The sequence below is a fragment of the Methylobacterium sp. GC_Met_3 genome (assembly GCF_026540775.1).
Taxonomy (GTDB): Bacteria; Pseudomonadota; Alphaproteobacteria; order Rhizobiales; family Beijerinckiaceae; genus Methylobacterium.
Genome location: NZ_JALNUL010000002.1, coordinates 224,695 through 337,334, shown reverse-complemented (window position 1 = coordinate 337,334; position 112,640 = coordinate 224,695). Strand labels below are relative to the sequence as shown.

Annotated in this window: 110 protein-coding genes and 1 tRNA gene (2 of these 111 only partly in view); 51 read left to right on the top strand and 60 right to left on the bottom strand. The window is 69.0% G+C overall.

What is annotated here, in order from left to right; genetic code table 11:
* From OXS27_RS04935 to OXS27_RS04915, 5 genes are all read right to left on the bottom strand, one after another.
* On the bottom strand, positions 1 to 484 hold the start of the coding sequence (locus OXS27_RS04935) for a DUF4167 domain-containing protein (protein WP_267354644.1). Its footprint begins 662 nt before the window's first position; only the first 484 of its 1,146 coding nucleotides appear in the window; the start codon lies at positions 482 to 484; the stop codon falls past the left edge of the window.
* A gap of 495 nt (positions 485 to 979) precedes the next feature.
* Positions 980 to 1,894 (bottom strand): peptide chain release factor N(5)-glutamine methyltransferase, encoded by a 915-nt coding sequence (prmC, locus tag OXS27_RS04930; protein WP_267354642.1) that lies wholly within the window; start codon positions 1,892 to 1,894, stop codon positions 980 to 982.
* A 7-nt stretch (positions 1,895 to 1,901) separates the two neighbouring features.
* Positions 1,902 to 2,987, bottom strand: coding sequence for a peptide chain release factor 1 (gene prfA / locus OXS27_RS04925; protein WP_267354640.1), 1,086 nt, complete (start codon positions 2,985 to 2,987; stop codon positions 1,902 to 1,904).
* Between the two features lie 195 nt (positions 2,988 to 3,182).
* On the bottom strand, positions 3,183 to 5,444 hold the full coding sequence (gene ptsP / locus OXS27_RS04920; RefSeq protein WP_243921067.1) for a phosphoenolpyruvate--protein phosphotransferase: 2,262 nt from the start codon (positions 5,442 to 5,444) through the stop codon (positions 3,183 to 3,185).
* Between the two features lie 189 nt (positions 5,445 to 5,633).
* The gene (locus OXS27_RS04915; RefSeq protein ID WP_243921068.1) at positions 5,634 to 6,869 is read right to left on the bottom strand and encodes an aspartate kinase; all 1,236 of its coding nucleotides are present in this window, start codon (positions 6,867 to 6,869) and stop codon (positions 5,634 to 5,636) included.
* A 189-nt stretch (positions 6,870 to 7,058) separates the two neighbouring features.
* On the opposite strand from OXS27_RS04915, the gene ubiG reads away from it, so the two are divergent.
* The 6 genes from ubiG (at position 7,059) to OXS27_RS04885 (ending at position 11,229) form a co-directional block, all read left to right on the top strand.
* A complete protein-coding gene (ubiG, locus tag OXS27_RS04910; protein WP_267354810.1) occupies positions 7,059 to 7,820 on the top strand; it encodes a bifunctional 2-polyprenyl-6-hydroxyphenol methylase/3-demethylubiquinol 3-O-methyltransferase UbiG in 762 nt (253 codons plus the stop codon).
* Between the two features lie 46 nt (positions 7,821 to 7,866).
* Complete coding sequence (locus OXS27_RS04905) at positions 7,867 to 8,436, top strand: YbhB/YbcL family Raf kinase inhibitor-like protein (RefSeq protein WP_267354638.1); 570 nt, start codon at positions 7,867 to 7,869, stop codon at positions 8,434 to 8,436.
* A gap of 178 nt (positions 8,437 to 8,614) precedes the next feature.
* A complete protein-coding gene (locus tag OXS27_RS04900; RefSeq protein ID WP_267354636.1) occupies positions 8,615 to 9,154 on the top strand; it encodes a PAS domain-containing protein in 540 nt (179 codons plus the stop codon).
* Between the two features lie 200 nt (positions 9,155 to 9,354).
* Positions 9,355 to 9,480, top strand: coding sequence for a type B 50S ribosomal protein L36 (ykgO, locus tag OXS27_RS04895; RefSeq protein WP_003601867.1), 126 nt, complete (start codon positions 9,355 to 9,357; stop codon positions 9,478 to 9,480).
* Positions 9,481 to 9,604: 124 nt separating this feature from the next.
* Positions 9,605 to 10,216: a tetratricopeptide repeat protein gene (locus tag OXS27_RS04890; RefSeq protein ID WP_243921074.1), complete on the top strand. Its 612-nt coding sequence runs from the start codon at positions 9,605 to 9,607 to the stop codon at positions 10,214 to 10,216.
* Positions 10,213 to 11,229 carry an alpha/beta hydrolase gene (locus OXS27_RS04885; RefSeq protein ID WP_267354592.1) on the top strand — a complete coding sequence of 339 codons (1,017 nt, stop codon included), beginning with the start codon at positions 10,213 to 10,215 and terminating at the stop codon, positions 11,227 to 11,229. Before OXS27_RS04890 ends, OXS27_RS04885 begins: the two co-directional genes overlap by 4 nt.
* Before the next feature lie 59 nt (positions 11,230 to 11,288).
* Here the strand turns inward: OXS27_RS04885 and pyk are convergent, their stop codons facing one another.
* The 3 genes from pyk to OXS27_RS04870 all read right to left on the bottom strand — a co-directional run bounded on the left by pyk (position 11,289) and on the right by OXS27_RS04870 (position 14,701).
* Positions 11,289 to 12,725: a pyruvate kinase gene (gene pyk, locus OXS27_RS04880; RefSeq protein ID WP_243921079.1), complete on the bottom strand. Its 1,437-nt coding sequence runs from the start codon at positions 12,723 to 12,725 to the stop codon at positions 11,289 to 11,291.
* A 106-nt stretch (positions 12,726 to 12,831) separates the two neighbouring features.
* Entirely contained in the window at positions 12,832 to 13,254 is a 423-nt protein-coding gene (locus tag OXS27_RS04875) for a DUF1036 domain-containing protein (RefSeq protein ID WP_243921357.1), read from the bottom strand.
* A gap of 127 nt (positions 13,255 to 13,381) precedes the next feature.
* Positions 13,382 to 14,701, bottom strand: a complete 1,320-nt coding sequence (locus OXS27_RS04870; protein ID WP_267354589.1) for a glycerate kinase — start codon at positions 14,699 to 14,701, stop codon at positions 13,382 to 13,384.
* A gap of 178 nt (positions 14,702 to 14,879) precedes the next feature.
* Here OXS27_RS04870 and OXS27_RS04865 point away from each other — a divergent pair, with 178 nt between their 5' ends.
* The 3 genes from OXS27_RS04865 (at position 14,880) to OXS27_RS04855 (ending at position 16,391) form a co-directional block, all read left to right on the top strand.
* Positions 14,880 to 15,644, top strand: a complete 765-nt coding sequence (locus OXS27_RS04865) for an N-formylglutamate amidohydrolase (protein WP_267354588.1) — start codon at positions 14,880 to 14,882, stop codon at positions 15,642 to 15,644.
* Between the two features lie 56 nt (positions 15,645 to 15,700).
* The gene (locus OXS27_RS04860; RefSeq protein WP_243921359.1) at positions 15,701 to 16,009 is read left to right on the top strand and encodes a DUF1244 domain-containing protein; all 309 of its coding nucleotides are present in this window, start codon (positions 15,701 to 15,703) and stop codon (positions 16,007 to 16,009) included.
* A gap of 103 nt (positions 16,010 to 16,112) precedes the next feature.
* Entirely contained in the window at positions 16,113 to 16,391 is a 279-nt protein-coding gene (locus OXS27_RS04855) for a DUF2312 domain-containing protein (RefSeq protein ID WP_243921361.1), read from the top strand.
* Positions 16,392 to 16,449: 58 nt separating this feature from the next.
* Here OXS27_RS04855 and OXS27_RS04850 read toward each other — a convergent pair whose 3' ends face one another.
* Together OXS27_RS04850 and OXS27_RS04845 are read right to left on the bottom strand one after the other, a co-directional pair.
* Positions 16,450 to 18,282 carry a nucleotide pyrophosphatase/phosphodiesterase family protein gene (locus OXS27_RS04850; protein WP_267354586.1) on the bottom strand — a complete coding sequence of 611 codons (1,833 nt, stop codon included), beginning with the start codon at positions 18,280 to 18,282 and terminating at the stop codon, positions 16,450 to 16,452.
* 328 nt (positions 18,283 to 18,610) lie between these two features.
* Entirely contained in the window at positions 18,611 to 19,648 is a 1,038-nt protein-coding gene (locus OXS27_RS04845; RefSeq protein WP_243921087.1) for an aspartate-semialdehyde dehydrogenase, read from the bottom strand.
* Between the two features lie 317 nt (positions 19,649 to 19,965).
* On the opposite strand from OXS27_RS04845, the gene OXS27_RS04840 reads away from it, so the two are divergent.
* The 3 genes from OXS27_RS04840 to OXS27_RS04830 all read left to right on the top strand — a co-directional run bounded on the left by OXS27_RS04840 (position 19,966) and on the right by OXS27_RS04830 (position 23,145).
* Positions 19,966 to 20,817: a hypothetical protein gene (locus OXS27_RS04840; RefSeq protein ID WP_267354583.1), complete on the top strand. Its 852-nt coding sequence runs from the start codon at positions 19,966 to 19,968 to the stop codon at positions 20,815 to 20,817.
* 136 nt (positions 20,818 to 20,953) lie between these two features.
* Complete coding sequence (locus tag OXS27_RS04835; protein WP_313899337.1) at positions 20,954 to 21,370, top strand: hypothetical protein; 417 nt, start codon at positions 20,954 to 20,956, stop codon at positions 21,368 to 21,370.
* 155 nt (positions 21,371 to 21,525) lie between these two features.
* Positions 21,526 to 23,145 (top strand): gamma-glutamyltransferase family protein, encoded by a 1,620-nt coding sequence (locus OXS27_RS04830; protein WP_267354581.1) that lies wholly within the window; start codon positions 21,526 to 21,528, stop codon positions 23,143 to 23,145.
* Between the two features lie 4 nt (positions 23,146 to 23,149).
* On the opposite strand, the gene OXS27_RS04825 is transcribed toward OXS27_RS04830, so the two are convergent.
* From OXS27_RS04825 to ruvA, 7 genes are all read right to left on the bottom strand, one after another.
* Positions 23,150 to 24,112, bottom strand: a complete 963-nt coding sequence (locus OXS27_RS04825) for a hypothetical protein (protein WP_267354580.1) — start codon at positions 24,110 to 24,112, stop codon at positions 23,150 to 23,152.
* An 88-nt stretch (positions 24,113 to 24,200) separates the two neighbouring features.
* On the bottom strand, positions 24,201 to 24,875 hold the full coding sequence (locus OXS27_RS04820) for an alpha-ketoglutarate-dependent dioxygenase AlkB (RefSeq protein WP_267354578.1): 675 nt from the start codon (positions 24,873 to 24,875) through the stop codon (positions 24,201 to 24,203).
* Positions 24,876 to 25,511, bottom strand: coding sequence for a 2,3-bisphosphoglycerate-dependent phosphoglycerate mutase (locus tag OXS27_RS04815; protein ID WP_267354576.1), 636 nt, complete (start codon positions 25,509 to 25,511; stop codon positions 24,876 to 24,878).
* Positions 25,512 to 25,521: 10 nt separating this feature from the next.
* On the bottom strand, positions 25,522 to 26,319 hold the full coding sequence (gene dapB / locus OXS27_RS04810; RefSeq protein WP_243921100.1) for a 4-hydroxy-tetrahydrodipicolinate reductase: 798 nt from the start codon (positions 26,317 to 26,319) through the stop codon (positions 25,522 to 25,524).
* Positions 26,320 to 26,648: 329 nt separating this feature from the next.
* On the bottom strand, positions 26,649 to 27,146 hold the full coding sequence (bfr, locus tag OXS27_RS04805; RefSeq protein ID WP_243921102.1) for a bacterioferritin: 498 nt from the start codon (positions 27,144 to 27,146) through the stop codon (positions 26,649 to 26,651).
* A gap of 43 nt (positions 27,147 to 27,189) precedes the next feature.
* Positions 27,190 to 27,462, bottom strand: coding sequence for a (2Fe-2S)-binding protein (locus OXS27_RS04800; RefSeq protein WP_243921363.1), 273 nt, complete (start codon positions 27,460 to 27,462; stop codon positions 27,190 to 27,192).
* 192 nt (positions 27,463 to 27,654) lie between these two features.
* Entirely contained in the window at positions 27,655 to 28,272 is a 618-nt protein-coding gene (ruvA, locus tag OXS27_RS04795) for a Holliday junction branch migration protein RuvA (protein WP_243921104.1), read from the bottom strand.
* Positions 28,273 to 28,420: 148 nt separating this feature from the next.
* Here ruvA and OXS27_RS04790 point away from each other — a divergent pair, with 148 nt between their 5' ends.
* From OXS27_RS04790 to OXS27_RS04715, 16 genes are all read left to right on the top strand, one after another.
* Positions 28,421 to 29,050 carry a YceI family protein gene (locus OXS27_RS04790; protein WP_267354572.1) on the top strand — a complete coding sequence of 210 codons (630 nt, stop codon included), beginning with the start codon at positions 28,421 to 28,423 and terminating at the stop codon, positions 29,048 to 29,050.
* A 368-nt stretch (positions 29,051 to 29,418) separates the two neighbouring features.
* A complete protein-coding gene (locus OXS27_RS04785) occupies positions 29,419 to 29,784 on the top strand; it encodes a hypothetical protein (protein ID WP_243921108.1) in 366 nt (121 codons plus the stop codon).
* A gap of 206 nt (positions 29,785 to 29,990) precedes the next feature.
* A complete protein-coding gene (gene rplU / locus OXS27_RS04780; protein WP_238286425.1) occupies positions 29,991 to 30,305 on the top strand; it encodes a 50S ribosomal protein L21 in 315 nt (104 codons plus the stop codon).
* Positions 30,306 to 30,391: 86 nt separating this feature from the next.
* Positions 30,392 to 30,658 carry a 50S ribosomal protein L27 gene (gene rpmA, locus OXS27_RS04775; protein WP_243921109.1) on the top strand — a complete coding sequence of 89 codons (267 nt, stop codon included), beginning with the start codon at positions 30,392 to 30,394 and terminating at the stop codon, positions 30,656 to 30,658.
* Between the two features lie 186 nt (positions 30,659 to 30,844).
* Complete coding sequence (locus OXS27_RS04770; RefSeq protein WP_267354566.1) at positions 30,845 to 31,456, top strand: GNAT family N-acetyltransferase; 612 nt, start codon at positions 30,845 to 30,847, stop codon at positions 31,454 to 31,456.
* Positions 31,457 to 31,541: 85 nt separating this feature from the next.
* Positions 31,542 to 32,570 carry a GTPase ObgE gene (gene obgE, locus OXS27_RS04765; protein ID WP_267354564.1) on the top strand — a complete coding sequence of 343 codons (1,029 nt, stop codon included), beginning with the start codon at positions 31,542 to 31,544 and terminating at the stop codon, positions 32,568 to 32,570.
* A 232-nt stretch (positions 32,571 to 32,802) separates the two neighbouring features.
* Positions 32,803 to 33,918 (top strand): glutamate 5-kinase, encoded by a 1,116-nt coding sequence (proB, locus tag OXS27_RS04760; RefSeq protein ID WP_243921115.1) that lies wholly within the window; start codon positions 32,803 to 32,805, stop codon positions 33,916 to 33,918.
* Between the two features lie 158 nt (positions 33,919 to 34,076).
* Positions 34,077 to 35,375, top strand: a complete 1,299-nt coding sequence (locus OXS27_RS04755; RefSeq protein WP_267354560.1) for a glutamate-5-semialdehyde dehydrogenase — start codon at positions 34,077 to 34,079, stop codon at positions 35,373 to 35,375.
* Between the two features lie 19 nt (positions 35,376 to 35,394).
* Positions 35,395 to 36,069, top strand: a complete 675-nt coding sequence (locus tag OXS27_RS04750; RefSeq protein WP_267354558.1) for a nicotinate-nucleotide adenylyltransferase — start codon at positions 35,395 to 35,397, stop codon at positions 36,067 to 36,069.
* Positions 36,070 to 36,129: 60 nt separating this feature from the next.
* Entirely contained in the window at positions 36,130 to 36,516 is a 387-nt protein-coding gene (gene rsfS, locus OXS27_RS04745) for a ribosome silencing factor (protein WP_243921367.1), read from the top strand.
* Between the two features lie 8 nt (positions 36,517 to 36,524).
* A complete protein-coding gene (gene rlmH / locus OXS27_RS04740) occupies positions 36,525 to 37,019 on the top strand; it encodes a 23S rRNA (pseudouridine(1915)-N(3))-methyltransferase RlmH (protein WP_267354556.1) in 495 nt (164 codons plus the stop codon).
* A gap of 200 nt (positions 37,020 to 37,219) precedes the next feature.
* On the top strand, positions 37,220 to 38,572 hold the full coding sequence (locus OXS27_RS04735; protein ID WP_267354806.1) for a peptidoglycan DD-metalloendopeptidase family protein: 1,353 nt from the start codon (positions 37,220 to 37,222) through the stop codon (positions 38,570 to 38,572).
* Complete coding sequence (locus OXS27_RS04730) at positions 38,572 to 39,912, top strand: S41 family peptidase (RefSeq protein WP_267354554.1); 1,341 nt, start codon at positions 38,572 to 38,574, stop codon at positions 39,910 to 39,912. The genes OXS27_RS04735 and OXS27_RS04730 overlap by 1 nt, the downstream gene beginning before the upstream one ends.
* A gap of 171 nt (positions 39,913 to 40,083) precedes the next feature.
* Positions 40,084 to 41,319 carry a divergent polysaccharide deacetylase family protein gene (locus tag OXS27_RS04725; protein WP_267354552.1) on the top strand — a complete coding sequence of 412 codons (1,236 nt, stop codon included), beginning with the start codon at positions 40,084 to 40,086 and terminating at the stop codon, positions 41,317 to 41,319.
* 95 nt (positions 41,320 to 41,414) lie between these two features.
* On the top strand, positions 41,415 to 41,966 hold the full coding sequence (locus OXS27_RS04720; protein ID WP_267354550.1) for an RNA pyrophosphohydrolase: 552 nt from the start codon (positions 41,415 to 41,417) through the stop codon (positions 41,964 to 41,966).
* A gap of 23 nt (positions 41,967 to 41,989) precedes the next feature.
* Positions 41,990 to 42,619, top strand: coding sequence for a DUF2939 domain-containing protein (locus OXS27_RS04715; protein ID WP_267354548.1), 630 nt, complete (start codon positions 41,990 to 41,992; stop codon positions 42,617 to 42,619).
* Positions 42,620 to 42,666: 47 nt separating this feature from the next.
* Here OXS27_RS04715 and OXS27_RS04710 read toward each other — a convergent pair whose 3' ends face one another.
* Together OXS27_RS04710 and OXS27_RS04705 are read right to left on the bottom strand one after the other, a co-directional pair.
* On the bottom strand, positions 42,667 to 43,023 hold the full coding sequence (locus OXS27_RS04710) for a photosystem reaction center subunit H (RefSeq protein ID WP_267354546.1): 357 nt from the start codon (positions 43,021 to 43,023) through the stop codon (positions 42,667 to 42,669).
* Positions 43,024 to 43,047: 24 nt separating this feature from the next.
* A complete protein-coding gene (locus OXS27_RS04705) occupies positions 43,048 to 43,476 on the bottom strand; it encodes a response regulator (protein ID WP_267354544.1) in 429 nt (142 codons plus the stop codon).
* A 207-nt stretch (positions 43,477 to 43,683) separates the two neighbouring features.
* On the opposite strand from OXS27_RS04705, the gene OXS27_RS04700 reads away from it, so the two are divergent.
* The 4 genes from OXS27_RS04700 to OXS27_RS04685 all read left to right on the top strand — a co-directional run bounded on the left by OXS27_RS04700 (position 43,684) and on the right by OXS27_RS04685 (position 47,306).
* Positions 43,684 to 44,358 carry a YoaK family protein gene (locus OXS27_RS04700; protein ID WP_267354542.1) on the top strand — a complete coding sequence of 225 codons (675 nt, stop codon included), beginning with the start codon at positions 43,684 to 43,686 and terminating at the stop codon, positions 44,356 to 44,358.
* Positions 44,355 to 45,368, top strand: a complete 1,014-nt coding sequence (locus OXS27_RS04695; RefSeq protein WP_267354540.1) for a WD40 repeat domain-containing protein — start codon at positions 44,355 to 44,357, stop codon at positions 45,366 to 45,368. The genes OXS27_RS04700 and OXS27_RS04695 overlap by 4 nt, the downstream gene beginning before the upstream one ends.
* Positions 45,369 to 45,437: 69 nt before the next feature.
* Complete coding sequence (locus tag OXS27_RS04690) at positions 45,438 to 45,962, top strand: DUF2937 family protein (protein ID WP_267354538.1); 525 nt, start codon at positions 45,438 to 45,440, stop codon at positions 45,960 to 45,962.
* 105 nt (positions 45,963 to 46,067) lie between these two features.
* A complete protein-coding gene (locus OXS27_RS04685) occupies positions 46,068 to 47,306 on the top strand; it encodes a peptide ABC transporter permease (RefSeq protein ID WP_267354537.1) in 1,239 nt (412 codons plus the stop codon).
* Positions 47,307 to 47,310: 4 nt separating this feature from the next.
* On the opposite strand, the gene OXS27_RS04680 is transcribed toward OXS27_RS04685, so the two are convergent.
* On the bottom strand, positions 47,311 to 48,318 hold the full coding sequence (locus OXS27_RS04680; RefSeq protein ID WP_243921138.1) for an alpha/beta hydrolase: 1,008 nt from the start codon (positions 48,316 to 48,318) through the stop codon (positions 47,311 to 47,313).
* A gap of 79 nt (positions 48,319 to 48,397) precedes the next feature.
* Positions 48,398 to 49,699, bottom strand: coding sequence for an RsmB/NOP family class I SAM-dependent RNA methyltransferase (locus tag OXS27_RS04675; RefSeq protein ID WP_267354803.1), 1,302 nt, complete (start codon positions 49,697 to 49,699; stop codon positions 48,398 to 48,400).
* A 211-nt stretch (positions 49,700 to 49,910) separates the two neighbouring features.
* On the opposite strand from OXS27_RS04675, the gene OXS27_RS04670 reads away from it, so the two are divergent.
* The gene (locus OXS27_RS04670; RefSeq protein ID WP_243921140.1) at positions 49,911 to 50,096 is read left to right on the top strand and encodes a hypothetical protein; all 186 of its coding nucleotides are present in this window, start codon (positions 49,911 to 49,913) and stop codon (positions 50,094 to 50,096) included.
* A gap of 11 nt (positions 50,097 to 50,107) precedes the next feature.
* Here OXS27_RS04670 and panE read toward each other — a convergent pair whose 3' ends face one another.
* From panE to OXS27_RS04655, 3 genes are all read right to left on the bottom strand, one after another.
* Complete coding sequence (gene panE / locus OXS27_RS04665; RefSeq protein ID WP_267354536.1) at positions 50,108 to 51,052, bottom strand: 2-dehydropantoate 2-reductase; 945 nt, start codon at positions 51,050 to 51,052, stop codon at positions 50,108 to 50,110.
* A gap of 7 nt (positions 51,053 to 51,059) precedes the next feature.
* Entirely contained in the window at positions 51,060 to 52,553 is a 1,494-nt protein-coding gene (gene guaB / locus OXS27_RS04660) for an IMP dehydrogenase (RefSeq protein ID WP_243921144.1), read from the bottom strand.
* Between the two features lie 166 nt (positions 52,554 to 52,719).
* Positions 52,720 to 53,610 carry a DUF3313 domain-containing protein gene (locus OXS27_RS04655; protein WP_243921146.1) on the bottom strand — a complete coding sequence of 297 codons (891 nt, stop codon included), beginning with the start codon at positions 53,608 to 53,610 and terminating at the stop codon, positions 52,720 to 52,722.
* A 217-nt stretch (positions 53,611 to 53,827) separates the two neighbouring features.
* Here OXS27_RS04655 and OXS27_RS04650 point away from each other — a divergent pair, with 217 nt between their 5' ends.
* Positions 53,828 to 55,276 carry an MFS transporter gene (locus OXS27_RS04650; RefSeq protein ID WP_267354533.1) on the top strand — a complete coding sequence of 483 codons (1,449 nt, stop codon included), beginning with the start codon at positions 53,828 to 53,830 and terminating at the stop codon, positions 55,274 to 55,276.
* A 15-nt stretch (positions 55,277 to 55,291) separates the two neighbouring features.
* Here OXS27_RS04650 and OXS27_RS04645 read toward each other — a convergent pair whose 3' ends face one another.
* From OXS27_RS04645 to OXS27_RS04630, 4 genes are all read right to left on the bottom strand, one after another.
* Positions 55,292 to 55,819 (bottom strand): DoxX family protein, encoded by a 528-nt coding sequence (locus tag OXS27_RS04645; protein ID WP_243921150.1) that lies wholly within the window; start codon positions 55,817 to 55,819, stop codon positions 55,292 to 55,294.
* Positions 55,820 to 55,890: 71 nt separating this feature from the next.
* Positions 55,891 to 57,162, bottom strand: coding sequence for a multidrug effflux MFS transporter (locus tag OXS27_RS04640; protein WP_267354530.1), 1,272 nt, complete (start codon positions 57,160 to 57,162; stop codon positions 55,891 to 55,893).
* Between the two features lie 86 nt (positions 57,163 to 57,248).
* Positions 57,249 to 58,535: an MFS transporter gene (locus tag OXS27_RS04635; RefSeq protein WP_243921154.1), complete on the bottom strand. Its 1,287-nt coding sequence runs from the start codon at positions 58,533 to 58,535 to the stop codon at positions 57,249 to 57,251.
* 30 nt (positions 58,536 to 58,565) lie between these two features.
* On the bottom strand, positions 58,566 to 58,985 hold the full coding sequence (locus OXS27_RS04630) for a MarR family winged helix-turn-helix transcriptional regulator (protein ID WP_243921156.1): 420 nt from the start codon (positions 58,983 to 58,985) through the stop codon (positions 58,566 to 58,568).
* Between the two features lie 249 nt (positions 58,986 to 59,234).
* Here OXS27_RS04630 and OXS27_RS04625 point away from each other — a divergent pair, with 249 nt between their 5' ends.
* On the top strand, positions 59,235 to 64,079 hold the full coding sequence (locus tag OXS27_RS04625; RefSeq protein ID WP_267354528.1) for an NAD-glutamate dehydrogenase: 4,845 nt from the start codon (positions 59,235 to 59,237) through the stop codon (positions 64,077 to 64,079).
* 107 nt (positions 64,080 to 64,186) lie between these two features.
* On the opposite strand, the gene OXS27_RS04620 is transcribed toward OXS27_RS04625, so the two are convergent.
* Positions 64,187 to 65,362: an MFS transporter gene (locus OXS27_RS04620; protein ID WP_243921160.1), complete on the bottom strand. Its 1,176-nt coding sequence runs from the start codon at positions 65,360 to 65,362 to the stop codon at positions 64,187 to 64,189.
* Positions 65,363 to 65,592: 230 nt separating this feature from the next.
* On the bottom strand, positions 65,593 to 66,117 hold the full coding sequence (locus OXS27_RS04615; protein ID WP_243921162.1) for a MucR family transcriptional regulator: 525 nt from the start codon (positions 66,115 to 66,117) through the stop codon (positions 65,593 to 65,595).
* Between the two features lie 477 nt (positions 66,118 to 66,594).
* On the opposite strand from OXS27_RS04615, the gene OXS27_RS04610 reads away from it, so the two are divergent.
* Positions 66,595 to 68,241, top strand: coding sequence for an outer membrane beta-barrel protein (locus OXS27_RS04610; protein ID WP_267354525.1), 1,647 nt, complete (start codon positions 66,595 to 66,597; stop codon positions 68,239 to 68,241).
* 6 nt (positions 68,242 to 68,247) lie between these two features.
* Here the strand turns inward: OXS27_RS04610 and OXS27_RS04605 are convergent, their stop codons facing one another.
* The gene (locus tag OXS27_RS04605) at positions 68,248 to 68,952 is read right to left on the bottom strand and encodes an SDR family oxidoreductase (protein ID WP_267354523.1); all 705 of its coding nucleotides are present in this window, start codon (positions 68,950 to 68,952) and stop codon (positions 68,248 to 68,250) included.
* Between the two features lie 49 nt (positions 68,953 to 69,001).
* A complete protein-coding gene (locus tag OXS27_RS04600; RefSeq protein ID WP_267354522.1) occupies positions 69,002 to 69,475 on the bottom strand; it encodes a nucleoside deaminase in 474 nt (157 codons plus the stop codon).
* Between the two features lie 141 nt (positions 69,476 to 69,616).
* On the opposite strand from OXS27_RS04600, the gene OXS27_RS04595 reads away from it, so the two are divergent.
* From OXS27_RS04595 to rsmD, 4 genes are all read left to right on the top strand, one after another.
* Positions 69,617 to 69,808, top strand: a complete 192-nt coding sequence (locus tag OXS27_RS04595; RefSeq protein ID WP_243921169.1) for a CsbD family protein — start codon at positions 69,617 to 69,619, stop codon at positions 69,806 to 69,808.
* A gap of 78 nt (positions 69,809 to 69,886) precedes the next feature.
* Positions 69,887 to 70,063: a DUF1328 domain-containing protein gene (locus tag OXS27_RS04590; protein WP_010683547.1), complete on the top strand. Its 177-nt coding sequence runs from the start codon at positions 69,887 to 69,889 to the stop codon at positions 70,061 to 70,063.
* Between the two features lie 157 nt (positions 70,064 to 70,220).
* On the top strand, positions 70,221 to 72,212 hold the full coding sequence (locus OXS27_RS04585; protein WP_267354517.1) for a pseudouridine synthase: 1,992 nt from the start codon (positions 70,221 to 70,223) through the stop codon (positions 72,210 to 72,212).
* Positions 72,209 to 72,766, top strand: coding sequence for a 16S rRNA (guanine(966)-N(2))-methyltransferase RsmD (gene rsmD / locus OXS27_RS04580; protein WP_267354515.1), 558 nt, complete (start codon positions 72,209 to 72,211; stop codon positions 72,764 to 72,766). The genes OXS27_RS04585 and rsmD overlap by 4 nt, the downstream gene beginning before the upstream one ends.
* 4 nt (positions 72,767 to 72,770) lie before the next feature.
* On the opposite strand, the gene OXS27_RS04575 is transcribed toward rsmD, so the two are convergent.
* From OXS27_RS04575 to OXS27_RS04560, 4 genes are all read right to left on the bottom strand, one after another.
* On the bottom strand, positions 72,771 to 73,097 hold the full coding sequence (locus OXS27_RS04575) for a cupin domain-containing protein (RefSeq protein WP_267354801.1): 327 nt from the start codon (positions 73,095 to 73,097) through the stop codon (positions 72,771 to 72,773).
* Positions 73,098 to 73,189: 92 nt separating this feature from the next.
* A complete protein-coding gene (locus OXS27_RS04570) occupies positions 73,190 to 73,633 on the bottom strand; it encodes a helix-turn-helix transcriptional regulator (RefSeq protein WP_267354513.1) in 444 nt (147 codons plus the stop codon).
* A gap of 388 nt (positions 73,634 to 74,021) precedes the next feature.
* On the bottom strand, positions 74,022 to 74,969 hold the full coding sequence (locus OXS27_RS04565; protein ID WP_267354511.1) for an alpha/beta hydrolase: 948 nt from the start codon (positions 74,967 to 74,969) through the stop codon (positions 74,022 to 74,024).
* Positions 74,966 to 75,511, bottom strand: a complete 546-nt coding sequence (locus OXS27_RS04560) for a phasin family protein (protein ID WP_243921179.1) — start codon at positions 75,509 to 75,511, stop codon at positions 74,966 to 74,968. Before OXS27_RS04560 ends, OXS27_RS04565 begins: the two co-directional genes overlap by 4 nt.
* Positions 75,512 to 75,711: 200 nt before the next feature.
* Here OXS27_RS04560 and OXS27_RS04555 point away from each other — a divergent pair, with 200 nt between their 5' ends.
* Positions 75,712 to 77,379, top strand: coding sequence for an AMP-binding protein (locus OXS27_RS04555; protein WP_267354509.1), 1,668 nt, complete (start codon positions 75,712 to 75,714; stop codon positions 77,377 to 77,379).
* Positions 77,380 to 77,396: 17 nt separating this feature from the next.
* Here OXS27_RS04555 and OXS27_RS04550 read toward each other — a convergent pair whose 3' ends face one another.
* The 12 genes from OXS27_RS04550 to OXS27_RS04495 all read right to left on the bottom strand — a co-directional run bounded on the left by OXS27_RS04550 (position 77,397) and on the right by OXS27_RS04495 (position 89,249).
* Entirely contained in the window at positions 77,397 to 77,720 is a 324-nt protein-coding gene (locus OXS27_RS04550) for a DUF6285 domain-containing protein (protein ID WP_267354507.1), read from the bottom strand.
* 2 nt (positions 77,721 to 77,722) lie between these two features.
* Positions 77,723 to 78,733, bottom strand: a complete 1,011-nt coding sequence (locus tag OXS27_RS04545; protein ID WP_267354505.1) for a phosphotransferase family protein — start codon at positions 78,731 to 78,733, stop codon at positions 77,723 to 77,725.
* 3 nt (positions 78,734 to 78,736) lie between these two features.
* Complete coding sequence (locus OXS27_RS04540) at positions 78,737 to 79,504, bottom strand: glucose 1-dehydrogenase (protein WP_267354503.1); 768 nt, start codon at positions 79,502 to 79,504, stop codon at positions 78,737 to 78,739.
* Position 79,505: 1 nt separating this feature from the next.
* Entirely contained in the window at positions 79,506 to 80,684 is a 1,179-nt protein-coding gene (locus tag OXS27_RS04535) for an acetyl-CoA C-acyltransferase family protein (protein ID WP_267354501.1), read from the bottom strand.
* 16 nt (positions 80,685 to 80,700) lie between these two features.
* Complete coding sequence (locus OXS27_RS04530) at positions 80,701 to 81,906, bottom strand: acyl-CoA dehydrogenase family protein (protein WP_267354499.1); 1,206 nt, start codon at positions 81,904 to 81,906, stop codon at positions 80,701 to 80,703.
* Between the two features lie 164 nt (positions 81,907 to 82,070).
* Positions 82,071 to 84,020 carry a DNA mismatch repair endonuclease MutL gene (mutL, locus tag OXS27_RS04525; protein WP_267354497.1) on the bottom strand — a complete coding sequence of 650 codons (1,950 nt, stop codon included), beginning with the start codon at positions 84,018 to 84,020 and terminating at the stop codon, positions 82,071 to 82,073.
* A 50-nt stretch (positions 84,021 to 84,070) separates the two neighbouring features.
* Entirely contained in the window at positions 84,071 to 84,424 is a 354-nt protein-coding gene (locus OXS27_RS04520; protein ID WP_243921194.1) for a hypothetical protein, read from the bottom strand.
* A gap of 94 nt (positions 84,425 to 84,518) precedes the next feature.
* Positions 84,519 to 85,505 (bottom strand): branched-chain amino acid ABC transporter permease, encoded by a 987-nt coding sequence (locus OXS27_RS04515; RefSeq protein WP_243921196.1) that lies wholly within the window; start codon positions 85,503 to 85,505, stop codon positions 84,519 to 84,521.
* Between the two features lie 22 nt (positions 85,506 to 85,527).
* Complete coding sequence (locus tag OXS27_RS04510; RefSeq protein ID WP_243921198.1) at positions 85,528 to 86,415, bottom strand: branched-chain amino acid ABC transporter permease; 888 nt, start codon at positions 86,413 to 86,415, stop codon at positions 85,528 to 85,530.
* 28 nt (positions 86,416 to 86,443) lie between these two features.
* Positions 86,444 to 87,661 carry an ABC transporter substrate-binding protein gene (locus OXS27_RS04505; RefSeq protein ID WP_243921200.1) on the bottom strand — a complete coding sequence of 406 codons (1,218 nt, stop codon included), beginning with the start codon at positions 87,659 to 87,661 and terminating at the stop codon, positions 86,444 to 86,446.
* A gap of 93 nt (positions 87,662 to 87,754) precedes the next feature.
* Positions 87,755 to 88,498 (bottom strand): ABC transporter ATP-binding protein, encoded by a 744-nt coding sequence (locus tag OXS27_RS04500; RefSeq protein WP_267354494.1) that lies wholly within the window; start codon positions 88,496 to 88,498, stop codon positions 87,755 to 87,757.
* Positions 88,491 to 89,249, bottom strand: a complete 759-nt coding sequence (locus OXS27_RS04495; protein WP_267354492.1) for an ABC transporter ATP-binding protein — start codon at positions 89,247 to 89,249, stop codon at positions 88,491 to 88,493. Before OXS27_RS04495 ends, OXS27_RS04500 begins: the two co-directional genes overlap by 8 nt.
* Positions 89,250 to 89,464: 215 nt before the next feature.
* Here OXS27_RS04495 and OXS27_RS04490 point away from each other — a divergent pair, with 215 nt between their 5' ends.
* From OXS27_RS04490 to OXS27_RS04480, 3 genes are all read left to right on the top strand, one after another.
* Positions 89,465 to 90,343 carry a 2-dehydro-3-deoxygalactonokinase gene (locus OXS27_RS04490; protein WP_267354490.1) on the top strand — a complete coding sequence of 293 codons (879 nt, stop codon included), beginning with the start codon at positions 89,465 to 89,467 and terminating at the stop codon, positions 90,341 to 90,343.
* The gene (locus tag OXS27_RS04485) at positions 90,340 to 90,975 is read left to right on the top strand and encodes a 2-dehydro-3-deoxy-6-phosphogalactonate aldolase (protein WP_267354488.1); all 636 of its coding nucleotides are present in this window, start codon (positions 90,340 to 90,342) and stop codon (positions 90,973 to 90,975) included. Before OXS27_RS04490 ends, OXS27_RS04485 begins: the two co-directional genes overlap by 4 nt.
* Before the next feature lie 99 nt (positions 90,976 to 91,074).
* Positions 91,075 to 92,241: an alanine racemase gene (locus OXS27_RS04480; RefSeq protein ID WP_267354486.1), complete on the top strand. Its 1,167-nt coding sequence runs from the start codon at positions 91,075 to 91,077 to the stop codon at positions 92,239 to 92,241.
* A 34-nt stretch (positions 92,242 to 92,275) separates the two neighbouring features.
* Here the strand turns inward: OXS27_RS04480 and OXS27_RS04475 are convergent, their stop codons facing one another.
* The 4 genes from OXS27_RS04475 to OXS27_RS04460 form a co-directional block, all read right to left on the bottom strand.
* A complete protein-coding gene (locus OXS27_RS04475; RefSeq protein ID WP_243921212.1) occupies positions 92,276 to 92,449 on the bottom strand; it encodes a hypothetical protein in 174 nt (57 codons plus the stop codon).
* A 166-nt stretch (positions 92,450 to 92,615) separates the two neighbouring features.
* Positions 92,616 to 93,542, bottom strand: coding sequence for a histone deacetylase (locus tag OXS27_RS04470; RefSeq protein ID WP_267354484.1), 927 nt, complete (start codon positions 93,540 to 93,542; stop codon positions 92,616 to 92,618).
* On the bottom strand, positions 93,539 to 94,480 hold the full coding sequence (locus OXS27_RS04465) for an NAD(P)-binding protein (RefSeq protein WP_267354482.1): 942 nt from the start codon (positions 94,478 to 94,480) through the stop codon (positions 93,539 to 93,541). Before OXS27_RS04465 ends, OXS27_RS04470 begins: the two co-directional genes overlap by 4 nt.
* Positions 94,481 to 94,667: 187 nt before the next feature.
* Positions 94,668 to 94,752: transfer RNA gene (locus OXS27_RS04460), tRNA-Leu, on the bottom strand.
* 126 nt (positions 94,753 to 94,878) lie between these two features.
* Between OXS27_RS04460 and OXS27_RS04455 the strand changes: the two genes are divergently transcribed.
* Entirely contained in the window at positions 94,879 to 95,460 is a 582-nt protein-coding gene (locus tag OXS27_RS04455) for a YqaA family protein (protein ID WP_243921218.1), read from the top strand.
* 2 nt (positions 95,461 to 95,462) lie between these two features.
* Entirely contained in the window at positions 95,463 to 95,951 is a 489-nt protein-coding gene (locus OXS27_RS04450; RefSeq protein WP_267354479.1) for a disulfide bond formation protein B, read from the top strand.
* A gap of 52 nt (positions 95,952 to 96,003) precedes the next feature.
* Here the strand turns inward: OXS27_RS04450 and OXS27_RS04445 are convergent, their stop codons facing one another.
* The 4 genes from OXS27_RS04445 to OXS27_RS04430 form a co-directional block, all read right to left on the bottom strand.
* Entirely contained in the window at positions 96,004 to 96,453 is a 450-nt protein-coding gene (locus tag OXS27_RS04445; RefSeq protein ID WP_243921222.1) for a DUF1178 family protein, read from the bottom strand.
* A 17-nt stretch (positions 96,454 to 96,470) separates the two neighbouring features.
* Positions 96,471 to 97,328, bottom strand: a complete 858-nt coding sequence (locus OXS27_RS04440) for a carbon-nitrogen hydrolase family protein (protein WP_267354477.1) — start codon at positions 97,326 to 97,328, stop codon at positions 96,471 to 96,473.
* Positions 97,321 to 97,590, bottom strand: a complete 270-nt coding sequence (gene grxC, locus OXS27_RS04435; RefSeq protein WP_267354475.1) for a glutaredoxin 3 — start codon at positions 97,588 to 97,590, stop codon at positions 97,321 to 97,323. The genes OXS27_RS04440 and grxC overlap by 8 nt, the downstream gene beginning before the upstream one ends.
* Before the next feature lie 122 nt (positions 97,591 to 97,712).
* Positions 97,713 to 98,069: a response regulator gene (locus OXS27_RS04430; protein ID WP_003603128.1), complete on the bottom strand. Its 357-nt coding sequence runs from the start codon at positions 98,067 to 98,069 to the stop codon at positions 97,713 to 97,715.
* A 206-nt stretch (positions 98,070 to 98,275) separates the two neighbouring features.
* Here OXS27_RS04430 and OXS27_RS04425 point away from each other — a divergent pair, with 206 nt between their 5' ends.
* Positions 98,276 to 99,178, top strand: coding sequence for an N-formylglutamate amidohydrolase (locus OXS27_RS04425; RefSeq protein WP_267354425.1), 903 nt, complete (start codon positions 98,276 to 98,278; stop codon positions 99,176 to 99,178).
* 272 nt (positions 99,179 to 99,450) lie between these two features.
* Here OXS27_RS04425 and OXS27_RS04420 read toward each other — a convergent pair whose 3' ends face one another.
* Complete coding sequence (locus OXS27_RS04420; RefSeq protein WP_267354424.1) at positions 99,451 to 100,320, bottom strand: UTP--glucose-1-phosphate uridylyltransferase; 870 nt, start codon at positions 100,318 to 100,320, stop codon at positions 99,451 to 99,453.
* Between the two features lie 331 nt (positions 100,321 to 100,651).
* Between OXS27_RS04420 and galE the strand changes: the two genes are divergently transcribed.
* The 3 genes from galE to OXS27_RS04405 all read left to right on the top strand — a co-directional run bounded on the left by galE (position 100,652) and on the right by OXS27_RS04405 (position 104,363).
* On the top strand, positions 100,652 to 101,644 hold the full coding sequence (gene galE / locus OXS27_RS04415) for a UDP-glucose 4-epimerase GalE (protein ID WP_243921233.1): 993 nt from the start codon (positions 100,652 to 100,654) through the stop codon (positions 101,642 to 101,644).
* A 4-nt stretch (positions 101,645 to 101,648) separates the two neighbouring features.
* Complete coding sequence (locus tag OXS27_RS04410; RefSeq protein WP_267354423.1) at positions 101,649 to 102,836, top strand: lytic murein transglycosylase; 1,188 nt, start codon at positions 101,649 to 101,651, stop codon at positions 102,834 to 102,836.
* 96 nt (positions 102,837 to 102,932) lie between these two features.
* Positions 102,933 to 104,363, top strand: coding sequence for a DUF459 domain-containing protein (locus OXS27_RS04405; RefSeq protein WP_267354422.1), 1,431 nt, complete (start codon positions 102,933 to 102,935; stop codon positions 104,361 to 104,363).
* A gap of 95 nt (positions 104,364 to 104,458) precedes the next feature.
* Here the strand turns inward: OXS27_RS04405 and OXS27_RS04400 are convergent, their stop codons facing one another.
* Positions 104,459 to 105,892: a glutamate synthase subunit beta gene (locus OXS27_RS04400; RefSeq protein ID WP_267354421.1), complete on the bottom strand. Its 1,434-nt coding sequence runs from the start codon at positions 105,890 to 105,892 to the stop codon at positions 104,459 to 104,461.
* A 101-nt stretch (positions 105,893 to 105,993) separates the two neighbouring features.
* Complete coding sequence (gene gltB, locus OXS27_RS04395; RefSeq protein ID WP_267354799.1) at positions 105,994 to 110,637, bottom strand: glutamate synthase large subunit; 4,644 nt, start codon at positions 110,635 to 110,637, stop codon at positions 105,994 to 105,996.
* A gap of 658 nt (positions 110,638 to 111,295) precedes the next feature.
* Here gltB and OXS27_RS04390 point away from each other — a divergent pair.
* Entirely contained in the window at positions 111,296 to 112,117 is an 822-nt protein-coding gene (locus tag OXS27_RS04390) for a hypothetical protein (protein ID WP_267354420.1), read from the top strand.
* A gap of 4 nt (positions 112,118 to 112,121) precedes the next feature.
* Here the strand turns inward: OXS27_RS04390 and fdhD are convergent, their stop codons facing one another.
* On the bottom strand, positions 112,122 to 112,640 hold the 3' portion of the coding sequence (gene fdhD, locus OXS27_RS04385) for a formate dehydrogenase accessory sulfurtransferase FdhD (protein WP_267354797.1). The gene runs 279 nt beyond the window's last position; only the last 519 of its 798 coding nucleotides appear in the window; the start codon falls outside the window, past its right edge — the gene reads right to left on this strand; its stop codon occupies positions 112,122 to 112,124.

Below are 112,640 nucleotides of genomic sequence, written 5' to 3'. Positions count from 1 at the left end.
CCTGCCGGCGGTAATCCTGCCGGCCGTTGTTGTCGAAGCGGCGCTGGTCGCGGTTCTGAAACCGGTCGCGATTCTGGCGCCCGTCCTGGTTCGTGTCGCCGCGGGTGTCGTAGGGCTGGGGCTGCTGTCCCGGATCGCCGTCGTCGTAGCCGTTGTAGGCGTGACCGTTCTGGGACGTGCCGTTGCCCTGGCCGTCCTCATCGCCCTCGTCCATCTCGTCGTCATCGGACCGGCTGGCGTAACCGCCCGTATTCGAGGGACGGGTCTGCTCTTGAGCACCCGACACGATCCGGAAGTAGTGCTCACCGTGCTGGAAATAGTTCTCGGCAGCGACCGGATCGCCCGCCGCGAGCGCGTCACGCGCGAGCTGTGCGTACTTGTCGGCGATGTGCTGCGGGGTGCCGCGAATTTTAACGTCGGGACCGTTGGATTCGTACGAGCGCGTCAGTGGATTCGGACCTTTCGGCCGATTCCGGCCGCGCATCCGTCGATTTTGGTTTGGTCTCATCGGTCTGTAATGACCCTCGTTCACGCAAACGACTGTCTTCGGAGGCGCCAATCGGGACTTCGTGACGCGTGCCGGTCAAGCGCACCCGGCGGCGCCGCGCGTATGATCGCTGTGCGACCTTCGCGTCTGTCTGACCATCCCTCGCACCGCGTTCCCGGGCAAGGCACCGGAGACCAGCTGATTGTCAGGTTCAAGCGCTGTTAAACCGCCGCGCCGTCACGCGAGCTCTGGTTCAACGGTTTGGGGATCAGCGAACCCGTCGGCGACCTATGGTCGTCACCGACCCTAACGTTGTCCGACTTAACGAACCATCCGCGATCTTCAGATCAACATTAGCGTTCCCCGGCTCGGGCAACAAGCATTTTTTCGATGCATCCCGCTCCGTCGCGGTGAGCTCGACATTTGCGTAGGAGCGCGGGTCAATAAAATCGCTGCGCTGTGGCCAATTGCGGCGCAATCGGGCGTGTGGGCCTATCCGCTGTCGGACGACACGTGGGGATCCCCCAGGGTTTTGGGAAGACCGAAACACAGCACACGATCATGACCCGCGAGATCGCGGGTCAGGCCGCGATCCGCGAAGCCGGCCGCGACGGCCAGGTCGCGGACTGTCTCGGCCTGATCGTATCCGATCTCCAGGGCGAGCATTCCCCCAGGGGCGAGCAGGTTTTGGGTCCGGACGCCATCGAGGATACGTCGATAGGCATCGAGACCGTCCGGGCCGCCGTCGAGGGCAGCCAGGGGATCGTGCTCGTACACCTCGCGGTGCAGGGTCCGGATGACGTCGCGCGCGATGTAGGGCGGGTTCGAGACCACGAGATCGAAGCACCCCCGGATGGCGTCGCACCAATCCGACACCGCGAACGCTGACCGACTGCCGAAACCGTTCGCCACGATATTGTGACGGGCTATCCTGAGGGCGGGCTCCGAACGGTCAAGACCGGTGCCGAAGGCGCCGGGAAGCTCACTCAACAACGCCGCCAGGATGCAGCCGGAGCCCGTGCCGAGATCGAGGCATCGCACCGGTGCGCTCCGGTCCGACACCGTGGCGAGCGCGGCTTCGACCAAGATCTCGGTGTCGGGCCGCGGGACCAGGGTCTCGGGTCCGAGGCGGATGGGTAGGCCCCAGAACTCCCACGCGCCGAGGATACGGGCTACGGGCTCGCCGGACAGGCGCCGCGCCAGCGCAGCATCCAGAGCGGCCGCCTCGTGATCGTGCAGGCGCTGATCCCCGGCGACGAGAAGGTCGCGCGCCTCGAGCGCGAGGAGCCCCATCAGCAGGAAGCGGGCATCGCCCGACGCTTCACCAAGGCCCCCCGCATGCAGCACGGCCGTGCTGCGCCGAAGGGCCGCGCGGCGGGACAGGCCGTGGCTCGATCCGGATGTCACGCGCCGCTCAGGCCATGCCCTCGGCGGCGAGGAGCTCCGCCTGATGTTCGGTGATCAGGGCGTCCACCACCTCGTCGAGGGCCGTGCCGGCCATCACCTCCTCCAGCTTGTAGAGGGTCAGGTTGATCCGGTGGTCGGTCACCCGGCCCTGCGGAAAGTTGTAGGTGCGGATCCGCTCGCTACGATCGCCCGAGCCGACCTGCGCCTTGCGATCGGCCGCCCGGACGGAATCCTTGGCGCTCCGCTCGGCCTCGTAGAGCCGGGCGCGGAGCACCGCCATGGCGCGCGCGCGATTCTTGTGCTGCGAACGCTCCTCCTGAACGAACACCACGATGCCGGTCGGCAGATGGGTGATGCGGATCGCCGATTCGGTCTTGTTTACGTGCTGGCCGCCCGCGCCCTGGGCGCGCATCGTGTCGATCTTCAGATCCGCGTCGTTGACGTGGATGTCGACCTCCTCGGCCTCGGGCAGCACCGCCACGGTTGCGGCCGAGGTGTGGATCCGCCCCTGCGTCTCGGTATCGGGCACGCGCTGCACCCGATGGGCACCGCTCTCGAACTTGAGGCGCGCGAACACGCCCCGCCCCTTCACCTCTGCGACAACTTCGCGGAAGCCGCCGGCCGTACCCTCGCTCTCCGAGATCACCTCGACGCGCCAGCCCTTCGACTCGGCGTACTTCGCGTACATCCGGAACAGGTCACCGGCGAACAGGGCGGCCTCATCGCCGCCGGTGCCGGCCCGCACTTCCAGGATGGCGCTTTTCTCGTCGGCGGCATCCTTTGGCAGCAGCAGGAGTTGCAGGTCGCGATGCGCCGATTCGAGGGCAGCCTGCGCCTCCGGCTTCTCCTCGGCGGCGAGCGCCCGCATCTCGGAATCCGTGCCGGGCTCATCGATCAGCGCCTCGACGCCGGACAGATTCTCCGAGGCCGCACGGTAGTGGCGGATCGCCTCCACCACGGGACCCAGGTCGGACAGCTCCCGCGACAGCTGGACCACGGTGTCTGGGGTGCCCTCGCCGGAGGCGAGCTGCGCGGTGACGATATCGTGCCGCGCCAGGATGGCGTCGAGACGCTCGGTCGGAAAGGGGATCATCGCCCGTGATTCTAGAGTTGTTCGCAAGGCGTCCCGGCCGGGACGTGGAGAAGCACGGACGGCAGGGTTCGAGCCCCGGCGCCAAGTCCTCCCCCATGCCTCTCCCGTACGGGGACGGACACGGCGGCGTGCCGCCCGGAAACGTCATGGCGTTGCCCTACAACTCCGGCCGAACGGTCGGCAAGAGTCGAGACCCTAGATAGGTACGCCGTGGGCGTGCGCGAAGGCTGTGAGAGCCGGGCGCAGGGAGTCGCCGTCGTGCATCCGCGCCATCTCGGTGTCGATCAGCTCGGCCACCGCCCGGGCATCCAGGCTCAGCACCATCGCCTTGACCGGACCGATGGCAGCCGGCGACATTGACAGGTCGCGATAGCCGAGGCCGATCAGCGCCATCGCGTCCAGGGGGCGGCCGCCGATCTCGCCGCAGACCGTGACGGGACAGCCGGCTGCGTTCGACCGCTCGGCGATCAGCCGGAACGCCCGGAGCGCAGCGACGCTGAGCGGATCGAAGCGGTTGGCGACGCGGCGGTTTTCGCGATCCACCGCGAACAGGAACTGCATCAGGTCGTTTGAGCCCACCGACAGGAAATCCGCCTCCTTGGCAATCTCGTCGATCTGGAACAGGAGCGAGGGCACCTCGATCATCGCTCCGAGGCGGCACTCGGTCGGGAGTTCGTAGCCGTGGCGCTTGAGGTAGGCCTTCTCGCGCTCGACGATGCCGCGGGCGCGGACGAACTCGTCCACTGTGGCCACCATCGGAAACATGATCTTCAGCGGATCGCCGTTGGCTGCCTTCAGAAGCGCGCGAAGCTGCATCCGCAGCAGAGCCGGCCGGTCGAGGCCGATGCGGATCGCCCGCCAGCCGAGCGCAGGGTTCTCTTCCTCGAGCTTGGCCATGTACGGCAGGATCTTGTCGCCGCCGATGTCGAGGGTGCGCACCGTCACGGGCTTGCCCTTCGAGGCGGCGAACACCTTACGGTAGAGTTCCTGCTGCTCGACCGCGGAGGGCATCCGCTGCGCCACCATGAATTGCAGCTCGGTGCGGAACAGGCCGACGCCCTCGGCGCCGGTCTCCTCGAGGTGGCTGAAGTCGACCAGAAGCCCGGCATTCAGATGCAGCCCGACCCGCACCCCGTCGCGGGTCTGGGCCGGCACGTCGCGCAGCGCCCGGTACTGCTCCTGCCGGCGGGCGCGCAGGCGCACCATCTCGGCATAGGCCGCCTCGACCTCGGGGCCGGGCCGGACATGGATCTCGCCGGCCACGCCGTCGACGATGATGGCATCGCCCGCGTCGCAGAGCGCGGTCGCGTTCTCCACCTCGCCCACCGCCGGGATGCCCAGCGCCCGGGCCACGATGGCGACGTGGCTGGTGGGACCGCCCTCCTCCAGCACGATTCCGCGCAGCGTCGACGCTTCGTAATCGAGGAGCGCCGCCGGTCCCATCGTCCGCGCCACCAGGATGGCGTTCTCAGGCAGGACGAAAACCCCCGCCGCGCCAGGGCCGATCAGTGCCCGCAGCAATCGATTGGCGAGGTCATCGAGATCGTGCAGCCGCTCGCGCAGGTACGGGTCGGACTGGCGCATCATCTTGGCGCGGTTGTCCGACTGGACCCGCTCGACCGCGGCCTCGGCGGTCAGGCCGGAGGCCACCGCCTCGCGCATCCGCCGGAGCCAGCCCTTGTCGTGGGCGAACATCCGAACGGTCTCCAGAACCTCGCGAGATTCCGCCGTGCCGATCCGGTCGCCGCGCTCCACAAGGGCATCGATCGCCGAGCGGACCTCCTCGATCGCCGCGTCGAGCCGGGCGACCTCGCGATCGACGTTCTCGGCAATCAGCGTCTTCACGATCACGCGGGGCTCGTGCAACACCACGTAGCCGAGGCCGATCCCGTCGGCGAGGGCGATGCCCCGGGACAGGACCGGGCGACGGGCGGCCGTGCCTGCGTCGGGGGCCAAGCTTTCCAGTTCGCCGGAGGCGATCATCTCCGAGAGCACCATGGCGGTGGTCTGGAGCGCCTCGATCTCCTCCTCGGAGTAGACGCGGTAGGTCTTGTTCTGGACTGTCAGCACGCCGAGCGTGTTGCCGGCACGGAGCAGCGGCACGCCCAGAAAGGCGTGATAGGCCTCTTCGCCGGTCTCCGGTCGGTACGAGAAGGCCGGGTGGTTCTGCGCGTCGGACAGGGAGAGCGGTTCGGCCGTGCGGGCGATCAAGCCGACGAGGCCCTCGTCGGTGCGCATGCGGGTCTGATGGACCGCTTCGAAGTTCAGACCCTCGGTGGCAAACAACTCTAAGGTGTTGTCATCCCGCAGCACGTAGACCGAGCACACCTCGGCCACGACGTTGGCGGCGATCAGGACGACGATGCGGTCGAGGCGTGCCTGGGGGCTGACCGGCTCCGCCATCGCTTCGCGGAGGCGGCGCAGCAGCAGGCGCGGGCCTCCGGGCGCAGCGGGCATCTGTTCGTCGTTCCAGTGTCGATGAGCGGTCTTGGCGTCGACCACCCTGCAACCTTGGCGCCAAGCTCGGGACGGCCGGCGCCGGATGAACCGTCGCGCTCTCGCCAGACGTGCTCTGGGATCGGCGAAACGGCCCGCGACTGTTCAGGTCGCACCATGCGCCCCGATCGAAACAGCCTCGTCCCAGGCTCAGGCCTGATCCAGGCCGTATAGCGAGTGGAGCGTGCGCACGGCAAGCTCCGTGTAGGCAGCGTCGATCAACACAGAGAACTTGATCTCCGACGTGGTGATCGCGCGGATGTTGATTCCCTTCTCGGCGAGCGCCCGGAACGCTTTGGCGGCGACGCCCGCATGGCTGCGCATGCCGACGCCGATCGCCGAGACCTTCACCACGTCGGTGGCGCCCTCGATCTGCGCGTAGCCGATCTGCGTCCGCGCCTCGTCGAGGATCTTCCTGGAGCGCTCGTAATCCGCGGCCGGCACCGTGAAGGTCATGTCGGTGGTCGACTGGTCGCCCGACACGGTCTGGATGATCATGTCGACGTTGATGTTGGCATCGGCCAGGGGCCCGAAGATCGCGGCGGCGACGCCGGGGCTGTCCTTGACCCGACGCAGGGTGATCTGCGCCTCGTCCCGGGAGAACGCGATCCCGGTGATGATCTGCTGTTCCACGGTGTCGTCCTCGTCGCAGATGAGGGTGCCGGGACGGGCGGCGTCCGGCGGATCGAAGGAGGAGCGGACCGTCGTCGGCACCCGGTGGACCATGGCGAGTTCAACCGAGCGGACCTGCAGCACCTTGGCGCCGAGCGAAGCCATCTCCAGCATCTCCTCGAAGGTCACCCGCTCCATCCGGCGGGCCTTCGGTACGATGCGTGGGTCCGTGGTGTAGACCCCGTCCACGTCCGTATAGATATCGCAGCGCTCGGCGCCGATCGCGGCCGCCACCGCCACTGCCGAGGTGTCGGAGCCGCCACGGCCCAAAGTGGTGATCCGGCCGGTCTCGGCGTGGATGCCCTGGAAGCCCGCGATCACCGCGACCTCGCCCTTGGCGAAGCCCGCCTCCAAATTCTTCGGGTCGATCTCGTCGATGCGGGCCGAGCCGTGCGCCTCGGAGGTCACCACCGGGATCTGCCAGCCCTGCCAGGAGCGGGCCTTCAGCCCGTCCTTCTGGAGGGCGATCGCCAGGAGGCCGGCGGTCACGAGCTCGCCAGAGGCGACGACGGCGTCGTACTCCCGGGGGTCGTAGAGCGGGTTCGCATCCTTGACCCAGTCGACCAGCTCGTTGGTCTTGCCCGACATGGCCGAGACGATCACGGCGACGTCGTAACCGGCCGCCACCTCGCGGGCGACGTGGCGCGCGACGTTGCGGATGCGGTCGACGTTGGCGACGGAGGTGCCGCCGAATTTCATCACCAGACGGGGCATGGGCTCTCGGTCGCGGGTTCCCGATGGCGACGGGGCCGGACCGACGCGGGCGGTCCGAAGGGTGCTGGGCGGGTACAAGCGGCTCGTTGAGGTGTCAACAACCGGCCAAGCATGACGCCCGCGCGCCGCAGCGACTTGGATGACGCCGTCGTGCTAAGGGCCGGCCGGACCTTCGAGGACGGGACGCGCATGGACAGGGCAGCCACGGATCGCGGCAACGGGGGCTTCGTCGATCACGGCGAGGTCGCCCGGTTCGACGCGCTCGCCGCGACGTGGTGGGACGAGTCCGGTCCGATGCGGGTGCTTCACCGATTCAATCCGGTGCGCCTCGCCTATATCCGCGACGCTCTATGCCGCCATTTTGGGCGCGACCCGCGAGCCCCCTTCCCGCTCGACGGCCTGACGATCTGCGATGTCGGCTGCGGCGGCGGCGTTCTGTCGGAGCCGCTGGCTCGGCTCGGCGCGACCGTGACGGGGCTCGATCCGGCGGAGCAAAACATCGCGGTCGCCCGGTCCCATGCCGAAGCGGCCGGCGTGCCGGTCGATTATCGCGGCGCGACGATCGAGGCGGTCGTGGCCGACGGGGAAAGGTTCGACGCCGTACTGATCATGGAGGTGGTGGAGCACGTCTCCGACATGCCGGCCTTCGTGCGCACGGCCTGCGCGGCCGTGAAGCCGGGCGGGATGCTGTTCGCCGCGACCCTCAACCGGACGATGCGCTCCTTCGCGCTGGCGATCGTGGGCGCCGAGTACGTGCTCGGCTGGCTGCCGCGGGGCACGCATGATTGGGGGAAGTTCGTGACGCCGGACGAGCTCGGCCGGGCGATCCGGACGGGCGGCCTCTCGGTCAGCGACACGGTGGGGGTCGTCTACAACCCGCTGACCGACGGCTGGCGCAGCGGCCGGGACACGGCGGTGAACTACATGGTCGCATCCGCGCGACGGGACTGAACCGGACGCACCCTCCGCCGTTGGCACCGCGGCGGAGACAGTGACGATGCTCGAAAAGATACCCAGTGCTTTGGGCGAAGCCCTGTCGGGCCTTAAAGCAGGCACCGAGAAGACCGCCTTCCACGCATCCTTTCCGGACGTCCCGGCATCGCTCACCCTGAGCAGTGATGCGTTTGCTGACGGGGCTGCGATACCGGCCCGTTGCACCGCAGATGGCGAAGGCCTGTCGCCGCCGCTCGCCTGGAGCGGCCTGCCGCCCGGCACCGCATCCATTGTGCTGCTGGTCGAAGATGCCGGTAGCCCGACGCCGCAGCCGCTGGTCCATCTGATCGTTTGGAATCTCCCGTCGGAACGGTCGGGTTTGGACGAAGGCGATGTCTCGGAGCCCAGCGCCAGTCCGGATGTCCCGCTCGGTCGAAACAGTTTCCTGCAGACGGCCTGGCTCCCGCCGGATCCGCCCAGCGGCCACGGCCAGCACGCCTATCTGTTTCAGATTTACGCTCTGGGGCAGACCCTCGACCTCGATGAGAATCCTGGCCGCAGCGCTTTGCTCGACGCAATGAAAGGCCTCGTCTTGGCCAAAGGCGTGCTGATCGGGACTTACGCCCGCGCGTGAGTGTCGACGGGTGTCGCACAATTGGGGCGATGACCGCGAACAACACGTAGTGCCACGTTTGACGAGCTTCTTATATTCCTCTTAGCATTTCTCAATTCTGGCAGCACCGTCGAAGTGTGATAGGGGAACGGGCCTGTTGGGGGTCGACGCGCGGTCGAAGCGGCGGGGCAACGGGCGCGTGGCACGCGCACTCGCAGCATCTGACGTTGGCACCTGGGAATGGCATCTGGACGACGAGATCCTCCGCTGCGACGCAGTCGCGGCCGGGATGCTCGGGATACCCAGGGCACGGGGCGATCGCGGCGGGAGCTTCACGTCTCTCCTCGACCGCATTCACCCCGAGGATCAGCTGCGGATCGAGGCGCTGATCGACGATCTTCGTCGGCAGGGCGGCCAGTTCGCGCCACAGTTCCGGACCGTTCCTGAAGCGGATGATGTCCGGTGGGTTCTGGCGCGCGGGCGCTTCAATCTAGACGCCGGGAATTCCGTGTGCGAGGCGCGCGGAATCGTCATCGACGTCACCGCAAGCAGCCATGCCGGCGTTCTCGATGAGGTCACCTTCCGCGCGACGGACGTGGAGGCCGGCGGGATCGACCGTGTCGCCGAGTTGGCGCTGATGCTGTTTGAGTCGGCGGCGAACCTGGGCCAGCAGCAGTTCGATCGACTCAAGCCGGTACTCGACGTGTTGCTGCATGAGATCGGACGCCAGCTGGTGTAGCCGTCGCCGATCCCGCATCTGGAGAGCATTCATTGACCGTCCTGTCGTGGCGGCGCCTTGCCTTACCGGGGGCAATCCTGATATGGCGACTCCATTCCGCGATGCGTGTGCCGTGATCGCCGGACGTGTTCGCGCGTCCAGCCCCGCGACGACGTTCCCGACACCCTTTCCATGGAGGGCCCTCCGGGCTCGAGAGACCGATGAAGATCCGCAACTCCCTCAAGTCCCTGCGCGGCCGTCACCGCGACAACCAGCTCGTGCGTCGCAAGGGCCGGGTCTACGTGATCAACAAGACCCAGAAGCGCTTCAAGGCCCGTCAGGGCTGAAGCCATTCGGATAGCCCGGCTCAGGCCGGAATTCAGCAGCCGCGCCCACCCGAGCGCGGCTGTTTTCGCATGCGCGGCACCGGGGCACGTTGACGAGCTTGTCGACGGCGAACACTCTGGCCCCATGATGCCGACCCGCCTCCCCGCCGCACTGGTCTGCCTCTTGGCGCTGATCGTGGTATCGCCCGCCGCGCGGGCTGCGCCGGAGCCGAATCGCTCGGGGCGGACGGCGCCGGAGGCGAAGCCCGCGCCCAAGCCACCGAGCCTCGACGACCTGTTCGCCCGCTTGCGTGCCAGCGAGGATCCTGTGGAGGCCAAGGGCATCGCGAAGCTCATCGAGCGGCGCCTCGCCGGCTCGGGCAGTCCGACTGCCGACCTGCTCACGGATCGCGCCCGTCAAGCCGTCACCGCCCACGATTTTCCCCTCGCCGCTGAGCTGATGGACCGGGTCACGGCCCTTGAGCCCAACTGGTCCGAGGGCTGGAACCGGCGCGCCACGGTGTTCTGGCTCCTGACCGACAAGGACGACGCCATCGGCGATCTGAAGCGTGCCCTGGTTTTGGAGCCGCGCCATTTCGAGGCCTGGGCCGCCCTCGGCCGGATCTACGAGTCGCAGGACGACAAGGCTCGCGCCCTGTCGGCCTTCCGCCGGGCGAAGATGCTCTACCCGCAGATGGACAAGATCGGTGAGGCGATCGACCGCCTCGCACCGGAGGTCGACGGCCGCGACCTTTGACGCGGATGCTCGGCCTTCTCCTCACGCTCCTGGCCCTGCCGTTCGCGGCACTCGGCCTCGTCCTCGCCATCGGAGCGCTCGTTAGCTTCGCGATCACGCTGCGGGTGAACGCTACCTATCCGCCGGCCGGCCCCTTCGTCGCGGTGACTGGCGGCCGTCTCGCCACGCTTCAGGGTGGGCCGGCGGACGGGCCACCGATCATCCTCCTGCATGGCGCCTCGGCCAACGCATCGGACCCGATGGAGGGAATCGGTCGGCGCCTCGCCGCACACGGGTTCCGGGTCATCGCCTTCGACCGCCCGGGCTTCGGCTGGAGCGACCGGATCGCGGGCGCCGAGGCCGCTGCGCCCACCGTGCAGGCGCGCCTGATCGCGGAAGCGCTCGCCCATATGGACGTCGGTCCGGCGATCGTCTTCGGCCATTCCTGGGCCGGGTCGCTGGCCCTGGCGCTTGCCCTCGATCATCCGGAGCGGGTCTCGGCGCTTGTCCTGGCGGCGCCCGTCGCGATGCCGACGCCGGACCGGGTGCCGGATCTGCCCTGGTACTGGCGGGTCGCCGTGCAGCCTTCCGTGGCGTGGCTGCTCAGCCGCACGATCGGGCCGCCGCTCGCGCAGCAATTCCTGCCGGAGGCGGCACGCCGGGTGTTCACGCCCCAACCGGAAAACCCCGATTATCCGAAAGCCGCCCGCGCCACCCTCGTCCTGCGGCCCGGTACGTTACTCGCGAATGTGCAGGACCTCCTCGGTCTGACGAAGGCGCTGGCGGCTCAGGCCCCACGCTATGGCGAGATCCGGATCCCGACCTTGGTTATCGCCGGTGAGGCGGATCCGATCGTGCGCAGCGCGGAGCAGGCGATGCCGCTGGCCCGGGCGATCCCGGGCGCGCGGCTGGTCCTGCTGCCGGGGATCGGCCACATGCTCCAATACGTGGCGTCAGACCGCGTGACGGAGGAGATCGTCACGCTGTCTGACAGTTTGGCCTATGCCGCGACGGCTGCACCCGCCGCACATTGAGGCGCTCTCTTCACGTCGCTCCGATGTCGTTTCCTCGAGCACTGGAACTCGAGAGCGCGTCACGCCTTCTCGGCGTGCTCGCGGGTGATGAAGGTGAGCCGCACGAGATTCGTGGCTCCGGGCGTGCCGAACGGAAGGCCGGCCACCACGATCACCCGATCGCCCACCGCCGCGAACCGCTCGCGAACCGCGAATTTGGCGGCGCGGAACGACATGTCGTCCACGTCACTGGCATCCTTCGTGACGATCGGATGGGTGCCCCAGGCGAGCGCGAGGCGGCGCGCAGTCTCGCGCCGGGGCGTCAGGGCGATCACCGTGGCGTTCGGGCGCTCGCGCGACAGGCGCAGGGCGGTCGAACCGGAACTCGTCCAGGCCATGATGGCGTCGAGGTCGAGGGCGTCGACCATCTGATGCGCGGCCGCCGCGATCGCGTCGTTGGCGGTGTGGTCCGGCGTGGCGCTCTGGGCACGGATGATCGACCAGTAAAGCGCGTCTCGCTCAACCTGCTCGGCGATGCGGCTCATGGTTTCCACCGCGGCGAGCGGATGCGCGCCCGAAGCGCTCTCGGCCGAGAGCATCACGGCATCGGCGCCCTCGTAGACCGCGGTGGCCACATCCGAGACTTCGGCACGGGTCGGGACAGGCGCCGTGATCATCGACTCGAGCATCTGGGTCGCGACGACGACCGGCTTGCCAAAGCGCCGGGCTCCCCGAACGATGCGCTTCTGCACGCCAGGCACCTGCTCCAACGGCATCTCCACGCCGAGATCGCCGCGGGCGACCATCAGTCCGTCCGAGATCTCGATGATCTCGTCCAGTCGGGTCAGCGCCTGCGGCTTCTCGATCTTGGCCATCACCAGGGCTCGGCCGGCACAGACCTTCTTGACCTCCGCCACGTCCTCGGGGCGCTGAACGAAGGACACCGCGATCCAATCGGCGCCCGCATTGAGACCCGCGTTGAGATCCGCCCGATCCTTGTCGGTCATGGCCGGCACCGGGATCACCGTGTGGGGCAACGACACGCCCTTGCGGTTTGAGATGCGGCCGCCGACCTCGACCCGGGTCACCGCCCGGTTCTCCGATGTCTCGACCACCGAGAGCCGCAGCTTGCCATCGTCGAGCAGGATCGCGTGGCCGGGCTCCAGGGCCTGGAGGATCTCCGGATGCGGCAGGTGGCAGCGTGCGGAATCGCCGGGCGTCGGGTCGCCGTCGAGCACGAAGCTCGCACCGGCCTCGATCGTGACGGCGCCGTCCGCGAACGTGCCGAGCCGTAGTTTCGGCCCCTGCAGATCGACGAGAATCCCGATCGGACGCTTGGCCTCGCGCTCGATGATGCGGATCGCCTCGACCTTCTCGGGCAATTTTTCCCGGGGAAGATGGCTCATGTTGAGCCGGAACACGTCCACGCCCGCGCGGAACAGCCGTTCGATCATCTCGGGTGAATCGGAGGCCGGCCCGAGGGTGGCGACGATCTTCGTGCGGCGGGAGCGTTTCAAGCGGGATCCTCCGGGTATTTCACCGCGAGCCTTCAGGCGTCGTCGGGTTATTGGGACGGATGCGGGGGCGACCCGCAGCGAATCGTACAGTGACGGCGCCGTCGCCCTACGGTTTGGCGGGGACGTCCGCGCGGTTCGGATCGGTCAGCTGAACAGTCCAGCTCTTCTGCTCGCCGGTATCGACTTCGAAGAAGCCATTGCGGTCGTAGCCCCTGGCGAGACAATCTTCGAGTCCGCGGATGGTGAACTCGGAATCACGGGTACACATGAGCGAGCGCCCACTCCACTCGCCGCCGCGCGTGTAATCCACCGCGAACACATAGTAGAATCGGGCCGCCAACGCACCTTTCAGCAGGGTCTCGCAGGCCTTCGGTGCGAGGTCCCACCACCCCTCCGTGACCCAGCCCTGCGGATCGCGGTAGCCCAGCGAGATCCCGACCTTGCTGCCGGTCTGGTTGCACAGGCGCAGGTCGGCTTTCGCCGGGCCCGCACCGAGGAGCGCGAACCCGAGGACCGTGAGTGCGGGCAGGAGTTGAGCCGCCCGGACGCGAACGCTGAAGCCATGCCCGATCGCGCTGCAATCGCCCACGGCTCCAAGCCTTTGGTTTGGGGCGCTCTTCTGCGCCGAACCGGCGTCCACGTCCGCGGAGAACGCACTAGTTGACGAGGATGATGCGGCAATCGTTGACATTGGTACAGGTCGGGCCGGGATTCACGAGGTCGCCGAGAGCCGCGAAGAACGCGGTCGAGTCGTTCTGCTCCAGCATCGCGGCCGGGTCGAGGCCGGCGGCGCGGGCGCGCTCGAGGGTGGTGGGATCGACGATACCGCCCGCGGGGTCGGTGGCGTGGCCTCGGCCGCCGTCGGTGCCGTCGGTATCGGCACTGATACCGGAAATGCCCGGCTCGCCCGCCAGGGCGACGGCGAGGGCCATCGCGTATTCCTGGTTCGGCCCGCCATTGCCCTCACCTCGGATGGTGACGGTCAGTTCGCCCCCTGAGATCAACGCAACCCGCTGGCCGGAAGCCTTGTAGCGCTTGGCCGCGACGGCGTGCTCGGCGGCGACTTCGCGGGCCTCGCCCTCCAGATCGGCGCCCAGCATCACGGGCTCGTAGCCGGCCGCCCGGGCCGCCTCGGCCGCCGCGTTCAGGGCGTCGATCGGGCGGGCGATGATGCGGTATTCCGCCCGGGCGAAAGCCGGATCGCCCGCCTTCGGCGTCTCGTTGTTCGGGTCGTTGAGCAGGCGCGTCGCCTCTTCCGGCAGCGGGATGTTGCGGCGTTCGCAGATGGCCCGCGCATCGGCCAGCGTGGACGGGTCTGGCACGGTCGGCCCGGACGCGATCACCGCCGGATCGTCGAACGGCACATCCGAGATCGCCAGCGTCAGGATCCGCCGTGCGTTGCGGGCGGCGAGTGCGAGGCGCCCGCCCTTGATTCGGGAAATGTGCTTGCGGACCGTGTTGATCTCGCCGATCGGCGCGCCGGAGCGCAGCATCGCGCGGGTGATCGCCTGCTTCTCGATCAGCGTCAGATCACCGGCCGGGGCGATCCAGTTGGCCGAGCCGCCGCCGGAGAGCAGCACCAGAACCTCGTCGTCCGGCCCGGCCTCTGTGGCGAGCCGCAGGGCTTCCTTGGTCGCCGCAATGCCGGCCTCGTCAGGTACGGGATGACCGGCCTCGACCATATGGATCCCGGGCGCGTCCTGTCCGTAGCCATGGCGTGCCACCGCGAGCCCCACGATCCGGTCGTCGCCGAGGCCGTGCTTCTGCCGGTAGAAGCGGCTCGCCACGGCACTCATGCTGCCCGCGGCCTTGCCGGCGGCCAGGATGATCAGCCGGCCCGGGCTCGGTTCGGGCAGGTGCGGCGGCAGGGCGAGATCGGGATGGGCGGCCCGGATCGCCGCCGCGAGGAGGCTGTCGAGGAGCGCGCGCTGCGCCTGAATGGCGGGATCTGCGGCGGGCGGGACGGTCTCGGTCATGGCGTCGGACGGGCTCCTCTCTCGACCCGATCGCACGATCCCCACCCGTTTCTTGCCGGGGCGGCGGGCCCGTTTCTTGCCGTGAGCGCACGATCCTTGATAGGTGATCTGCCCGAGCCTTCGCGCCACGGCAAGCGCCTTCGGCGTGCCCGCACAGATTGGAAGACCTCGGAGCCCCGTGACCCGTCCGGAGAATGAAGCCGCCGCCCAGGTGCCGCATCCCTGCGAGATCATACCGGGCGATCCCGCCTGCGGCCTCGTCATCGCCTGCGACCATGCCTCGAATTATGTCCCACCGGACATCGAGCTCGGCCTGCCGCCCTCCGAATTCGCCCGGCATATCGCCTACGACATCGGTGCCGCGGCGGTGACCCGGAGCCTGGCGGCGCAGCTCGGCGCGCCGGCGATCCTAACGAATTTTTCGCGGCTCATCATCGATCCGAACCGCGGCCGGGCCGACCCGACACTGGTCATGCGCCTCTCCGACGGCGCGGTGGTTCCGGGCAATGCCCGGATCGACGCGGCCGGCAAGCAGGCGCGGATCGCCCGGTTCTACGCGCCGTTCGACGAGGCCATCGACGCCGCGATCGGAGCCGCAGAGGCAGCGGGGCGACCGGCTAAGATCCTGACCATGCACAGTTTTACGCCGTACTGGCGTGGCATCCCGAGACCCTGGCAGGTCGGCATCCTGTACGACCACGACGCGCGCTTCGCCCGACCGCTGATCGACGCGTTGGCGGCCGATCCGGCCGGGCTGACGGTCGGCGACAACCAGCCCTATGGCGGCGGCCTGCCGGGCGACACGATCGACCGCCACGCCACAGCGCGCGGGCTTCCGAATGCCCTGGTGGAGATCCGCCAGGACCTGATCACCGATGAGGCCGGTCAGGCGGAGTGGGCCGCGCGCTTCGCCCGCATCCTGCGTCCGCTGATGGCGGCTTGATCCCGGCGCTACCGATTCCGAAATTCGAGTTCGTACGCGAAGAAGGCACGCGATTGATGAATGATCTCGAAGCACGCACGCAGGTCGAACTCGAAGCAGCCGTGTTCCGCCGGCTGGTGGCGCATCTGCGGACGCGCACGGACGTGCAGAACATCGATTTGATGAATCTCGCGGGCTTCTGCCGGAACTGCCTGTCCAATTGGTTGAAGGACGCCGCCGACGAGAAGGGCGTGGCGCTCACCAAGGACGCGAGTCGGGAGGCGGTCTACGGCATGCCGTATGAGGTATGGAAGGCGAAGCATCAAACCGAGGCCAGCCCCACGCAGCAGGCGGGCTTCGCGGCGAATCAAACCAAGGGGCATTGAGGAGCCGCGAATCGGTTCAGCTTCCGGTAAGTTCGCCCCATTAACCACGGGTCAGGGCGCAACTGCGCCGTGTAGTCCGGAGAGCCCCATGAACGCCCATTCGATGCCCAGCGCCGCGCAGCGGCCCGGCGGCGACGTCTCGTCGGCCGAAGGCGTGGCCGCCGACGAGCTGAAGCAGTTCATCGAGCGGCTCGAACGGCTTGAGGAAGAGAAGGCCGGCATCATGGGCGACATCAAGGAGGTGTTCGCCGAGCTGAAGGGCCGGGGTTTCGACTCCAAGGCGGTCCGCACCATCCTGCGGATCCGCAAGCAGGATCACAGCGAGCGCCAGGAGCAGGAAGCCATTCTGGAGCTGTACATGCAGGCGCTCGGCATGGCGTAGCCCGCCGACACCGTGCCGGATCTTGGGTCCGGCACGGTGTCGGGCGCCATCGGGGTCATCAATGGGCTTCGGCTGACCCCGGATGGACTTCGTCGATCAAACCCAGCGTTCGCCCCGGATAGCCGGCCGCATCGAAATAGCGGGTCTGTCCGACGGTCTGATAGCGCAGGATCGTGGTGAGGCCGGTCGTGTCCGGCTCCGAGCGCAGGACATGCGTCTCCGCTTTCGGCGTCGCCCCATTGGCCAGCGCCTCCGTGAGCACCCGCCCGACCAGCGTGCCCTTGTCGGGGATCATGAGATCGAGGATCCGCGCGATGGTCTTGCCGAGATCGGCATTGCTCGCCGGGACCGGGCTTTCGAGGCCGGCGCGGAAGCTGGGGCCGGCGGCGCCCATCACGTTGCGCGTATCGGCCCGCGAGAAGCTGCCGTGCATGCCCTGGCCCTGCTGCAGCCCGGTATCGGAGACTTCCACGCCGCAGGTGGTCGGATCGGCGCAGCCGGTGGAGAAGCTGCGGAAGTTGACCACGATGGCGGGCATCGGCGTCAGGGCCGAGCCGTCCAGCGCGATGGCCGACAGGGGCAGCGTGCCCGGGATCGAGCCCAGAGCGGCGCTGACGAATATGCCGCTGACGTAATCCTGCCGGGACAGAGCCTCGACGACCCGCTGCGCCAGGGCGCGGTCGCCGTTCGGAATGTAGACGAGGTCCGAGCCGCCATTGGCCGCCACGACCACGTCGGGCTTGGCCGGATCCGTGCCGATCAGGCCGTTCGCGCGGCTCGGGAAGGTCTCCGCCCCGAGCTTCGCACCCTTGGCGTCCGGATCGAACAGGCTGAGGCCGAGCGCGTGCGCGATGTCGATGGCGACGAAGCCCGGCGGCAGCTGACGGCTCGGGACGCCCTTGTAGCTCTGGGTCGCCGCAAAGCTCGTCGCGCTCTCCTTGGAGATGGTCGAGAAGCCGTGATCCGAGGTCAGGATCACGTCGGTTGTCTCTGCAAGCCCCTGGTCCTTCAGGGCGGCCAGCAGCGTGGCGAGGTTGGTGTCGGCGTTGCGGATGGCGGCGAGGCTGGTCGGGCCGTTGATGCCCGGGACCAGCCGGCCGAGACTGTCGCCCTGGTTGTGCTGGGTCCCGTCCGGATCGCGAGACCAGAACACCAGGACGAACGGCGCCTTGCGCGCCTTGAACAGCGGCAGCACCGCCTTGGCGGCGACATCGGCGAAATAGGCCTGCTGATCGACGTTGGCGGCGAGCGTTCCCGGCGCGTCGGCATTGCCGGCCGCACCGTTGGCACCGCGGGTCGGCGCCTGGACCGGCAGACCGGCGGTGCCGAGACGGACCTTGAGCTCGTCGCTCAGCGGGATCCCGGCGGGGCGGCCGGTGCTGTCATCGATCAGGATCGTCTCCTGGCCGGATCGGGACGTGTGATCGAAGACCAAGGACGGCCCGAGCTTGCCGATGCTGGCGGTCGACAGCCCCCTGGCGTGCGCCGCCCGCAGGATCGTCTCCTCGTTCAGGTAATTGCCGGCGAAATGCTCATCGACATCGCCGAGCACCGGATCACTCTCCAGGAACGGCGTGAGGCTTTCGCCCGCCCCCGGCACCGGGAAGGCCGTGTAGATCGTGTTCCCGTACTGGCCGGTATCGCCGAGCATGTGCCCGGTCGCCATCGCGGTGGCGTTCGGCATCGTAAAGGTCGGGAACAGGGAGTGGGTGTTGGTGAAGCGTACGCCGGCCTTCATCAGCCGATCCAAGGTCGGGGCGTTGGCGGCGGTGACCATGCCGTAGCGCAGACCGTCGGCGACGAAGAGCACGACGTTGCGGGGCTCGGCCTGTGCCTGGGACGAACCCAGGAGCGCCAATCCGATCAGGCAGGATGAGAGTGCACGCCGCACGACGATTCTCCGATGGTTTCGGTGACCGGCGTGAGGGCAGAGCGTGACAGACGCGTGACAGGGGCGCTTGCCAAGCGCGGTGGGCCGCAGATCGCCGACAGGGCCAACCATGGCGGCGATTACCCCTCGCCCCGCTTGCGTGGAGAGGGCTTCGGCGACCTCGTCGTCGCCGAAGCGAGGCGTTAGCCGAAGGTGAGGGGGCGATTCAGGACAAGACTCACACGGACTCGTCCCCTCACCGCCGTTCCGGCTGCGCTTCCTGCAGGCACGACAAGGTGCCTGCTAGCCTCTCCCCGCACGCGGGGAGAGGGGGACGTCGCGGTGGCCCTCAGGCGGCGCGCTTGGACCGGTTGAGCAGCTTCCGGTTTACGAGCACCTCGGCGATCTGCACCGCGTTGAGGGCCGCGCCCTTGCGCAGGTTGTCCGAGACGCACCAGAAGTTCAGACCGTTCTCAATCGTCGCGTCCTCACGGATGCGCGAGACGTAGGTCGCGTCCTCGCCGGCCGCCTCGTGGGGGGTCATGTAGCCGCCGTTCTCACGCTTATCGATCACCAGCACGCCGGGGGCGGCGCGCAGGATCTCGGTGGCCTTCTCGGGCGAGAGCGGGCGCTCGAACTCGACGTTCACCGCCTCGGCGTGGCCGATGAAGACCGGGACGCGGACGGCGGTGGCCGTCAGCTTGATCTTCGGGTCGAGCATCTTCTTGGTCTCGGCGACCATCTTCCACTCTTCCTTCGTGTAGCCATCCTCCATGAACACATCGATGTGGGGGATGACGTTGAAGGCGATGCGCTTGGTGAACTTGCCGCCTTCCTTGATCTCGCCCGCGGTGAACACCGCGCGGGTCTGATTGAACAGCTCGTCCATCGCCTCCTTGCCGGCGCCGGAGACCGACTGGTAGGTCGAGACCACGACGCGCTTGATCGTGGCCGCCTCGTGAAGCGGCTTCAAGGCGACGACCAGCTGCGCGGTCGAGCAGTTCGGGTTGGCGATGATGTTGCGCTTGGTGAAGCCGACCACCGCGTCGGCGTTCACCTCGGGCACGATCAACGGCACGTCGGCGTCGTAGCGGAACGCCGAGGAATTATCGATCACGACGCAGCCCTGCTGGCCGATCCGCGGGGACCACTCCTTCGACGTCTCGCCGCCGGCCGACATCAGGCAGATGTCCGTGTCGGAGAAGTCGTAGGAATCGAGCGTTTTGACCTTGAGCGTCTTGTCGCCGAAGGAGACCTCCTGGCCCTGGCTGCGGCGCGACGCCAGCGCCACGACCTCGTCGGCGGGGAAAGCCCGCTCGGCCAGGATATCGAGGATTTCGCGGCCCACGTTGCCCGTGGCGCCGACGACGGCGACCTTGTAACCCATCTCTCGTCTCCGCGCGGAAAACCCCGACCGATCCGGGTGCCACGCTCAAGCCAGACATATCGGCCGAAGGATCGTTCCGGCCGGACGGCGCCCGCCGAACGGACGCGGCCGCGGATCCCATCCTCTACGGAGGTGGGATCGACGGCCTGCCCGAGCAAGGCGCGCCCGGAACAGTGCTGTCAAGGCCGGGGCCGATGCAACGATCGATTCACCCTGATGCGGGGAAACCGGTGACGGCCCTGGGATCGCCAGGGGAATTCAATCCTTCGCCCTGACGATCGCGGACGGAACACGCGGTTCTCTGTTCGCAGGGTGTCATGGTGGCGGGATCGGGGGAGGCACTGGACGGGCGCGCGCCCGCCGGTCCGATAGAAGGGCTTACCGGTTGGGTGACGCTGTCGCCGGGCGCCCTTGGCGTGCGTCTGGTGCTGGCCTCGGCCGTAATCGCCCTGCTCTGCGTCGCCGCATGGCGTCCGGGCCGCGGACCGGGTTCACCCGGGGGCGCAGCCGCTGTGGCGATCGAAGTCGACGGTGGCTTCAAGCCCAGGATGCCGGCCGCGCCGGCTGCGCCGCCGGTCCCCGTCGCCCTGTTCGATCTTGCGCAGCCCGGGATCGATCCGGTGCACGTCACCGCCGGGCTGGAGCCGCACACGGGTCTGCGCGAGGATGTGCTGAGCCGCGGGGATGTGGCCGCCATCGAGGCTCCGGCGCTGCGGCTGACGCTCACGCGCGGCACGAATGCCGGCGCGGCCCCGACCCTGTTCATCCTGATGGCCCGGCGCGCCGCTTCCGGCCCGTCCCTCGACCGGCCGGCGCTCGCGGTGGTCCGGACCGGATCACGCGGCCGGATCCAGACCAAGTTCGGTGCGGTCGATACCCTTGAGGTCACGTTCGGCAATCCCGCGCCTCGGACCTGCCTGGGATTCGTCACCCTGGAGGCCGGCTTCCGGCTCGACGGGTGGTCCTGCGCCCCGCTGGGACAGCCACCCGAGGCTCAGGCGCTGGCCTGTACGATCGATGCGCTGAGCTTCGTCGATCTCGCCGATCCCGAGACGACGGCTGCCTTCTCGGCGGCAGCGTCCGCGTCCCGCTCCTGCCCCGTGACGAAGGTTGCGGAGGTGTTTGTTCCGATCACACCCGCGGGGAAACGAGGGCGCAATAAAAAATAAGGCCTGAATGTGGCAAAACGCACAAGCTCAGCCATAAAGGCGGAACAACAGCCTCGCCCAAGCGTCTTATCGTGAAAGGCGGCGAACTGTTAAGCTTCGGTCGCCATACTGGTGGCACTCACACGCAAGGTTAGCCATGCGCTCGTTCAGGATCGCACTTCTCGGCGTTATCGCCGCTGCCGGCTTTGGCGCCTCTGCGCCGGCTCAAGCGCAGGACGGTTTCGTTCCCGGCCCGATTTATAGCGTGAGCCGTCCCCTTCCGATCCGAGTTCGCCCGCGCAGCTGGCTGGACGCCGGCAACGTGCCGCTGACCTCGAACGTTCCGGGCGCCGGCGGTTCGCGCAACCCGGCCCTGAACCCCTACCTGATCGCGGCATCGAACCAGCTGACCCCGCCCTACGGCCCAACCGATCGCTTCGGCCGCGGGATCCTGCCGGATCCGATCACCAACGGCCCGTTCATCGGCGCCCGCTCGTCGGCCGTCCGCAACGTCGACCTGTCCTTCGTTGATCGGCTGGACCCAACCTCGCCGCTCTACGGCCGCCCCTACTAAGGCGATTCGTCGAAACATGACGTGCTTTCGAGCGCGGGCCTTCGGGTCCGCGCTTTTCGTTTGCGACCTCGCGGTTTCGGGCCTTCACCGATACCGGTAATCCTGTATGCCAAGCGGTGCAGAAGCCGACAGGTTGCCGAGGCGGGATCCGAGCCATGAAGCCGTTCGACTGGACGACCGGATATCCGTCGCTGCGCATGCCGATGTTCGGGCGCAACTGCGTGGCGACCTCGCACGCGCTGGCCGCGCAGGCCGGGATCCAGATACTCCAAGCGGGCGGCAACGCCGTGGACGCCGCCATCGCGACGGCCGCCGCCAAGACCGTGACCGAGCCGTGCAGCAACGGACTGGGCTCGGACGCCTTCTGCATCCTGTGGGACGGGAAGCAGCTGCACGGCCTCAACGCCTCGGGCGGAGCACCGGCGGCCTGGACCCGGGACTACTTCCTGAACAAGTACGGGCCGGCCGAGCGGCCGCCAATGCGTGGCTGGGATTCGGTCACCGTTCCGGGCGCGGTCGCCGCCTGGGTCGCGCTGAGCGAGCGCTTCGGCCGCCTCCCCTTCGCCGACCTGATGCAGCCGGCGATCCGCATCGCCGAGCGCGGCTACCTCGCCCCGGTCGTCGTGCAGCAGAAATGGGCCGCCGCCGCCCGGATCGAGGCGATCACCCGGCAGCCGGGGTTCTCGGACTTCTTCCTGCCGAAGGGTCGGGCGCCGGAGGTCGGCGAGCTGGTGACCTTCCCCGGCGCCGAGAAGACCCTGCGGCTGATCGGCGAGACCAAGGGCGAGGCCTTCTACCGGGGCGAGATCGCCGCGGCGATCGCCGCGCATGCGCAGGCCAACGGCGGCGCCATGACGACGGCCGACCTCGCCGCCTACAAACCCGAATGGGTCACGCCGACGGCGCAGGATTATCGCGGCTCGACGCTCCATGAGATCCCGCCGAACGGCCAGGGCATCGCGGCGCAGATCGCGCTGGGCATCCTGGAGCATTTCGACCTCGCCGACCTGCCCGTCGACGGACCTGAGGCGCAGCACCTCCAGATCGAGGCGATGAAGCTCGCCTTCAGCGACACCTACCGGTACGTCGCCGATCCGCGCGGGATGGAGCTGACGCCCGAGGCGATGCTCGATCCCGCCTACCTGGCGCGCCGCGCCAAGCTGATCGATCGCAGCCGCGCCCAGGTGTTCGGCCCCGGCAAACCGCCCGCCGGCGGCACGATCTACCTCACCGCGGCCGACGAATCCGGCATGATGGTGAGCTTCATCCAGTCGAACTTCATGGGTTTCGGCTCCGGCGTGGTGGTGCCCGGCTGGGGCATCTCGCTGCAGAACCGCGGCTACGGCTTCGTGCTCGATCCGGAGAGCCCCAACGTCGTGGCCCCGGGCAAGCGGCCGTTCCACACGATCATCCCGGGCTTCCTCACGCGGGACGGCGCGCCGGTGATGAGCTTCGGCGTGATGGGCGGCAACATGCAGCCGCAGGGCCATGTCCAGACCCTGGTGCGGATGCTCGACCACGGCCAGAACCCGCAGGCTGCCTGCGACGCACCGCGCTGGCGCGTGAGCGAGGGGCTCGACATCAACGTCGAGTCGGCGATGCCGTCCGCGACCGTCGACCGGCTGAAGGCGCTGGGCCACCGGATCGAGGTGATCGAGGACAGCTACCAGGATTTCGGCGCCGGCCAGTTCATCTGGCGGATGGGTGATCCGGCGACCGAGGGCTACGTCGCGGCGAGCGATCCGCGCCGCGACGGGCAGGCGGCGGTGTGGTGAGGCGCTACTTCAGCTGCACGCTGTCGACCAGCTCGCGGAACTTCGCCAACACCCCGGTCCGCTGATCCTGGCGGACCACGCCCAGCGCGCGCAGATAGCCATCCGGGTTGAAGCGAATGGTCTGCGAGACCACCACCGGTAGGTTGGTGGGCTGGTCGACCGCGCGGGCCACGATCTCGTGCCAGTCGACACCGTTCGAGCGGTAGCTCTGCGCCCGCTCGATCACGAAGTCCTTGAGCGTCTGGTTGGAGGCCAGGGCGGCGCGGGCGAAGCCGTCGCGCTGCTCGGCGGTCGGCGGCTGCTGCACCGCCTGGGCCAGGACCAGGATCGGCTGCTCCAGATTCTGCATCTGGTCCTTCGGCCCCTGGGTCAGCAGGACCGAATTGCCGGCCAGCACCCGGACGGGGCGGAAGCCCGCCATATCGCCGACCCGGAAGGGCAGCGCGTCCACCTGCTCGGTCAGCGTGAGCGCGGGGCGCAGGGAGACCCCGGTCACCATCCGGCGCATGGTCTCCTCGGTCTCGGCGTCGGGCAGCGCCTGGGCGATGACGAGGCCCGTCACGCCGGGGGCGCCGATCACGAGGATCCACTTCCGGATCGGCGGCGCGGAGGCGTTCGGATCCGCAGGCTGCTCGCCGGTGTAGAGCATGCCCTCGTTGTCGCCGATCTTGATCTCCTCCCGCTTCTCGACCGCGAAGCCCTGGCCCAGGAGGTTCGCGTCGGTGAAGCCGCTGACCATCTCGGCGAAGGCGTTCGGCGGCAGTTCGACCACCGATACGGTGGCACCGCCCTCCTTGCGCTCGAAGCCGGTGAAGCGGCGCGACAGCGACATGTCGGCGGGCGGCTCGAAGCCGAAGCGGGATCCCGGCGGGAAGACCGGCTCCCCGGCCCAGGCCGCGGTGCCGAAAACCAGATTCCCGAGGACGAGGGTCCACCCGAGACGCAGCGACAGGTTCCGCACCAGCATCAGCCTTCGTGTCACCAGGGCGGCCCGTCGGGCTGCGCCTCTTGCGATGCGTCGGACGCCGCGTCGCCGCTGTCAAGCGCCTGAGCAATCAGGACATTGGGAGCCCGGGTTCGCCCGCTCGGCCGGTCGTCGCACGCACCCGGCGCAGCGTCAGATTGCAGCGGCCCCCGGCCGGCAAAAACCCCGGCGGGGGATCCTCGGCCAGCAGATCGGCGGATGGATAGAGCCGGTCGATCCCGTGGAAGATCAGCCGCGAGGCGCCCCCGATCACGACGGCATCCCCGGCGAGCAGCCGGATCGAGCGGGTCGGATCGGTACGCCGCAGCCCGCCGTAGCGGAACAAAGCGGGCGCTCCGAGCGACAGGGAGACGACCGGGGCCGCGAAATCCGCCTCGTCCTTGTCCTGGTGCAGGCCCATACGGGCGGCCGGATCGTAGAGGTTGATCAGGCAGGCCTCCGGCGGCGCGGGATACCGCGCCAGGTCATCCCAGGCCGCCAGCGCGGTCGACGGGATCGCGGGCCAGGGCCGGCTGGTCTCGGGGTGCGTCGGCTGATAGCGATAGCCGTCCCGGTCCGAGACCCAGCCGAGCGGCCCGGCATTCGACATCCGCACCGAGAAGGGCTGCCCGGTGCGCGGCATCCGGGGGATGACGGGCGGCGCCGCGTCGAGGATTGCGGCGACCTCCGCGGCGAGTCGGAGACGGGCCGCAGAATCGAGGTAGCCCGGGTGGTGGATCAGGCCCGGCGCCAGTTCGGTCGCCACTCAGGCGCCCGCTTCGTCCCGAGGGAGCACGCTCTTCTCAGCGACCGTCGTGTCGGCGGCGAGCCGATAGATCAGCGGCTCGCCGGTCCTGATTTCGAGGGCAGCGACCGCGTCGCTGGCGAGCCCGTCCAGCACCATCACCAGGGCCCGGAGGGAATTGCCGTGGGCCGCCACCAAGACCCGCTCGCCGCGCATCACCCGGGGCAGGATCGCCGCGATGTAGAAGGGCAGCACCCGCGCAGCCGTGTCCTTCAGGCTCTCGCCGCCGGGCGGGCGCACATCATAGGCGCGGCGCCAGAGGTGGACCTGTTCGTCCCCCCACCGCTTGCGCGCCTCGTCCTTGTCGAGGCCGGCGAGGTCGCCGTAATCGCGCTCGTTCAGCGCGCCGTCCCGCTCCACCGGGATGCCGGCAAGCCCCATCGCGTCGAGCATGAGCGCGCAGGTATGCCGGGCCCGCACCAGCTCGGACGTGAAGGCGACATCGAACGACAAGCCCTCGCGCTGCAGCCGTCGGCCGGCAGCCTGCGCCTCCGCGACGCCGCGCGCCGTCAGCTCGGGGTCGCGCCAGCCCGTGAACAGGTTCTGGCGGTTGAATTCGCTCTGGCCGTGCCGAGTGAGGACGAGAAGGCGCTCCATAGGATCCCCGTCAGAGACCGAGCACATCCGTCATGCTGTAGAGACCCGGCGGCTTCGGGTGGGCCCACAGCGCCGCCTTGACCGCCCCCGTGGCGAAGAGCCCGCGGTCGGCGGCATGGTGGCTGATCGTCAGGCTCTCGCCCGCGCCGGCGAAGATCACGCTGTGATCCCCCACGACCGTCCCGCCCCGCAGGGTCGCGAAGCCGATATCGCCGGGCCTGCGCGCGCCGGTCTGGCCGTCGCGCGTCGAGACGCGGACCGCCTTCAGCTCTACGCCGCGGCCCTCCGCGGCGGCCTCGCCCAGCATCAGCGCGGTGCCCGACGGGGCATCCACCTTCATGCGGTGGTGCATCTCGCTGATCTCGATATCGAACTCGTCGCCCAACGATTTCGCCACGCGCCGCACGAGCTCCGCCATCAGGTTGATGCCGAGCGACATGTTCCCCGACTGCACGATCCGCGCGTGATACGAGGCCGCCTTCAGCGCCTCGCGATCCTCATCCGACAGGCCCGTGGTTCCGACCACGTGGACGATGCGGGCCTGGGCGGCCAGTTCGGCAAACTGGATGGTGGCCGCGGGCGTCGTGAAGTCGAGCACCCCGTCCGCGGCAGCGAAAGCGGCAAGCGGATCATCGGTGACGGCGACGCCCAGGGGCGCGAGGCCGGCCAGGATCCCCGCATCCTGCCCGAGGGCGGACGAGCCTGGGCGCTCGATCGCTGCCGAGAGCGTGCACCCCTCTGCTTCCGCGACGGCGCGCACCAGAATCCGTCCCATGCGCCCATCGGCGCCCACCACGACGAGCCGCATTCTGATCTTTGCCCTCTTATCCCGACAGAAGGGGAGCCGGCCTTGGGCCGCCTCCCCGCTGCCTAACGGATTCCGACGTGCCGGTCTAACACCAACATCCTGAGAAAAAGGCGCTTTTGCCCTCCCCCTTGCGAGGAAGGGCCAGGGGTGGGGGTGGTGCAGAAGGCTCCGTAACGACCCATCCTGCACGGACCCCCACCTCCAACTCCTTCCCACAAGCTCGATCGATCCCGGGCAGGCCCGGTATCGCTAGGGGAGGAGAGAGTGCCTCGGCTCACGAAGTAAAAATGTCGGAGCCCGGCTCCGGCGCGGCCGGAGCCCGTTTCAGATCAATCCTTCTCGGGGGCGATCGGCTCAAGCCCGCCGATGTGGCGCTGCGCGTAGAGCGGCAGACCAATCTGCTTGATCAGCTCCTGTTGCGTCTCGAGGAAGTCGATATGGCCCTCCTCGTCCGTCGCCAGATCCTCGAACAGGATCTTGGACACGCGATCGTTGATCGAATCGCAGTACTGCGCAGCTTCGAGATAGAGCCTGCGTGCCTCGTTCTCGGCCGCGAGATCGCACGCGATGATCTCCTCGACATTCTGACCGATGCGCAGGGGATCCAACTCCTGCAGATTAGGGAAACCGTCGAGGAATAGGATCCGGTCGACGAACCGGTCCGCATGGTTCATCTCTTCGATCGATTCCTTGCGCCAGAATTTGGCGAGGTCAATGTAGCCCCAATCATTGAGCATGCGGAAATGCAGCCAGTATTGGCTGACCGCGGTCAGCTCGCTGCGCAGGCCACGATTGAGATACTCGATGACCTTGGTGTCGCCCTTCATTGCCCCCGAACTCCTTCAGCAAACTCAGGCGGGGGCAGTCACATCAGGCGGCGACTCCCTCATCCGCAGTTTGGAATAAAACCAAACTACAAGCCTGAGCGCAAGCCGCGGAACAGGCATGGCTGCTGTCCGGCGCGCCGTCCTGACCCAGGGCCGTGCGCATGATATCCCGGATGGTCCGGGCGCAGCGCCCGCATTTCGGGCTGCATCCAAGGCAGGCATAGACCTGCGCGGGGGTCCGCGGACAGCCCGGACCCGGTGCCAGACAGGACCGAACGGCGCCGTCGGAGATGACATTGCAAGAACAGACGATCATGCGCCCCGCAGATCCCGCCTTTTCCGGCGTGACCCGCATGTCCGGGCCGCGCCACTCCTGTCCGCCAGTTTAGAAAAGTTGAAAAGTGGCGACTTTTCAATATCTTACCGGTCTTCCTCGGACATGGCATTCGGAGGCCGCTCGGTCAAGGGACGGGATTTGCCGGATGCAAATAACCCTCCCGGCGCGCTGTCAGCGGGCCAGTTCCCGCAGGCCCAACCGGATCAGCACCCGGGCCTCGGCTTCCGGTCCGGCTTCCTTCAGGGCGGCGGCGATCGCGGTCGCGGCCTGGACCTGCGGGTAGCCAAGATTGACGAGCGCCGACACCGCGTCGGCGACGGGGCCGGCGGGGGCACCCGCCTCGACAGCGCCGGCCAGGGCGACAAGGGCTGGATCGAGCGGCGAGAAGGCGGGCGCCTTGTCCTTCAGCTCGGCCGTAAGCCGGGCCGCGAGCCTTGGGCCAACGCCGGGCGCGCGGCTGATCGCACTTTTGTCCCCCGTCGCGATGGCGCCGGCCAGGGCATCGGGTTCCATGACCGAGAGCACCCCGAGGGCCACGCGGGCGCCGACGCCCTGTACGGTCTGGAGCAGGCGGAACCATTCCCGCTCGGCGTCGGACCGGAAGCCGTACAGGCGGATCATATCCTCGCGAACATGGGTCTCGATGGAGAGTTCGGCCGGCTCGCCGACCTTCGGCATGCGCTGGAGGGTCCGTGCCGAGCAATGCGCGATGTATCCGACCCCGGAAACGTCGAGGATCACGAAATCCTCGCCGAACGAATCCACGATGCCCTTGAGTTTACCGATCATTTCATGCCTGCCCGCTGCTGCGGATGGCCTACAGAAGCGCGGGCGCGTCCGCCAGACGCGCTTGAGTGGGCCGGGACTTCGTGAAATCAGGGGCGCCGCGCCGGCCGAGCTTGGCCGGCTGCCGGGTGACAAGTCTGGGGGGACGACCATGCGCGCGCCACTTCTCGCCCTGCTGGGCCTGCTCGCCCTCGCGCCAGCCCGGGCGGCCAATGATCCCGCCGCGCCCGTTCCGGTCGCGCCGAGCGCGGATCCCACCCAGGTCCGTCCGGGGGCCTACGTGCTCGATCCCGACCACGGCAAGATCACGTGGTCGGTCTCGCATCTCGGCTATTCGACCTATTACGGCCAGTTCGCCGGCCTGACCGGAAACCTGACCCTCGACCCGAAGAGCCCGGAGAAGAGCCAGCTCTCGGTCAGCGTGCCGCTCGGCGGCGTGATCACCGGTAGCACCCGCCTGAACGAGCATCTCGCGGCGCCGGACTTCTTCGACACGACCAAGTTCCCGACGGCGAGCTTCACCGCCACCAAGGTGGAGCCGACGAGCCCGACAACGGCGCGCATCAGCGGCGACCTGAATCTGCGCGGCACCGTGCGCCCGCTGGCGATCGACGCGACCTTCAATCAGGCCGGCATTCACCCCGTGGACCAGCGCTACACGGTCGGCTTCGACGGGCGGGCCGTGATCAAGCGCTCGGAGTTCGGCATCAACGCCTACTTGCCGCAACTCGGGGACGAGGTGACGTTGCGGATCGAGGGCGAGTTCAAGGCGGCCCCGTAGCGCCCCAGCAGCCGAGTTTATCCTCGAAAGGGAGATGAACGCCGCGGCGCAACTCCCCACCGCTGCGGCCTGTCGGATTCACACTTCTGGGACAAGCGCCGAACCCATTGAGTAAAGGCGCTTTCCCCCTCCTTGCGGGGAAGGGCCAGGGGTGTGGGTGGTGCAGAAGGCACCACACCGCTCTTTCCTGCACCACCCCCACCTCCAACTCCTCCCCCGCGCGGGGGAGGAGAACGCGTCTCGGCCAGCGATATGTTAAGATTGTCGCCTGCCGAGGGGGAAGAGAAGGCGCATGGCAGGTCTGGACCATCAGATCTGTTGATTGAACCCGGATCGCAAACCCGACTGCGGAGACTTGCACGATGCGGATGGCCTTGATTCTTCTGCCCCTGATCCTCGCCGGCCCGGCGGTGGCGCAGGTGCCCGCCGCGCCCGCGCCAGCCTCGGCCCTCGACAATTATGCGGACGCCGCGACCACGACGATCATCGCCGAGCAAGCGTGTCCGGGCGTGCAGGTGAAGGCCGGCCAGCTGACGAACCTGCGCCTGGCCGCACGGGTCAATACCGGCCAGGAACCGGTACTTCAGGAGAAGCTGCGGACCCGCGCAACGCAGGTTCGCCAGCAACTGGCCACGGTGGGCCGGGATGCTTGGTGCGCGAATGCGCTCCAGGCCTTCGGGCCGGACGGTTCCGTGGCGAAGGGCATCCTGGTCACCGGCGCGCGGTTCCGCTGAAGCAGACCGCGGCAGCAGATCGCAAAGGTAGGCCGCGAAGGATTGACACGCGGCCGCTTGGTCCCTAGTGACCAAGCATGGCGCGCGGCCTCTCTTCGGGGTCTGCGCGTTTCGCGTTGTTCGGGCTCAAGCCCGGCAATGACTTCAAACAAGAAGCCGGTCCAGGGGCAGCCGCCCCGGAGGCCGTTCGAGAACACGAGAGAACGATGTTCGCAGTCATCAAGACGGGCGGTAAGCAGTACCGCGTCGCCGCTAACGACACCATTACCATCGCCACCCTGGCCGGCGAGGCCGGCGAGGCCGTGACCTTCGGCGAGGTCCTCCTGTTCGCGGACGGCGCGGGCGCCACCCAGGTCGGCGCGCCGACCCTGTCGGGCATCAGCGTCACGGGCGAGATCGTGCGCCATGGCCGCGACAAGAAGGTAATCGCCTTCAAGAAGCGCCGCCGGCAGAACTCGCGCCGCAAGCGCGGCCACCGGCAGGACCACACGGTGGTCCGCATCACCGGCATCTCGGCCTAAGGCCGGCTCAACGCTGGGCGCGTCACGGTCCCTAGGGACCCGATCCGCGACCGCATCGCAGCAGATCAGACTTCGGAGCTCATCCCATGGCACACAAGAAAGCAGGCGGCTCGTCCCGCAACGGCCGCGACTCGGCCGGCCGTCGTCTCGGCGTCAAGAAGTTCGGCTCGGAGGCCGTCATTCCGGGCAACATCATCGTGCGCCAGCGCGGCACCAAATGGCATCCCGGCGCCAATGTCGGCATGGGCAAGGACCACACGCTGTTCGCGCTGGTACCGGGCCATGTCCACTTCGAGACGCGCCGCGGGCGCGACTTCGTGACCGTAGCACCGCTGGCCGAGGCCGCGGAATAACAGGCGGGCGCCCAGAGTGGCGAAGCTGGCGTCCCGCCCGGTGTCCCACACCGGACCGGCGACGTCGTAGCCCAGCCCCTGACGGGCCGGATCGGACGGAACACCGGGGAGGATGGGACGCCATCCTCCCCTTCGTCGTCTTGAGGCGGTGCCCCGGAGCCGGGCGCATCGCCCTGCGAGGGCACGATGTTCCCCGATCTGACCCGTGACGATGTCTTCCGGATCGAAACACAGCGGCTGTGGCTGCGCTGGCCGACCGCGAAGGATGCGCCAGCCATCGTGACGCTCGCGGGCGAGCGGTCCGTGGCCGAGATGACGGCCCACATTCCGCACCCGCTCGATCGCCTCGCGGTCGACGATTTCCTCATCAAGGTCCGCGGCGCCAACAGTGCCGGAACGGGCCTGACCCTGGCCCTCGCGCGCCGCGAGAGTCCCGGCAGCCTGATCGGCCTGATCGCGATCACGGAGACCGACGGCACGCCGCATCTCGGCTACTGGCTCGGCCAGCCCTGGTGGGGAAACGGGCTGATGAGCGAGGCAGCGGCAAGTCTGATCCACGCCTTCTTCGCGTATGCCAGCGGGGAGCGGCTGACGTCCGGTGCCCTGCCGGAGAACCGCGGTTCGCAGCGGGTGATCGAGAAGGTCGGCTTCCGCTGGACCGAACGGCGCGCGGCTCCAAGCCCGGCGCGGGGCGGCCCGCGGCAGCTGGACTGGTTTGCCCTGGAGCGCGCCGAATGGGTCCGGCACCGGGCCATGTCCGAGCCGCACCCGGCCTCGGACTTGGCCCTGGCCTCCTGACGATCCGGATCGCCGTAGGGCGGCCCCGCATCCCATATGTCGCGCGGGGTCGCTTCCGGGCGGCTCGTAGCATGAGAGACGAACCGTGAAATTCCTCGACGAAGCCAAGGTCTATGTCCGCTCCGGCGACGGCGGTCCCGGCTGCGTCTCGTTCCGGCGCGAGAAGTTCATCGAGTTCGGCGGCCCGAACGGCGGCGACGGCGGGCGCGGCGGCGATGTCTGGGTGGAGTGCGTCGAGGGACTGAACACCCTGATCGACTATCGCTACCAGCAGCACTTCAAGGCCAAGAAGGGCGAGCACGGCATGGGCTCGAACTGCCATGGCGCCAACGGCGCCGACACGGTGCTGAAGGTCCCGGCCGGCACGCAGATCTTCTCCGAGGACGGCGAGGCCCTGTTGGCCGACCTGACCGAGGTCGGCCAGCGGATCCGGCTGGCCAAGGGCGGCAATGGCGGATTCGGCAACGCCTACTTCACCACCTCGACGAACCGGGCCCCCAAGCACGCCAATCCCGGCCTGGAAGGCCAGGAAATGTGGATCTGGCTGCGGCTGAAGCTGATCGCCGATGCCGGCCTCGTCGGCCTGCCCAATGCCGGCAAGTCGACCTTTCTGGCGAGCGTCACGGCCGCCAAGCCGAAGATCGCCGATTATCCGTTCACGACCCTGCATCCGGGGCTCGGCGTGGTGCGCTCGGACGGGCGCGAGTTCGTGCTCGCCGACATTCCCGGGCTGATCGAGGGGGCGCACGAGGGCGTCGGCCTCGGCGACCGCTTCCTCGCCCATGTCGAGCGCTGCCGGGTGCTACTGCACCTCGTGGATGGCACGACCGAACATGCCGGCAAGACCTACAAGCTGGTCCGCGGCGAGATCGAGGCCTACGGCAACGGGCTGGCCGAGAAGCCCGAGATCGTCGCCCTCTCCAAGGCCGACGCGCTCGATGCCGAGACGCTGAAGAGCCAGGTCGCCAAGCTGAAGCGCGCCGCCGGCCGCGCGCCGCTAGTCCTGTCCTCGGCGAGCCGCAAGGGCGTTCCCGAGGCGCTGCGGGCGCTCCAGGCCCAGATCGATGCGAGTGTCGAGGCCGAGCGGGTGCCGGTGGCCGCGTGGGAGCCTTGAGTAGCGCGCTAACGACGGGGCTCGGCGTGCAGGCCCGACGTGTGATGGAATGCGGATCGCCGCACACTGGTCCTGCGTCATCGGACAGGAACGGGACGTTCGGTTGATAGTGTTGTTCAGCCGCCTGATGACCGCAACGCGGTTCCCTTCCTAGGCCCGCTCTCCGCACACAGCTGTTCAAACCACCCCGCTTCGTCCAAACCGCGCCGATGAGCCGCGCATCGTCAGAATCATGATCCCGACCCTCGAAGATTTCCGCCGCGTCGTCATCAAGGTCGGGTCGGCGCTCCTGGTCGACCGGACCGCCGGGCGCCTCCGGCATGCCTGGCTCGCGGCGCTGGCCGAGGACATCGCAGAGTTGCACGCGCGCGGGGTCGACGTGCTGGTCGTGTCCTCCGGCAGCATCGCCCTGGGACGCACGGTTCTGGGCCTGCCGCCCGGGCCCCTGCGGCTGGAGGAGAGCCAGGGCGCGGCCTCGGTGGGGCAGATCACCCTGGCCCGGCACTGGGCCGAGGCGCTCGGCCATCATGGCATCGTGGCCGGCCAGATCCTGGTGACACCGCAGGACACGGAGGAGCGCCGCCGCTACCTCAACGCCCGTGCGACCGTGCTGAAACTGCTGGAAATGCGCGCCGTGCCGGTCGTCAACGAGAACGACACGGTGGCGACCTCCGAGATCCGGTACGGCGACAACGACCGCCTCGCCGCCCGCGTCGCCACGATGATCGATGCCGACGTGCTGGTCCTGTTCTCGGATATCGACGGCCTCTACACCGCACCGCCGAAGAGCGATCCGGATGCGCGCCATCTGGCTGTGGTCGAACGCATCACCCCGGAGATCGAGGCGATGGCGGGCGGGCCGGCCTCCGAGCTGTCGCGGGGTGGCATGCGCACCAAGGTCGAGGCCGCCAAGATCGCCGTGTCCGGCGGCACCCATCTGGTGATCACGGATGGGCGCGGGAAGAACCCGCTGAAGGCCCTCCGGGAAGGCGCGCGCTGCACGTGGTTCCTGTCCGGTTCGACGCCGACGGCGGCGCGCAAGACCTGGATCGCCGGCTCCCTCGAACCGCGCGGGACGCTCACGATCGATTCCGGCGCCCTGAAGGCCTTGCGGGGCGGCGCCAGCCTGCTTCCCGTCGGCGTCCGGGCGATCGAAGGCAGTTTCTCCCGCGGGGATGCCGTGGTGATCCGCGACCCCGAGGGCCGTGTCCTCGGGCGCGGTCTCGTCGCCTACGACAGCGCCGAAGCGACCCTGATCATCGGTCATCCGAGCGCACGCATCCCGGACTTGCTCAACTATCCCGGTCGCGCCTGGATGGTGCACCGCGATGACTTGGCATTGTTCTAAGACTGTTGTGAACGATCTGCATTCAGTTCGCCCGGGCCCCGTTAAGTATTGTTGTCCTGCGTGCTGCGGCACACTTGTCGGCGTGCTGTACGATGTGCAAATACGGCTCCCTGCCCTGTCGCGCCGTTGAGCGGCCGTCGCCAAACGAGGACGCCAGCGTGCCCGTCCTGAATCTCAGATCGGATTTCACCGAGGCCGATGCCCTGCCGGAGCAGATGGCGGCGATCGGCCGGCGTGCCCGGGCCGCCGCCCGGCAAATGGCATTGGCCTCGGCCCAGACCAAGGACATCGCCTTGAAGGCGATCGCCGCACGCCTGCGGGCCAGCGGCGACGAGATCCTGGCGGAGAACGCCCGCGACGTCGCGGCCGCGCAGAAGGCCGGCCAGACCGTGGCCCTGATCGACCGGTTGACGCTGGATCCCGGCCGTCTGGCCGCCATGGCGGACGCCGTGGAAAAGATCGGGTCGCTGGCCGATCCGGTCGGCCGCCAGCTCGCCGCCATCGAGCGGCCGAACGGCCTGCTGATCGAGCGCATCACCGTCCCGCTCGGCGTGATCGGCGTAATCTTCGAGAGCCGGCCCAACGTCACGGCGGATGCCGGCGCGCTCTGCCTGAAGGCCGGCAATGCCGCGATTTTGCGGGCTGGCTCGGACAGCCACCGCAGCGCCATGGCGATCGCCCGGGCGATGAGTTTGGGGCTGGCCGATGCCGGCTTGCCTGCCGAGGCGATCCAGCTCGTGCCGACCCGCGACCGGACGGCGGTCGGACTGATGCTGTCCGGCCTCGACGGATGCGTCGACGTGATCGTGCCTCGGGGCGGCCGCGGCCTCGTGGCCCGCGTCCAGCAGGAAGCGCGGGTGCCGGTCTTCGCCCATCTCGACGGGATCAACCACGTCTACGTCGCCGCCGGGGCCGACCTCGACATGGCGCGGACCGTCCTGCTGAACAGCAAGATGCGTCGCATCAGCGTCTGCGGCGCTGCCGAGACCCTGCTGGTCGACCGGGCCTGCGCCGGCACGCATCTCGCGCCGCTCGTATCCGCCCTCTTGGATGCGGGTTGCGCGGTCCGCGGCGACGCCGCAACCCGCACCGTCGACCCCCGGGTCACCGCCGCCTCCGAGGAGGACTGGCACACCGAATACCTCGATGCCGTCATCGCAGTTCGGGTGGTGGACGGGATCGGGGCGGCGATCGAGCATATCGAGACCTACGGCTCGCACCACACCGACGCCATCATCACGCAGGACGATGCAGAGGCCACGCGTTTCCTGGCCGAGGTCGATTCGGCGATCGTGACCCACAACGCCTCGACGCAGTTCGCCGATGGCGGCGAGTTCGGATTCGGGGCCGAGATCGGGATCGCCACTGGGCGGATGCACGCCCGCGGCCCGGTCGGCGTCGAGCAGCTCACGACCTTCAAGTATCGGGTGCACGGCAGCGGCCAGATCCGTCCGTGACCGCGGTTCAAGGTCCGGCGTGCGGCTGAACCTGCCGCCGAACGCCCCCGGCATGCGGATCGGCCTGTACGGCGGGTCCTTCAACCCCGCACATCTCGGTCACCGTCACGTGACCCTGATGGCGATGCGCCGTCTGGGGCTGGACCGCGTCTGGTGGCTCGTGAGCCCGGGCAACCCGCTGAAGAGCCGCAACGCCCTCCCGGCCGTCGCCGAGCGGTGTGCCCTCGCCAGCCGGATCGCCCGGCATCCGCGCATCGCGGTAACCGGGTTCGAGGCGACGCTGGGCGTGCGCTTCACCGTGCAGACGCTGCGCTTTCTCAGGCGGCGCTGCCCGGGCATTCACTTCATCTGGATCATGGGCGCCGATTCGCTCGGCACCTTCCACCGCTGGAAAGGCTTTTCGGAAATCGCGCGGCTGATGCCGATCGCGGTGATCGACCGGCCCGGCTGGACCATGACCCCGCTGAGCGCCCGGGCGTCGCAGCGGCTTGCAAAAGCGCGTATCCCCGAGGAGGCCGCATCGACGCTCGCGCTCCGCCGCCCGCCTGCCTGGACCTTCCTGCACGGGCCGCGTTCGAGCCTGTCCTCGACAGAGATCCGTAACGGTATGCAGGGACGCAACCGTGACGCGGCACCGGCGCAGTTGCAATCGCCGCCCGATGCCGCCAATTTCAGGAACGACCGCGGGGCGTGACATCGCCGCGCGGCACCACGAGGAATCAGGACGCTGCCCGAAACTAACCCCACGGAGACAATCCGCACTCCCGCTCCTGCCCCGGGTGAGCCCGGTCAGGCGCGCGCGGACGACCTCAAGGCCCTCGCCCTCGAATGCCTCGACGAGATGAAGGCCGAGGAGACGATCGCCATCGATCTCGTCGGGAAGACGTCGCTCGCCGACACGATGATCATCACGTCGGGCCGTTCCCAGCGGCACGTGGGCTCGATCGCCGATAAATTCATCCAGGAGATGAAGAATCGGGGATACGGCAACGCCCGGGTCGAGGGCATGCCCGCTTGCGACTGGGTGCTGATCGATGCCGGCGACGTGCTGGTGCACGTCTTCCGGCCCGAAGTGCGCGGCTTCTACAACCTCGAGAAGATGTGGGGCGCGGATCGGCCGGTCGGCCTTGCGGTCGGTTAGGCGGGCGGTTGCGCCTCCTGCTGGCGGCGGTCGGGCGGCTCAAGGCCGGGCCCGAGCGCGAGTTGGCGTCACGATATCGCGAGCGCGCCGGTCAATTGGGCCGCGGGCTCGGCTTCCCCGCCTGTGACAGCGTCGAGATCCCGGAATCCCGCGCGCGGCGCGCCATCGACCGTTGTGCCGAGGAGGCGACGGCACTCGGCGCTCTGCTTCCGCCCGGCGGGGTCTTGATCGCCTATGATGAGCGCGGCCGCGCCGATCTCCCTAGCGAGACCCTGGCCGAACGATTCGCCGGCTGGCGTGATGCATCCCGGCCGGCCCTGATGGTGGCAATCGGCGGCCCGGACGGCCTCGATGCCTCAATTCGGACGAAGGCCGACCTGATTCTGTCGTTCGGGGCAGCGACCTTGCCCCACGGACTCGTGCGCGTGCTCGCCCTCGAACAGATCTACCGCAGCCTGACCATCCTGGCCGGCCACCCCTATCACCGGGGCGAGGCGGGCTGACCGGCGTGGCGCGGTTCGACATCGAGACCGGTTGGGCACGGCGGGCGGTAGAGGCCGCGCGCCGTCTATACACCGACACTCCCCGCCAATTTCCTCATTTTGAGGTGCCCGCATCAGCGGGCCTCGAAGGAGGGCTCCAGATGTCGCTGCGTCCCCTGGAGCCCTCCTTCGCGGCCTCCGCTGCGCTCCCGCACCTCAGGATGAGGGGGTTGGGTGGGATCGGCCTGGGCCGGTACCTGCCCATCCTTCTCCTTTTGGCGGCCGCCTGCCTCGCTGCGCCCGTACACGCCGAGCCGCCCTCCCCCGCGGATGCCGAGGCCACGCAGCGCGCCAACGAGGAACGCGACCGACGCGCCGAGAACTTGAAACGCGTCCAGGATGCGCTGACCGCCAGCACCAGCCAGCGCGCGCAGTTCGAGACCGAGATCGCCGCGATCGGGTCCGACCGGTCCAAGCTGGATAGCGCCCTCCTCGATGCCGGCCGGCAGGCGCAGGCGACCGAGGAGCGGCTGAGCCGCCTGGAGGAGCGCCTGAAGGCGATGACCGAGAGCGAGTCGGCGATCCGGCGCTCGCTGCAGGCCCGCCGCGGCGTCGTCGCTGAGATCCTGGCCGCGCTGCAGCGCATGGGCCGGCGCCCGCCGCCCGCGGTCCTGGTGAGCCCGGAAGACATGCTCGCCGCCATCCGGACCTCGATGCTGCTCGGCGCGGTGGTGCCGGAGCTGCGCGGCGAGGTCGATACGCTCGCCGCCGATCTCGCAGAAATGATCCGCCTGCGCGGGCTGATTGCTCAGGACAAGGAAGGCCTGAGCAACGATCTCGCCGGTTGGGCGCGGGAGCGGCAGCGGCTCGAAGCCCTGGTGGCAGCGCGGCGCGCCCGTCAGGCCGAGGTCGAGAGCGGCCTCAATGCCGAACGCCGCCGCGCCGCCGAACTGGGCACCCAGGCCAAAAGCCTGAAGGACCTGATGGACCGGACCGAGGCGGAGTCCGTTGCGGCGAAGCGTTCGGCCGAGGAGGCCAAAGCGGCGGCTGAGCGCGAGGTGAAGGCGACGCAGGAGCGATTTGCCGCGGCCGGCTTCCGCGACCCGGCCCGGCTGGCACCGAAGGTGCATTTCGCCGAGGCGCGGGGCGAAGTGCCGCGGCCGGTGAGCGGAAGGCTGGCGCGGGCGTTCAATCAGCCCGACGGCAATGGCGGAACCACCCGCGGCGTGTCGTTTTCGACCCGTCCGAAGGCGACGGTCTCCTCACCGGCCGACGGTTGGGTGCAGTTTGCGGGTCCGTTCCGGTCTTATGGCCAACTCTTGATCATCAACGCGGGCGACGGCTACTATCTCCTGCTCGCGGGGATGGAACAGATCAGCGTCGAGGTCGGCCAGTTCGTGCTCGCGGGCGAGCCGGTTGGCAGCATGGGCGAGAAGGGCGCGGGCCTCAACGGGTCCGAGGGCGATCCCACCCTGTACGTCGAGTTCAAGAAGGACGGCGGCTCCATCGATCCGGAGCCGTGGTGGGCAAAGAGCCCGAATAATACGGTACTTGGCGAGAAGGTTCGCGGCTGATGCGCAAGACTTCCCTGATCATGCTCGGCGCCTTCCTGGGTGCCGGGACCTCCATGGTGGCCACCCAGACCGACTTCCTGTCGGGTCCGCGAGCCGTCGCCGCCTCGGCCGAAACCTATCGCCAGCTCAGCCTGTTCGGCGACGTCTTCGAGAAGGTCCGGACCGACTACGTCGAGAAGCCGGACGAGTCGAAGATGATCGAAGCGGCCGTCAACGGCATGCTGACGTCGCTCGATCCGCATTCGAGCTACATGGACGCCAAGGCGTTCCGCGACATGCAGACCACCACCCGCGGCGAGTTCGGCGGGCTCGGCATCGAGGTCACGATGGAGGACGGCCTGATCAAGGTCGTCACGCCGATCGACGATACCCCCGCCGCCAAGGCAGGCCTGCTCGCCAACGACGTGATCACGCAGATCGACGACGATCAGGTGCAGGGGCTGACCCTGAACCAGGCGGTCGACAAGATGCGCGGCCCGGTGAACTCCGCGGTGAAGCTCAAGATCAGCCGCAAGGAGTCGAAGGAGCCGATCGACGTCACGCTCACCCGCGACGTGATCAAGATCAAGCCGGTGCGCTCGAAGATCGAGGGCGGCGACGTCGCCTATATCCGCCTGACGCAGTTCAACGAGCAGACCTTCGACGGCATGCGCGCCGCCATCGACAAGCTCACGAGCGAGATCGGGGCCGACAAGATCAAGGGCTACGTCATCGACCTGCGCAACAACCCGGGCGGCCTGCTCGATCAGGCCGTGATGGTGTCGGATGCGTTCCTGGATCGCGGCGAGATCGTCTCGACCCGCGGCCGCAACCCGGACGAGACGCAGCGCTTCTCGGCCAAGTCCGGCGACCTGACCAAGGGCAAGCCCGTGGTGGTGCTGGTGAACGGCGGCTCGGCCTCGGCCTCGGAGATCGTGGCCGGCGCCCTGCAGGATCACAAGCGCGCGACCATCCTGGGCACGCGCTCCTTCGGCAAGGGCTCCGTGCAGTCGATCATCCCGCTCGGCGGCTCCGGCGCCCTGCGGCTGACCACGGCGCGCTACTACACGCCGTCCGGCCGCTCGATCCAGGCGAAGGGCATCGAGCCCGACGTCGAGGTGCTGCAGGAGGTACCGGACGAGCTGAAGGGCAAGGACGAGACCAAGGGCGAGGCCGGGCTGAAGGGCCATCTGAAGCAGAAGGATACCGACGAGCGAGGCGGCTCCTCCGCCTATGTCCCGCCGGATCCGGCCAAGGACAAGCAGCTGATCTCGGCCGTCGACTTCCTGCACGGCATCCAGAAGGGCGCCGCCAACGGGACGCCGAGCGCGCAGCAGCAGAAGCCGAGCCTGCCGAACTGACATCCGAAGCCTGAAACGACGTCTTGCGATCCCGTCCGGCCTGAAGCCGGGCGGGATTTTTATCTTCGGGACCGGACCTTAGAGGATCGTTAACCATACCGGTCCGCAATGGCGTCGGAGATCCGCGCCGCTCCGGCGTGGTTGGAATCGCGATTCCGCATCGAGCGCCGCTTGACCGAATCCAACGACGATATCCTCACGCGCCCCCTCGGGGTGGCGGAGGCCCAGGTGCCGGACCAGCCCAGCGGGCGGTTCGGCCGGATCGTCGCAACCCTGCGCCGGCCGAAAGTCGCGGCTGGGGCGATCGCGGCGGCCCTCGTGGCGTCGCTCGGCCTCGTCGTGGCGCTCGGCGATCCCCAGGGCGGCGAACCCCACGCGGAGGCCGTGATCGTGATCCGCGAGGCCGCGGCGCGCCCGCCGGCTCCGGTCGCTGCCGTCGAGCCGCAGGTCGCCACCACGGCGCCCGGGCAAGGGCAGCTCCAGCGCAGCGCGGAGGAGGTCGAGTCGGCTTCGGGCGTCACGGTGGTGCGCCCGCTGGGCTCCGGCCCGACCGATGCCGTGGTGATCCGTGTCCCGTCCCCAACCGCGCCGCGTCTGGCCGCCGCTCCGGATCCCCGGATCAGCGAGACCGGCCGGCACGGGATCATGCCGAAGCTCGGCGAAGGCCGGGGGCGCGCGCTCGATGTCTACGCCCGGTCCGAGGAACCCGGAACCGGCCCCCGCATCGCCATCGTGGTGACCGGCCTCGGTGTCGGGCAGGCCGCCACGGCCGGCGCCACCGCCCGCCTACCGGCTGCCGTCAGTCTGGCGTTCCTGCCGTACGGCAGCGAGGCCGAGCGCGCCGCGGCGCGGGCCCGCGACGCCGGGCATGAGGTTTTCCTCCAACTGCCGATGGAGCCGTTTGACTATCCGGACAGCGACCCCGGGCCGCAGGGGCTGCTCACGTCCCTCAAGGGACCCGAGAATGCCGATCGCCTCGCCTGGGCGCTGGCGCGCTTTCCCGGCTATGTCGGCACCGTGAACTTCATGGGATCGAAGCTGATGGCGGATGCCGCCTTCGAGCCGATCCTGCGCGAGATCGGCGCCCGGGGCCTCGGTTTCCTCGACGACGGAACCGGCCCGAAGCCGACGCCCGCCCCCCCCAACAAGACCCGCACCCCGGTCGCCCGCGCCGAGATCGTCCTCGACGCGACCCCGCGGGCCGACGCCATCGACGCCGCCCTGGCGCAGGCCGAGGCGCGTGCCCGTGCCAACGGGTTCGCGCTCGTCTCGGCCAGCGGCGCCGCGCTGACGGTCGATCGAATCGCGCGCTGGGCGCGCGACCTCGATACCCGCGGGCTGCGCATCGTCCCGGCCAGCGTGGCGTTACGCGGCGCCCGCGACAAGCGCGTCTCTACGGCTGATTGAGTGCAGGCGCGCTCGGCTCCCGCCAGAATGGATTTCGCGCCGGGTTGGCGCCCTCCGCACCTGGGTGGCGTTGCCGCGGCCCGCGCCACTGACCTATGGTCCGGCTAATGACAACGGATCTGGATCCGGGCAGCCTGCCCTACCGCCCCTGCGTGGGCATCGCGCTGATCGCACGGTCGGGCGGCGTGTTCGTCGGGCGCCGAACCAAGGATGCCGGCCCCGAGCACGTCGCCGGTCCGCATATGTGGCAGATGCCGCAGGGCGGGGTGGACCCGGGCGAGGATCCGGAGGCGGCGGCGCGCCGGGAGCTCTACGAAGAGACCAATGTCCCGCCGGGGGCGATCCGCAAACTCGCCGAGATCCCGGACTGGCTCCCCTACGATCTGCCGCCCGACGTCATGAAGCAGGCCTGGAAGGGTCGCTACCGTGGGCAGACCCAGAAATGGTTCGCCTTCGGTTTCGAGGGCCGGGAGGAGCTGATCGACGTCCTCCAGCCGGGCGGGGGCGCCCACAAGGCGGAGTTCGACGCATGGCGCTGGGCGCGGTTCGACGAACTTCCGGAGTTGATCATACCGTTCAAGCGCCCGGTCTACGAGCGGGTGGTGGCGGCCTTCTCGGGCCTCGAGCGCTGGGCGGACGCGCAGTGACGCGGCAGCCGGGGTCCTGAGGCATGCGCTGGCTCGCGGTCCTGCTCGGGCTCGCCCTCGCGTGGCTCGCCTTCACCATGAGCCCGCTCTGGTCGCTGTACGATCTCGCGCAGGCGGTGCGCCGGCACGACAGCGCCTACATCGAGAGCCACGTCAATTTCCGGACGCTCCGCCTGTCCCTGGTGCGGCAGATCACGGCAGCAATGCGCACCGCGTCGGAGAGCGATCCGGACATCGAGCCGCGCGATCGCCAACGCCTCGGCGATGCCGCATACGGATTGGCCCTGGCCCTGTCCGAGTCGATGATCACCCCCGAGACGGTGATCGACCTGCTCGCCAACGGCTGGCCCGACAAGCTCGATCTCGAGCGGCCGGCCGGCACGCGTCCGGAAGGGCTCGCGATCCACAGCTTCGGGCGCCTGCTGCCGTTCTACACGGCGATGGAGATGCGCGGCTTCCGCGCCGTGGTTGTTCCAATCCCGCCCGAGGCACCCCGCGGACAGCGCACGCGCATCCGGTTGCGGCTGCGCGGGCTGGCGTGGCGCTTGGTCGATATCGAGATGGCCGACATGCTGCGCGACCAGATCGCCGCCAAGCTCGGGAAGGCGCTCGCCCGGGCGAAGATCGGCGCGAGTGCCGGCGAGGAGCGCTGAGGGCTTCGGGAACGACCCGCGAACGGCAACGGAATCCGCGGAGGCGACTACTTCGCCTTCGAGGTGCCGGAGTCCTTGGGCTTGCGCGCCTCGGTCAGGCTTTCGGCCTTGTCCTCGTCGGTGTCGCCGCCCTGCTCGATGGTCTTGGCGGGATCGGCAAGAAGCGACTTGGCCACGCCGAGCAACACCTCGCACTCGCCGGGGAATTTGTAGGTGTCCAGCACGATCGCGGCATCGCGCAGAGTGCGCAGGTCGCGCACCAGCTGGGTGTTGGCGTCGGAGCGCAGCTCGCTCTTGGCCGCGATGGCCTCCTCAATCTGCGCGCCTTTCACGTCGCAGGCCGCTTCAGCGGGCCCGACCGAGAGCGCTGTGGCAAGACCGAGTGCGGGAAGGAAGCGCCACATGGCGAAGGTCCTCGGAGATCCAGGTCAGGCGTGAAGGAGCGCGGCGTTCAGCACGTCGCGGGTGAGCACCACGAGCTGGCTCGGGCGATAGGGTTTCGGCACGAAGACGGAGCCGGGAACGGCGTCGCGGGTCGCAAGTCCGTCACGGCCCCCGGAGGTGTAGACCACCGGCAGATCCGGGCACAGATCACGGGCGCGGCGCGCGAGGGCGAGACCGTTCGTGTTGCGGGCCAGATCGATATCGGTGAAGAGCATATCGACGCTCTCGCGGACCAGGATCGCCTCGGCCTGCCAAGCATCCGCGGCGGTGAGCACTCGATAACCGGCGTCGAGGAGCGTTTCGGCAGCCAGTTCACAGACGGTCGGCTCATCCTCGACGATCAGGATGGTGGCGGCGGCCGAGTCCGGAACACGTAGGGACGGACAGACAAGCGCGGCGGCGAACGGAACCATGACGCTACTCCCACTCACCCGGCGAGGGAACGCTGTTCCCCGACCGGATCGCAGGGACAACGGCCCCTCTCGACACGGCGTTCACCCTGTTTCGATCGAATTGCACGGGTTTGGTGAGTGGCGCGTTAACTGCCCTTGGATACCGATGAACGAGGCCGATGACTTGGTTAACAGGTGGTTACCGGAACCCGACCAGGGAGCGGGATCGTGAACCGGATCCATCAGCTCGGGCTCGGACTACTGCTGACGGGGCTCGCGGGATACGTGGACGCCCTCGGTTTCGTGCGGCTCGGCGGCCTCTACACGTCGTTCATGAGCGGCAACACCACACAGCTCGCGGTCTTCGGCGCGGCGGCCGATCCCCATCGGATGGTGTTGCCGGCGGTCCTGATCTTCGCCTTCCTCACGGGCTCGGTCCTCGGCAGTGGGCTCGCGATCCTCGTGCCGCCCCGCTGGACGACACCCGCGGTGCTCGCCTACGAGTCACTTCTGATCCTCGGCGGCCTCGGTCTCGGACTCGAATCGCCGGAACTCGGCCTCGCCGCCTTCTTCGTCGCCGTGGCGATGGGCTCGCAGAACGCGGTGCTCGCGCAGGTGAAGGGGTTCCGCGCCGGCACGACCTTCGTCACCGGTGCCCTGTTCAGTCTCGGCCATAAGATCGCCCAGGCGCTCACCCGGACCGGGGATCCGCTCGGCTGGGTCGGCGACGGGCTGGTCTGGCTGTCCCTGCTGCTCGGCGCCTATCTCGGGGCGCACGCCTACAGCCTGTTCGCCCTCTACGCCCTGATCGCGCCGGCGGCGCTTTCCGGCGGTCTGGCGCTGGTGAGTGCGATCGTGGTCTTGCGCGCGGGCCCGCCTGCCGCGAAGGTCCCCGCGCAATGAGCAGCACCTTGAGCAACCCCTCCCTGACCCAGCACGTCGCCGCGCTCGATCCCGGCGCCCACGTGATCGCGGCCCATTTTCTGAAAGACGTGCCGGCCCTGGCACTCAGCGACGGCGCGGTCGCGCTGGCGCGGGACGGAGGCCTGGCGCGGCTCGTCGCGCATCCCGAGGCCGGGATTCTGGTTGCGGCCGGAAACGGCCCGCGCCTCCTCACGGGCGGCGATGACGGCCGCATCGTCGAGATCCGGGCCAATGGCACCCTCGAGCAGATCGGCTCCGCCAAGGGGGGAGCCTGGATCGATTCCCTGGCGGTCCACCCGGACGGAGCCGCGGCGTGGTCGGCTGGGCGCCATGTCGTGGCGCGGGATGCCAAGGGCCGCGAACGCACCTTCCAGGCTCCCTCGACGGCGCGCGGGCTCGTCTTCGCGCCCAAGGGCTACCGGCTCGGGATCTCACACTACAACGGCGTCAGCCTCTGGTTCCCGAATCTCGAGACACCCGCCGAGGTGATCGAGTGGAAGGGTTCGCATATCGACGTGACGTGGTCGCCGGACGGCCGCTTCGTCGTCACCACCATGCAGGAGAATGCCCTGCACGGCTGGCGGCTCCAGCCGGATCGCGGCCACATGCGGATGTCGGGCTATCCCGGCAAGGTGCGCTCGGTGGCGTGGTCGTCGGACGGGCATTGGCTCGCCACCGGCGGCGCCGAGGCGGCGATCGTCTGGCCGTTCGATTCGAAGGAGGGCCCGACCGGCAAGCCCCCGCGGGAATGCGGGGTCCGCCCCGCCCGGGTGTCCCGCGTCGCGTTCCACCCGAAGGCACCGGTCCTGGCCATTGGCTACGAGGACGGCTGCATCCTTCTCGTCCGGTTCACCGATGCCGCGGAGTTGCTGGTGCGACCGGCGGTTCCCGGCAGCGCAATTACGGCCCTAGCCTGGGACGGGCGCGGTGGCCGATTGCTGTTCGGCTGCGGTGACGGACAGGCGGGCCTGCTGACGCTTCCCGCATGAGGGCGGCTGGAACCGCCCTAACCGGCGTGCTCTTTGTCGATGTTCGATTCCACGGGCCGGAGGTCTGACGTGTTCCGCGTATTCCGCACCCTCGGACTCGCCCTCGGACTCCTCGGCGGCGCGGTCGCCGCGCAGGCGCCGGAATTCGCGCAGCAATATGCCCAGCGGCTCGGCGGGGCCGCCGACGAACTCCGCCGTCAGGTGGCGGTGCTCGAGTCGGACGCGCAGGCCTCCGGCACGACCCGCGAGGGTGCCGTCGACCGCCTGCGCAGCAATCCCGATCGACTCGTGTCCCGTCGCGGCGCGGCAGCGCAGGCCGACATCACCCGGCTCGCCCGCTTAAGCGCGCAGCAACAAGCCCTGGCCTCGGCGACGAGCCCGCTGGGCCGCGTCGTAGCGATGCTGCGCGACCCCGACATGCCGGTCGCCGAAGCCGCCTATCGTGACTTCAGCCCGGCGATCCCGACCAATGCCGACGGGCTGGCGGCCGGCTTGATCGGGTTCTTCGCCGCCTGGGGCGGCTGGCGGATCGTTTCGGATGTCGGCCGGCGGACGCTACGGCGGCGTCCGCGTGAGGCCGCCACCGTAGCTTGAGCGTGCGCGCACGGCGCTTGGTGTGGCACGGCGTCTACAGCGACTTGCGCGCACCTTGCGTATCGATCAGAGAACCGGCCGTCCCGGTCCGGTAGAAGGCGCAGGATGCCGCGCGCGTCGAACTCGACCCATGCCGATCCGGCGCTCGACGCCGCAGCGCTGCTGCGACGCCTCGGCTTCTTCGGGCTGTTCGTGGTGCTCCCCGTCCTGGCGCAGGTCGCCCGGCGCGCCTCGGTGATCCTCGCGCCGATCGCCGTCATCCTGCTGATCATCGCCAGCGTCATCGACCGGCGGCAGCGGCCGGTGCGGCCGGCCGCGCGAAGGCTTCTGACTGCCCCGGCCTTTCTGGCCGCCATGCTCGTGGTGTTCTGGTCGGCGCTGTCGCTGACATGGACGCCGTTTCTCGGGCCGGGCCTGGAGCGGATCGTGAACCTCGCGGCCACCGTCGGGCTGGCTCTGCTGGGCTACCTCGCCCTCCCCGACCGGATGCGCTCGGCCAATCTGTACCTGCTGCCGCTGGGCGTGGTGGCCGGCGCGATCGTGGCGATCGTGCTCGGCCTGTTCGGCGCCCATATGGGCCCTCCCGGTGCGGAGGATGACGGAGCGCTGGATCGCGGCCTCGTGCTGCTGATCCTCCTGGTCTGGCCTGCACTGGCTTGGCTCCGGTCCCGGCGCCGCGACCGGGAGGCGCTGGCCCTGGCCCTCCTTGTGGCCCTCGCGCTCACCGTCCAGCCCGACGCGACGCAGATCGCGGCCCTGGCGGTCGGCGCCGTCGCGTTCGCGGTGACGAGCTATCGCCAGAACCTCGGCGTGCAGCTGACCGCGATCGTGTCGGCCGTCCTGCTCGCCGTTGCGCCGCTGCTGCCATTCCTGGCGCGGCCGATCGGGTCCGCCGTGCTGGGGCCGCTGACGCCGACGGTGCTGTCGTTGAAGAGCTGGCAGAAGGTGGTGACGACCGACCCGGTGCGCCTGATCACCGGCCACGGCTTCGAGACCGCGCTGCGCGGGCGCCTCGTCGGTCTTCTCCCGCTGAACGCCCCAACGACGGCTCTGTTCGAGTTCTGGTACGAGCTCGGGATCGTGGGCGCACTGGCCGCCGCCTTCGCGCTCTACGCGTCGATCCGCCGGGCCGGGCGCGACGGACCCGCTTTGGTCCCCGGCGCCATGGGCTGCTTCGCGGCAGCCTTCACGGTGGCCTGCCTCAGCGTCGGGCTGACCTCGATCTGGTGGCTGACGACCTTGGCCATCGCGACCGTGGTGTTCGTGGCGGTGGAGCGGGGCCAGTTCCGCACCAGCCGGCCCAAAGTCGCCAAGCTCCACCGCGTGATCGCCAGCGGCAGCTGAACGATCAGCCCCGCAGAAACCCGTGCAGGCGGATCCAGGCCAGGAACAGCCCCGGCCAGGCCGCCGCGGGCGTACCGGGCAGCCCGAGCCCGAAACCGTGTCCGCCGCGCTCGAACAGGTGCAGTTCGGCCGGAACCCGTGCCTTCCGCAGGGCTGCGAACATCAGCAGCGGATGGTCGGCGACCGCGATCGGATCGTCGATCGCCTGTGCCAGGAAGGTCGGGGGCGTCTCAGGGCCGACCTGGAGATCGACCGAGTAGGTCTTCATCTCGAGCGCCGTCACCTCGTCGCCGACGAGGATGCGCCGGGTATGGGTCCGGTCGAACGGCTTGCGCATGGTGATGACCGGGTAGATCAGCCCGGCGAGCGTCGGCCGCACCGGCTGCACGTCGATGGCATCCTCGGCCGGGTAGAGGTTCTGCGCGCTGCCGACCGCGGTCTCACCCATCAGATGGCCGCCGGCCGAAAAGCCCAGTACGCCGACGCGGTCCGGATCGATCCCGAACTCTATGCCCCGCGATCGGACCAGCCGAAGGGCGCGCTGGGCGTCCTGGCGGGGTGCGTCGGGACCGGCCCCCCAACCCTCTGCGGGCAGGCGATAGATCAGCAGGAAGACCGTGATGCCGGCCGCGTTGAGCACGCGCCCCACCGGGACGCCCTCGTTGCCGATCGCGATGTATTCGTAGCCGCCTCCGGCCGCGACGATCATCGCGGCACCGTTGGCATTGGCCGGCCGCATGACCAGCAGGCAGGGCCGCGCCACCCGCGTGATGTCGCCGACGGCGCCCTCGACGTAACGGTATCCATCCGCATCGGGTCCCGGGCCGCCGCCCGGGAGATCACCCGGCCAGAGATCGATCACCTCGAGATCCGCGCCGGGCAGGGAACGCGGCAGGGCCTTGATCGCCTCGTGCGGCGCGGGCTCCGGCGGCCCGTCCGTCGCGGCCGTTGCGGGTTTCAGGCCGACGAGGCTCCCGAGGCCGGCGAGCAGGAGACGGCGGTCCAGGTGCAAGGGCGACTCCTGGCGGTGGGATCGATCGGGCCGCGGTTCCAACGCGGCCGGGCGCAATGGGGTCCCGCGACCGCGCGACTCAGGCGTTCCGGGCGATTACCGCAACGTAGAAGCCGTCCGTGCCGGTCCGGTGCGGGCTCATCTGGATCCCGTGGGTCGTAATCCGGACCGCCTCCCGCAACGAGGCCGGGCCCGCAGCGAGGACCTCGGTCGCCGCAATCACGGTGAACCGCCCGCGCCAGCGCGACAGCAGGCCGGCAACGGCCGCATCGTTCTCGACGGACAGGAGCGAGCAGGTCACGTAGACGATGCGCCCGCCCGGCCTGACCAGCCGCGCCGCCCGGTCGAGAACCTGGGTCTGTTCGGCCGTGCGAAGCGCGAGGCTGCCCGGGCGCAGGCGCCACTTGGCATCGGGATTCCGTCGCCATGTGCCCGATCCGGTGCAGGGCGCATCGACCAGCACGCGGTCGACGGTGCCGTCGAGATCCTCCAGCACGTCGATACGCGCCCGTCCGCCCCGCGGCGACCGCACCTCGGCCCCGGCGCCCGATCGGCGCAGGCGTTCATGGATCGGCGCGAGGCGCCGCGGATCGCCGTCGGTGGCGATCAGGTGAGCGCCGTTCCCGGTCTCGGCCGCGAGCGCCAGGGTCTTGCCGCCGCCGCCCGCGCAGAGATCGACGATGGTCTCGCCGGACTGCGGTGCGGCGAGCAAAGCCGCGAGCTGTGAGCCCTCGTCCTGGATTTCGTACCAGCCTTCCAGGAACTCGGCCTCGACATGGAGCGCCGGACCGCGCCCGTCCGCACCGATCGGGATCCGCAGGCCCTGGGGTGCGTGCGGCGTCGGCTCCGCGCCGAAGGCCGCGAGCGCCGGTAGGATCTCGTCCCGCGGGCCGCGCAGGGTGTTGACGCGGATGTCGAGCGGCGCGCGGCGCGCAAGCGCCTTGAGCTCCGGAATCAGGTCGTCGCCGAGCGTGACCGCAAGGTCCGACAGCACGAAGGCGGGGGCATCGCCGGCAACCTCGGGCGGTGCGTCCTGAAGCGTCGCGGTGTCGAGCCGCGCGCGCTCGTCGTCGGTCAGGGGCTCCGGTGCGAAGCGCTCGCCCGAGAAGAGCGCCGCGACCGAGGCTGCGGCGAGCCCCTGCTGCAGCCGCAACGCTCCGATCAGCACCGCACGCGGCGAATCGGAACCCATGATCCAGGCCGCCGAGGAACGGCGCCGCAGGGCGTCGTAGACGAGGCTGGCGATCCCGGCCCGATCCCCCGAGCCGGCGAACCGATGGGCGAGGCCCCAATCCTTCAAAGCATCGGCGGCCGGCCGGCGGCGCTCGGCGATGTCGGTGAGTACCTCGATGGCGGCGGAGCAGCGGGCGGCGGGTGTCAGCGGTCTGATCCTTTGGAATGAGTCGACGGCGTCGCGAAACGGCCACGCTTGCCCCGCGATGCCGCCATCTTACGGCCGAGCTTCAGGCGCGATCCCGGTCCAGACCACGCGACGTGCGGTCCGCTAGCGGCCTGCAGCGTGTCCTATGGCATCCATCGGCGGCGGACCAGGGTGGTTCGAAGCCAGTTGCGTTCCGGAAGGCTCCCAGCCCATGTCGTCGTCCGTCTCGTCCGCCGTTCGTCTCGCCCTCGCGGGCCTGGTCGCAGCGTCGCTCGCTGCCTGCGCCAGCGCCCCCGCCGCCCAGCCCGATTTCTCGCCGCCGCCGCGCCGGCCCGTCGATGCCAAGACGCAGCTCGAATACGGCAACCCGCCCGCGCCGCCGCCCGGCCGTTACTGAGAGGCGGCGGCTCAGGCCGCCTCCCGCCCCCGCCGCGCCTCGTAGGCCTTGAGGCCGGTATAGACGAGCGTGAGCAGGGGGAAGGCCGTCTCCGGCGTGAGCCGGCGGCCGCGGGCGATCAGGTCGCCGATCACGTGATCGGCCTCGATCCGCCCGCCATTCTTGATGTCGCGCAACATCGAGGCCGTGAAGGTCGATCCCGCCGCCGTGAGCTGCGCCCGCGCCCGCTCGGCCACCGCGGCCCGTGGTGCGTAACCGCTCGCGGTGGCGACGGTCGTGCATTCGGTATGAAGTGCCGCCATCAGATCTGCGCCACGGGGCGCCGCCACGATGTCGCCGACCGCGGCGCGCATCAGGGTTGTGGCCCCGGCAAGCGTCGCCAGGAAGACCCACTTCTCCCACATCTCCAACAGGATCGATTCGCTGAGGCGCGGCTGGAACTTCAGACCGCGCATCAGGGTGTCGACCGCCTCGATCCGGGCCGAGCGCGACCCGTCCCGCTCGCCATAGGTGATGCTGCACAACTCGCTCATGTGGCGGATCGTGCCGTCGGGGGTCAGCGTCGCCGCGATGGCACAAGAGCCGCCGAGCACGCGCTCGGCCCCGAACCGGGCATCGAGTGCGTCCAAATGAGCGAGGCCATTCAGCAGGGGCAGGATCGCCGTCCCCGCACCGACAGCGGGCGCAAGGTCCGAGATAGCGCTGTCGAGGTCGTAGGCCTTGCAGGACAGAACGATCAGATCGAACCCACCGGCCTCGGCCAGCCGGTCGGCCGTGACGGTCGGCGGGCGCGGGATCTGCAGGTCGCCGAGCGGTGAGCGAAGGTTCAGCCCGTCCGCGGCGAGCTTCGCCGCCCGGGCCGGCCTCACGAGGAACGTGACATCGGCGCCGGATTCAGCGAGCCGCGCGCCGTAATAGCCGCCGGTCGCACCGGCTCCGACGATCAGCGTGCGCATCAGATCCTCAAGTCCGCGACGGATAGTTCGGGCTCTCCCGCGTGATCGTCACGTCGTGGACGTGGCTCTCGCGCAGGCCGGCATTGGTGATGCGGATGAAGCGGGCGCGCTCCTGGAATTCCGGAATGGTCGCGCCGCCGACATAGCCCATGGCGGCGCGCAGGCCGCCGGCCAACTGGTGCAGGACGTTCCCCACCGGCCCCTTGTAGGGCACCTGACCCTCGATGCCCTCCGGCACGAGCTTGTGGGTGTCGTTGACCTCGGCCTGGAAATAGCGGTCGGCCGAGCCCCGGGCCATGGCGCCGACCGAGCCCATACCCCGGTACGACTTGTACGAGCGGCCTTGATACAAAAAGACCTCGCCGGGCGCCTCGTCGGTGCCGGCGAGCAGCGAGCCGAGCATCGCCACGGAGGCGCCGGCCGCGATCGCCTTGGCGAGGTCGCCGGAATACTTGATGCCGCCGTCGGCGATCACCGGGATGTCGGCCTCGCCCGCGGCTTCGACGGCCTCGATCAGGGCCGTGAGCTGGGGGACGCCGACGCCCGCCACGATCCGGGTCGTGCAGATCGACCCCGGGCCGATGCCGACCTTGATGGCGTCCGCCCCGGCATCGATCAGCGCCTGCGCGCCCTCGCGGGTGGCGACGTTGCCGGCCACGACCTGTACGGCGTTGGAGAGCTGCTTCACCCGGGCGACGGCGTCGAGCACCTTGATCGAGTGGCCGTGGGCCGTATCGACCACGATCACGTCGCAGCCGGCATCGATCAGGCGTTCGGCCCGCTCGAAGCCGCTGTCACCCGTGGTCGTGGCGGCGGCGACCCGCAGGCGGCCCTGCTCGTCCTTGACGGCGAACGGGTAGGTGACGCGCTTCTCGATGTCCTTGACGGTGATCAGGCCGATGCAGCGGTAATGATCGTCGACGACCAGGAGCTTCTCGATCCGGAACTGGTGCAGCAGGCGCTTCGCCTCGTCCTGGGTCACGCCCTCGCGGACGGTGATCAGGCGATCCCGGGTCATCAGTTCGGCAACCGGCTGGGCGGAGTTGGTGGCGAAGCGCACGTCCCGGTTGGTCAGGATACCGACGAGCTTGCCCCGCGAGCCGTTCGGCCCCCGCTCGACCACCGGAATGCCGGAGATGCGGTTGCGCTTCATCACCTCGAAGGCGTCGGCCAGGGTCTCGTCCGGGTGGATGGTGATCGGGTTCATCACCATGCCGGACTCGTACTTCTTGACGAGCCGGACCTGCTCGGCCTGCTCGGCCGGCTCGAGGTTGCGGTGGATGACGCCCATGCCACCATTGGCCGCCATGGCGATGGCCATGGGCGCCTCGGTCACAGTGTCCATCGCGGAGGCGAGGATCGGCAGGTTGAGCGGGATGCTGCGGGTGAGCCGGGAGGCGACGTTGACCTCGGTCGGCATCACCGAGGAGGCGGCAGGCCGCAAGAGCACGTCGTCGAAGGTCAGACCCTCGATGATCGATGCGGTTTCAATACGGGCCATGCCAACTTTCCTCGGACGGCGGCGCTACGGGTCGCGCTGCGGGATCGGGTTGGCAAGTGCCAGTATCACGGGCTCCCCGATGGCGCCAATGCGCGCATGCCGCGGCGCAACGCGAAAACACGCATGGCTCACGGGTATTTTCGGGCCGCCGGGATGCGCCGCCGGCTCAGCGTACCGCGGGGGCGCGGGGTCCCTTGTCGGTGTATTCGGGCGGCAGGCCGATATAATCGCCAAGGATGCCGTCGATCCCGGGCGCCCGGCCGAAGGCCTCGCAATCCGGATCGAGGGGGGCCTCGCCGAGCGTCGTGATGCGGATGCGGTCCCAGGTCGGCAGGGTGTTGGGCGCCGTGAACGGATCGTCGCCGGTCGCCAGCATGTAGCCGAAATCCTGCCCGAACTCGCCCGCGAGATCGTAGGCGTCGCTCGCACGGGAGAAGCGCGGCTGGCTGGTGAAGGAATTCGCGGCCCCGCCCCACACCATGGCGGCACGCTGCTCACGGCGCCGGTCGAGCGCCTCGGCCTCCACCGTCAGGCTCCCGAGCCCGATCGGAATGCGCGGGATCGGGATGCGCCCAATCCCCTCGGCGACGCTCAAGCCGAACTGCGAGGCGACCGTTACGCCGGCCGAGCCCGCGATGGTCGCGCCGGCCCCGAGGAGGTCGGTCGGATCGACCCGCGTCACCTGCGCCCGGACGGTCAGGTCCGCGTCGCGGCCCGACACGATGTCGTACTTCAGGGATAGATCGTAGCAGAGCGCCCGGTCGGCGGCGTTGGCGATCAGGCGCCGCTCGGCTGGCGTGAGCGGGCCTGCTCCGGCCACGTCAGCGTGGAACGCGGTCGGGATGATGCGCACCGTCCGCACCCGGGTGAGCGCTGGCCGGTCCACGTAGATCCGCGACGCGGAGGCGACCTGATCGCTCGCCTTCAGACGGTCGTAGCGCGTCAGCGAGCCGCGATCGTTGAGCAGAACGGTGCCGCAGGCTGCCACCATCGAGAACAGGGCGACGCCGACGGCGATCCGCGGCAGGAAACGGGCCTTGCTGGGGCTGGACGGCATCGAACTCCTCGCGGCCCGTCCCGGGGACGAAACCTCTTCACAGACCGATCTCACGGCCGCGTGAAACAAACGTAGCCATTAGGCCCCGCTTACAAAAGGTGCCGTCGCTTACCGACACAACTTCTGTGGCAAGATAGATACATTCGCGAAACACCCGGATGCGAGTTCCGCGCCGCCGTCGTGCAACCGGCACGGCGTGATGCGCGTCTGCCCTCCGATGTCCTCCCCCGCTCAAAGACCGTTCTGGATCGTCCCACTGACGGTCGCCACCGCCCTGTTTATGGAGAACACCGATTCGACGGTGATCGCCACGGCGCTGCCCAGTATCGCGGCGAGCCTGAACGAGGATCCGATCGCCCTGAAGCTTGCCCTGACGTCCTATCTGGTCAGCCTCGCGATCTTCATCCCGGTGAGCGGCTGGATGGCGGACCGCTACGGCGCACGCACCGTTTTCCGCGCGGCCCTGGTCGTGTTCATGGCGGGCTCCCTCGCCTGTGCGGCTGCCAACGGGCTGGCGTGGTTCGTCGCCGCGCGGTTCCTGCAGGGCATGGGCGGCGCCATGATGGTGCCGGTCGGGCGGCTGGTCGTGCTGCGCAGCGTGCCGAAATCGCAGCTCGTCACGGCACTGGCCTACCTGACGTTCCCCGCCCTCGTGGGCCCCGTGCTCGGGCCGCCCGTCGGCGGGCTGATCACCACGTGGTTCGACTGGCGTTGGATCTTCTTCATCAACCTGCCGATCGGCTGCGCCGGCATCGTGCTGGCGACCCTGTACTTCGAGGATGTCCGCGAGGCGGAGCGGCCGCCTCTCGACATCCTGGGCTTCCTGCTGCTCGGCTCGGGGCTCGCCGCGCTGATGCTCGGCCTCGCCTCGATGGGTCGTCACCTGCTGCCCGCCACGGTCTCGTGCGGCTGCCTCGCGGGCGGTGCGATCCTGCTGCCGCTCTACTGGGCCCATGCGCGGCGGGTCGCCCACCCGATCGTGCGGCTCGACCTGATGGAGCGGCCGACTTTCCGGGTCGCCATACTCGGCGGCAGCCTGTTCCGGATCGGCACCGGGGCGATCCCGTTCCTGCTGCCGCTGATGTTGCAGGTCGGGTTCGGGCTCGACGCCCTGCATTCGGGGCTGATCACCTTCGCGGCGGCCGCCGGCGCGATGTTCGTGAAGACGTTGGCGCCGAAGATCCTGCGCCGCACGGGTTTTCGGACTTTGATGACGTGGAACGCGCTGGCGGCGGCGGCCTTCCTGGCGGTGAACGGTTTCTACACGGCGCAGACTTCGCATTGGATCATGGTGGCGCTGCTGTTCGTCGGCGGCTGCTCACGCTCGATCCAGTTCACCTGCGTCAACGCCATCGCGTATGCCGATCTCGAATCGCGCGAGATGAGTGCGGCGACGAGTTTTGCGAGTGTCTGCCAGCAGCTCTCCTTGAGCCTCGGCGTGACGCTGGGCGCCCTGGCCCTTGAGGGGACTGCCGGCCTGCATGGCCGGACCCAGATCGAGGCGGGCGATTTCGGGCCGGCCTTCTTCGCGGTGGCAGTGATTTCGGCGGCGTCCGTCTTGGCCTTCCGCACCCTGTCGCCGGATGCCGGTTCCGAAATCTCCGGCCGCCGGATGGTCACCCAGACGCCGCCGGCCGCGACCGAGATGCAGCCGCGGCACGGTTGAGGCGCGTTCCGGCGATCAGGCCGCCGCGCGGGCGGGTGTCCGGCCGGCAGAGCGTTTCCCGCCGCTCCGCGCCGCCGAGGCCTTAGGGGCAGCCTTTCCGGCAACGGGCTTTGCTCTGGGCGCTTCCGCGCCCACGCCGGCACGCCAACCCTGCCAGCTCCAGGCACCGGGGCCCGCAAGGGCATACATGAGGAAACCGCCCGCGAGGCCGAGATCGGCCAGCAGCAACGTGCGTTCGGCGACCGCCGCCGGGCCGACATAATGCCAGAAGGCATGGAGCACGAAGGCGGTCAGCGTCGCGAAGATGGCCAGCGCCAGCCCGGTGAGCCGGGGCAGCACGCCGAGGATCAGGGCCAGCGGCCCGAAGACCTGCACCACCACCGCGCCCGTCGCGACGGCGTTGGGGAACGGCACCCCGCCGCCCGCGAGCGTCAACGCGAAGCCCGAGACGTTGAGCGCCCGCGCGATTCCAGTGGGCAGGAGCGCGGCGGCGAGCAGCAGCCGCGCGGCGAGAAGCGTTCCGTTCTGGGCGCGGTCGAGCATCGGGTATCCGGTCGGTTGGGAGACCTCGGAAGCTTGGCCCGCGCCTCTGAAGACCCGGTTAAGCCCGACGCTCAGCCGGACACGCCGCCCCGGAACAAACGACCGCGCTCGGTCCAGATGACGACGAGGAGCGCCAAGCCGCCCAGCGCGGCATAGCCGATCCCCACCGGCAGCACCGTCCCGTCGAACGCCTGGCCGATCAGGAAGCCACACAGGGCGCCGAGGATGGTCGTGTAGAAGCCGAGGAACGAGGAAGCCGTGCCGGCGATCGCGCCGAGCGGCTCCAGCGCCAGCGCGTTGAAGTTCGGCATCGCGAAGCTGATCAGGAACTGGTTGAGCGCCAGGATCGCCAGGAACAGACCCAGCGGCGGATGCCCGTCATAGGCGAGCCCGACGCCAACCTGCATCAGGCCGACCAGCGTGAATGCGATCACGCCGGCATGCGACAGGGTCCGCATGCCGAGGCGCCGCACGGCCCGAGCGTTGATCAGCGTCGCCGTGCCCATCGCACCGGCCACCAGCCCGAAGGCCAGGGGGAAGAGCGGGCCGAGATGGTACAGGCCGGTGTCGAAGACCTGCTGGGCCGAGCCGACATAACCCATGATGCAGCCGGTCAGCAGTCCGAGCGCGGTGGTGTAGCCGACCGCAACCCGGGACCTCAGCGTCAGGCGTATCGCCGCCCAGGTCGCGGCCGGCGAGAGCGGGCGCCGGTATTCCGGATGGAGAGTCTCCGGCATGCGCCAGGAGAACCAGACGGTCAGCCAGAAGGCCAGGACCAGCATCGACACGAAGACGTAGACCCAGGATCCGAGCGCCAGCATCATGCCGCCGATCGCCGGCGCGATCATCGGCACGATAAGGAATACCATCATGGTGAACGACATCACGCTCGCCATCTCGCGGCCGGCGAAGCGGTCGCGCACGATCGCCACCGACAGCACCCGGCCGCCGGCCGCGCCGATCCCCTGGATGATCCGAGCCGCGAGCAGCCATTCGAAGCTCGGCGCAACCATGGCGAGGCCGCAGCCGATCACGTAGACGGCGAGGCTCGCCAGCAGCACCGGCCGGCGCCCGATCGTATCCGAGACCGGCCCGTACACGATCTGCGCGAAGCCGAATCCGATCATGTAGACGTAGACGAGCAGCTGCAGCCGGTTCGGGTCCGCGACCGCGAAGCGCGCCTCGATCGCCGGGAAGGCCGGCAGCAGGTTGTCGATCGAGATCGCCGTCACCGCCATCATCAGGGCGATGATGGCGACGAACTCGGCGAAGCCCGGACCGGACCAGGCGCGCGACGGGCGTACTTCCTGGGCTGGCGGCACGGGCCGGACTGCGATGGTCAAGGCGGGCCTCGGTCTGCGCGGGAACGGTTCGTTCAGGGCGCCCCCATCGCGGCACGCTTATGACAACTGCGCCCGTCCGGCGCAGTTCAGGCCGGCAGCGGGCGCAGGGCCGGCTCCTGCGGCCTGCGTCCTACGAAGGTCGCCATCAGCGCCGCCACGAGGCAGAGCAGGCCAGCCGAGACGAAGGCGCCGAAATAGGTGCCGGTATCGGTCCGGACCATGCCGGCGAGCCACGCCGCTGAAGCCGCGCCGATCTGGTGCGCGGCGGCGATCCAGCCGAACATCAGCGCGGCGTTCTCCTCACCGAAGGATTTGCCGGCGAGCTGAACGGTCGGCGGCACCGTGGCGATCCAGTCGAGCCCGTAGAACACCGCGAACAGCGACAGGCCGTAGAAGCTGAGATCGAACGAATAGGGCAGGAAGATCAGCGAGAGGCCGCGCAGCCCGTAATACCAAACCAGCAGCTTGCGGGAGTCGAATCGGTCGGTAAGCCAGCCCGAGGCTGTTGTGCCAACGAGGTCACAGATACCCATCAGCGCCAGCAGGCCCGCAGCCGTGACCTCGGCGATGCCGTGGTCGATGCAGGCGGGGATCAGGTGGGTACCGACCAGACCATTGGTCGAGGCGCCGCAGATGAAGAAGGTACCGGCGAGCAACCAGAAATCCTTCGAGCGCAGGCCGATCCGCAGGCCACGCAGCGCCCGCACAGCCGGATTCTCGGTCAGCACGGGTGTCGGCGTCACGACGGTCTCGCCGTAGCGGGGCAGGCCGAGATCGGCCGGGCGGTCGCGCAGGAAGAAGGCCGCCAGCGGGATCAGCGCCAGCGTCACCGCAGCGACCACCAGGGAGACCGAGCGCCAGCCCTGCCCCACCGCGAGGGAGGCGAGCACCGGCAGGAAGACCAGCTGCCCCGTGGCGCTGCTTGCCGTGAGCATTCCGATCACCAGCCCGCGCCGCTTGGCGAACCAGCGTCCGGCGACCGTTGCGCCGAGCACGTTGGCGACCATGCCGGAGCCTGAGCCGACCACGATGCCCCAGAGCAGAACCATCTGCCACGGCGCGGTCATCAAGCTCGTGGCCGCGGTGCCAATCGCCAGGATCAGCAGTGCCGTACAGACGGAGCGTCGCAGGCCGAACCGCTCGATGATGGCCACCGCGAACGGGCCGATCATGCCGTACAGGAAGATGTTGAGCGCGATCCCGACCCCGATCGTCGCCGCGGTCCAGCCGAACTCACGCTCCCAGGGCACGATCAGCACGCTCGGCGTGGCGCGCACGCCGGCACCGATGAGCAGGACCAGGAAGGTCACCGCGGCGACGACCCAGGCATAGTGCAGACGTGGCGCAGAACTCTTCGCGGTAGGGGCTGACATGGGCGGGCTCCGGGGGCGAAAACGGGTCAATCAGGAAGCGGAGGCCAGCGCCTCAGCCAGGGCGGCGACGGCCCCGGGCTCGACCCGGGCGTTGATGCGGGCCTGCGCGGCGCGCCAATGAGGAATCGCCGCCGTGATGGCTCCTTCACCCGCCTCGGTGAGAGCGACCACGCGCTCGCGGCCATCCGCTTCGCCGGCCGCGATTCGCACGAGGCCGCGCCGTTCCAGCGGATCTAGGTTGCGGCCCATCGTGGTCCGTTCGAGTGCGGCTTCTGCAGCGAGTCGTGTCACCGAAGTCGGGCCCAGGCGCTGTAGGAGGCGCAGGATCGCGAACTGTGTCACCCGCAGCCCGACGGGCTTCAGCGCGCTGTCGTACGCCGTCGTGACGGCGCGGGTCGCACGCCGCAGGGCGGAGCAGGTGCAGGGCTCGAGCGGAGCAGCCTCAGTCATAATATGTGCATATACACGTTTTTGCCCAGGCTCAAGCCAACCCTGACGGTTCGGGCCGATCGACACCCGGTGCCCCCAAACCTGTGCCGCCTGTCATCGACACGGCGGGTCACCCTGCTATCGCTAGGGTGCGCCGCTTGGGACGTCGGTCCTGCTGGTGAGCGCATCAGATCCACGGCCGTGCGCCGCTCCCGCGTCCAACGCGATCGGGGGGCCTGGGGCCGGCAGACCCGGTTCTGGAGAAGCGCGATGACACTCGAAACCGCGACGGCCCTGTCCTCCTTGGAGCAGAAATCCGCACGCACGGGGTTGATCGAGGCGGCCGCCGAGATCGTCGGGCAGCAGGGCGGGCCTGGCGGCTTCGTGCGCGACCTGTTCGGCCGCGTGACGCCGGAGGATCTGGCGCCCTATCCGGCCGATGCGCTGGCTGACCTCGCCGCCACGGCCCGGGCGTTTCTGGCCGGTCCCCGTCGGTCGGGCGACCTGGCCCGGATACGCCTGAGCGACGTCGAGCTCGTGCGGGACGGGAGACGGCGCGAGGCGACCATCCTCGAAGTCGTCAACGACAACCGCCCGTTCCTGCTCGATTCGACTCTGGCCGAACTCGCTGAGTACGGCCTGTCGCCCGATCTCGTCGCGCACCCGATCCTGGGGGTCGAGCGCGATGCCGGGGGCGCCCTCATCCGCGTGGTCGGCGAGACCACCGCGGATGCCCATGGCAGCCTCGCGCGCGAGAGCTTCATTCACATCCATCTCGACCGGATCGAGGCCGAGGCCGGCGCACGGCTTCAGGAGTCCCTGGCGGCGGTCTACCGCGACGTGGCGCTGGCGAGCGACGACCACGACGCCATGCTGGCCCGCCTCACCGACCTCGCCGGGCAGCTCGGCCGTTCGCCCTCACCGATGCCCGAGCACGAGACCGAGGAGGCGCGCGCCTTCCTGGCATGGCTGATCGACGGCCAGTTCCTGCTGCTCGGGATGCAGCAGCACGGGATCGACGGCGAGGCCCATCCCCTCGTGCCAGGGTCGAGCCTTGGCGTGTTGCGCGATCCCGGCGCCACCCCGCTGCGCCGGGGCCGGACTCCGGTCGACTACACCCCGGAGATCCTGGCTTTCCTGGAAGAGCCGCAGCCGCTCATCATCACCAAGGCGAGCGTGAAGTCCCGCGTCCACCGCTCGGCCTATCTCGACTATGTCGGGGTCAAGCTGTTCTCGGGTGCGGGCAAGCTCTCCGGCGAGGTACGGATCGTCGGCCTGTTCACCGCCACCGCCTACACCAGCCCCGCCCGGGAGGTGCCGGTCCTGCGCCGGAAGGTCGAAGCCGTCGTGGCGCGGGCCGGGCTCGACCCGACCAGCCATGCCGGCCGTAGCCAGCTGGCGGTGCTGGAGAGCTATCCGCGCGACGAGCTGTTCCAGATCGATATCGAGCGGCTCTATCGCTTCACCCTGGCCATCGCCAACCTCGCCGACCGGCCGCGGATCCGCGTGTTGTCGCGGCCGGATCGCTTCGGCCGCTTCGTGTCGCTCCTCGTCTACGTCCCGAAGGACCGTTACGATTCCACGGTGCGCGCGCGGATCGGCGCCTACCTCGCCGAGGCCTATGACGGACGGCTCAGCGCCGCTTACCCGGATTTCCCCGAAGGGCCCCTCGCCCGCACCCACTACATCGTCGGCCTGCCCGATCAGGGTGCGCCCGAAATCGACCCGGCGAGCCTCGAAGCCGGCATCGGCACCCTGGTTCGGACCTGGGGCGACGCCCTGCGGGCCGCCCTCGCAGACCGCCAGGGCGGCGACCGCGGGCGCCTGCTCGCCGCGCGGTACGCGGAGGCGTTCTCGGCAGCCTATCGGGACAATTTCCAGCCGGATGTCGCCGTCGACGATATCGCGATCCTGGAGAGCCTGGGCGAGGCCCAGCCGCGGGCGGTGCATCTGGGCCGGCGCGGCTCGGACGCGGACGCACAGGTGCGCCTGAAAGTTTTTTCGCGCGGCACCGCGATCGCGCTGTCCGACCGGGTGCCGGTGCTGGAGAATCTCGGCTTCCGCGTCATCAACGAGCGCACCTACCGGGTCCTGCCGGCAGGCGCCGGCGAAGCGGATCGGGTCTGGCTGCACGACATGCTGCTCGAACGCGCCAGCGGCGCGCCGGTCGCGCTGGCCGATCTCGAACAGCCCCTCGAAGCCGCGCTGCTCGCCATCGCGGACGGGGCGGCCGAATCCGACGGCTACAACCGCCTCATCCTGGAAGCCGGCCTGGACTGGCGGGAGGCGGCGCTGCTGCGCGCATTCGGGCGCTACCTGCGCCAGCTGCGCATCCGTTACGGCCAGGATTACCTAGCCGGCACACTGAGCCGGCATCCCGGCATCGCCCGGGCGATCGTGAACCTGTTGCGTGTCCGGTTCGACCCCGCCACCGATGGCGACCGGACGGCCCGGACCGCGGAGGTCCGCGCCGGCATCGAGGATGCGCTTGCCGACGTCACCAGCCTCGACGACGACCGGATCCTGCGCCGCTTCGTCAACCTCGTCGAGGCGGCGTTGCGGACCAACTTCTTCCAAACCGGCGCGGAGGGTAAGCCGCGGGAGACGATCAGCTTAAAGTTCGCCTGCGCGAAGGTAGCGGCGATGCCGCTGCCCCGGCCGTTGTTCGAGATCTTCGTCTATTCCCCCCGGGTCGAGGGCGTGCACCTGCGCTTCGGCTATGTGGCGCGCGGCGGCCTGCGCTGGTCCGACCGGCCGGAGGATTTCCGCACCGAGATTCTGGGCCTCGTGAAGGCCCAGCAGGTGAAGAACGCCGTGATCGTGCCGGTCGGCGCCAAGGGCGGCTTCTTTCCGAAGCGCCTGCCGCCGCCCACGGACCGCGCCGCCTGGATGCAGGAGGGCACCGAGAGCTACCGGATCTTCATCCGCACGCTGCTGGAACTCACCGACAACATCGTCGACAACGCGATCGTGCCCCCGCCCGACACGGTTCGGCACGACCCGGACGACGCCTATCTCGTTGTCGCAGCCGACAAGGGCACCGCGACCTTTTCGGACATCGCCAACGCCCTCTCGCTGGAGAAGGGCCACTGGCTGGGCGACGCCTTCGCGTCCGGCGGCAGCCAGGGCTACGACCACAAGGGCATGGGCATCACGGCCCGGGGCGCCTGGGAGGCGGTGCGCCGCCATTTCCGCGAGATCGATGTGGACGTGCAGGCCGACCCGATCACCGTGGTTGGCGTCGGCGACATGTCGGGTGACGTGTTCGGCAACGGCATGCTGCTGTCGCGGAGCCTCCGGCTGATCGCGGCGTTCGACCATCGGGACATCTTCCTCGATCCGAACCCCGACGCCGCGGCGAGCTTTGCTGAAAGGCAGCGGCTGTTCGACCTCGGCCGCTCCTCGTGGGCGGATTACGACCGGGGTCTGATCTCACAGGGCGGCGGCGTGTTTCCGCGCAGCCTGAAGACCATTCCGCTTTCCGGAGAGGTCCGGGCCGCCCTGGGCTTCGACCGCCCCGAGGCGACGCCCGCCGAGCTGATGCAGGCGATCCTGAAGGCGCCAGCCGACCTGCTGTGGTTCGGCGGTATCGGCACCTATGTCCGCGCCACCACCGAGACCGACGAGGATGCCGGCGACCGGGCCAACGACGCCGTGCGCATCACCGGGCCGGAGTTGCGCGCCAAGGTCGTCGGCGAGGGTGCCAATCTCGGCCTGACCCAGCGCGGGCGCATCGAGGTGGGCCGGGCAGGCATCCGGCTCAACACCGACGCGATCGACAATTCCGCCGGCGTGAACACCTCGGATGTCGAGGTGAACATCAAGATCGCCCTGATGACGCCCGAGCGCGATGGGCGGTTGAGCTACGAGGCCCGCAACACCCTGCTGGCCACGATGACCCAGGAGGTCGGCCACCTCGTCCTGCGCAACAACGAGTTGCAGACTCTGGCGCTCTCGCTGGCCCAGCGCGGCGGCCTCGGCGAGACGGGCTTCGCCATGCGGACCATGCAGGCGCTGGAGGCGGAGGGTCGCCTCGATCGGGCGGTGGAATATCTGCCCGACGACGCGGCGCTGACCGAGCGCATGCGCCGGAACGAAGGACTGACCCGGCCGGAATACGCGGTGCTGCTCGCCTACGCCAAGCTGTCGCTGCACGACGCGATTCTCGACAGCGCCGTGCCGAACGACCCGTATTTCGAGCGGGAATTGCAGCGCTACTTCCCGAAGGCCCTGCGCGAGCAGTTTCCGGACGCCGTGAAGGGGCACCGGCTGCGTCGCGAGATCATCTCCACGGCGCTCGCCAACATCATCGTCAACCGAGGCGGCCCATCCCTGGTGACCCGCCTCGTCGACGGTACCGGCGCCGACGCCGCCACTATCGCCAAGGCCTATGCGGTGACGCGGGACGCGTTCGGCCTGATGGAGTTGAATCTCGCCATCGATGGTGTGGCGGGCCGGATCTCCGGCCAGGGCCAGCTTGGTCTCTACGCCGAGGTGCAGGAGCTGCTGATGAACCGGATCGTCTGGTTCATCCGCAACCTCGATCTCACCGGCGGCCTCGCCCCGGTGGTCGCGCGCTACCGAGACGGCATCGCGGCGGTCGAGGCGGCGCTACCGAAGGCCCTCGACGAGACCGCGCGGGCGGCGATCGATGCGCGCGCCACGGAACTCGGCGGCCTCGGCATGGCGCCGGCCCAGGCCCGGCGGCTCGCCTCCCTCACGGCGCTGATCTCGGCTCCGGACATCGTGCGGGTGGCCGAGACGAGCGGCCGGCCGGTCGAGGAGGTGGCGGCGACGCATTTTGCCCTGGAACATGCCTTCCGCCTCGACGACCTCGCCGCGGCGGCGCGCACCGTCCCGGTAGCCGACACGTTCGACCGGGTCGCCCTGGAGCGCGCCGTGGCCGGCATCGCCGCCGCCCATCGCAAGCTGACCGCCGAAGTCGTGGCCGACCTGGGCGCAGGACCCAACGCGGTCGAGGCCTGGGCGAAGGCCCGCGGCGCGTCGCTCGCGCGGATCCGCGACGCAGTGGACGCGATCCGGACCTCCGGCCTGACGGTCTCCAAGGCGACGGTGGCGGCGAGTCTTCTCGGCGATCTCGTCCGTACGGATTAAGCGGCGCAGAGCCCGAATGGACGGGAGATTGAAAGTAAGGTCGCCCGTTTGTGAGATGCGCGGGGAGAGGAGACCGTTCGCCGTGCGCGGGCCGCTCCCCCGCGGGCTCAAGCCCCCTTCGCGGAAGATGATAAGATCCGCCGGCCGGAGCGGCTGACGGCCGAGACCGTGAGGCCGAGGCCGACCAGCGACACGGCGGCCGCGATCAGCGGCAGCTCGCCGTAACCGATCCCGAACGTCAACGCCGTTCCGCCGATCCAGGCGCCGGTGGCGTTGCCCAGGTTGAACGCCCCCTGATTCAACGTCGAAGCGAGATTGGGCGCGTCACTGGCGGCCTCGACCACCCAGATTTGTAACGGCGAGACCAGGGCGAAGACCAGCCCGGACCACAGAACCAGCACCGCGATGGTCGCGATCGCATGATGCGCGACGACCGTCAGTACCAGCAGCACCGTCACGATGCCCAGGAAGCTGCCGATGATCGTCGCCATCTGACCCCGGTCGGCGAAATGGCCGCCCGCGAGGTTGCCGATGGTCAGGCCGATCCCGGCGGCGAATAGCACGAGGGTCACCCCGTGGGGCGTGAATCCGCTGACATTGGTCAGGAACGGCGTGATGTAGGTGAACACCGTGAAGAAGCTGACCGACGACAGGGTCGAGATCAGCATCGGCCGGAGCACCGGCCAGCGGCCGAGAGCCCGGAACTCGCTGACTAGGCGCGCACGCGTGCCGGGCAGCCCGGCGGGCACGCAGAGCTGGATCGCGAGGGCCGCCGCGAGCCCGATCCCGACCACCGCCCAGAAGGTCGAACGCCATCCTGCTTCCTGCCCGAGGGCGGTGCCGAGGGGAACGCCGAGGACGTTGGCGAGCGTGAGCCCGGTGAACATCAGCGCGACCGCCTGCGTGCGCTTTTCGCGCGGCACGAGATCCCGTGCCACCACGGCGCCGATGCCGAAGAACGCTCCGTGCGCGAACGCCGTGAGAATCCGCGCCGCCATGAGCAGACCGTAAGTCGGCGCCACCGCGCAGCCGAGGTTTCCGGCCAGGAACACACCGATCAGGGCGAGCAGCGCGGTCTTGCGCGGGAGGCGCGCCGTCGCGATCGCCACGACTGGGGCGCCCACGACCACCCCCATCGCATAACCGGACACGAGGTAGCCCGCCTGCGGAATGGTGACGCCGAAGCTCTGCGCCACCTCCGGCAGCAGGCCCATGATCACGAATTCCGTGGTGCCGATCCCGAAGGACGCGACGGCGAGGGCGAGGATCGGCAACGGCGGCACGGCAACTCTCTCCGGCGCAGGGTGAACGCGATTGTGCGAAGCAACATGCGCAGGATGGCAGCATCGCGCCGCCTGCCTAGCCGCGATGACGCGGCGCACGGTTGCGCGCGGCGCAACCGGACGAGGCCATAGAAGCGCGCCGGCGGAGGCCGCGTGCTTACCGGTACGGGGCTCTGGGAGCGCGAAGCGCCTGAGCGGCTCTCACACGCGCACCGGCCCGTCGAACGCAATCAAGCCGGAGTCTTCTTGCGGCCCCGCGCCTTTGCTGTGGGCGTAGCCGGCGCTTCCTTCGCGGCCACTTGCACCAGCTCCTTCACCGCCGCTCCACTCGCACCGTTGTACTTGCGGCGCTGCTGACCCAGCCCGAGTGCCCGCGCCAATTCGGACCGCTGCTCGGAATAGCTGGCCGCCGTCATCGGATAGTCCCGCGGCAATCCCCACTTCGCCCGGTAGGCCTCGGGCGACAATCCGCGAAGCGTGAGATGCCGGCGGAGCGTCTTGTAGGGCTTCCCATCTTCGAAGCTGACGATGTGATCTCGGGTAATCGATTTGCGGATCTGCGCCGGAGTCAGCTTCTCGACCGGTCCATTCGAGCTCTGTCCCGTGGTGACAAGATGGCTCAGGGCCGTGTGGACGACGTCGATCAGCCCGGGAAGTTCGGTGGAGGGCACCGAATTGTTCGACACATAAGCCGCAACGATATCGACCGCGAGCTCGACGCGCCCCGAATGTTCGCTTTCTACATTCCCAATCATGATCGACCCCTGTTCTGCCGAATATCCAGATCGGACAAACCGAACTAGACACGATCGAAGTCTGTAGGATCCTAGCGGATTGCGATGCAAATCTCAATCGGACGGTTGTTACGCGTGTCACAGTCCACGGCGGCGCTCGAATGCTGGCCAGGCTCGCCGTTGACGGCACATTAACCACGCTCCGCTAGCCTGAATTAACCATGTCGATGGCCCATTCGGCTGCCATCTGGACGATGAATTTCGGCGCTTAACGGCCGAGATATTTGTGGAGACCGGGATCAAGTGCGGACGGCGCGGCCTGATCGACGGGAACGGCACGAGAAACGGCTCGCTTATGCGGCCCTGACGCTGGCGCTCGCCGCGTCGCCGACGGCGGCCCAACGCTTCGATGCAGCGAGCCCCGTGACCGGGCAGCCCGACAATCCAGGGGTTGGTCTCGAAGCGGGACCGAACGGGCTGCCAGCCTTACAACGACGCTTGCCGAACGGTCTGTCGCAGGACAATGGCCGCGGCTCGCCGACCGGAGACGCACTGGGCGGTGATCAGACCGGCGGCGACAGCCTGCGCTCGCCCCTCTCGCCCCCAGTTCCGGCGCAGGGGCAGACCCAGCCGGGCGCATCGCAGCTCGATACCCGCGTCACAAGTGGTGGCCGGCGTACCGGGGGCTCCTCGACGGCACCGAGCAACCTGGCACCCTCGGCCCTGCTCCGATCGCGGGCCGCACCGCCGCGCCGGCTCGGTTCCGCGACCCGGAGGATCACCCAGGACATCACCCAGGTGCCGAGCCCGGCGATCAAGCTCACACCGATCATCCAGCAGCCGGTGGTCGGCATGCCGCTGCCGCAGGCGCAGACCCAGCTTCGACCGATCCTCCCGCTGCTTGCCAACACGTCCGCCCTGGGCCTGCTGACGCCGGGCTTCATCCTGGGAACCGACCTCGCGCGGCCGATCCCCACGGATCCCGCCTACGCACCAATCGGCTACCAAGTCGGCACCTTCACGGTTCTGCCGAGCTTCGCCCAGAGCCTCGGCTACGATTCGAATCCTGACCAGACCTCGCGGCAATTCGCGCGGGGATCGGTGGCGCTGCGCACCGACGCTGCCGTCGACTTCCAGAGCAACTGGGCCTCCAGCTCGCTGCAGGGCTCCCTGCGCGGCGCCTATCTCGAAACGCCGCAGAACGAAGCCGCCAGCCGGCCAGCCGCGGACGGCGTCGTGCGCTGGCGCCTCGACGCAAATCGCGATCTGCACATCGACGCGGAAGGCCGCTTCCTGGTCGACACGCAACGGACCGGAAACCCCAACCTGCAGCTGGGTACCGCCAATCTTCAGGCCGCTTCGGCCACCACGCGGCCGCTGCTCGCGGTCTACGGCGCGTCCCTCGGCGCCACCGAGACGTTCAACCGTCTGTCCTTCACCCTACGCGGCTCGATCGACCGCTCGGAGTTCGACAATGCCCGCCTCTCGGACGGGACGATCATCAATCAGGCCGATCGCAATCTCAACCAGTACAGTTTGCAGTTACGCACGGCTTACGAGGTCAATCCGGATTTCAGCCCGTTCGTCGATATCTTGGGCGATACGCGCGTCTACGATCTGCAGCGGGACCAGAATGGGATCCGGCGCGACTCGAATGGCATCTCGTTCCTGGTCGGCGCCAGCTTCGGCCTGTTGCGCTCGCTGACCGGCGAGATCTCGGCGGGCATCCAGCATCGCGAATACGTGGATCCGACCCTGCGCGCCATCGATGCACCGCTGGTCAACGCCGCTCTGGTCTGGTCGATGAGCCCGCTGACCACGGTTCGCCTCACCGCCGCCACCGGCATTACCGAGACGACGATTCCGGGCTCGAGCGGCATCCTCACGGATGTCGCGACGCTCGAAGTCCAGCACGACCTGTTCCGCAATCTGTCGATCGTGCTCGGCGGCTCGTTCCTGAAGAACACCTACCAGGGCAGCACGATCCGCGAGAATGGCGTCTCGGCAACCGCGCGGCTCGATTACCACCTCACCCGCTGGCTCACCCTGCGCGGCACTTACATCTACCAGCAGATCAACAGCACGGCGGCAGGTGCGAGTTTCAGCGACAACACCTTCCTGCTCGGCTTGCGGGTGAACCCCTAGGGGCGTTCAGAACCGCTCCGTCCAGGGGCGCAGTTCCAGCTCCGTCGTCCACGCACTCCGATCCTGACGCAGCAGATCCCGATAGGCCCGCGCGATGGCCTCGGGATCGAGATGGCTGTCCGGCGCGTCCGCCGGCTCGCCGCCGCGGGCCGGATTGCGGATGGCACCGTCGATGACGATGTGCGCCACATGGATGCCCTGCGGTTGCAACTCGCGGGCGAGGCTCTGACCAAGGCCGCGCAGGGCGAACTTCCCCATGGCGAACGGCGCCGAACCGGCGAAGCCCTTCACGCTCGCCGAGGCGCCGGTCAGGAGGATCGCCCCGTGGCGATGGGGCAGCATGCGCCGCGCCGCGGCCTGAGCCACGAGGAACCCGCCATACGCGCTGACCATCAGCGCCTCGGCGACCGCGGCCGGATCCAGATCGGCCACGGGACCGCGCAACCGGCCACTCGCGTTGTAGACCACCACGTCGGGCGCACCCCCGAGGGCGGACTCCATCTGCGCGAACAGTGCTTCGACCTGCTCCGGCCGGCTCGCGTCGCAGGCATGGATTGCGGCGCCTGTTTCCGCGGCCAGACCGGCGAGCTTTCCGACGTTGCGCGCGGCGAGGCCGATCCGTAGCCCATCCGCCTCGAGGAGCCGAGCCAGGGACGCGCTGAGGCCGGAGCCGGCGCCAACGATCAGGGCGCGGGAATAGGCTGGAACCATGGCGGTGTCCTCCGGCTCGAGCTGCGGCCTTGGGCGGTTATCTCGCCGATCATACCCGCTTCGACGCGAAGAAGTCCCGCAGGAGCATCCCCGCCTCACGCTCGCGGAAACCGCTATAGACCTCCGGCGCGTGGTGGCAGGTCGGCTGGTTGAAAACACGCGGGCCGTGCTCGACGCCGCCGCCCTTGGGGTCCGACGCCCCGTAGTAAAGGCGCCGGATCCGCGCGAACGAGATCGCGCCGGCGCACATCGGGCACGGTTCGAGGGTCGCGTAGAGGTCGCAGCCGGTCAGCCGCTCATCGCCGATCGCCGCGCAGGCCGCCCGGATCGCCAGGATCTCCGCGTGTGCGGTCGGATCCCGTAGGGCCCTGGGACGATTGTGGGCGACGGCGAGCACGGTCCCGTCCCGGACCACGACGGCGCCCACCGGCACCTCCCCGTCCTCCGCAGCCTGCCGGGCCGCCGCGAAAGCCTGATCGAACGCCGTCGCGATGCCCCCGGGGACCGTCGTGTCAGCCGTCATGACACCGCCCCGCCGCGCCACGAACGGATGCGCCGGATGTCTTGATCCAGAGCAATGTTAAGCCTTGGAACATTCGCCCGACCCTGGCCGTTCTTAGCGTCTCGTGCGGCGCCGCCGCCGGCCTTTGTAAAGGACACTCCCATGAGCAGCACCACGGACAAGATCAAGGGCGCCGCCAACGAGGCTCTCGGCAAGGCCAAGCAGGGCATCGGCGACGTCACCGGCAGCGACAAGCTGAAGGCCGAGGGTGCGGCTCAGGAGCTGAAGGGCAAGACCCAGAGCACTGTCGGCGACGCCAAGGACACCGTGAAGTCGGCCACCGACAAGCTCTGATCGTCACGCGCTGACCGGAACGGGACCCGCCACAGGCGGGTTCCCACTCCAGATCGGCACGAACACCGCGAGGATGCCATGATCGGCTGGGCTGTCACGTTTCTCGTCGTCGCGCTCATCGCGGCTCTGCTCGGTTTCGGCGGGATTGCCGGCACGGCCATGGAGGCCGCGAAGATCGTCTTCTTCGTCGCGATCGCCCTGTTTCTGATCTCCGCCGTATTCGGCGTGATGCGCGGTCGTTCACCCCGACTTTGATCCGCGTTCGTCCCGCGGCGGACGACGCTTTTGCGTCTGGCAACCACTGACGTACGAAAAGGGCGTTCCTCAAGGGACGCCCTTTCGCGTTGTCATCCGGCCAAGCGGTTTGAAAGACTGTCTCGCCTGCCGGTGCCGGCTCTGGTAAGGCCCGGGCATGAACGACTTGCCGAACGACGACACAGCCGGGGGTTCCGACCGCCCGGACCCCGAGCGCACACGAGCCGAGGCGTGGAGCCCGACAACCGACGCCAATCGCGACGGCGATCCGGCCGGCGTGGTCCCCAAGCCAGGTCAGGCGGAACCACGCGCTGATCAGCCTGCCCCTGCGCTGGCCACCGAAGAGCCACCCGCCGACAAGCCACCCGCCATCGAGGCCGCCGAGCAGACGCCTCCCGGGGAGCGCATCGCGAAGGCCATGGCGCGCGCCGGAATCGCGTCCCGGCGCGAGGCCGAGACGATCATCCTGGCGGGTCGGGTGAGCGTCAACGGCGAGACGCTGACCTCGCCGGCGCGGAACGTCACCGACGACGACACGATCTTGATCGACGGCGAGCCCATGCCGTTGCGGGAACGCAGCCGCTTGTGGATCTTCCATAAGCCGCGCGGCGTCGTGACCACGGCGCGCGATCCCGAAGGGCGGCAGACGGTTTTCGATATTTTGCCCGAGGAGCTGCCCCGGGTCGTCTCGATTGGGCGCCTGGACATCAACACCGAGGGATTGCTGCTCCTCACCAACGATGGCGGCCTCGCCAAGGTCATCGCCCATCCCGAGACAGGCTGGCTCCGTCGCTACCGCGTCCGCGCCCATGGCGACATCGATCAGGCGCAGCTCGATCGGCTCTCGAAGGGCGTCACCATCGACGAGATGGAATACGGCCCCGTCGAGGCCACGCTGGATCGGGTCCAGGGCGACAACGTGTGGCTGACGCTGGGTTTGCGCGAAGGCAAGAATCGCGAGGTCAAGCGCATCCTCGAGTATCTCGGGCTGTCGGTGAACCGATTGATCCGCCTGTCGTTCGGGCCGTTCCAGCTGGGCGACCTCGAGGTCGGCCTCGTTGAAGAGATTCGGACCCGCGTGCTGAAGGACCAGCTGGGCAAGTCGTTGGCCGAACAGGCGGGCGTGGATTTCGACAGTCCGGTGCGGGACCCGATCTCACCGTTCGGCGAGTCGAAGGCCGCAGATCGCGGAGCGAAATCGGCACAGGGGCATGGAGGCGGCGGCGACGCCCCCCGGCGCAATGCAGCCCGTCCTGCGCCCGCACCGCGCGTCGCGACGGGTGGGTCCGGATCGGCGCCACGCAAGGCCGCGTGGCGGGACGAGGATGAGTCGAAGCCGCGGGGCACGCGTATCCCCCGCCGCGGCGCCGATCCGCGCGCCGCACAGGCCGCTTCGGCCGAGCGCGGGCGCGAGCGCGTGGGCTCGATCCGGACCGGCGACCGCCGGGTCGTGGTGGAGCGCCTCGCGGCCAGCCCGATCGAGGTTGAACAGCCGGCCAAGGCACGCCGCCGCTATGCCGATGACGGTCCGCCCGGTGCGCAGCGCGGGGCGGGCGCGCGCGCGCCCGGCCGGAGTGGCGGCTTCGGGCAGGAGCGCGGGTCCGCCGCACCGCGCGGCGAACGGAACGGAGCATCGCGCGGCGCTGATGCACAGGGCGAACGGCCGCGCCGGCCGCCCGCGCGCGGTGCCGAGTCGGGTTGGGGTGAGGGACGGTCTGATGCGCGTCCGCCAAACAGGCCGGGCGGGCGGCAGGACCGGCCCTTCGACAGGGATTCGGCTCAGGGTGCGCCGCGCGGGAAAGCCGGCTTCGGGAGCCAGGACCGCAGGCCGGGCGGCGGCAAGCCTGCCTTCGGTGATGGAAAGCCTGCCTTCGGCGGTGGCAAGCCTGCCTTCGGCGGTGGCAAGCCGGCCTTCGGCGGTGGCAAGCCTGCCTTCGGCGGTGGCAAGCCGGCCTTCGGTGGCGCGAAAGCCGGTGGTGCGCGGCCCGGCGGCAAAGCTGGCGGCTTCCCGGGCAAGGGCTTCGGTGGTGGTGGGGGTGGCGGCGCCGGGGGCGGTGGCCGTCCTGGCGGGCGGCCTGGTGGTCGCCCCGGCGGCGCACCGGGCGGCGGCAAGCCCGGCGGTGGCCGCCCACCCCGCGGCACGCGATGAGGATCGTCGGCGGCGCTTGGCGCGGCCGACGCCTCGCAGCTCCGAGCACCGATGCTATCCGGCCGACCTCGGATCGCCTGCGGGAGGCGCTCTTCAATGTGCTGACACACGCCTACGACGAGGCTGTCACGGGCGCCCGGGTGCTCGATCTGTTCGCCGGCACCGGCGCGCTCGCCTTCGAGGCGCTGTCGCGCGGCGCGGCCTACGCGCTCCTCGTCGATGAGGGGACCGAGGCGCGCGGCGTGATCCGATCGAACATCGAGGCCCTCGGCGCCGAGGGCGTGACGCGTCTCTTCCGACGCGACGCGACCAAGCTCGGCCCCGCCGGCACAGCGGGACCGTTCTCGCTGGTCTTCTGCGACCCGCCCTATGGCCGCGATCTCGCGCCCCGGGCCCTGGTGAGCGCGGCCACCGGCAGCTGGCTGGCACCGGGCGCCCTCGTGGTGGTGGAGGAAGCCGAGACGGTGCGGCTCGCCTGGCCGGACGGTTTCAGAGAGCACGAGCGGCGCGTCTACGGCGACACAGCGATCGCGCTCGCGCGTTACGAACCCTGACGCCTTAGACTGTGAGCTCGGGGCCGAAGTGGATCGCCAGCCACACGGTCGGCGAATCCGTCCAATCAACCCGATGGCGACGGTGGGGCGCGATCAGTACCGCATCGCCAGCAGCAAGACGCCGGGATTCAGCCTCGTCGGCAAACCGCAGGTCGGCCGAACCGGCCAGCACGACAACCCATTCGGCGTGGGGCTGATCGTAGTGAAAGCCCGGCGGGCTCGCCTGCCCGGTCGATACGATGCGCTCCACCCGCAATCCCGGGACCGTCAGCAGCACGGACACGTCTTCGTCCGTCCCGCATGAGGGCAGATCGGCGAGCAGATGGATGATGTCTGCCGGCAGCACGCGAGATTGCCTCCGTTGCGGTTCCTGCCTTGGGCGTTGCCCGTTGCAGCCGCGCCGTCAACAGATGGCGACCGGTTTCAGGCGCCCGGCAGCGCGTCGCGAACCGCCCCCTGCTCCGCCGCTGCAGCCGTGCGGCCCTGACCGATACGCGCCGCCGACTTTACGAGGCTGAGCACATCGCGGCGCATCTGATCGTCGGCGATCTGATTGTAGGCGCGTAGAAGCTCGACGGCGCCGCTGATACGCAGCAGCGAGGGTCCATTCTCGGTCGTGCTCTCGGGCTCAGGATCGAAGAAGCTCGAAACCGGGACACCGAGCCGTTCGGCGATCGCCTGCAGACGGCCCGCCCCGACGCGGTTCTTGCCGGTCTCGTACTTCTGGACCTGCTGGAAGCTCACCCCAAGGGCGCTGGCCAGCGCCGATTGGCTCAGTCCGTTCGCCGCACGCAGGAACGCGATGCGGCTGCCGACACCATGATCGATCGCCGTGGTCTGCTTCGGCTTGGGGCTGGGCTTGGCCATCGTGGGTGTCCGAACGTCGTCTCTAGTTGGCGGGTGTGCGCAACTGCAACCCGAGCCGCCGACTACAACTCAATGCTGCGTGATCGCACGGCACAGATTCTAGCCTGCGCGCAATAGATGCCACAGCCAAGCCCGGTGTGCAACGAAAGGTCACGCTCGCGACATTTAAGATACCGAAAATGGTCTCCCGACCTGAGCGTCGACCGCGCGCGATCCAGCAGACATAGGCCGGCCGACTTATTTCATACCAATGAAACTACCGGGAACCTGCGTACGGAATATTTGCGCGGATGCGCAATACGGACGCTCTTTATCAATGCGTGTAGAAAATCGACTGTCGAATCGCCCGACTCAGCGGTATCCGCGGCAACCGGGCCGCGCACGGGCGTTACGCCCGCGCCGGTGGCCCGAGCCAGCGAATTACAATCGAGAGTTGTTGATCGTCCAGGAGCGCGGGGGCATGGCCGCAATCGGGTATCTCGACGCGCTCCGTCGGCGGCCCGCGCCGGGTCATCTCGTCGGCCGTGGAGGCGAGCAGCAGTTCCGAGTGCTCGCCGCGCAGCAACAGGACCGGGCACCGGATCGCGTCCCAGTCGCGCCACATGCTGACGCTGTAGACACGCCCGGGCCGGAAGGCGTCGCCGATCCCGGGGTCGTAATGAGGCCGCCAGCCGCCGTTCGGTTCCGGGAAGAAGCTGTGCTTGGCGATGTGCCGCCACTGCTCGTCGGTCAGCGGCCCGAACGCCGCGAGCACGGTGCGCAACCGCGACTCCCCCGAGGCGAGGTTGTGGTGCAGGCGTGGTGCATCGCGCAGGCGTGAGCCAATATGGCGGATCGGCGCCCAGGGCAGGAACGGGCCGATGTCGTTGATTACCATCCGGCGGATCGGCGTGTTGGTCGCGGCGGCCAGCACCATGCCGGTCAGCCCGCCCAGCGACGTGCCGACCCAATCGATCTTACCGGGAATCCGCAGGTGCGCGATGAGCGACGCCATGTCGGCCGCGTATTGCGGCAGGCCGTAGAGTTCCGGGTCCTTGAGCCATCCGCTTAGGCCGCGCCCCGGAAGGTCCGGGCAGATCACGCGGTAGCCCATCTTGGCCAGGAGATAGCCCAGCGGATCGAAATCCCGGCCCTGGCGGCTCAGGCCGTGCACGCAGATGACCACATGCGGAGAGTCAGGATCGCCCCACTCGACGTAGGCGATGCGGTGGAAGTCGTGCGGCGCGTAGGCGAGGAAGTCGCCGGTCCGGAACGGCACGTCGGCGCGGCTGAGATCGTCGAGCCGCGGCATCGGGGCCGTCAGGGCGGCCATGTCGACGGTCACGTCGACGGTCACGGCGTTTCGGTACGCACGGCCGCCTCGCGGGCGAGCCGGCTCGTGGTCTGATGGAGGTCGACCATCTGGTCGGTGAGCCGGCGCGCCTGTTCCTGCAGGAAGGTGACGTTGAGGGAAGCGACCTCCCGGGCATCGGCAGCCTGTGCGATGCGCTCCGCGAAATCCAGGTTGGCGCGGATGTTCGTGTCGGAGGCGACCAAGACTCGGTGCCCGATCTCGCGCATCGCCGCCAGCGTGTGCGCGGCGTTGTCCTCGAACGCATTGTAGAGCCGCGCCCCGGCGGCCTCCCATTGCTCGCGCATCCTGCGGGCTCCGGCCACGTTGCTCTCGCTCAGCTGGTGGGCGGTCTCCCGGCTGGAGCCCATCACGGAGCGCCAGCCCTGAAAGGTTTCGGACATCGAGGTCTCGAAGGCGTTGAGCGCCATCTCGCCGGCTTCGGCAAAGCGCTCATAGGCCTCGCGCGCCCGCGCCACGCTGCTCTCGGCCATGGCCCGTCCCGCCTGAACGGGCACCATCGGCAGGTTGTCGTTCCCCACGGTCACCGTCCCTCCGCCGGCCCGGATGGGCCGAGTCCAGAATATGGGCATCCGCCACGGCCGACGCGCCGTCAACCATGCGTCGTGACAGAAGCCGGCTGCGGCACCGGCCGAGTGCAGATCGGCGATTGACAGCAGGAGCCGGCGCGAAATCATCCCATCGCGGAGCGAACGCCACGCCCGCAGCCCGGTCAGAAGGCAAAATCATGACGGAGATTGATCCGCACCCTGCGCCGTCCGGCGAATCCGGCCGCCATCCGTTCGAGAGCGATCTCGATCGGAATCCGGCCAATTACGTGCCGTTGACGCCGGTGAGCCTTCTGGCGCGCGCCGCATCGGCCGCCGGGGCCCGGATCGCGGTGATCGATGGCGACCGGTACCTAAGCTACAGCGATCTCTATACGCGCTGCCGCCGCCTCGCCTCCGGTCTCGCGGCCCATGGCGTCGCGCGCCTCGACACCGTGGCGATCCTGGCCCCAAACATCCCTGAAATGATCGAGGCCCATTTCGCCGTGCCGATGCTCGGCGCCGTCCTCAATCCGCTGAACACGCGCCTCGATCCCGCGTCCATCGCGTTCTCCCTGGCGCATGGCGGCGCCCGCGCGCTGATCGTCGAAGCCGAATTTGCAGCGCTCGCCACGCAGGCCCTCGCGGAACTGGGGCGGCCCCTGCTGGTGGTGACGATCGGCAAGGCCGATATCGCCGACGCCCTCCCCTACGAAGCTGTCCTCGACGCGGGCAATCCCGATTACGCCTGGGCGGGCCCCGCCGACGAGTGGCAGTCGCTCTGCCTGCTCTACACCTCCGGCACGACCGGTGATCCGAAGGGCGCGGTCTACAGCCATCGTGGCGCCTACCTTCAAGCGCTCGGCAACGCCGTCACCTTCGGGCTCACCGCCGAGAGCGTGTATCTCTGGACGCTGCCGATGTTCCATTGCAGCGGCTGGTCTTACCCGTGGGCGAGCGTGGCCGCCTGCGCGACCCAGATCTGCCTGCGCAAGGTCGAACCGGCGGCGATCTTCCGGCTGATCGCGGCGCATGGCGTGACGCATCTCTGCGGCGCGCCGATCGTGCTCTCCATGATCGCGCACGCGCCGGCCTCGGAGCGCGTCGCCTTTCCGCAACGTGTGCGGTGCGCAGTCGGCGGGGCGGCCCCGTCCTCGACGATCATCCGCACCATGGAGGAACTGGGCTTCCAGGTGCTGCACCTGTACGGCGCGACCGAGAGTTACGGCCCCGCCACGGTCTGCCTTGCGCAGCCCGACTGGACGGACCTGGCCGACGCCGAACGCTACACCCGCATGGCGCGGCAGGGTGTGCCACTCGCAACCCTCGAAGCCGCCGCGGTGGTTGATCCTGCGACAGACCGGCCGGTGCCGCAGGACGGCACCACCGTCGGCGAGATCCGGCTCCGCGGAAACACCGTGATGAAGGGCTATCTCGGCAATCCCGGCGCCACCGCGCAGGCGCTGGCCGGGGGCTGGTACCAGACCGGCGACCTCGCGGTCTGGCATCCGGACGGGTCGGTCGAGATCAAGGACCGGGCGAAGGACATCATCATCTCGGGCGGCGAGAACATCTCCAGCCTGGAGGTTGAGGAGGTGCTGATGCGCCATCCCGCGGTGATGCTGGCCGCCGTGGTGGCGCGGCCCGATTCGACCTGGGGTGAGAGCCCGTGCGCGTTCCTAGAGGTCAAGCCGGGGGCGGAGCCGCCTTCGGATCAGGAACTGATCGCCTTCTGCCGTGAGCGGATGGCGCGCTTCAAGGTGCCGAAGACCGTGCTGTACGGGTCGCTGCCGAAGACCTCGACGGGGAAGATCCAGAAGTTCGTGCTGCGGGACCGCGCGCGAGGGCTGTCGGAGTCCTCGAAATAGTCGTGCCTCCGGAAGGCTCAGCCGCCCGACGCGCCGGGCTTCCAGACCTGCGCAGAGACCGCCGCGGCCGCCTCCAGGGCCGCGTGCAGGTCCGGATCGGCGTCGCGCGCACCGGCTCGGATCGCGTTGATCAGAGTCTCGACCGGCTCGGCAGCTAGGACATCCGCACCGGTCGCCGACAGGCGATCGGCCTCGGTGATCTCGCGGGACGCGATGCCGATCGCGTTCGCCACCATCAAGGCGACGTAGCGAGCGCGGCCGGTGAGGCCAGGCACGACCTCCTCGGTCAGGGCCCGACGCGCGGCGTCGAGGAGATACGCGCCGGAGGGATCGTCCCGCATGCTCATTGCCACGCCGCCGGAGCCGTCGCCCGCAGGATCGCCCGTTCCAGTTCGGGCACCATCCGGCCGGTCAGGGCCAGTTCGAGGGAGAACTCCCGGCCAGAGACGTGGCGTGCGCCCTGCTCCAGGGCGATCACCGCCCAGCGCAGATGCGCCAGCACCTCCCAATAGGCCACACGTGCGGGGTTGATCGCCCGTCCGCCTGCCTCCGCGTAGCCCCGGTAGAACGCCGCGCGGGAGCCGATGCCGCCGGCTTCCAGTTCGGGCCGGCCGAAGCGCCAGCAGGTGGCGCAGAACCAGCCGAGATCCTGCGCCGGGTCGCCCCAGCCGGCGAATTCCCAATCCAGCACGGCCGTGAGACCCTCGGCGTCGACCATGTAGTTGCCGGTGCGGAAATCCCGATGCACGAGGGTCAACGCCGGGCATGCGGGAGCGCGAAGCTCGCCCCAGCGCAGACCCCACTCGATCGCCGGGCGGCGGGCACCGATCCCGTCGAGGCTGGCGCGCAGCCGCGCGATCTCGGCCCGCGCCGGGTCTGGGTCCGGCGCGCCCAGGAAGGCCAGCGATGCGGGCAGCGCCCCGGGATCAACGGCGGCATGGATCCGCGCGAGTTCGCGGCCTAGGGATTCGGTCAGACGCTCACGATCGCCGCCCAGCGTCAGGTCCTTTGCGATGCGCGGCCCGAGCCCGACGCCCTCGACGAGCCCCATCAGCGCGAACGGCGCACCGATCACCGCGGGGTCGTCGCAGAAGCCGACCGGCTCGGGCACGCGCACGCCGGCGGCCCAGACCGTCTCCAGAATGCGGAACTCCTCGGCGCGGGATCGGCTCGACGCGATCGTGGCGGCGGCATCCATGCGCAGCACGAACGCCCGCTTCTCCCCGGAAAGACGACAGCAGACGAGACGATTCTCCTGGATCGAGCCGCCGCCGAGGGGCCGTGTCTCCTCGATGACGAGATCCGGGCAGCCGAGATGCCCGGCGATCCAGGTGCGCAGTCGGTCGTGATCCATCCGCTACAGGCCCGAGACGAGATGGCCACCATCGACCGCGAGGACGCTGCCGGTCATGTAGGCGCCGGCCCCGGAGGCCAGCAGCAGGAGCGGCCCGTCGAGCTCGGCCGGCGCGCCGAGCCGGCGCTGCGGCACACGCTTGATCAAGGCCTTACCGGGCTCGGATTCGAAGAACACATCGTTGAGTTCGGTCTTGATGTAGCCGGGCGCCAGAGCGTTGACCCGGATCCCGTGGCGCGCCCATTCAAGGGCTAGGCTTTTGGTGAGCTGGACGACACCGGCTTTCGAGGCGGCATAGGGTGCGAGCCCGCCGGTCACGCGTAACCCCAAGATCGACGCGATATTGACGATGCTGCCGCCACCGCCGTGCCGGACCATGCGTTTTCCCGTGGCCTGAGCGACAAGCCAGACGCCCTTCAGGTTGGTGTCGAGCACCGCGTCCCACTCCGCCTCGTCGAGGTTGAGGGCGGGCTTGGTCGCGGTGACGCCGGCATTGTTGATCAGGACCTGGATCGGCCCGAACCGATCCTCGGCCTCGTCCAGCGCCCGCTCGACGCTACCAAGATCGGTCACGTCCATGACGACGGCATGGGCCTGCCCGCCCGCCCGCGTCACGGCGGCGACCGTGTCCGCCAGGGCGTCGGCCCGGCGCGCGCACAGCGTCAGCCGCGCGCCCGCACGCGCCAGCATCCCGGCGAAGTGACGGCCGAGCCCGCTGGAGGCCCCGGTCACCAGCACGTGCTGACCGGTCAGGTCGAACAGATCCGTCATGTCAGTGCAGCCGCTCGAACGCCACCGCGATCCCCTGCCCGCCGCCGATGCACATGGTCGCCAGCCCGTAGCGTCCGCCGGTGCGTGTCAGCTCGTAGAGGGTCTTCACGGCGATGATCGCACCGGAAGCGCCGATCGGGTGACCGAGTGCGATGGCGCCGCCATTCGGGTTCACCCGGGCGGGGTCGAGGTCGAGGGCCCGTGAGACCGCACAGGCCTGGGCCGCGAATGCCTCGTTCGACTCGATCACGTCGAAATCCGCAGGCCGCAGGCCCGTCCGGTCGAGCAGCCGGCGCACCGCGGGGACCGGCCCCATGCCCATCTCGGACGGGTCGACGCCCGCATGGGCGTAGCCGACGATCCGGGCCAGGGGCTTGGCGCCCGAGCGCTCGGCCTCCGCCGCACTCGACAGGACGAGGGCGGCGGCGCCGTCGTTCAGGCCCGAAGCGTTGCCGGCGGTGACGCTGCCGGTCTTGGAGAAGGCCGGGCGCAACTTGGCGAGATCCTCGACGCTGGTCGCCTTGGGATGCTCGTCCGTGTCGAACGCCATCGTCTCTCGCTTGCGCTGGACCGCGACGGGCAGGATCTGATCGCGATACCGACCTTCCTGGATCGCCCGGGCGGCGCGGGCCTGGCTCTCGGCCGCGAACGCATCCTGCTGGCCACGGGAGATGCCGTAACGTTCCGCGATGTTCTCCGCGGTCACGCCCATATGGCCGGCGCCGAAGGGGTCGGTCAGCACGCCGATCATGTAATCGACCAGGGTGGCATCGCCCATCCGCTGGCCGGTGCGGCCACTCGTCAGGATATGCGGCGAACGGCTCATGTTCTCGGCGCCACCGGCGACCGCGATCTCGGCATCACCGAGCAGGATCGATTGCGCCGCCGAGACGATCGCCTGAAGGCCGCTGCCGCAGAGCCGGTTGACGGTGAGCGCCGGCACCTCCTGCGGGACACCGCCTTCGATGGCGGCGACGCGGGCGATGTAGGCGTCCCGCGGCTCGGTCGGGATCACGTGGCCGAACACGACGTGGCCGACCCGCTCCGGCGCCGTGCCGGACCGCCTGAGCGCCTCCGCCACGCACAGCGCCCCGAGCGCGGAGGGCGGCGTGCCCGCGAGCGCGCCGCCGAAGGTGCCGATCGCGGTCCGCACCGCGCCTGTGATCACGACATCGGTCATCGTCACGCTCTCCACCTCAAGCGCCCACCGGCCAGGACCAGAACGCATCGCCCTCGGCCTCCAGGTTGCGGTTGAGCACCATCTTGTGGACCTCGTCCGCCCCGTCCACCAGCCGCGCCTGCCGGGCGTAGCGGTAGATCCACTCCAGCGGCGTATCGGTGGAATAGCCCCGGGCGCCGTTGATCTGGATCGCGACGTCGGCGGCCGCGTGGATCAGATTGGCCACGTGCACCTTGGCCATCGAGACTTCCTTGCGGGCGAAGCTCCCCTGTTCGAGCGCCCAAGCGGCCTTCATCACCAGCAGGCGGCCGATCTCGATCCGCATGGCAAGGTCTCCCAGCATCAGCTGGATGCTCTCGCGGTCGGCCAGCCGGATGCCGAAGCCGTGGCGCTCACCCGCATAGGCCCGGGCGATCTCGACGCAGCGCTTCGACAGGCCGAGCCAGCGCATGCAATGGGTCAGACGCGCCGGGCCGAGGCGGATCTGCGTCAGCTTCAGGCCGTCGCCCTCGTTCATCAGGACGTTCTCGGCCGGGATCTCGAGCCCGTCGAACTGAAGCTCGCAATGCCCGCCATGCTCCTCCGGCCCCATGATCGGGATGCGCCGCAGGATCTCCCAGCCGGGCTGGTCCCGGTGGAACAGGAAGGCGGTCAGGCCTTTTCGCGCGTCGTCGGAGGTGCGGGCCATCAGGATGAAGTGGGCAGCCTCCTCGGCACCGGTGATGTACCATTTACGACCGGTGACCACGTAGGTGTCGCCCCGCCGCTCGGCCCGGGTCTGGATCATGCCGGGATCGGAGCCGCCGCCAGGGTGGGGCTCGGTCATGGCGAAGGCCGAGCGTACGTCGCCCGCCACGATCGGTGCCAGCCAGCGCGCTTTCTGCTCCGGGGTGGCGACCTTCTCCAGCACCATCATGTTGCCATCGTCCGGCGCCGCCGAATTGAACACGACCGGACCGAAGATCGAGCGGTTCATCGCCTCGTAGCAGACCGCCATGCCGACCTTGTCGAGGCCGGCGCCCCCGGTCTCCGGCTTCAGCTGAAGGCACCAAAGCCCCTGCTCCCGCGCCAGACCGCGCAGCCGGGCGAGTTCCGATAGCGCGATGTTGCCGTGGCCGTCATAGGCGGACGGCTCGGATTCGAGTGGCAGGATATGGGCATCCACGAAGGCCGCGATCCGCGCGCGGTATTCCTCGACGCGGGGCGAGATGGTGAAATCCATGGGTCGCGGCCTCTGGCGAATGCCTGTGCGCGGTCTTGAAGAGCGCCTGCCAACTCGGCCTGGCACCCTCGGCTGTTCTCTCTACGATCTGGCCTTGTCCAGGCAACCGCGAGGTGAGACGAAGTACGGTAGCTGTTCGGCGCCCTACAGCCGAGAGTGACAGGTCACCGCCGGCCGAACAGCCGCTCGATGTCCGACAACTTCAGCTCGATCGAGGTCGGGCGGCCGTGGTTGCACTGGCCGGAATTCGGCGTCGCCTCCATCTCGCGCAGGAGCGCGTTCATCTCTTCCGGCCTCAGGCGCCGGCCGGCGCGGACGGAGCCGTGGCAGCTCATGCGCGAGAGTACCGCGTCGAGCCGCCGGCCCAGCGCACCGCCCTCCGCGGCGGCTGCGCCGCCCTCCTCGTCGCCGCTCGCTTCGAGGGCGTCCAGAATGTCGGTGACGAGATCGCGCACCGACGCCCGGATCAGCGCGGCCGGCACCTCCCGGACCAGAACGGCCCCGGGCCCGAACGCCTCGATGGTCAGCCCGAGCCGCTCGAGGTCCGGCGCGGAAGCGACCAGGCGGTCGGCTTCTTCGGGGTTCAACTCCACCACGTCGGGGATCAGCAGTCCCTGCCGGGCGATGCCGCCCGTGGCCCGCTCGGCCTTCATCCGCTCGTAGACGAGGCGCTCATGGGCCGCGTGCTGATCGACGATCACGAGGCCATCGCGGGTCTGGGCGAGGATGTAGGTCTCGTGGATCTGCGCGCGGGCCGCCCCGAGGGGATGATCGATCGCCTCCGGCGCCTCGTCGAGCGGCCGGACATCCGCCTGCGGTGGGGCCGCCAGCTCCGGCCCTGCGAAGGCGGCTTGGGGCGCCTCCGCGAAACCACCCGCCTCGGACAAGGCATAGGCCGACTCCGCGGAGCGTGGCGCCGGTCGCCACGTCTGTGAGCCGCGGTAGCCCGCGGGCGCCGCCACTGAGGGCGCTCCGGCCGCGAACGGGCCAGGCCGCGTGGGCTGGAACAGGCTCGGCGCGGCCTGTCCGGTATGGATCGCGAGCGCCGGTCCGGCGGGACGCAGGGCGTCGAGGGTCCGCGCTGCACCCGTGGTGGCAGAGCGGGCGCCGCCCCGGCGCAGGGCGTCGTGGATGGCGCTGACGATCAGCGCCCGCACCAGTCCCGGCTCGCGGAAGCGCACCTCGGTCTTGGCCGGATGGACGTTCACATCGACCCGTTCGGGATCGCACGTGATCACGAGACCGAGCACCGGGTGACGGTCCGAGGCCAGGGTGTCGGCGTAGGCGCCGCGCACGGCCCCGAGCAGCAGCCGGTCGCGCACCGGCCGGCCGTTGACCGCGAGATGGATGTGGGTCCCCGCGCCCCGGTGGTAGGTCGGCAAGCCGACCTGGCCGGTGACCGCGAAGCCCTCGCGGGCCAGCGAGACCGGCAGGGCGTTGGCGGCGAAGTCCGGTCCCAGCACCGCGGTTAGCCGGCGCAGATCCGCCTCGGGCCCGGTCTCGGCCGGCAGGACCAGGGGCTGGGCAGCATCGGCCCGCAGGGTGAAGCGGATCCCGGGCTGCGTGACGGCGAGCCGCCGCAGGGTTTCGGCAATCGCGGCGTTCTCGGCCCGGTCGGACTTGAGGAACTTCAGCCGAGCGGGGGTCGCGGCGAACAGCTCGGTCACCTCGATCCGGGTGCCGCGCTGCGCCGGCGCGGGGCGGACCGGACCCTTCAGGCCCGCTTCGACGATCAGGCTCGCCCCCGCTTCGGCCTCCGGCGTTCGGCTTACGATGGCCAGCCGCGAGACCGCGCCGATCGAGGGCAGCGCCTCGCCGCGGAAGCCCAGCGTGTCGATCGCCGTCAGATCGCCCCCGGGGAGCTTCGAGGTGGCGTGGCGCTCGACCGCGAGGTCGAGGTCGTCCGGATTCATGCCGCGCCCGTCGTCGACCACGCGGATCAGCCGGCGGCCGCCCGCTTCGACGGTCACCTCGATCGACCGGGCGCCGGCATCGATGGCGTTCTCGACCAGTTCCTTCACGGCCGAAGCCGGGCGCTCCACCACCTCGCCCGCGGCGATGCGATCGACGAGCACGGGGTCGAGGCGGCGGACGGAGTGTACTTGGGTGGACATTGCCGGCGACGATAGACCCTCGCCGGCCTCGATCCAATCGGCGGCGTCGCTCAGGCGCGGTGCCGCGTCCCGCCGAGGGAGATCCGGCTGGCGCCGGCGCGCGTGCCGTGGCTCGGTGCCGCGTAGGGGCGGCGGGACAGGTCGTACAGGGCGTTGCCGACGACCCCGGCCGCCCGGCGCAGGGTTGCACCCTCGCATGTCGCGGCCACCCGGACACCGACCTCGTGCGTGTGGCTACGGCCGTAGAGCCACACGGCGAGCCGGGCGCGGGTCGCCTCCGGGATCCCGTCGAGCAGGAAGGCGGTGTCTTCGTGGTCGGCTTTGATCAGGCGTCCGACGGTCTCCGGTGGCACCGGGCAGTCGTGCGCAGGATCGTCGATGCTGAGGGGACGGACCTTCGTCATGGCGGACCTGACTGCTTTGATGCGTCAGGTTCACCGGTCTTGGTTAACGAAGACTGACCAGAACCAGAAACCGGCGGTCGCGCGCCGGCCCAATTTACAACGGCCGTCGCACCACACGGGCGATCAGACCCACGATCCCCTCCCGGAACAGCAGCACGCACAGCACGAAGACGCAGCCCTGAATGATTGTCACCCAGGCGCCGAACTGGGCGAGGTAGGTCTCCATGGTGACGATCACCAAAGCGCCGACGATCGGCCCGAACACGGTGCCCATGCCGCCGACCAGGGTCATCAGCACCACCTCGCCCGACATCGACCAGTGGACGTCGGTGAGCGAGGCGAGCTGGAACACGATCGCCTTGGTGGAGCCAGCGAGCCCTGCCAGCGTCGCCGAGAGCACGAACACCGCAAGCTTGTACTGGCTGGCCCGGTAGCCCAGCGAGATCGCCCGGGGCTCGTTGTCGCGGATCGCCTTCAACACCTGCCCGAACGGCGAATGGATGATGCGGTAGATCAGCAGCATCCCGGCCATGAAGATCACGCAGACGAGGCCGTACATCGCCCGGTCGTCCGCGAGGCTGATCACGCCGAACAGATTGCCGCGGGGCACCGCCTGGATACCGTCCTCGCCGCCGGTGAACTTCGCCTGCAGGGAGAAGAAGAACGCCATCTGGGCGAGCGCGAGCGTGATCATCGAGAAGTAGATGCCCTGGCGACGAATCGCCAACGCGCCGAAGACGAGCCCGAACAGGGCCGCCGTGGCGGTTCCGCTGAGGATCGCGAGTTCGGGCGTGAAGCCGAGCTGCTTGGCCGTGTAGGCGCACAGGTAGCTCGCCATGCCGAAATAGGCGGCGTGTCCGAAGGAGAGCAGGCCGCCGTAGCCAAGCAGCAGGTTGAAGGCGAGCGCGAACAGCGCGAAGCACAGCACCTTCATCAGGTAGACGGGGTAGAGCACCAGCGGCGCCACGATCAGCAGCACGGCGATGCCGATGAAGATCAGGCGGTGAAGCGCCTTGTCGTCCCGGGTCGTCGGCAAGGCTGCGGCGATCGGGGCGGCGTCGATGGCGGCGGTGTCGGCCATGGGTGTCGAGCCTCTTCGCGGGTCAGGCCGTGCGCCCGAACAGGCCGGCGGGTTTGACGAGCAGCACCAGTACCATGATCACGAAGATCACGGTGGCCGACGCCTCCGGGTAGAACACCTTGGTCAGCCCCTCAACGAGGCCGAGGGCGAAGCCCGTGATCACCGAACCGATGATCGAGCCCATGCCGCCGATCACCACCACGGCGAACACCACGATGATGATGTCGGCGCCCATGTTGGGGTTCACCGAGTAGATCGGCGCGGCGAGCACGCCCGCGAAGCCCGCCAGCGCGACGCCGAACCCGTAGGTCAGCGTCAGGAACAGCGGCACGTTCACGCCGAAGGCCTGGACCAGGGTCGGGTTCTCGGTGGCGGCGCGTAGATAGGCGCCGAGCTTCGTCTTCTCGATCACGAGCCAGGTGGCGATGCAGACGGTGAGCGACGCCACGACCACCCAGGCCCGGTAGTTCGGCAGGAACATGAACGGCAGGCGCTGGCCGCCCGACAGCTCGGGCGGGATCGCGTAGGGCAGGCCCGAGACGCCGTACTGGTTGCGGAACAGGCCCTGGATGATCAGCGCCAGCCCGAAGGTCAGGAGCAGGCCGTAGAGGTGGTCGAGCTTGTAGAGCCGGGCGATCAGCAGCCGCTCCAGCACGATCCCGAAGGCGCCGACCACGAGCGGTGCCAGCCCCAGCGCCCACCAATAGCCGAGCCCGACATAGGTGAGCAGCATCCAGGCCACGAACGCGCCCATCATGTAGAGCGCGCCGTGGGCGAAGTTGATGATGTTCAGAAGCCCGAAGATGATCGCGAGCCCGAGCGACAGGATCGCGTAGAACGAGCCGTTGATCAGGCCGAGCAGCAACTGCCCGAACAGGGCCTGCATCGGCACACCGAAGATCGTTGTCATGGCCGGTCCCCGCGCTCCGATACCATGCTCAGCCCTTAACGAGCGGGCAGTTGCCCTCGTTGAGCGGGCGGAAGACCTGATCGCCCGGGATGGTCTCGAGCTTCTTGTACAGGTCCCACTCGCTCTTCGACTCGGCGGGCTTCTTGACCTCGAACAGGTACATGTCGTGGATCTTGCGCCCGTCGGCGCGGATCACGCCCTTGCCGAACAGCGGATCGTCCGTCGGCATCGCCTTCATCTTGGCGACCGTGGCCGCACCGTCGGCGGTCGATTTCGTCTCCGCCACCGCCTTCAGGTAGTGCAGCACGTCGGAATACACGCCGGCATGGTTGGCGGTCGGCTTCGAGCCGCCCTTCATCTGCTTGGCGAAGCGGTCCGAGAAGGCGCGGGTCTGGTCGTTCAGGTCCCAGTAGAACGGCTCGGTCAGCACCAGCCCCTGGGCGACCTTGGTGCCGAGCGAATGCACGTCAGAGGAGAAGACGAGTAGTCCGGCCAGCGCCTGCCCGCCTTCGGTGATGCCGAACTCGCCCGCCTGCTTGATCGAGTTGATCGTGTCGGTGCCGGCATTGGCGAGCCCGATCACCTTCGCGCCCGACCCTTGCGCCTGGAGCAGGAAGGACGAGAAGTCCGAGGTCGGGAACGGGGTCTTCACCGAGCCCAGGACCTTGCCGCCGTTCTTGGTGATCACCGCGCTGGTGTCGCGCTGGAGCGTCTGGCCGAACACGTAATCGGCGGTGAGGAAGAACCACGTGGTGCCGCCGCGCTTCACCATGGCGCCGCCCGTGCCGTTGGCGAGCGCCACGGTGTCGTAGACCCAGTGGATCGTGTTCGGCGTGCATTGCGGGCCGGTGAGGTCGGCGGTGCCTGCGCCGGTGTCAATGAAGACCTTGTTCTTCTCCTTGGTGACCTGGCTGATCGCCAAAGCCACCGAGGAGGTCACACCGTCCGTGATCATGTCGACGGCGTCGCGGTCGTACCATTGCCGGGCGATGGCCGCCCCGACATCCGGCTTGTTCTGGTGGTCGGCCGAGACGATCTCGACCTTCAGCCCGTGCTGCTCCGGCTTGAAATCCTCGACCGCGAGCTTGGCGGCCACGACCGAGCCTTCGCCGCTGATGTCCGAATAGGCGCCCGAGCGGTCACCGAGGATGCCGATCTTCACGGTGGTCTGCGCCGCTGCGGTGCCCATCATCAGGGCGCCCGCGAGGGCCGCGAGGGTGACGGGCCGGGCGATACGTCCGAACATACGCGTTTCCATCCACTATCGGCCTGACGATTGTCCGCCGGCCTGAATTCGGGACGCCGATCTCGGCGCTTCGACAGTATTCTTGGACAGCCTTCAGACGCCGAGATAGGCGTGCAGCTTGCCGATATTGGCGTCTAGCTCGGCGTTCGGGATCATGTCGACCACGCGCCCCTGCTCGATCACGAAATGCCGGTCCGCCAGCGTCTGGGCGAAGCGGAAGTTCTGTTCGACCAGGATGATGGTGTAACCCTGCCCCTTCAACTGCTGGATGGTCCGGCCGATCTGCTGGACGATGACCGGCGCGAGACCTTCGGTCGGCTCGTCGAGCAGGATCAGCTTGGCCCCGGTGCGCAGGATCCGGCCGATCGCCAGCATCTGCTGCTCGCCGCCCGAGAGCTTGGTGCCCTGGCTGCCGGCCCGCTCCTTCAGATTCGGGAACAGCGTGTGGATCTCGGCGACCGTCATGCCGCCGGGCTTCACCCGCGGCGGCAGCATCAGGTTCTCGTGGACCGTGAGGCTCGCGAAGATGCCGCGCTCCTCCGGCACGTAGCCGATGCCGAGGCGGGCGATGTTGCGCGAGGCCATCCGGACCGTCTCGACACCGTCGTAGACGATCGAGCCGGCGCGCTTGCCGAGGATGCCGATGATCGCCCGCAGCGTCGTGGTCTTGCCGGCGCCGTTGCGGCCGAGCAGCGTGATCACCTCGCCGGTCCGGACATCGATATCGATGCCGTGGAGCACGTGGCTCTCGCCGTACCAGCCCTCCAGGCCGCGGACGGTGAGGAGTGCGCCGGCTGCCACGGCGGGCGTGTATGCCTTCGCGGTCGCCTCAAGCATGTCCGGCCCCGATATAAGCCTCGATCACGCGGGAATCCTTGGAGACGGTGGCGTAATCGCCCTCGGCGAGCACCTGCCCGCGGGCCAGCACGGTGATACGATCCGACAGGGACGCCACCACCGACAGGTTGTGCTCCACCATCAGGATGGTTCGGCTTTTGGAGACCCGGCGGATGAGCTGCGCCGTGCGCTCGACGTCCTCGTGGCCCATGCCGGCCATCGGCTCGTCAAGCAGCAGCATCTCGGGATCAAGGGCCAGCGTCGTGGCAATCTCCAGCGCGCGCTTGCGGCCATAGGACAGTTCCACAGCCGGCACGTCGGCAAATTCGGACAGGCCGACATCCTCGACCAGCGCCAACGCCTCGCCGTTCAGCGCCCGGAGCACCCGCTCGGGCCGCCAGAAATCGAAGGAATCGCCGCGCCGCCGCCGCTGCAAAGCGATGCGGACGTTTTCCATCACGGTCAGATGGGGGAAGACGGCCGAGATCTGAAACGACCGCACGAGGCCCAGCCGGGCCACGTCGGCGGCCCTCAGGCCGGTGATGTCGCGATCCTTGTAGCGGATCGTGCCGGCAGTCGGGATCAGGAACTTGGTCAGCAGGTTGAAGCAGGTGGTCTTACCGGCCCCGTTCGGCCCGATGAGCGCGTGGATCGTCCCGCGCTCCACCTGCAGCGTCACGCCGTTCACGGCGCGGAAGCCGCGGAATTCCATCGTCAGGCCGTCGGTCGCCAGGATCACGTCCCGTGCCAAGCACGTTCCTCCCAAGGTGTGATTCTTGTTTTGAATCTTGCCGCCATATCGCCGAAGCGCAGCGGGTCCGTCCATCGCAAACGCGCGGCACGGCGCGACAATCCCCGGCTGGTATATCGGTGTCTCGTGTCGGTGGCCGGACTAGCCGAAGCTTGACCACGCCGAGGAGCCTTTATAACTCAGACAAATTCGCTGCTGCAGCGGGAGGAAAACGCATGGCCCGTCACGCGGCCTATATCGCGGTCGATTGGGGCACCACCAACCGGCGCGCCTACGCGATGGCGCCGGATGGGACGGTGCTGGAATCTCTGCGGGACGATCGCGGCGTGCTGAGCCTCGCGCGGGACGCGTACCCGGCCGAGATCGCGGCGTTGCGGGCGCGCCTGGGCGCGGAGCCGGTCATCGCGGTGGGCATGGTGGGATCGAGCCGCGGCTGGTGCGAGGCGCCCTACGTCGATGCGCCCGCCACGCTGGACCGGCTGGCCGCATCCTGCCGGGAAGCCGCGCCCGACGTGCGCATCGTTCCCGGTGTCGCCCTGCGGGACGGCCGACGCCCCGACGTGATGCGGGGCGAGGAGATCCAGGTGCTCGGCGCGATCCACGCGGGCGCCGCACCGGCGACCGCGCTGTTCTGTCAGCCCGGCACACACAACAAGTGGATCGAGACGATCGACGGTGCCATCACGACTTTCACCACTGTGATGACCGGCGAACTCTTCGCACTGCTGCGCAATCACGGGATCCTGGCCGGCATGCTTGATGGCGTTGTTTCGGACGGAGCCCCGTTCCGTCGCGGGCTCCACCGGGGGATCGCGTCCGGCAATCTCGCCGCGACCCTGTTCGAGGTCCGGGCCGGGCTGCTGCTCGACCGGCTCGAAGCGTCCGAGGCGGCGGCCTATGCCAGCGGCGTGCTGATCGGCGCGGATGTCGCGACCCGGGACGACCTGAGCCGCCGGCCGGTCCATCTGCTGGGCGGTGGCGCCCTGGCCGAGCTCTATGGTGTCGCGATCGCGGAGTTGGGTGGGACGTCCGTCATCGTGCCGGACGGATCGACCACGGCCGGTATCCATGCCCTCTGGAGCCTGAACGCATGACGGTCCCCGAACGATTTGAAGCGGCCTTCGCCGCCTGTCCGCTGGTCGCGATCCTGCGGGGTTTGACGCCGGAGGAGGCGCCCGCGGTGGGCGATGCCCTCGTGGATGCGGGCTTCACGCTGATCGAGGTGCCGCTCAACTCGCCCGATCCGCTGCGCAGCATCGCACTCCTCGCCGAGCGCCTGGCCGGGCGCGCCCTTGTCGGGGCCGGAACGGTCCTTCAGCCCGCGCAGGTCGAGGCGGTCGGTGCGGCGGGTGGACGCCTGATCGTCTCGCCCAACGTGGACCCGGCGGTGATCCGCGCGACCCGCGCGCTCGGCCTGGTCTCCCTGCCCGGCTACCAGACGCCGAGCGAGGCCTTCACGGCGCTCGCGGCCGGCGCAACTGCGCTAAAGCTGTTCCCGGCGGATGTCGCCTCGACGGCAGCGTTGCGGGCCCACCGGGCCGTGCTGCCCTCCGGAACCCGTGTCCTCGCCGTGGGCGGCGTGACGCCGGAGGGCATCGCCGCTTGGCGCGCGGCGAGCGCGGATGGCTTCGGCCTCGGCTCGAGCCTCTACCGTCCCGGCAAGGCGGCGGCCGATGTCGCGCGCGACGCGGCGGCCTTCGTGGCGGCGGTGCGAACATCCGCCTGAGGCGTTCTGCCCGGTGCGAGGTCCACGGCCAGCCCATCTTGGACCCGCGCCGGCAAACGCCTATCAGACAGCCGTCCCTGGACAATCGGGAGCGGCGTGATGGCGGACGAGATCGCGGTATCGGCCGAGGATGACGGGCTCGACCTCATCGAGACGCCCTGCCTCCTGCTCGACGCCGATCGGCTGGAAGCCAACGTCGCCACTCTGCGTGCGCGGCTCGACGGGCTCGGCGTGGCCCTGCGGCCGCATCTCAAGACCGCCAAGTCCCGCGACGTCGCCCGGATCGCCATGGCGAGCGAGGCGGGTCCCGCGACCGTCTCCACGCTTCGCGAGGCCGAGTACTTCGCCGAAGGCGGCGTCCGCGACATGATCTACGCCGTCGGGATCGCGCCGCAGAAACTCGAGCGGGTCGGCTGGATCCGGCGGCGTTGGCAGACCGATCTGGCGATCATCCTCGACTCGCTCGAGCAGGCGGAGGCCGTGGCGGCCTGGAGCCGCCGCACCGGCGACCGCCTGCCGGTGCTGATCGAGGTCGACGCGGATGGCCACCGCTCCGGTGTGAAGCCGCAGGATTCGGAAACGCTCGTGGCGATCGGTCGCGTCCTCGCCGGGGAGGCCAGCCTGCGCGGCGTTCTGCTGCACGCCGGCGACAGCTATGGGCTGAGCGAGCCGAACGCGCTCCGGGCCGCCGCCGAGGCCGAGCGCGTGGCCGCGGTGATAGCGGCGGGATCGCTCCGGGACGCCGGCCTGCCCTGTCCGGTAGTCAGCGTCGGCTCCACCCCGACGGCGCGTTACGCCGAGACTCTGGACGGCATCACCGAGGTCCGCGCCGGCGTCTTCATGATCGGAGACCTGTTCCAGGCCGGCGTCGGCTCCTGCGCGGTGGCGGACATCGCACTCACCGTCCTGGCCACGGTGATCGGCCACCAGCGGGAGAAGGGCTGGATCATCACCGATGCCGGCTGGATGGCGTTGTCGCGCGACCGGGGCACGGCCCGGCAGGCGGTCGACCAGGGCTACGGCCTTGCGTGCGACCGCACCGGCCAGCCCTATCCAGACCTGATCGTCGCCGACGCCAATCAGGAGCACGGAATCCTGGCCCTGCGGAAAGGCTCGACGGCCGTCCTGCCCGATCTTCCGATCGGCGCACGCCTGCGCATCCTGCCCAATCACGCCTGCGCCACGGGGGCGCAGCATGACCGCTACCATGCCATGGCGAGCGGCCGTCTCACCGGCGCGATCTGGCCGCGGATCAACGGCTGGTAGGGCTGATCGCCCCTCAAACCGACGTGACTGTCGTTCAGGGGTGCGCGCCGGGCGCGATGGCGCCCGTGATCACCGGTTCGCCGGCCACGACGGCGATCGCCGGTTGCGCCCGCTGCCGGTCGAGCTTGTCGGCCGATACGAGGGCGGCGGCGATCAGGGCCGCCACCGCCAGTGTCGCCTTCAGCACGTCCCAGACCCGCGCAAGCATGGACCCAACCTCAACGGCAACCGATTGCAGGGTGCGGATGCGTGGCGCAGGCCATCCGCAGTTCTGGCAACCTGTCCTGCGAGGCTTGCGCAAACCTTACCAAGTCATCGGATCACCCCGGTTCGGCCAACACTGATGCGGCGGCGCATCATTCTGTTGGAAGAACTCAGCCCCCTGCGCCGGCCGAGGCGCTTGCGGCCTCGGCGGCCAGCGCTTCGAAGACCAGAGTGTGGCGCCGCGCCAGGGCCTCGACATCCGTCGCGTAGCCGCCGCCGATCACCGCCACGAGGGGGATTCCGCGGGCTCGGGCCTGAGCCACGACGAACCGGTCCCGGGCCAGCAGGCCCTCGTCGCTGAGGCAGAGTCGGCCCAACCGGTCATCCCGGTGCGGGTCGACGCCAGCGTTGTAGAAGACGAGATCCGGTCTTAACGCGTCGAGCAGTTGCGGCAGGCGGGCGCGCAGCACGGCGAGGTACGCGTCGTCACCGAGCCTGTCCGGCAGGCCGATATCCAGATCGCCGGCAATCTTCTGGGACGGGTAGTTGTTCTCGCAGTGAATGGAGAGTGTGAACAGGTCGGGGCACAGGGCCAGGCAATCGGCCGTGCCGTCGCCCTGATGGACGTCGAGGTCGACCACCAAAGCGCGCCGCACCAGCCCCTCGGCCTGAAGCGTCCGAGCCGCGACCGCCACATCGTTGAGCACGCAGAAGCCGGCTCCCTGCTGCCGGCGGGCGTGGTGGCTGCCGCCCGCGGCGCTGCCCGCGAGCCCCTCCGCAAGCGCCAGTCGGGCGGCCAGCAAGGTCCCGCCCACGGAGCTGCGCGAGCGCCGGACGACCGCAGCGTCGACCGGCAGCCCGATCGCCTTCTCGATGTCCCGGGACACGGTGCAGGTGATGACCGCCTCCACGTAAGCCGGATCGTGGGCGCGCAGCAGGATCTCCGCAGTAGCCGGCTCGGGCGTCACGAAGCCCAGTGGCGCGAGCCCCCTGGCGATCAGCGTCTCGGCCAGCAATCCGTATTTCCGCATCAGGAAGCGGTGACCCGCGGGCAGGCTGGCCTCGTAGGCAGGGTGGAAGGCAATCGGCGGAATCATGCCCCGGCGCCGAGATCGGCCAGGATGGCCCAGGCCAGCGCCGATCCGCTGTCATAGGCGGCCTCGATCCGCGCCCCGAGGCACCAGTCGCCGGCCGCGCCGAGCCGCAGGGCCGGATCGTAAAGGTTGCGCACCCCCAGGGGGCGCTCGACCTGGGCGTAGCGCCAGCGGTGGGCCTCCGCGTAAGCCGGACGCAAGGCCGTGCCGAGATGACGTTCGGCCGCTTGGAGCAGCGCGGCGATGATTGCTTCCTTCGGCTCCTCGAGATGGTCGCGTGACCAATCGGCCGTCGCATGGATCGTCAGCCGTTCGCCCCCGGAGCGGCCCGGCTTCGACCCGTCGGCCGCGATCAGCCCGATCGGATCCACCCGCGGTTCGATCAGGGCCTCCGTCACGGCGCCTTCCGCGGCGATCATCAGCGACCAGCACGGGGCGTAGGCCGCGCGCTCGGCGCCCGGAAGGGCGTATCCGGATGCGTCCAGCAGGGCTTCCACCTGCGGCGCGGGAAAGGTGATCGCCACGGCGTCGAAGGGACCATGGATCGCCTCCGCGGCAGCCTCGACCTGCCACGTCGTTCCGCTTCGGCAGATCCGGGTGATCGTCGTCTCGCTCGCGACGGGAAGCCCGGCCAGGAGATCCCTCACCGGCGCCGTCATAGCGGGCACGCCGACGTAACGCCCGGCGCCCACCCAGGGCGCCGCGATACCGCGTCGCTCCCACTCGTTCAGCTGAGCCTCGAAGGCGGGCCCGTGCGCCCGCATGAACTGAGCGCCGTGGTCGAACTGCATCGACCCGTGCCGGCGGGTCGCCATTCGTCCGCCGATGGCGCGTCCCTTGTCGAACACCTGCACGGTCAGTCCGGCTTGCGCCAGCCTGCGAGCCGCCGCGGCTCCGGCCATGCCGGCCCCCAGGATCGCCACACTTCGACGGTCGCTCACGGCCCTGCCCTGGCTGCGGGGCGGCCTGGCTGGCCGCGTCTCGGTCCAGATAGGGCGGCCCCGATCGGGGACAGCGCGACGCTGCGTCCCGGAGCGACAGACGAGTCCGAACACCCGGTAGGTGGTGCATCACTCAGGACGCGCCGGCTTGGCTGGATCCGTGTTGGGAAGCGCACGTTCGGTCGGCTGGTGCGGGTAGAGGGAATCGAACCCCCACGCCTTGCGGCTGGCGATTTTGAGTCGCCCGCGTCTACCAATTCCGCCATACCCGCATGCACGGCGCTCTTCGCACAGGTCCCCTGCGCCGGCCAAGCGTATTTTTCGCGCGCGCCGGCGATCTGGCCAAGGCGTGGCACCTATGCTCAAAGGGCAACCGCTTCTTCAGTTCGGGAGATCGAATGCTCCGCCGGCTCTATGCGTGGATCCTGGCCCTCAGCGTCAGGCCCTCCGCGCCCTACGCGCTCGGCGCCGTGGCCTTCGCCGAAAGTTCGTTCTTCCCCGTACCGCCGGACGCGATGCTGGTACCGATGGCGGTCAGCCGACCCGATCGGGTCTGGCTCTACGCCACCATCGCGACCGTGGCGTCGGTCCTCGGCGGCCTCGTCGGCTACGCGATCGGCGCCCTGCTGTTCGATTCCGTCGGGGAATGGCTGATCCGCCTCTACGGGCTGCAGAATTCGGCCGCGACCTTCCAGGATTCCTACGCCCGATACGGGCATTGGGTGATCCTGCTGAAGGGGCTCACGCCGATCCCCTACAAGCTCGTCACGATCACGTCGGGCTTCGCCCATTACTCTCTGTTCTGGTTTTTCGTCCTGTCGGTCATCACCCGTGGCGCCCGATTCTTCATTTTGGCCGGTCTGCTCGGTCGCTACGGTGTCCAGATCCGCGGCGTCCTTGATCGGCATCTCAACGCGGTGGTGGCGATCTCCGTCGCTCTGATCGTCCTCGGGTTCCTGCTGTTCAAGGTGATCCTGTAGCCATGAATACGGCGGCCGCGCTTCGTCTCAAAACCGCCAGCCTATGGCTGGTGATTATTTCCGCCGCGACCCTCGGGGCCGTGTTGGTGATGCAGTACGGATACGGTTATTCGCCCTGCAAGCTGTGCCTGACCGAACGCCTGCCGTATTACGCGGCCGTACCGCTCGGTCTCATCGCGCTGTTTGCCCCGGAGCGCATCGCCCGGATGGCCCTCGGGCTCGCCGCCCTGGGCCTGCTCTACGGTGCCGGCATCGGCGTCTATCACGCGGGCGCCGAATGGGGCTTCTGGCCAGGGCCAACCGATTGCGGCGGGGGAACGGGTGCCAACCCCGGCCAGGTCGGCGACTTTTTGAACACCCTGCAGACCACCAAGGTGGTGGATTGCTCGGTGGCGGCCCTTCGGGTGCTTGGGGTCTCACTGGCCGGCGGGAACGCGCTTCTGGCGTTCCTGCTGGCCTCCTTGGCGGGAACCGCCGCGGTGCGGCGCTGAACGAATCGAAGTCGCGGTCGCCGATCCGGTTCTTGCCCGTCGGGCAAAGGTCCTAGTTGCGATCGTCCGGTAGGATCGGGATCGCGGCGACTTCGATCCCCTCATCGATCAGGGCACGCGCCTCGGCGGGGCTGGCCTCCCCGTAGATCGAGCGGCCTTCCGCCTCGCCGTAATGGATCTTACGCGCCTCCTCGGGGAAGCGTGGGCCGACATGCTCGGAATTCGACACGACGTGCTCGCGCAGGGCCTTCAACATCGCCCGGACCTGACGCTCGGGCTCGGCGATCAGGGCCACGGGAGCCTCGGCCTGCGCCGGACGCGCGACCGGTCCCCGGTCGGTACGCGCGATGCTCGGCACCATCAGGGCCTTGCCGACCGCGGTGCTGTCGCAGACCGGGCAGGCCACGAGGCCGCGCGCCACTTGGGTGTCGAAGGAATCGGAGGACGGGAACCAGCTCTCGAAGCCGTGTCCGGCCTCGCAGACGAGACTGTACCGGATCATTCTTTTTCTTCGGGTGTCTACTGTGCCGCTTCGACCGGCCGGCCGACCCGCTCGACGGTGAATGCGCGCCCGTGCTTCAGCGACGGAATCCGCGCGCGCGCATCTGCGACCTGCGCCAAGTCGATCTCCGCCAGGATGAGGCCGGGCTCGTCCCCGCCCGCATCGGCGAGGATGCGTCCCCAGGGATCGACGATGAGCGAGTGTCCGAAGGTCTCGCGCCCATCCTCGTGGACACCGCCCTGCGCCGCCGAGATCACGAAGGCGCCGGTTTCGATCGCCCGTGCCCGCTGCAAGACGTGCCAGTGCGCCGCCCCCGTCTGACGGGTGAAACAGGCCGGCGCGGTCAACACCTCGGCCCCCGCCTCCGCGAGGGCGCGGTACAGGCCAGGGAAGCGGATGTCGTAGCAGATCGTCAGGCCGATCGTGGCCAGCGACGTTTCGGCGGCCACCGCGCAGGCGCCGGCCGTATACGTCGCTGATTCGCGCCAGCGTTCACCGCTGGGTAGATCGACATCGAACAGATGCAGCTTGTCATAAGCCGCGACGATCGCGCCCTCGGCATCGATCAGGTAGGCGCGGTTGGCAATCTTATCGCCAGACCGCACCGCGATGGAGCCGACCTGCACCATCGTACTGGTCTCCCGCGCGGCCTCGCGCAAAGCTGCCAGCATCGGATCCCGATCCTCGGTGGTGACGTTCGCGAACAGACGCTCGCGGCTGCGCTCCACCAGGGACGTCATTTCGGGCGTCTGCACGTAGGCCGCGCCACGGGCGGCCGCATCGCGCACGCCCGCGACAGCCGCGTCACGGTTGGCGCCCGGGTCGCGGCCCGAGCGCATCTGGATGCAGGCGGCCGTGAACCGGGCCTCACGCATCGGCTGTGTCTTTCAGGAGGGGATCGAGCTTGCCGGCCCGGTCGAGGGCATAGAGGTCATCGCAACCGCCGACATGCGTGGCGCCCACGAAGATCTGAGGCACGCTGGTCCGGCCACCGGCCCTGCCCACCATGGTGGCGCGGGCGCCCTGAACGCGCTCGACATCGATCTCCTGGAAGGAGACGTCCTTCTGCTTCAGCAGGCTCTTGGCCGCCGAACAATAGGGACACCACGCCGTGGTGTAGATGGTGACCGGCTGCATGGCGTTCGAAGTCCCGCGCGTGACCACCCGACATATAGGTGAGCGCAGGCCGAATTGCCTATGTCCGCTTGGTCACAGGCTTAATCCGTCTCGACCGGACATCCGGCCGATCCGGGTATCCGTCAGGCCGCGAGAAGCTTCTCGACCTCGTTGACGAGGTCGCGCAGATGGAACGGCTTCGACAGGACCTTCGCGTCCTTCGGCGCCTTGGAATCGGGGTTCAGCGCCACGGCCGCGAAACCGGTGATGAACATGACCTTGATGTCGGGATCGAGCTCGGTGGCGCGCCGCGCCAACTCGATGCCGTCCATCTCGGGCATCACGATATCGGTCAGCAGCAGCTCGAACGGCTCCTCACGCAGCCGGTTGTAGGCCGAGAGGCCGTTGTCGAAGGACAGGACGTCGTAGCCCGCATTCTGCAACGCCTTCGCCAGAAACCGGCGCATGTCGTTGTCGTCTTCCGCCAGCAGGATTTTCATCGGCCGGATCCGAGCCTTCGTATCGTGGTGTTGATCCCATAAAGGGACGGGATGGTAAACAAGGTGTTAGGATTGTCGGCGAACCGCACGCTGCCTGTGTCGCCGATGGCAAGACAGACCGACGGCGCGGAGTGGACAGGCGAGCGAACGCGCACCACAGTGCGGATCTGCTGTGCTCCTTCCACCGCCGGGTTGTCCACGCATCGATGAGCGCTCCCGATTCGGTCAAGCCAGACGCCTTCGGATTCGCGCCACCCTTTGCAGTGGACGAACCCGCGACGCATATCCTGCCCTTCGTCTTCAATACCGGCCATTCCGGGGCCGTCTACCCCCCGCATTTCATCGCCGCGTCGCGCCTCGATGCCCTGGCCCTGCGCCGGTCGGAGGACGCGCATGTCGAGCGCCTGTTCGCACACGTGGTCGAACTCGGTGCGCCGCTGCTGCGGGCCAATTTCCCGCGCGCCTTCCTGGATGTGAATCGCGAGCCGTTCGAGCTCGACCCGCGGATGTTCGACGGGCGGCTGCCGCCCTTCGCCAACACCCGCTCGATGCGGGTTGCCGGCGGCCTGGGGACGGTTCCGCGCGTCGTCGCCGACGGTCAGGAGATCTATGCCCGGCGGCTCCCGGTCGAGGAGGCGACGGCGCGGATCGAGGGGCTGTACAAGCCGTATCACCGGCTGCTGCGCAGCCTGCTCCAGCGCACCGCCAAGCACCACGGTCATTGCGTGCTGATCGACTGCCATTCCATGCCGTCATCGAGCCTGGGGCGCGACGCGGAGATGAAGGCCGACGTCGTGCTCGGGGACCGTTTCGGCACCGCCTGCGCGCCCGCGCTCATCGACGGGTTCGAAGCCGCCTTCCGCGCACGGGGCTTCCGCGTGGTGCGCAACAAGCCCTACGCGGGCGGCTTCATCACCGAGCATTACGGCGAGCCGAACCTCGGGCGTCATGCGCTGCAGATCGAGCTCAATCGCGCGCTCTACATGAACGAGAACAGCCTCGCGACGCATGCCGGGTTTCAGGGGCTGGTGGAGTCGCTGCGGGCCATCATCACGGATGTCGCATCCGATCTCGGTGATCTGACGCCCCGCCGGATGGCAGCCGAATAACGCGCGCTCCCTCGGCAGCGCGACGATCCGTCAGCACGAAAGCCTGGGTAAAACAAAAAAGGCCACTCCCGAAGGAGCGGCCCGAAGTCTAGGGAGGAAACGCCCAAGAAGGGCTGCGGGACCGCGACGCCATCGCGATCTCGCAACGCACAAAATAAAGTGCGGCGCACAAGACGCAAGGATTAAATCGCGGACCGGGCCGCATCCGACGCATACCTGCCTCCCGCGACAGGCCGGGAACCGGATCGCGGGAGAGCCGATGCGGCACTCGGTCAGCCATGTTCCTTCAGCAGCTTTGCGATCTCGGCCTTGAGCGGATCCGCCAAATCCTTGCGCTCCAGGGCATAGGCGAGGTTCGCAACCAAGAAGCCGAGTTTGGATCCGGTGTCGTAGGTCCGGCCCTCGTAACGCATGCCGTAGAAGTCTTGCGTTCCCATCAGGTCGATCATGGCATCCGTGAGCTGAATTTCGCCGCCCGCGCCCTTCTTGCCGTGCTCGAGAATGCCGAAGATCTCAGGCTGCAGGATGTAGCGCCCGGAGATGATGTAGTTCGATGGCGCGGTGCCCTGCTTGGGCTTCTCGACCATGCCGGTAATTTGAAAGGACTGGCCGAAGGTCTCGCCGACGCTGACGATCCCGTACTGATGCGTCTCCTCCGGGGCGACTTCCTCGACCGCGATGACGTTGCCGCCGTGGCGCTCGTAGGTCGCCAGCATCTGCTGCATGCAGCCGCGGCTGAGCATGTCCGGCAGCAGCACCGCGAAGGGTTCGTCTCCGATGATCTCGCGGGCGCACCACACCGCGTGGCCCAACCCGAGGGGGGCCTGCTGGCGGGTGAAGCTCGTCTGCCCCGCCTTCGGCAGATCCTTCTTGAGGTCCTCGTAGGCGGCGGTCTTTCCGCGCTCCTGGAGGGTGTGGTCGAGCTCGTAGGCGATGTCGAAATGATCTTCGATGACCGCCTTGCCGCGTCCCGTCACGAAGACGAAATGCTCGATGCCGGCCTCCCGGGCCTCATCGACGACGTGCTGAACGACCGGCCGGTCGACGACCGTGAGCATTTCCTTCGGGACCGCCTTGGTCGCTGGCAGGAAGCGCGTGCCCAGGCCCGCGACGGGCAGGACGGCCTTGCGGATCGGTTTCATCGATCGGTAACCCCAAGGACTGAATGAAACGACGTGAACAACGATAAAGAACGACTGGCTGGACGCGCCCCATGCCGGAGCGGGCCCACATTACCGGCGGGCGCCGCAGTGAGACAGGCTAATGCGGCGCGTCGCAAGACCCCAATGTGGATAGTATGGGGCAGTGTGCCGTAAATATAGCGTCTGCAACCACGTAAGCAGGCTTAAAGGGCTCTCCGCCAAAGTGGACGCCGGTTGGGCGCAAGAGCGCGTCAAAACAGAGGTTAAGAGCCGCGCGTGATTGCAATGCGATCGAGTACGGCCCTAATGGCGGCGGCATCGAGGGGGTGACATGGCGGTCCTAGTAACGGGCGGTGCCGGATATATCGGCAGCCATATGGTTTTGGCGCTGCTCGACGCCGGCCACGAGGAGGTCGTGGTTCTCGACGATCTCTCGACCGGCTTCGACTGGGCCGTGCCGGAAGGCGTCAAGCTCGTGGTGGGCGACGTGGCGGACCAAGCCCTCGTCACCCAGACCATCCTGCAGCATCGCATCGACGCGCTGGCCCATTTCGCCGCCAAGATCGTGGTCCCCGAATCCGTGTCGGACCCGCTCGGCTACTACCTCGCCAACACCGTAAAGACCCGCTCGCTGATCGAGGCCGCGGTCCGCGCCGGCGTGCGCCATGTGATCTTCTCCTCGACGGCGGCGGTCTACGGCGAGCCGGAGGTCGTGCCGGTCCCCGAGGATCTGCCGCTGAAGCCGATCAACCCCTATGGCCGCTCGAAGCTGATGAGCGAGTGGATGATCGCCGACGCGGCAGCGGCCCACGACTTCACCTATGTGATCCTGCGCTATTTCAACGTCGCGGGCGCCGACCCCCAGGGCCGGTCCGGGCAGTCGACGCCGAACGCGACCCATCTGATCAAGGTCGCCACGCAGGCGGCGCTCGGCCAGCGCGAGCGGCTCGACGTCTACGGCACCGACTACCCGACGCCCGACGGCTCGTGCCTGCGCGACTACATCCAGGTCTCGGACCTCGCCGAGGCGCACCGGGTCGCGCTCGATCATCTGCGCTCGGGCGGCGACAGCCTGACGCTGAATTGCGGTTACGGGCGCGGCTACTCGGTGCTCGACGTCATCGAGGTGGTGAAGCGGATTTCCGGTCGCGACTTCGCGGTGCGGCTGTGTCCGCGGCGGCCCGGCGATCCGGCCCAGATCGTGGCCGAGGCGGGGTTGATCCGGGACCGTCTGGGCTGGCGTCCGCAGCACGACGATCTCGACGCCATCGTGGGTCAGGCGCTCGCCTGGGAGGACCGCCTCGCCAAGCGCAACCGGATCTGACCGGGTGCTGTCGCGGAGGGCGTTGCTCGCGGCCAGCCTGTGCCTTCCGGGGGTTGCGCGGGCGAAGGACGGTGCGGGCGCCGACAGTGCCTTCCGGGCCTTCGTCACCGCCCTGCGCCCCGATGCGGCAGCTCGCGGCGTGACACCCCAGACCTTCGATGCAGCCTTTCGCGGGATCGTGGCTCCAGATGCTGCGATCCTGGCGCGGACGCGTCGGCAGAGCGAGTTCGTCCGGCCAGTCTGGGATTATCTGGTCAATGCGGCCTCGGCCGGCCGGATTGCTCGGGGCCGTGCGCGTGCCGCCGCGCTGGGCTCGACGCTCCGGGGGATCGAGACGCGGTACGGCGTGCCTGGCCCGGTGGTGATGGCGATCTGGGGCATTGAATCCGATTTTGGCGCCAGTGCGGGCGATGTCCCGACGATCCGCGCCCTCGCGACGCTGGCGCAAGCGGGCCACCGGGGTACCCTGTTCCGCGACGAGCTGCTGGCGGCTCTCACCATCCTGCAGCGGGGCGACATCACACCAGCGCGGATGAGCGGAAGCTGGGCGGGGGCCATGGGTCAGGTCCAGTTCCTGCCCTCCACCTATCTCGCGCACGCGGTCGATTTCGATGGCGAGGGCCATCGCGACATCTGGACCAGCGCGCCCGACTCGCTCGCCTCCATCGCATCCTATCTCAAGGATCTCGGCTGGAATCCGGCCCTGTCCTGGGGATACGAGGTGCGGCTGCCGGAGGGCTTCGATCTGGCGCGCTACACCGACGACCTCTCGGCCTTCGCCGAGCGGGGCGTTCGACGCACGGATGGCAGTCCGCTGCCGGCACGGGGGCGTGCCAGCCTGTTTCTATCGGGCGGGCTCGGGGCGCCGGTTTTTCTGATCACCGACAATTTCGAGGTGATCCGGGGCTACAACACCTCCGATTCCTACGCGCTGGCCGTAGGCCATCTCGCTGATCGCCTCGCGGGCGGCCCGCCGCTGGCCGCGTCCTGGCCTACGGCGCCGGGCCTCGACGGGTCGGGATTGCGCGCGCTTCAGGCCGGCCTCGCCGCGGCAGGCTTCTATGATGGTCCGGCGGATGGCCGCGCCGGGCCCAAGCTCCGCGAGGCGGTGCGGCGCTATCAGATCAGCGTGGGCCTGCCCGCGGACGGCTACGCGACCGCCGCTCTTCTCGCCCGCGTCGCCGGCCGATGAGCGCCGGCTCCGCGCGGAGCACATTTAGACCCGGCAACCACTTCGCCCTATAGTGCAGCGGTTTCGGACGGCTCCGTTCGTTGTGAAGAGTGCGGGATGCGCATGAACGTCGCTGGTCGCTGCGGCTCAAGACGGCCGGTGCATCTGGGTCTGGCCACTGCGCTCTGGCTCGGTGCCCTTCCGCTGCTCGGCGGCGCCCCCGCCTTCGCGCAATGGGGCGACGGCTATCAGCAGCCCGGCAATGGCACCTACTATGAGGCGCCCCCACGCCGTCGCCCCCGGGACGCCTATTACCGGGATGACGGAAGCTATGGGCGCCAGCCCCGCGCGGCGCCGCCGCAGGAGGCGCCGCGCCAGTTCTACTGGCCCTGGGAGGACCGGCCGCAACCCGTCGCGCCCCCGCCCGAGCGGACCTACCGGGCCCCGCGTCCCCGCAACAGCTACAGTCCCGCCGAGGCCCAGCGGCCGATGCCCGCGATCAAACGCCGGGTGCGCCCCGCCCGGGCTCCGACGCCACCGAAGCCCGCCATCGCCAAGACCGAGCCTCATGTGCAGATCGCCGTGTTCGGCGATTCCCTGGCGGATCATCTGGCGAAGGGCCTCGACGACGTCTTCGAGGACAACGCCGATGTCGCTGTGATCGACCGCGCCAAGGGCGACAGCGGGCTCGTCCGCCAGGACGTGATCGACTGGCCGAAGGTGGCCCAGGATTACCTCCAGACGAACCCAAAGGTTCGCTACGCCCTTGTGATGCTGGGCGCCAACGACCGGCAGCCGATCCGAGACGGCGAAGAGACCGTCGATCCTCTAACCGATCGCTGGCGTACCCTGTACCGGGCGCGGGTCGATGCGCTCGTCAAGGTGTTCACCGACCGCAAGCTGCCGCTGGTCTGGGTCGGGCTGCCGCCCGTGCAGAGCGAGTCGCTGAGCCGCGATTTGGCTGCGATCAACGACATCGTGCGCGACAGCGTGACCAAGGCCGGCGCGACCTATGTCGATATCTGGCCGGGCTTCGTCGACGATCGGGACCGTTACGCGGCCTCCGGGCCCGACCCCGAAGGCCAGATCGCCAAGCTCCGCACCGCCGACGGCGTTCATTTCACGAAGGCCGGCGGCCGAAAGCTCGCGCATTTCGCTGATGTCGAGCTCAAGCGCCTGATGGGCACCGCGCCGGCGCCGGCCGATCAACCGTCCGCCACCGTGGCCCCGAGCGGGCTACCCGCGGTCGTCGCCCCGAGCCTCGACGGGACCGGGCAGTCCACCGACACGGCGGCAATTGATCGGCAGATTACCGCGATGCTGCCGAGCCTGCCGGAACCCCCCGGTGTCCCGGCGCTGCCGGTCAAGCCCGCGGCCGGGCCCGTCATTCCGCTGAGCCGGACGGAAGTCTCGCCCGGCGGCTCCCTGCTAACTGGGCGCCCGCGGGATGCGGACAATCTCGGGACGGTCGAGCGAACGCTGCTGCGCGGGAACGCGCCGATGCCGCAGCCCGGGCGGGCCGACGATTTTCGCTGGCCCCCAGGCTGAAGCCGTTACCGGCCTGAGTTTCTTCGCTCTCACACCAGTAGCCTCAGCGAACAATGCTCCCCCCCCTCGCGACAAGGGGGAGGAGCGGCGCAGTCCTACCGTGGCAGAACGCTCGAACCCATCAGCATCTCGTCAATGGCGCGGGCCGCCTGTCGACCCTCACGGATCGCCCAGACCACCAGCGACTGACCCCGGCGCATGTCGCCGGCCGCCCAGATCTTCGCGTCGGAGGTGCGATAATCCTCCTCGTTCGCCTCGACGTTGCCGCGCTTGTCGACGCCGATCCCGGACTGCTCCAGCAGCCCCTTCTGGACCGACCCGGCAAAGCCAATCGCCATGAAGACGAGGTCGGCCGGTAGGACGAATTCCGAACCCTCGATCGGCTGGCGCTTGGCATCGACCCGGGCGCAGACGACGCCCGTAAGCCGTCCCTTCTTGTTGCCTTCGAGCCGGAGCGTTGCCGCCTGGAACTCGCGCTCCGCGCCCTCGGCCTGGCTGGAGGAGGTGCGCATCTTGGTCGGCCAGTAGGGCCACACGGTCAGCTTGTCCTCGCGTTCCGGCGGCCGCGGGCGGATGTCGAGCTGCGTCACCGACAGGGCCCCCTGGCGGAACGCCGTGCCGACGCAATCGGAGGCGGTGTCGCCGCCACCGATCACCACCACGTTTTTGCCGCTGGCCAGAATCGGCTGCTCGCCGTTGCCGCGCATCGGTTCGTTGTTCACCCGCCGGTTGGACTGGACGAGGAAGGGCATCGCGTAGTGCACGCCCTCCAGCTCCTGGCCGGGCAGCTGCGGATTGCGCGGATCCTCGGCGCCACCACAGAACATCACGGCGTCGAACTCGGCCTTCAGCTCCTCCACCGGCTTCGTCATGCCGATATTCTGGTTGTAGTGGAAGACGACGCCTTCGGCCTCCATCTGGCGCACGCGCCGGTCGATGTGGCGCTTCTCCATCTTGAAGTCCGGGATGCCGTAGCGGAGCAAACCGCCGGCCTTCGGCTCACGTTCGAAGACGTGGACGTCGTGCCCGACCCGGGCGAGCTGCTGCGCCGCCGCCATGCCGGCCGGGCCCGAGCCCACCACCGCCACCCGCTTGCCAGTGCGGATCTGCGCCGGCTCCGGTTTCACCCAGCCCATGTTCCACGCCCGGTCGGCGATCGCCTGCTCGATCGTCTTGATGGCGACCGGCTGGTTCTCGAGGTTCAGCGTGCAGGCTTCCTCGCAGGGCGCCGGGCAGACGCGGCCAGTGAATTCCGGAAAGTTGTTGGTCGAGTGGAGGTTGCGCGAGGCCTCCTCCCAATCCGATTGGAACACGAGGTCGTTCCAGTCCGGGATCTGGTTGTGGACCGGGCAGCCGGTCGGGCCGTGACAGAACGGGATGCCGCAATCCATGCAGCGCGCCGCCTGTTTGGTCAGGTCATGCTCGTCGAGCGGGAGCGTGAACTCGCGAAAATGCCGGACCCGGTCGGCGGCGAGCTGATACTTCTGCTCCTGCCGGTCGAATTCGAGGAAGCCTGTGATCTTGCCCATTGATCCGCCCCTGGGCCGGCCAGTCTCTGACTGCGCTGCCCGCGTCGTCGCGTCTTTTGTGTGCGGGACCGGGTGGCGAACCACCCGGTCTAAAGCGGCGGCTACTCCGCCGCCACCGGCATCCGTGCCATCTCCATCTCGCGGAGCGCCCGGCGATACTCCACCGGCATCACCTTCACGAACTTGGTGCGATAGCTCGACCAATCGTCCAGGATCGCCTTGGCGCGCGGGCTGCCCGTATATTTGAGATGGTTCTTGATGAGCTGCGTCAGCCGCTCCTCGTCGTGGCCCGACATGTCCGCCAGGATATCGACCCGCCCCTTGGTCTCCAGGTCGCCATCCTGGTGGAAGCGACGCATGAGGTCGTCCTCCTCCTCGACGGGTTCCAGATCGACCATGGACAGGTTGCAGCGCGCCGAGAACGAGCCGTCCTCGTCGAGCACGTAGGCGATGCCACCCGACATGCCGGCCGCGAAGTTGCGCCCGGTCTCGCCGATCGACACGACAACGCCGCCGGTCATGTACTCGCAGCCATGGTCGCCCATGCCCTCGACCACCGTGATCGCGCCGGAGTTACGCACCGCGAAGCGCTCGCCCGCCGAACCACGGATGTAGCACTCGCCCGCGACAGCTCCGTACAGCACCGTGTTGCCGACCATGATGGTCCGGTCGGCAGGCGAGCGCAGCGCGTCGCTCGGCCGGATGATCAGCTTGCCGCCCGACAGACCCTTGCCGACATAGTCGTTGCCGTGGCCGGTCAGCTCGATGGTCACACCGGCAGCCACCCAGGCGCCGAAGCTCTGGCCAGCGGTGCCGGTGAGCTTCACCACGATGGTGTCGTCCGGCAGGCCCTCGTGGCCGTGCGCCTTGGCGAGCATGCCGGATAGCATCGCCCCAGCGGCCCGGTCCGAGTTGCGGATCGTGTCGGTGAGGACCACCGGCTCGCCGGTCTCGATGGCAGCTTGAGCCCCCGCGATCAGGCGCCGGTCGAGGACGGTGTCGACCGGGTGATACTGCTTCTCGACATGGCGGATTGCCGTGCCCTCGGCGACCTTCGGCCGGTGGAACAGCTTGGTGAAGTCCAGCCCGCGCGCCTTCCAGTGGGCAATGGCCTCGACCTTATCGAGCAGGTCGGAGCGGCCGACCGCCTCTTCGAGCTTGGTGAAGCCGAGCGACGCCAGGATCTCCCGCACCTCCTCGGCCACAAAGAAGAAGTAATTGACCACGTGCTCGGGCGTACCCTTGAAGCGCTTGCGCAGCACCGGATCCTGGGTGGCGACGCCGACCGGGCAGGTATTCAGGTGGCACTTGCGCATCATGATGCAGCCGGCCGCGATCAGCGGCGCGGTCGAGAAGCCCATCTGATCGGCTCCGAGGAGCGCCGCGATGATCACATCCCGCCCGGTGCGGATGCCGCCATCCGCCTGGAGGGCGACGCGCCCGCGCAGACCGTTGAGCACCAGCGTCTGCTGGGTCTCAGCCAGCCCGGTCTCCCACGGACCGCCGGCGTGCTTGAGCGAGGTCAGCGGTGCCGCGCCGGTGCCGCCATCGTACCCAGAGATCGTAATGTGATCGGCCCGCGCCTTGGCGACGCCGGCCGCCACGGTGCCGACGCCGACCTCGGAGACGAGCTTCACCGACACGTCCGCCGACGGGTTCACGTTCTTCAGGTCGAAGATTAGCTGGGCCAGATCCTCGATCGAATAGATGTCGTGGTGCGGCGGCGGCGAGATCAGGCCGACGCCCGGGGTGGCGTAGCGGACCTTGGCGATCTTGGCGTCGACCTTGTGGCCGGGCAGCTGGCCGCCCTCGCCGGGCTTGGCACCCTGCGCGACCTTGATCTGCATCATGTCGGAATTGACGAGGTATTCCGTCGTGACGCCGAACCGGCCGGAGGCCACCTGCTTGATCGCCGACCGGCGCGAGCGCCCGTCCGGCAGCGGCTTGAACCGCTCGACCTCCTCGCCGCCCTCACCCGAATTCGAGCGACCGCCGAAGGAGTTCAGCGCAATGGCCAGCGTCTCGTGCGCCTCCTTGGAGATGGAGCCGTACGACATGGCGCCGGTGGCGAAGCGCTTCACGATCTCGGAGGCCGGTTCGACCGATTCGAGCGGGACCGGCTCGCGGCCGATCTCGGAGGCCGACTTGAGGCGGAACAACCCGCGCAGGGTCTTGAGCTGGTTCTCCTGCCGGTTCACCAGCTGCGCGTATTCCCGGTAGCGCTCCGGCACGTTGAGGCGCACCGCGTGCTGCAGCGTCGCTACCGTGTCGGGCGTCCAGGTGTGGGCCTCGCCGCGCAGGCGGTAAGCGTACTCGCCACCGACATCCAGGGCGTTGCGATAGACCGGCGCGTCGCCGAAGGCATCGCGGTGACGGCGGACCGTCTCCTCGGCCACCTCGGCCATGCCGACGCCCTCAATGGTCGTCGCCGTGCCGAAGAAGTCCCGGCCCACGAAAGTCGAGTTCAGGCCGATCGCGTCGAAGATCTGCGCGCCGCAATAGGATTGGTAGGTCGAGATGCCCATCTTGGACATCACCTTCAGCAGGCCCTTATCGATCGCCTTGATGTAGCGATAGATGATCTCGTCGTCAGCGAGATCTGGCGGGAACTCGTCCTTCATATCGAGCAGCGTCTCGAAGGCGAGGTACGGGTTGATCGCCTCGGCGCCGTAGCCCGCCAGGCACGCGAAGTGATGCACCTCGCGCGGCTCGCCCGATTCGACCACGAGGCCGACCGAGGTCCGCAGTCCCTTGCGGATGAGGTAGTTGTGCACGGATGCCGTCGCGAGCAGGGCCGGGATCGGGATCCGGTCCGGCCCGACCGCCCGGTCGGTGAGCACGATGATGTTGTAGCCGCCGCGCACCGCCGCCTCGGCCCGGTCGCAGAGCCGATCGAGGGCACCGTCCATGGCCTGCGCGCCCATCTCGGCCGGGTAGGTCACGTCCAGAGTCTTGGTGTCGAACCGGTCCTCGAAATGGCCGATCGAGCGGATCTTCTCCAGGTCGCCGTTTGTGAGGATCGGCTGGCGGACCTCCAAGCGCTTGCGCCGGGACGCGCCCTCCATGTCGAGCAGGTTCGGCCGCGGCCCGATAAACGAGACGAGGCTCATCACGGCCTCCTCGCGGATCGGATCGATCGGCGGGTTGGTGACCTGCGCGAAGTTCTGCTTGAAGTAGGTGTAGAGCAGCTTGGACTTCTCGGAGAGCGCCGAGAGCGGCGTATCCGTGCCCATCGAGCCGACCGCCTCCTGACCTGTGACGGCCATGGGCTGCATCAGCAGCTTGAGATCTTCCTGGGTGTAGCCGAAGGCCTGCTGGCGATCGAGCAGGTTCACGTCGCCACGCGATTCGCGCGGCTGCACAGGGCGTAGATCCTCCAGAACGATCTGGGTGTTCTTCACCCAGTCGGCATAGGGATGCGCCGCGGCGAGCTCGCCCTTGATCTCTTCGTCGGAGACGATGCGGCCCTTCTGGAGGTCGATCAGCAGCATCCGGCCCGGCTGGAGGCGCCAGGACTGCACGATCTTCTCGTCCGGGATCGGCAGGGTGCCCATTTCCGAGGCGAGTACCACCAGCCCGTCATCGGTGACGATGTAGCGGGCCGGGCGCAGGCCGTTGCGGTCCAGCGTCGCGCCGATCTGACGCCCGTCGGTGAACGCAACGGCCGCCGGGCCGTCCCACGGCTCCATCAGTGCGGCGTGGTACTCGTAGAAGGCGCGCCGCTCCTCGCTCATCAGCGGATTGCCGGCCCAGGCCTCCGGAATCAGCATCATCATCGCGTGGGCGAGCGGGTAGCCGCCCTGCACGAGGAACTCGAGGGCGTTGTCGAAGCAGGCGGTGTCGGACTGGCCCTCGTACGAGATCGGCCACAGCTTCGAGATGTCGTTGCCGAACAGATCGGAGTCGACACTCGCCTGACGGGCCGCCATCCAGTTGACGTTGCCGCGCAGCGTATTGATCTCGCCGTTATGGGCGACCATCCGGTAGGGGTGCGACAGCCGCCAGGTCGGGAACGTGTTGGTGGCGAAGCGCTGGTGCACGAGCGCGATGGCCGAGACGAAGCGCTCGTCCTTCAGGTCGAGGAAGTAGCCGCCGAGCTGCGTGACCAGCACCATGCCCTTGTAGACGATGGTCCGGGTGGAGACCGAAACGGGGTAGAACTCCTTCACCCGCGGATCGTCGAGGGCGTAGACCCTGTTGGAGATCCCCTTGCGCGCGACGTAGACCCGGCGCTCGAACGCGTCCTGATCGGTCACTGAGGCGGGCCGGCCGATGAAGACCTGCCGGTGATGGGGCTCGGTGGCCTTCACGGCGACGCCGAGATCCTCCGGATCGACCGGCACGTCGCGCCAGCCGAGCAGCGGCAGGCCTTCGGACGCGAGGACCGATTCAACGATCTCCTGGATGATCGCCCGCGGCTCCTCGGCCTTGGGCATGAAGAACTGGCCGATCGCGTAGGCACCGGCCGGCGGCAGCTCGAAGCCGAGGCGCGAGCATTCGTCGGAGAAGAAGCCGTGCGGGATCTGCGTGAGGATGCCGCAACCGTCGCCCATCTTCGGGTCGGCACCGACAGCACCCCGGTGATCGAGGTTCTCGAGGATGTTCAGACCCTGCTGGACGATCGCGTGCGTGCGGCGATCGTGCATGTCGGCGATGAAGCCGACGCCGCAGGCGTCGCGCTCGTGGGCCGGATCGTAGGCGCCCTGAGCTTTCGGCAGCGCGGGATCGCGCACGATGAGCGGCATCGTGCCACCGCGCGGGGCGGCGGCCTGGAGCGTGGAAGCGGCAAACGCGTCGGCGGGCCTGCGCTGTGACATGCTTCGATTCGTCCTTCCCTCGACACCGTCCGCCCATGAGCGCCCGCTCATGAACCTGCGAGCATGTTTCGTGCCCGCGTGCCGTCGGCGCCAGCCACTCCGACCACATGCCGCAGGCCGTCCGGCCGGTCCGCAGGGACACGTCCTTCTGCTTGCGTTCATCGAGGACCCGGACCGCTCGGGGAGCGGTGCGCTGGCGCGCCCGTATCCGTCTGCCGGAATGTCTCGCCCGCACGCGAGACGGCGACGGCCGGTGCACGGCCAATGGGACAGTTGTGCTGTCCTAAGTCGCGAAATTGCCAGATTGAAATGCTTTCAGCAAGTGACTGCCGCCGAGCCCTCCAACGGGCATTCTGTCGCCTGGCGAAGAGTCGCGTCCAGCTTCCGCAATCTCGCCCGAATCGGGTTGTCTACCCCAGGTGCCGAGCACAAGCGGCATGCGGGGCAACGACCCTGCCGGCATGGTCGAGGTCCGGGTCCTACCGGCCCGGACCATGCCGGAACCGGATACTCTGCCGGGTCTCCAGCACGGGAACGCACCAGAGTGACAATAACGAACAGGACGTCCGCGCGCCTTCGGACCACGATGAGCCGGGCGCTCTGCGCCACACTCCTGTGCGGCGGCGCGCTGCTGGGCCTCTGCCACGGGGCCAGCGCCCAGTTCGCCTTCGAGGAAGAGGTCGTGCCCCCGCGGGTGGTGGCGTGGCGCCTCGCCGACCAGGGTTTCACCGGCCTGAGCCGTCCGCGCTTCAATGGGCGCGTCTACGTGGTCGAGGCCGTGAGCCCGGCGGGCATGCCGATACGGCTGTTCGTGGATCCGGGATCGGGCGGGATCGTCGGGCGCCAGCGCCTCGGTGCACCCAACGCGTATGCGCGGCTAGAGCGGCCCGCCCCCGGTTTCGGCTGGACCGAGGAGGATGCCGGATCCCGGCGCGCGCTACGTGTCGTGCCGGGAGCGGATGCTCCGGCCCTGCGCCTCGATCGACGCACGACGGCGCGGCCCGAAGGCAACCCCGACGGCCTCAATCCCGACAGCGCCGGCCGAAGCCCGACGCGGCGCAAGCTTGCGCGCACCGCACCGACGCGGAATCCCGAGCTGCGTGCCACGAATCGGACCTCGCCCGAGGCGCCGGCCCCCAAGATCGCTCCGGCCGAGGCGTCCAAGGCCGAACCGAAGGTCGAACCGGCACCCGAGACCAAGTCGGCGGCGATCGACCGGGCACCGTCCGCCACTCCTGCACCGCGGCCGGACGACGCGGCCAAGCCCGCCGCCCCCACCGTGGCGGAGGCGGCCAAGCCGGTCGCCAAGGACTGGAAGGATCCGCCGACCGACAAGAAGCCCGTCCGGGTGATCGGTGGCGCAACCATCGTTCCCGGCCCATCCGAGAAGGAGCCAGCGGCTCAGTAACGTCCTATGCCGTTACGAGCCGTTCCGCTCCGGTGAACACCGTCACCGTGTCGGCGCGCGCGATGGCGCAGAGCGTGATCCCGTGTACCCGGGCCCGTTCGAGCGCCAGGGACGTCGGCGCCGAGATCGCCACGATCACGGCCGCACCGAGACGCGCGGCCTTCTCGACCATCTCGAACGAGCAGCGGCTGGTGATCACCAGAAAACCCTGATCCGCCCGAGTTCCGGCCCGCATCAGGGCGCCGATCAGTTTGTCCAGCGCGTTGTGGCGCCCGACATCCTCCCGCACGGCCAGCAGCTCACCGTCGAGACCCGCCCAGGCGGCCGCATGGACCGCCCGGGTCTCCGCCCCGAGACGCTGTGCAGCGTCGAGGCCCGCAAGCGCCCGGGCGATCGCCGGGAGCCGGATCTGCAGGGTTGGGACGGCCCGCATCTCCGCCCGCGGCAACTCCGCCAGATCCTCGATGCCGCAGACGCCGCATCCGGTGCGTCCACTGATCGCGCGCTTGCGGGCGAGATGCTC

Coding starts and splice junctions, on each gene's coding strand:
- prfA (WP_267354640.1), bottom strand. CDS start 2,987: ATGATCCCCTTTCCGACCGAGCGTCTCGACGCCATCCTGGCGCGGCAC.
- ptsP (WP_243921067.1), bottom strand. CDS start 5,444: ATGCCCGCTGCGCCCGGAGGCCCGCGCCTGCTGCTGCGCCGCCTCCGC.
- OXS27_RS04915 (WP_243921068.1), bottom strand. CDS start 6,869: ATGCCCCGTCTGGTGATGAAATTCGGCGGCACCTCCGTCGCCAACGTC.
- ubiG (WP_267354810.1), top strand. CDS start 7,059: ATGGACAGGGCAGCCACGGATCGCGGCAACGGGGGCTTCGTCGATCAC.
- OXS27_RS04905 (WP_267354638.1), top strand. CDS start 7,867: ATGCTCGAAAAGATACCCAGTGCTTTGGGCGAAGCCCTGTCGGGCCTT.
- ykgO (WP_003601867.1), top strand. CDS start 9,355: ATGAAGATCCGCAACTCCCTCAAGTCCCTGCGCGGCCGTCACCGCGAC.
- OXS27_RS04890 (WP_243921074.1), top strand. CDS start 9,605: ATGATGCCGACCCGCCTCCCCGCCGCACTGGTCTGCCTCTTGGCGCTG.
- OXS27_RS04870 (WP_267354589.1), bottom strand. CDS start 14,701: ATGACCGAGACCGTCCCGCCCGCCGCAGATCCCGCCATTCAGGCGCAG.
- OXS27_RS04860 (WP_243921359.1), top strand. CDS start 15,701: ATGAATGATCTCGAAGCACGCACGCAGGTCGAACTCGAAGCAGCCGTG.
- OXS27_RS04855 (WP_243921361.1), top strand. CDS start 16,113: ATGCCCAGCGCCGCGCAGCGGCCCGGCGGCGACGTCTCGTCGGCCGAA.
- OXS27_RS04845 (WP_243921087.1), bottom strand. CDS start 19,648: ATGGGTTACAAGGTCGCCGTCGTCGGCGCCACGGGCAACGTGGGCCGC.
- OXS27_RS04840 (WP_267354583.1), top strand. CDS start 19,966: ATGGTGGCGGGATCGGGGGAGGCACTGGACGGGCGCGCGCCCGCCGGT.
- OXS27_RS04835 (WP_313899337.1), top strand. CDS start 20,954: ATGCGCTCGTTCAGGATCGCACTTCTCGGCGTTATCGCCGCTGCCGGC.
- OXS27_RS04830 (WP_267354581.1), top strand. CDS start 21,526: ATGAAGCCGTTCGACTGGACGACCGGATATCCGTCGCTGCGCATGCCG.
- OXS27_RS04825 (WP_267354580.1), bottom strand. CDS start 24,112: ATGCTGGTGCGGAACCTGTCGCTGCGTCTCGGGTGGACCCTCGTCCTC.
- OXS27_RS04815 (WP_267354576.1), bottom strand. CDS start 25,511: ATGGAGCGCCTTCTCGTCCTCACTCGGCACGGCCAGAGCGAATTCAAC.
- dapB (WP_243921100.1), bottom strand. CDS start 26,319: ATGCGGCTCGTCGTGGTGGGCGCCGATGGGCGCATGGGACGGATTCTG.
- bfr (WP_243921102.1), bottom strand. CDS start 27,146: ATGAAGGGCGACACCAAGGTCATCGAGTATCTCAATCGTGGCCTGCGC.
- OXS27_RS04800 (WP_243921363.1), bottom strand. CDS start 27,462: ATGATCGTCTGTTCTTGCAATGTCATCTCCGACGGCGCCGTTCGGTCC.
- ruvA (WP_243921104.1), bottom strand. CDS start 28,272: ATGATCGGTAAACTCAAGGGCATCGTGGATTCGTTCGGCGAGGATTTC.
- OXS27_RS04790 (WP_267354572.1), top strand. CDS start 28,421: ATGCGCGCGCCACTTCTCGCCCTGCTGGGCCTGCTCGCCCTCGCGCCA.
- OXS27_RS04785 (WP_243921108.1), top strand. CDS start 29,419: ATGGCCTTGATTCTTCTGCCCCTGATCCTCGCCGGCCCGGCGGTGGCG.
- rplU (WP_238286425.1), top strand. CDS start 29,991: ATGTTCGCAGTCATCAAGACGGGCGGTAAGCAGTACCGCGTCGCCGCT.
- rpmA (WP_243921109.1), top strand. CDS start 30,392: ATGGCACACAAGAAAGCAGGCGGCTCGTCCCGCAACGGCCGCGACTCG.
- OXS27_RS04770 (WP_267354566.1), top strand. CDS start 30,845: ATGTTCCCCGATCTGACCCGTGACGATGTCTTCCGGATCGAAACACAG.
- proB (WP_243921115.1), top strand. CDS start 32,803: ATGATCCCGACCCTCGAAGATTTCCGCCGCGTCGTCATCAAGGTCGGG.
- OXS27_RS04735 (WP_267354806.1), top strand. CDS start 37,220: ATGAGGGGGTTGGGTGGGATCGGCCTGGGCCGGTACCTGCCCATCCTT.
- OXS27_RS04730 (WP_267354554.1), top strand. CDS start 38,572: ATGCGCAAGACTTCCCTGATCATGCTCGGCGCCTTCCTGGGTGCCGGG.
- OXS27_RS04720 (WP_267354550.1), top strand. CDS start 41,415: ATGGTCCGGCTAATGACAACGGATCTGGATCCGGGCAGCCTGCCCTAC.
- OXS27_RS04715 (WP_267354548.1), top strand. CDS start 41,990: ATGCGCTGGCTCGCGGTCCTGCTCGGGCTCGCCCTCGCGTGGCTCGCC.
- OXS27_RS04710 (WP_267354546.1), bottom strand. CDS start 43,023: ATGTGGCGCTTCCTTCCCGCACTCGGTCTTGCCACAGCGCTCTCGGTC.
- OXS27_RS04705 (WP_267354544.1), bottom strand. CDS start 43,476: ATGGTTCCGTTCGCCGCCGCGCTTGTCTGTCCGTCCCTACGTGTTCCG.
- OXS27_RS04695 (WP_267354540.1), top strand. CDS start 44,355: ATGAGCAGCACCTTGAGCAACCCCTCCCTGACCCAGCACGTCGCCGCG.
- OXS27_RS04685 (WP_267354537.1), top strand. CDS start 46,068: ATGCCGCGCGCGTCGAACTCGACCCATGCCGATCCGGCGCTCGACGCC.
- OXS27_RS04670 (WP_243921140.1), top strand. CDS start 49,911: ATGTCGTCGTCCGTCTCGTCCGCCGTTCGTCTCGCCCTCGCGGGCCTG.
- panE (WP_267354536.1), bottom strand. CDS start 51,052: ATGCGCACGCTGATCGTCGGAGCCGGTGCGACCGGCGGCTATTACGGC.
- guaB (WP_243921144.1), bottom strand. CDS start 52,553: ATGGCCCGTATTGAAACCGCATCGATCATCGAGGGTCTGACCTTCGAC.
- OXS27_RS04655 (WP_243921146.1), bottom strand. CDS start 53,610: ATGCCGTCCAGCCCCAGCAAGGCCCGTTTCCTGCCGCGGATCGCCGTC.
- OXS27_RS04650 (WP_267354533.1), top strand. CDS start 53,828: ATGTCCTCCCCCGCTCAAAGACCGTTCTGGATCGTCCCACTGACGGTC.
- OXS27_RS04645 (WP_243921150.1), bottom strand. CDS start 55,819: ATGCTCGACCGCGCCCAGAACGGAACGCTTCTCGCCGCGCGGCTGCTG.
- OXS27_RS04635 (WP_243921154.1), bottom strand. CDS start 58,535: ATGTCAGCCCCTACCGCGAAGAGTTCTGCGCCACGTCTGCACTATGCC.
- OXS27_RS04630 (WP_243921156.1), bottom strand. CDS start 58,985: ATGACTGAGGCTGCTCCGCTCGAGCCCTGCACCTGCTCCGCCCTGCGG.
- OXS27_RS04625 (WP_267354528.1), top strand. CDS start 59,235: ATGACACTCGAAACCGCGACGGCCCTGTCCTCCTTGGAGCAGAAATCC.
- OXS27_RS04615 (WP_243921162.1), bottom strand. CDS start 66,117: ATGATTGGGAATGTAGAAAGCGAACATTCGGGGCGCGTCGAGCTCGCG.
- OXS27_RS04605 (WP_267354523.1), bottom strand. CDS start 68,952: ATGGTTCCAGCCTATTCCCGCGCCCTGATCGTTGGCGCCGGCTCCGGC.
- OXS27_RS04600 (WP_267354522.1), bottom strand. CDS start 69,475: ATGACGGCTGACACGACGGTCCCCGGGGGCATCGCGACGGCGTTCGAT.
- OXS27_RS04595 (WP_243921169.1), top strand. CDS start 69,617: ATGAGCAGCACCACGGACAAGATCAAGGGCGCCGCCAACGAGGCTCTC.
- OXS27_RS04590 (WP_010683547.1), top strand. CDS start 69,887: ATGATCGGCTGGGCTGTCACGTTTCTCGTCGTCGCGCTCATCGCGGCT.
- OXS27_RS04585 (WP_267354517.1), top strand. CDS start 70,221: ATGAACGACTTGCCGAACGACGACACAGCCGGGGGTTCCGACCGCCCG.
- rsmD (WP_267354515.1), top strand. CDS start 72,209: ATGAGGATCGTCGGCGGCGCTTGGCGCGGCCGACGCCTCGCAGCTCCG.
- OXS27_RS04570 (WP_267354513.1), bottom strand. CDS start 73,633: ATGGCCAAGCCCAGCCCCAAGCCGAAGCAGACCACGGCGATCGATCAT.
- OXS27_RS04555 (WP_267354509.1), top strand. CDS start 75,712: ATGACGGAGATTGATCCGCACCCTGCGCCGTCCGGCGAATCCGGCCGC.
- OXS27_RS04550 (WP_267354507.1), bottom strand. CDS start 77,720: ATGCGGGACGATCCCTCCGGCGCGTATCTCCTCGACGCCGCGCGTCGG.
- OXS27_RS04545 (WP_267354505.1), bottom strand. CDS start 78,733: ATGGATCACGACCGACTGCGCACCTGGATCGCCGGGCATCTCGGCTGC.
- OXS27_RS04540 (WP_267354503.1), bottom strand. CDS start 79,504: ATGACGGATCTGTTCGACCTGACCGGTCAGCACGTGCTGGTGACCGGG.
- OXS27_RS04535 (WP_267354501.1), bottom strand. CDS start 80,684: ATGACCGATGTCGTGATCACAGGCGCGGTGCGGACCGCGATCGGCACC.
- OXS27_RS04530 (WP_267354499.1), bottom strand. CDS start 81,906: ATGGATTTCACCATCTCGCCCCGCGTCGAGGAATACCGCGCGCGGATC.
- mutL (WP_267354497.1), bottom strand. CDS start 84,020: ATGTCCACCCAAGTACACTCCGTCCGCCGCCTCGACCCCGTGCTCGTC.
- OXS27_RS04520 (WP_243921194.1), bottom strand. CDS start 84,424: ATGACGAAGGTCCGTCCCCTCAGCATCGACGATCCTGCGCACGACTGC.
- OXS27_RS04515 (WP_243921196.1), bottom strand. CDS start 85,505: ATGGCCGACACCGCCGCCATCGACGCCGCCCCGATCGCCGCAGCCTTG.
- OXS27_RS04510 (WP_243921198.1), bottom strand. CDS start 86,415: ATGACAACGATCTTCGGTGTGCCGATGCAGGCCCTGTTCGGGCAGTTG.
- OXS27_RS04505 (WP_243921200.1), bottom strand. CDS start 87,661: ATGTTCGGACGTATCGCCCGGCCCGTCACCCTCGCGGCCCTCGCGGGC.
- OXS27_RS04500 (WP_267354494.1), bottom strand. CDS start 88,498: ATGCTTGAGGCGACCGCGAAGGCATACACGCCCGCCGTGGCAGCCGGC.
- OXS27_RS04490 (WP_267354490.1), top strand. CDS start 89,465: ATGGCCCGTCACGCGGCCTATATCGCGGTCGATTGGGGCACCACCAAC.
- OXS27_RS04485 (WP_267354488.1), top strand. CDS start 90,340: ATGACGGTCCCCGAACGATTTGAAGCGGCCTTCGCCGCCTGTCCGCTG.
- OXS27_RS04480 (WP_267354486.1), top strand. CDS start 91,075: ATGGCGGACGAGATCGCGGTATCGGCCGAGGATGACGGGCTCGACCTC.
- OXS27_RS04475 (WP_243921212.1), bottom strand. CDS start 92,449: ATGCTTGCGCGGGTCTGGGACGTGCTGAAGGCGACACTGGCGGTGGCG.
- OXS27_RS04470 (WP_267354484.1), bottom strand. CDS start 93,542: ATGATTCCGCCGATTGCCTTCCACCCTGCCTACGAGGCCAGCCTGCCC.
- OXS27_RS04455 (WP_243921218.1), top strand. CDS start 94,879: ATGCTCCGCCGGCTCTATGCGTGGATCCTGGCCCTCAGCGTCAGGCCC.
- OXS27_RS04450 (WP_267354479.1), top strand. CDS start 95,463: ATGAATACGGCGGCCGCGCTTCGTCTCAAAACCGCCAGCCTATGGCTG.
- OXS27_RS04445 (WP_243921222.1), bottom strand. CDS start 96,453: ATGATCCGGTACAGTCTCGTCTGCGAGGCCGGACACGGCTTCGAGAGC.
- OXS27_RS04440 (WP_267354477.1), bottom strand. CDS start 97,328: ATGCGTGAGGCCCGGTTCACGGCCGCCTGCATCCAGATGCGCTCGGGC.
- grxC (WP_267354475.1), bottom strand. CDS start 97,590: ATGCAGCCGGTCACCATCTACACCACGGCGTGGTGTCCCTATTGTTCG.
- OXS27_RS04430 (WP_003603128.1), bottom strand. CDS start 98,069: ATGAAAATCCTGCTGGCGGAAGACGACAACGACATGCGCCGGTTTCTG.
- OXS27_RS04425 (WP_267354425.1), top strand. CDS start 98,276: ATGAGCGCTCCCGATTCGGTCAAGCCAGACGCCTTCGGATTCGCGCCA.
- OXS27_RS04420 (WP_267354424.1), bottom strand. CDS start 100,320: ATGAAACCGATCCGCAAGGCCGTCCTGCCCGTCGCGGGCCTGGGCACG.
- galE (WP_243921233.1), top strand. CDS start 100,652: ATGGCGGTCCTAGTAACGGGCGGTGCCGGATATATCGGCAGCCATATG.
- OXS27_RS04405 (WP_267354422.1), top strand. CDS start 102,933: ATGCGCATGAACGTCGCTGGTCGCTGCGGCTCAAGACGGCCGGTGCAT.
- OXS27_RS04400 (WP_267354421.1), bottom strand. CDS start 105,892: ATGGGCAAGATCACAGGCTTCCTCGAATTCGACCGGCAGGAGCAGAAG.
- gltB (WP_267354799.1), bottom strand. CDS start 110,637: ATGCCGCTCATCGTGCGCGATCCCGCGCTGCCGAAAGCTCAGGGCGCC.
- OXS27_RS04390 (WP_267354420.1), top strand. CDS start 111,296: ATGAGCCGGGCGCTCTGCGCCACACTCCTGTGCGGCGGCGCGCTGCTG.